The sequence below is a fragment of the Archangium sp. genome (assembly GCF_036277355.1).
Taxonomy (GTDB): Bacteria; Myxococcota; Myxococcia; order Myxococcales; family Myxococcaceae; genus Archangium.
In genome coordinates, this window is sequence record NZ_DASUNC010000103.1 from 1 (window position 1) to 106,008 (window position 106,008).

The 106,008-nt window shown below is 69.3% G+C and carries 93 protein-coding genes and 3 pseudogenes; 55 read left to right on the forward strand and 41 right to left on the reverse strand.

Going from position 1 to position 106,008, the window contains the following annotated elements:
- Positions 1–936 (forward strand): annotated as a pseudogene (locus tag VFZ09_RS26675) (F0F1 ATP synthase subunit alpha); the annotation flags it as partial.
- Positions 937–1,060: 124 nt separating this feature from the next.
- Here the strand turns inward: VFZ09_RS26675 and VFZ09_RS26680 are convergent.
- From VFZ09_RS26680 to VFZ09_RS26705, 6 genes are all read right to left on the reverse strand, one after another.
- On the reverse strand, positions 1,061–1,387 hold the full coding sequence (locus VFZ09_RS26680; RefSeq protein WP_329730490.1) for a hypothetical protein: 327 nt from the start codon (positions 1,385–1,387) through the stop codon (positions 1,061–1,063).
- A 17-nt stretch (positions 1,388–1,404) separates the two neighbouring features.
- Entirely contained in the window at positions 1,405–2,367 is a 963-nt protein-coding gene (locus tag VFZ09_RS26685; RefSeq protein WP_329730491.1) for a hypothetical protein, read from the reverse strand.
- Between the two features lie 39 nt (positions 2,368–2,406).
- Positions 2,407–2,919 carry a hypothetical protein gene (locus tag VFZ09_RS26690; protein WP_329730492.1) on the reverse strand — a complete coding sequence of 171 codons (513 nt, stop codon included), beginning with the start codon at positions 2,917–2,919 and terminating at the stop codon, positions 2,407–2,409.
- Between the two features lie 6 nt (positions 2,920–2,925).
- Complete coding sequence (locus VFZ09_RS26695) at positions 2,926–3,675, reverse strand: hypothetical protein (RefSeq protein WP_329730493.1); 750 nt, start codon at positions 3,673–3,675, stop codon at positions 2,926–2,928.
- 11 nt (positions 3,676–3,686) lie between these two features.
- Entirely contained in the window at positions 3,687–4,838 is a 1,152-nt protein-coding gene (locus VFZ09_RS26700) for an AAA family ATPase (RefSeq protein ID WP_329730494.1), read from the reverse strand.
- Between the two features lie 113 nt (positions 4,839–4,951).
- Entirely contained in the window at positions 4,952–5,803 is an 852-nt protein-coding gene (locus tag VFZ09_RS26705; RefSeq protein ID WP_329730495.1) for an HAD family hydrolase, read from the reverse strand.
- Positions 5,804–6,361: 558 nt separating this feature from the next.
- Between VFZ09_RS26705 and VFZ09_RS26710 the strand changes: the two genes are divergently transcribed.
- The 7 genes from VFZ09_RS26710 to VFZ09_RS26740 all read left to right on the forward strand — a co-directional run bounded on the left by VFZ09_RS26710 (position 6,362) and on the right by VFZ09_RS26740 (position 14,192).
- A complete protein-coding gene (locus tag VFZ09_RS26710) occupies positions 6,362–8,941 on the forward strand; it encodes a GAF domain-containing protein (protein ID WP_329730496.1) in 2,580 nt (859 codons plus the stop codon).
- A 77-nt stretch (positions 8,942–9,018) separates the two neighbouring features.
- Complete coding sequence (locus VFZ09_RS26715; RefSeq protein WP_329730497.1) at positions 9,019–9,705, forward strand: TetR/AcrR family transcriptional regulator; 687 nt, start codon at positions 9,019–9,021, stop codon at positions 9,703–9,705.
- Positions 9,702–10,289: a hypothetical protein gene (locus tag VFZ09_RS26720; RefSeq protein ID WP_329730498.1), complete on the forward strand. Its 588-nt coding sequence runs from the start codon at positions 9,702–9,704 to the stop codon at positions 10,287–10,289. Before VFZ09_RS26715 ends, VFZ09_RS26720 begins: the two co-directional genes overlap by 4 nt.
- A gap of 50 nt (positions 10,290–10,339) precedes the next feature.
- Positions 10,340–11,173, forward strand: a complete 834-nt coding sequence (locus tag VFZ09_RS26725) for an OmpA/MotB family protein (protein ID WP_329730499.1) — start codon at positions 10,340–10,342, stop codon at positions 11,171–11,173.
- Between the two features lie 111 nt (positions 11,174–11,284).
- Entirely contained in the window at positions 11,285–12,079 is a 795-nt protein-coding gene (locus tag VFZ09_RS26730) for a hypothetical protein (protein ID WP_329730500.1), read from the forward strand.
- A gap of 164 nt (positions 12,080–12,243) precedes the next feature.
- The gene (locus VFZ09_RS26735; protein WP_329730501.1) at positions 12,244–13,131 is read left to right on the forward strand and encodes a type VI immunity family protein; all 888 of its coding nucleotides are present in this window, start codon (positions 12,244–12,246) and stop codon (positions 13,129–13,131) included.
- Between the two features lie 125 nt (positions 13,132–13,256).
- Positions 13,257–14,192: a hypothetical protein gene (locus VFZ09_RS26740; protein ID WP_329730502.1), complete on the forward strand. Its 936-nt coding sequence runs from the start codon at positions 13,257–13,259 to the stop codon at positions 14,190–14,192.
- A 48-nt stretch (positions 14,193–14,240) separates the two neighbouring features.
- Here the strand turns inward: VFZ09_RS26740 and VFZ09_RS26745 are convergent, their stop codons facing one another.
- Complete coding sequence (locus VFZ09_RS26745; RefSeq protein ID WP_329730503.1) at positions 14,241–14,936, reverse strand: nucleotidyltransferase family protein; 696 nt, start codon at positions 14,934–14,936, stop codon at positions 14,241–14,243.
- A gap of 164 nt (positions 14,937–15,100) precedes the next feature.
- Here VFZ09_RS26745 and VFZ09_RS26750 point away from each other — a divergent pair, with 164 nt between their 5' ends.
- The gene (locus VFZ09_RS26750; RefSeq protein ID WP_329730504.1) at positions 15,101–15,979 is read left to right on the forward strand and encodes an alpha/beta fold hydrolase; all 879 of its coding nucleotides are present in this window, start codon (positions 15,101–15,103) and stop codon (positions 15,977–15,979) included.
- Here VFZ09_RS26750 and VFZ09_RS26755 read toward each other — a convergent pair.
- The 4 genes from VFZ09_RS26755 to VFZ09_RS26770 all read right to left on the reverse strand — a co-directional run bounded on the left by VFZ09_RS26755 (position 15,976) and on the right by VFZ09_RS26770 (position 21,856).
- A complete protein-coding gene (locus tag VFZ09_RS26755) occupies positions 15,976–16,299 on the reverse strand; it encodes a CBS domain-containing protein (protein ID WP_063796948.1) in 324 nt (107 codons plus the stop codon). The two genes, VFZ09_RS26750 and VFZ09_RS26755, sit on opposite strands and share 4 nt — an antisense overlap.
- A gap of 300 nt (positions 16,300–16,599) precedes the next feature.
- Positions 16,600–18,585 carry a Hint domain-containing protein gene (locus tag VFZ09_RS26760; RefSeq protein ID WP_329730505.1) on the reverse strand — a complete coding sequence of 662 codons (1,986 nt, stop codon included), beginning with the start codon at positions 18,583–18,585 and terminating at the stop codon, positions 16,600–16,602.
- Between the two features lie 466 nt (positions 18,586–19,051).
- Positions 19,052–21,007, reverse strand: a complete 1,956-nt coding sequence (locus VFZ09_RS26765) for a Hint domain-containing protein (protein ID WP_329730506.1) — start codon at positions 21,005–21,007, stop codon at positions 19,052–19,054.
- Positions 21,008–21,268: 261 nt separating this feature from the next.
- Positions 21,269–21,856, reverse strand: a complete 588-nt coding sequence (locus VFZ09_RS26770) for a hypothetical protein (RefSeq protein ID WP_329730507.1) — start codon at positions 21,854–21,856, stop codon at positions 21,269–21,271.
- A 199-nt stretch (positions 21,857–22,055) separates the two neighbouring features.
- Here VFZ09_RS26770 and VFZ09_RS26775 point away from each other — a divergent pair, with 199 nt between their 5' ends.
- From VFZ09_RS26775 to VFZ09_RS26785, 3 genes are all read left to right on the forward strand, one after another.
- Positions 22,056–23,267 carry an OmpP1/FadL family transporter gene (locus VFZ09_RS26775; RefSeq protein ID WP_329730508.1) on the forward strand — a complete coding sequence of 404 codons (1,212 nt, stop codon included), beginning with the start codon at positions 22,056–22,058 and terminating at the stop codon, positions 23,265–23,267.
- A gap of 97 nt (positions 23,268–23,364) precedes the next feature.
- Positions 23,365–24,642 (forward strand): YecA family protein, encoded by a 1,278-nt coding sequence (locus tag VFZ09_RS26780; protein ID WP_329730509.1) that lies wholly within the window; start codon positions 23,365–23,367, stop codon positions 24,640–24,642.
- Between the two features lie 299 nt (positions 24,643–24,941).
- On the forward strand, positions 24,942–25,769 hold the full coding sequence (locus VFZ09_RS26785; RefSeq protein WP_329730510.1) for a methyltransferase domain-containing protein: 828 nt from the start codon (positions 24,942–24,944) through the stop codon (positions 25,767–25,769).
- A 13-nt stretch (positions 25,770–25,782) separates the two neighbouring features.
- On the opposite strand, the gene VFZ09_RS26790 is transcribed toward VFZ09_RS26785, so the two are convergent.
- Positions 25,783–26,469 carry a class I SAM-dependent methyltransferase gene (locus VFZ09_RS26790; RefSeq protein WP_329730511.1) on the reverse strand — a complete coding sequence of 229 codons (687 nt, stop codon included), beginning with the start codon at positions 26,467–26,469 and terminating at the stop codon, positions 25,783–25,785.
- Between the two features lie 152 nt (positions 26,470–26,621).
- On the opposite strand from VFZ09_RS26790, the gene VFZ09_RS26795 reads away from it, so the two are divergent.
- Positions 26,622–27,692, forward strand: a complete 1,071-nt coding sequence (locus VFZ09_RS26795; protein ID WP_329730512.1) for an ATP-binding protein — start codon at positions 26,622–26,624, stop codon at positions 27,690–27,692.
- 1 nt (position 27,693) lies between these two features.
- Positions 27,694–28,491, forward strand: coding sequence for a hypothetical protein (locus VFZ09_RS26800; RefSeq protein ID WP_329730513.1), 798 nt, complete (start codon positions 27,694–27,696; stop codon positions 28,489–28,491).
- 61 nt (positions 28,492–28,552) lie between these two features.
- Here VFZ09_RS26800 and VFZ09_RS26805 read toward each other — a convergent pair whose 3' ends face one another.
- Positions 28,553–30,121 (reverse strand): hypothetical protein, encoded by a 1,569-nt coding sequence (locus VFZ09_RS26805; RefSeq protein ID WP_329730514.1) that lies wholly within the window; start codon positions 30,119–30,121, stop codon positions 28,553–28,555.
- A gap of 189 nt (positions 30,122–30,310) precedes the next feature.
- Between VFZ09_RS26805 and VFZ09_RS26810 the strand changes: the two genes are divergently transcribed.
- The 7 genes from VFZ09_RS26810 (at position 30,311) to VFZ09_RS26840 (ending at position 38,733) form a co-directional block, all read left to right on the forward strand.
- The gene (locus VFZ09_RS26810; RefSeq protein ID WP_329730515.1) at positions 30,311–31,693 is read left to right on the forward strand and encodes a sialidase family protein; all 1,383 of its coding nucleotides are present in this window, start codon (positions 30,311–30,313) and stop codon (positions 31,691–31,693) included.
- A gap of 3 nt (positions 31,694–31,696) precedes the next feature.
- Entirely contained in the window at positions 31,697–32,317 is a 621-nt protein-coding gene (locus VFZ09_RS26815; protein WP_329730516.1) for a hypothetical protein, read from the forward strand.
- On the forward strand, positions 32,314–33,534 hold the full coding sequence (locus tag VFZ09_RS26820; protein ID WP_329730517.1) for a hypothetical protein: 1,221 nt from the start codon (positions 32,314–32,316) through the stop codon (positions 33,532–33,534). Before VFZ09_RS26815 ends, VFZ09_RS26820 begins: the two co-directional genes overlap by 4 nt.
- Positions 33,531–34,226 carry a c-type cytochrome gene (locus VFZ09_RS26825; protein ID WP_329730518.1) on the forward strand — a complete coding sequence of 232 codons (696 nt, stop codon included), beginning with the start codon at positions 33,531–33,533 and terminating at the stop codon, positions 34,224–34,226. Before VFZ09_RS26820 ends, VFZ09_RS26825 begins: the two co-directional genes overlap by 4 nt.
- 54 nt (positions 34,227–34,280) lie before the next feature.
- Positions 34,281–34,889: a TIGR02265 family protein gene (locus VFZ09_RS26830; protein ID WP_329730519.1), complete on the forward strand. Its 609-nt coding sequence runs from the start codon at positions 34,281–34,283 to the stop codon at positions 34,887–34,889.
- Positions 34,890–35,092: 203 nt separating this feature from the next.
- Positions 35,093–37,402, forward strand: a complete 2,310-nt coding sequence (locus tag VFZ09_RS26835) for a hypothetical protein (protein ID WP_329730520.1) — start codon at positions 35,093–35,095, stop codon at positions 37,400–37,402.
- Complete coding sequence (locus VFZ09_RS26840; RefSeq protein ID WP_329730521.1) at positions 37,399–38,733, forward strand: hypothetical protein; 1,335 nt, start codon at positions 37,399–37,401, stop codon at positions 38,731–38,733. Before VFZ09_RS26835 ends, VFZ09_RS26840 begins: the two co-directional genes overlap by 4 nt.
- A gap of 93 nt (positions 38,734–38,826) precedes the next feature.
- Here the strand turns inward: VFZ09_RS26840 and VFZ09_RS26845 are convergent, their stop codons facing one another.
- Positions 38,827–39,801, reverse strand: a complete 975-nt coding sequence (locus VFZ09_RS26845) for a terpene synthase family protein (protein ID WP_329730522.1) — start codon at positions 39,799–39,801, stop codon at positions 38,827–38,829.
- A gap of 417 nt (positions 39,802–40,218) precedes the next feature.
- Here VFZ09_RS26845 and VFZ09_RS26850 point away from each other — a divergent pair, with 417 nt between their 5' ends.
- The 5 genes from VFZ09_RS26850 to VFZ09_RS26870 all read left to right on the forward strand — a co-directional run bounded on the left by VFZ09_RS26850 (position 40,219) and on the right by VFZ09_RS26870 (position 43,760).
- Entirely contained in the window at positions 40,219–40,740 is a 522-nt protein-coding gene (locus VFZ09_RS26850; RefSeq protein ID WP_329730523.1) for a hypothetical protein, read from the forward strand.
- A gap of 65 nt (positions 40,741–40,805) precedes the next feature.
- Positions 40,806–41,213, forward strand: a complete 408-nt coding sequence (locus tag VFZ09_RS26855; RefSeq protein WP_329730524.1) for a DUF2203 domain-containing protein — start codon at positions 40,806–40,808, stop codon at positions 41,211–41,213.
- Between the two features lie 131 nt (positions 41,214–41,344).
- Positions 41,345–41,950, forward strand: coding sequence for a hypothetical protein (locus tag VFZ09_RS26860; protein WP_329730525.1), 606 nt, complete (start codon positions 41,345–41,347; stop codon positions 41,948–41,950).
- A 74-nt stretch (positions 41,951–42,024) separates the two neighbouring features.
- Positions 42,025–42,933 (forward strand): NmrA/HSCARG family protein, encoded by a 909-nt coding sequence (locus tag VFZ09_RS26865; protein WP_329730526.1) that lies wholly within the window; start codon positions 42,025–42,027, stop codon positions 42,931–42,933.
- 77 nt (positions 42,934–43,010) lie between these two features.
- On the forward strand, positions 43,011–43,760 hold the full coding sequence (locus VFZ09_RS26870; protein ID WP_329730527.1) for a hypothetical protein: 750 nt from the start codon (positions 43,011–43,013) through the stop codon (positions 43,758–43,760).
- Here VFZ09_RS26870 and VFZ09_RS26875 read toward each other — a convergent pair.
- Entirely contained in the window at positions 43,757–44,032 is a 276-nt protein-coding gene (locus VFZ09_RS26875) for a hypothetical protein (protein ID WP_329730528.1), read from the reverse strand. The genes VFZ09_RS26870 and VFZ09_RS26875 overlap by 4 nt on opposite strands.
- Positions 44,033–44,249: 217 nt before the next feature.
- Between VFZ09_RS26875 and VFZ09_RS26880 the strand changes: the two genes are divergently transcribed.
- The gene (locus VFZ09_RS26880) at positions 44,250–44,507 is read left to right on the forward strand and encodes a hypothetical protein (protein WP_329730529.1); all 258 of its coding nucleotides are present in this window, start codon (positions 44,250–44,252) and stop codon (positions 44,505–44,507) included.
- 15 nt (positions 44,508–44,522) lie between these two features.
- Here VFZ09_RS26880 and VFZ09_RS26890 read toward each other — a convergent pair.
- Positions 44,523–45,483 (reverse strand): annotated as a pseudogene (locus tag VFZ09_RS26890) (ornithine cyclodeaminase family protein).
- 238 nt (positions 45,484–45,721) lie between these two features.
- On the opposite strand from VFZ09_RS26890, the gene VFZ09_RS26895 reads away from it, so the two are divergent.
- The gene (locus tag VFZ09_RS26895; protein ID WP_329730532.1) at positions 45,722–47,782 is read left to right on the forward strand and encodes an ATP-binding protein; all 2,061 of its coding nucleotides are present in this window, start codon (positions 45,722–45,724) and stop codon (positions 47,780–47,782) included.
- Between the two features lie 4 nt (positions 47,783–47,786).
- Here the strand turns inward: VFZ09_RS26895 and VFZ09_RS26900 are convergent, their stop codons facing one another.
- Positions 47,787–49,154, reverse strand: coding sequence for a class II 3-deoxy-7-phosphoheptulonate synthase (locus tag VFZ09_RS26900; RefSeq protein WP_329730533.1), 1,368 nt, complete (start codon positions 49,152–49,154; stop codon positions 47,787–47,789).
- A 505-nt stretch (positions 49,155–49,659) separates the two neighbouring features.
- Positions 49,660–50,067, reverse strand: a complete 408-nt coding sequence (locus VFZ09_RS26905) for a DUF962 domain-containing protein (protein ID WP_329730534.1) — start codon at positions 50,065–50,067, stop codon at positions 49,660–49,662.
- A gap of 108 nt (positions 50,068–50,175) precedes the next feature.
- On the opposite strand from VFZ09_RS26905, the gene VFZ09_RS26910 reads away from it, so the two are divergent.
- The 3 genes from VFZ09_RS26910 to VFZ09_RS26920 all read left to right on the forward strand — a co-directional run bounded on the left by VFZ09_RS26910 (position 50,176) and on the right by VFZ09_RS26920 (position 52,467).
- Complete coding sequence (locus tag VFZ09_RS26910; RefSeq protein WP_329730535.1) at positions 50,176–51,231, forward strand: hypothetical protein; 1,056 nt, start codon at positions 50,176–50,178, stop codon at positions 51,229–51,231.
- A 37-nt stretch (positions 51,232–51,268) separates the two neighbouring features.
- Positions 51,269–51,535, forward strand: coding sequence for a hypothetical protein (locus VFZ09_RS26915; RefSeq protein ID WP_329730536.1), 267 nt, complete (start codon positions 51,269–51,271; stop codon positions 51,533–51,535).
- Between the two features lie 692 nt (positions 51,536–52,227).
- Positions 52,228–52,467: a hypothetical protein gene (locus VFZ09_RS26920; protein WP_329730537.1), complete on the forward strand. Its 240-nt coding sequence runs from the start codon at positions 52,228–52,230 to the stop codon at positions 52,465–52,467.
- A 4-nt stretch (positions 52,468–52,471) separates the two neighbouring features.
- On the opposite strand, the gene VFZ09_RS26925 is transcribed toward VFZ09_RS26920, so the two are convergent.
- Positions 52,472–52,906 carry a thioesterase family protein gene (locus VFZ09_RS26925; protein WP_329730538.1) on the reverse strand — a complete coding sequence of 145 codons (435 nt, stop codon included), beginning with the start codon at positions 52,904–52,906 and terminating at the stop codon, positions 52,472–52,474.
- A 286-nt stretch (positions 52,907–53,192) separates the two neighbouring features.
- On the opposite strand from VFZ09_RS26925, the gene VFZ09_RS26930 reads away from it, so the two are divergent.
- The 4 genes from VFZ09_RS26930 (at position 53,193) to VFZ09_RS26945 (ending at position 57,541) form a co-directional block, all read left to right on the forward strand.
- Positions 53,193–54,905, forward strand: a complete 1,713-nt coding sequence (locus tag VFZ09_RS26930; RefSeq protein WP_329730580.1) for a metallophosphoesterase — start codon at positions 53,193–53,195, stop codon at positions 54,903–54,905.
- 265 nt (positions 54,906–55,170) lie between these two features.
- A complete protein-coding gene (locus VFZ09_RS26935; protein ID WP_329730539.1) occupies positions 55,171–55,812 on the forward strand; it encodes a TonB family protein in 642 nt (213 codons plus the stop codon).
- Positions 55,813–55,877: 65 nt separating this feature from the next.
- Positions 55,878–56,336 carry an Imm26 family immunity protein gene (locus VFZ09_RS26940; protein WP_329730540.1) on the forward strand — a complete coding sequence of 153 codons (459 nt, stop codon included), beginning with the start codon at positions 55,878–55,880 and terminating at the stop codon, positions 56,334–56,336.
- Between the two features lie 92 nt (positions 56,337–56,428).
- Complete coding sequence (locus VFZ09_RS26945) at positions 56,429–57,541, forward strand: MBL fold metallo-hydrolase (RefSeq protein ID WP_329730541.1); 1,113 nt, start codon at positions 56,429–56,431, stop codon at positions 57,539–57,541.
- Positions 57,542–57,546: 5 nt separating this feature from the next.
- On the opposite strand, the gene VFZ09_RS26950 is transcribed toward VFZ09_RS26945, so the two are convergent.
- From VFZ09_RS26950 to VFZ09_RS26965, 4 genes are all read right to left on the reverse strand, one after another.
- A complete protein-coding gene (locus VFZ09_RS26950; RefSeq protein WP_329730542.1) occupies positions 57,547–58,956 on the reverse strand; it encodes a hypothetical protein in 1,410 nt (469 codons plus the stop codon).
- Positions 58,957–59,038: 82 nt separating this feature from the next.
- The gene (map, locus tag VFZ09_RS26955; RefSeq protein WP_414640748.1) at positions 59,039–60,028 is read right to left on the reverse strand and encodes a type I methionyl aminopeptidase; all 990 of its coding nucleotides are present in this window, start codon (positions 60,026–60,028) and stop codon (positions 59,039–59,041) included.
- 170 nt (positions 60,029–60,198) lie between these two features.
- On the reverse strand, positions 60,199–60,657 hold the full coding sequence (locus VFZ09_RS26960) for a SitI3 family protein (RefSeq protein WP_329730543.1): 459 nt from the start codon (positions 60,655–60,657) through the stop codon (positions 60,199–60,201).
- Positions 60,658–60,692: 35 nt separating this feature from the next.
- Entirely contained in the window at positions 60,693–62,039 is a 1,347-nt protein-coding gene (locus VFZ09_RS26965) for a hypothetical protein (protein ID WP_329730544.1), read from the reverse strand.
- 219 nt (positions 62,040–62,258) lie between these two features.
- Here VFZ09_RS26965 and VFZ09_RS26970 point away from each other — a divergent pair, with 219 nt between their 5' ends.
- Positions 62,259–63,050: a hypothetical protein gene (locus VFZ09_RS26970; protein ID WP_329730545.1), complete on the forward strand. Its 792-nt coding sequence runs from the start codon at positions 62,259–62,261 to the stop codon at positions 63,048–63,050.
- 62 nt (positions 63,051–63,112) lie between these two features.
- The gene (locus VFZ09_RS26975) at positions 63,113–63,913 is read left to right on the forward strand and encodes a type VI immunity family protein (protein ID WP_329730546.1); all 801 of its coding nucleotides are present in this window, start codon (positions 63,113–63,115) and stop codon (positions 63,911–63,913) included.
- A gap of 3 nt (positions 63,914–63,916) precedes the next feature.
- Here VFZ09_RS26975 and VFZ09_RS26980 read toward each other — a convergent pair whose 3' ends face one another.
- The 3 genes from VFZ09_RS26980 to VFZ09_RS26990 all read right to left on the reverse strand — a co-directional run bounded on the left by VFZ09_RS26980 (position 63,917) and on the right by VFZ09_RS26990 (position 67,158).
- Complete coding sequence (locus VFZ09_RS26980) at positions 63,917–65,770, reverse strand: serine/threonine protein kinase (protein WP_329730547.1); 1,854 nt, start codon at positions 65,768–65,770, stop codon at positions 63,917–63,919.
- Positions 65,767–66,600 (reverse strand): DUF2381 family protein, encoded by an 834-nt coding sequence (locus tag VFZ09_RS26985; protein WP_329730548.1) that lies wholly within the window; start codon positions 66,598–66,600, stop codon positions 65,767–65,769. Before VFZ09_RS26985 ends, VFZ09_RS26980 begins: the two co-directional genes overlap by 4 nt.
- Positions 66,601–66,816: 216 nt before the next feature.
- Complete coding sequence (locus VFZ09_RS26990) at positions 66,817–67,158, reverse strand: TraR/DksA family transcriptional regulator (RefSeq protein ID WP_329730549.1); 342 nt, start codon at positions 67,156–67,158, stop codon at positions 66,817–66,819.
- A gap of 250 nt (positions 67,159–67,408) precedes the next feature.
- On the opposite strand from VFZ09_RS26990, the gene VFZ09_RS26995 reads away from it, so the two are divergent.
- On the forward strand, positions 67,409–68,221 hold the full coding sequence (locus VFZ09_RS26995; RefSeq protein WP_329730550.1) for a YwiC-like family protein: 813 nt from the start codon (positions 67,409–67,411) through the stop codon (positions 68,219–68,221).
- Between the two features lie 34 nt (positions 68,222–68,255).
- On the opposite strand, the gene VFZ09_RS27000 is transcribed toward VFZ09_RS26995, so the two are convergent.
- The gene (locus tag VFZ09_RS27000; protein WP_329730551.1) at positions 68,256–68,939 is read right to left on the reverse strand and encodes an START domain-containing protein; all 684 of its coding nucleotides are present in this window, start codon (positions 68,937–68,939) and stop codon (positions 68,256–68,258) included.
- 113 nt (positions 68,940–69,052) lie between these two features.
- Between VFZ09_RS27000 and VFZ09_RS27005 the strand changes: the two genes are divergently transcribed.
- On the forward strand, positions 69,053–70,552 hold the full coding sequence (locus tag VFZ09_RS27005) for an HAD-IG family 5'-nucleotidase (RefSeq protein ID WP_329730552.1): 1,500 nt from the start codon (positions 69,053–69,055) through the stop codon (positions 70,550–70,552).
- A 78-nt stretch (positions 70,553–70,630) separates the two neighbouring features.
- Here VFZ09_RS27005 and VFZ09_RS27010 read toward each other — a convergent pair whose 3' ends face one another.
- A complete protein-coding gene (locus VFZ09_RS27010) occupies positions 70,631–71,086 on the reverse strand; it encodes a DUF2267 domain-containing protein (protein ID WP_329730553.1) in 456 nt (151 codons plus the stop codon).
- A gap of 199 nt (positions 71,087–71,285) precedes the next feature.
- Here VFZ09_RS27010 and VFZ09_RS27015 point away from each other — a divergent pair, with 199 nt between their 5' ends.
- The 4 genes from VFZ09_RS27015 (at position 71,286) to VFZ09_RS27030 (ending at position 73,664) form a co-directional block, all read left to right on the forward strand.
- Positions 71,286–71,804: a hypothetical protein gene (locus VFZ09_RS27015; protein ID WP_329730554.1), complete on the forward strand. Its 519-nt coding sequence runs from the start codon at positions 71,286–71,288 to the stop codon at positions 71,802–71,804.
- 221 nt (positions 71,805–72,025) lie between these two features.
- On the forward strand, positions 72,026–72,694 hold the full coding sequence (locus VFZ09_RS27020) for a hypothetical protein (protein ID WP_329730555.1): 669 nt from the start codon (positions 72,026–72,028) through the stop codon (positions 72,692–72,694).
- An 88-nt stretch (positions 72,695–72,782) separates the two neighbouring features.
- The gene (locus VFZ09_RS27025) at positions 72,783–73,061 is read left to right on the forward strand and encodes a hypothetical protein (RefSeq protein ID WP_329730556.1); all 279 of its coding nucleotides are present in this window, start codon (positions 72,783–72,785) and stop codon (positions 73,059–73,061) included.
- A 99-nt stretch (positions 73,062–73,160) separates the two neighbouring features.
- Positions 73,161–73,664, forward strand: coding sequence for a hypothetical protein (locus VFZ09_RS27030; RefSeq protein ID WP_329730582.1), 504 nt, complete (start codon positions 73,161–73,163; stop codon positions 73,662–73,664).
- A 492-nt stretch (positions 73,665–74,156) separates the two neighbouring features.
- On the opposite strand, the pseudogene VFZ09_RS27035 reads toward VFZ09_RS27030, so the two are convergent.
- The 5 genes and pseudogenes from VFZ09_RS27035 to VFZ09_RS27055 all read right to left on the reverse strand — a co-directional run.
- Positions 74,157–74,873, reverse strand: a pseudogene (locus tag VFZ09_RS27035) (S1 family peptidase); the annotation flags it as partial.
- A 115-nt stretch (positions 74,874–74,988) separates the two neighbouring features.
- Positions 74,989–75,555 (reverse strand): hypothetical protein, encoded by a 567-nt coding sequence (locus VFZ09_RS27040; protein WP_329730557.1) that lies wholly within the window; start codon positions 75,553–75,555, stop codon positions 74,989–74,991.
- Between the two features lie 15 nt (positions 75,556–75,570).
- Positions 75,571–75,954, reverse strand: coding sequence for a hypothetical protein (locus VFZ09_RS27045; RefSeq protein WP_329730558.1), 384 nt, complete (start codon positions 75,952–75,954; stop codon positions 75,571–75,573).
- Positions 75,954–76,847 (reverse strand): hypothetical protein, encoded by an 894-nt coding sequence (locus tag VFZ09_RS27050; protein ID WP_329730559.1) that lies wholly within the window; start codon positions 76,845–76,847, stop codon positions 75,954–75,956. Before VFZ09_RS27050 ends, VFZ09_RS27045 begins: the two co-directional genes overlap by 1 nt.
- Before the next feature lie 100 nt (positions 76,848–76,947).
- Entirely contained in the window at positions 76,948–77,775 is an 828-nt protein-coding gene (locus tag VFZ09_RS27055; RefSeq protein WP_329730560.1) for a CheR family methyltransferase, read from the reverse strand.
- 255 nt (positions 77,776–78,030) lie between these two features.
- Between VFZ09_RS27055 and VFZ09_RS27060 the strand changes: the two genes are divergently transcribed.
- Positions 78,031–79,386, forward strand: a complete 1,356-nt coding sequence (locus tag VFZ09_RS27060; protein WP_329730561.1) for a hypothetical protein — start codon at positions 78,031–78,033, stop codon at positions 79,384–79,386.
- A 14-nt stretch (positions 79,387–79,400) separates the two neighbouring features.
- On the opposite strand, the gene VFZ09_RS27065 is transcribed toward VFZ09_RS27060, so the two are convergent.
- Both VFZ09_RS27065 and VFZ09_RS27070 read right to left on the reverse strand, forming a co-directional pair.
- Entirely contained in the window at positions 79,401–80,228 is an 828-nt protein-coding gene (locus VFZ09_RS27065; RefSeq protein ID WP_329730562.1) for a type VI immunity family protein, read from the reverse strand.
- Between the two features lie 80 nt (positions 80,229–80,308).
- Positions 80,309–81,121, reverse strand: coding sequence for a hypothetical protein (locus VFZ09_RS27070; RefSeq protein WP_329730563.1), 813 nt, complete (start codon positions 81,119–81,121; stop codon positions 80,309–80,311).
- Positions 81,122–81,338: 217 nt separating this feature from the next.
- On the opposite strand from VFZ09_RS27070, the gene VFZ09_RS27075 reads away from it, so the two are divergent.
- The 6 genes from VFZ09_RS27075 to VFZ09_RS27100 all read left to right on the forward strand — a co-directional run bounded on the left by VFZ09_RS27075 (position 81,339) and on the right by VFZ09_RS27100 (position 89,670).
- Positions 81,339–83,030, forward strand: a complete 1,692-nt coding sequence (locus VFZ09_RS27075; RefSeq protein WP_329730564.1) for a DUF1592 domain-containing protein — start codon at positions 81,339–81,341, stop codon at positions 83,028–83,030.
- A complete protein-coding gene (locus VFZ09_RS27080) occupies positions 83,027–84,361 on the forward strand; it encodes a DUF1552 domain-containing protein (protein ID WP_329730565.1) in 1,335 nt (444 codons plus the stop codon). The genes VFZ09_RS27075 and VFZ09_RS27080 overlap by 4 nt, the downstream gene beginning before the upstream one ends.
- Before the next feature lie 112 nt (positions 84,362–84,473).
- A complete protein-coding gene (locus VFZ09_RS27085) occupies positions 84,474–85,451 on the forward strand; it encodes an alpha/beta hydrolase (protein WP_329730566.1) in 978 nt (325 codons plus the stop codon).
- A complete protein-coding gene (locus VFZ09_RS27090) occupies positions 85,451–86,374 on the forward strand; it encodes a hypothetical protein (RefSeq protein WP_329730567.1) in 924 nt (307 codons plus the stop codon). Before VFZ09_RS27085 ends, VFZ09_RS27090 begins: the two co-directional genes overlap by 1 nt.
- Before the next feature lie 173 nt (positions 86,375–86,547).
- On the forward strand, positions 86,548–88,527 hold the full coding sequence (locus VFZ09_RS27095) for a hypothetical protein (RefSeq protein ID WP_329730568.1): 1,980 nt from the start codon (positions 86,548–86,550) through the stop codon (positions 88,525–88,527).
- A gap of 36 nt (positions 88,528–88,563) precedes the next feature.
- On the forward strand, positions 88,564–89,670 hold the full coding sequence (locus tag VFZ09_RS27100) for a ferritin-like protein (RefSeq protein ID WP_329730569.1): 1,107 nt from the start codon (positions 88,564–88,566) through the stop codon (positions 89,668–89,670).
- 269 nt (positions 89,671–89,939) lie between these two features.
- On the opposite strand, the gene VFZ09_RS27105 is transcribed toward VFZ09_RS27100, so the two are convergent.
- The 4 genes from VFZ09_RS27105 to VFZ09_RS27120 all read right to left on the reverse strand — a co-directional run bounded on the left by VFZ09_RS27105 (position 89,940) and on the right by VFZ09_RS27120 (position 97,513).
- A complete protein-coding gene (locus VFZ09_RS27105; RefSeq protein ID WP_329730570.1) occupies positions 89,940–90,263 on the reverse strand; it encodes a hypothetical protein in 324 nt (107 codons plus the stop codon).
- A gap of 64 nt (positions 90,264–90,327) precedes the next feature.
- Complete coding sequence (locus VFZ09_RS27110) at positions 90,328–93,918, reverse strand: DEAD/DEAH box helicase family protein (protein WP_329730571.1); 3,591 nt, start codon at positions 93,916–93,918, stop codon at positions 90,328–90,330.
- Positions 93,915–95,915, reverse strand: a complete 2,001-nt coding sequence (locus VFZ09_RS27115) for a hypothetical protein (protein ID WP_329730572.1) — start codon at positions 95,913–95,915, stop codon at positions 93,915–93,917. Before VFZ09_RS27115 ends, VFZ09_RS27110 begins: the two co-directional genes overlap by 4 nt.
- Complete coding sequence (locus tag VFZ09_RS27120) at positions 95,912–97,513, reverse strand: hypothetical protein (protein WP_329730573.1); 1,602 nt, start codon at positions 97,511–97,513, stop codon at positions 95,912–95,914. Before VFZ09_RS27120 ends, VFZ09_RS27115 begins: the two co-directional genes overlap by 4 nt.
- A gap of 120 nt (positions 97,514–97,633) precedes the next feature.
- Between VFZ09_RS27120 and VFZ09_RS27125 the strand changes: the two genes are divergently transcribed.
- The 5 genes from VFZ09_RS27125 to VFZ09_RS27145 all read left to right on the forward strand — a co-directional run bounded on the left by VFZ09_RS27125 (position 97,634) and on the right by VFZ09_RS27145 (position 102,630).
- Positions 97,634–98,290, forward strand: coding sequence for a LysM peptidoglycan-binding domain-containing protein (locus tag VFZ09_RS27125; RefSeq protein ID WP_329730574.1), 657 nt, complete (start codon positions 97,634–97,636; stop codon positions 98,288–98,290).
- A 36-nt stretch (positions 98,291–98,326) separates the two neighbouring features.
- Positions 98,327–100,024, forward strand: a complete 1,698-nt coding sequence (locus VFZ09_RS27130) for an isovaleryl-CoA dehydrogenase (protein WP_329730575.1) — start codon at positions 98,327–98,329, stop codon at positions 100,022–100,024.
- A 60-nt stretch (positions 100,025–100,084) separates the two neighbouring features.
- Positions 100,085–100,666: a DJ-1/PfpI family protein gene (locus VFZ09_RS27135; RefSeq protein WP_329730576.1), complete on the forward strand. Its 582-nt coding sequence runs from the start codon at positions 100,085–100,087 to the stop codon at positions 100,664–100,666.
- Positions 100,667–101,548: 882 nt separating this feature from the next.
- Positions 101,549–102,184, forward strand: coding sequence for a hypothetical protein (locus VFZ09_RS51725; protein ID WP_414640749.1), 636 nt, complete (start codon positions 101,549–101,551; stop codon positions 102,182–102,184).
- Positions 102,181–102,630 (forward strand): hypothetical protein, encoded by a 450-nt coding sequence (locus VFZ09_RS27145; protein ID WP_329730577.1) that lies wholly within the window; start codon positions 102,181–102,183, stop codon positions 102,628–102,630. Before VFZ09_RS51725 ends, VFZ09_RS27145 begins: the two co-directional genes overlap by 4 nt.
- Positions 102,631–102,902: 272 nt before the next feature.
- Here the strand turns inward: VFZ09_RS27145 and VFZ09_RS27150 are convergent, their stop codons facing one another.
- Together VFZ09_RS27150 and VFZ09_RS27155 are read right to left on the reverse strand one after the other, a co-directional pair.
- Positions 102,903–103,877: a DUF2381 family protein gene (locus VFZ09_RS27150; RefSeq protein WP_329730578.1), complete on the reverse strand. Its 975-nt coding sequence runs from the start codon at positions 103,875–103,877 to the stop codon at positions 102,903–102,905.
- A 32-nt stretch (positions 103,878–103,909) separates the two neighbouring features.
- On the reverse strand, positions 103,910–106,008 hold a 2,099-nt coding region (locus tag VFZ09_RS27155), incomplete at its 5' end, for a serine/threonine-protein kinase (protein WP_329730579.1).

Below are 106,008 nucleotides of genomic sequence, written 5' to 3' on the forward strand. Positions count from 1 at the left end.
GTCGCGCAGGTGGTGAAGACGCTCGAGGACCACGGCGCCATGGGCCACACCGTCGTGGTCGTCGCCTCCGCCTCCGAGCCGGCGCCGCTACAGTACATCGCCCCCTACGCCGGCTGCGCCATGGGCGAGTATTTCCGCGACCACGGCCGGCACGCGCTGCTGGTCTACGACGACCTCTCCAAGCACGCGGCCTCCTACCGCGAGATCTCCCTGCTGCTGCGCCGCCCTCCCGGCCGCGAAGCGTATCCGGGAGACGTGTTCTACCTGCATTCGCGGCTGCTGGAACGGGCGGCCAAGCTGAGCGACGAAAAGGGCGGTGGGTCGCTGACGGCGCTGCCCATCATCGAGACCCAGGCCTCCGACGTCTCGGGCTACATCCCCACCAACGTCATCTCCATCACCGACGGCCAGATCTACCTGCTGCCCGACCTGTTCAACGGCGGCCAGCGCCCCGCCATCGATGTCGGCATTTCGGTCTCGCGCGTGGGCGGCAACGCCCAGATCAAGGCGATGCGCCAGGTCGCCGGCCGCCTGCGCCTCGACCTGGCGCAGTACCGCGCGCTGGCGGCGTTCGCGCAGTTCGGCTCGGACCTCGACAAGGCGACGCAGGAGACGCTGGCGCGCGGCGCCCGCCTGGTGGAGGTGCTGAAGCAGGGCCAGTACGAGCCCATGCCCGTCGAGAAGCAGGTGATGCAGCTGTACGCGGCCACCAACCGCGAGGACGCGAACAAGCGCGGGTGGATCCGCCAGGTGCCGGTGAGCGACGTGGTGCGGTGGATGCGCGAGTTCATCGAGTTCTCGGACGGCCGCTACCCGCAGCTGGCCAAGGACATCTCGGCCAAGCGCGAGCTGACGGCGGACATCAAGACGGTGCTGAACAAGTGCATCGCCGAGTTCAACGAGGTGTTCCAGCCGACGCCGGGCGCCAAGCTGTAATCGACGCCCCGAGCTGAAGCCGCACAGGCCCCGCGATCCGAAAGGAACGCGGGGCTTCGTGTTTCAAGACATCCCCTCTCCCCCCGGGAGAGGGACGGGGTGAGGGTATCCGGGCCCCGGGTTGCTACGAGATGACCCGTTTGGCGACCCCGAGCGCCTTGTCCAGGAACCCCGCCAGCTCCGTGACGCGAGCGACGGCCTGGGTGACCTTGTTCAAGTCATCGACGGCCTCGGAGAGGGCGTGGTTGGTCTGGTGCATGGCATCGGTGGCCTGCTTGAACTCGGCGGAGTTGGCGTCGAAGCGGGCGCCGAGCAGTTGCATGAGCAGCTCGCGCAGGCGCTTGCCGTGGGCGTTGTACTGGGCGCGGGTCTCGGCCGGCAGGGCACCACTCATCGACAGGTCGAAGCAGCGCTCGACGACGCGGGTCAACGTCTGGGTGTCGAAGACCATGGGGGCTCCTCCTGGGACTACTCCTTGGGGGACGTGCTGATGCGCTGGACGGCGGCGGCGGCGGTCTGCACGCGGCCCTGGAAGGACTGCATGGCGGCGGAGAGCTCCTCGAAGGACTCCACCTTGCGCTCGGAGCGGGCGAAGTGGAGGAGGGCCTGGTGGGCGTCGCGCAGGGCGCGGGCCACCTCCACGGGCTGGGCGACCACGAGGGCCTCGTAGGTATCGGAGGCGCGGCGGATGTCGTCGAGCACGGCGCGGCGCTCGGCGAGGGAGAGCTTCTCGCGGTTCAGGTTGTAGAACATCACCCGCGAGGCGAGGGCCTGCTTGGCCCCGGTGAGGCGCTGGGGCCCGAGCACGTCCACCAGGTCCGACTCCAGCAGGTCGAGGATGGCATTGACCTGGGGAGCGCCCTGCTCGATGGCCTTCTGGAGGGCGGCGCCCTGGCGGGCCTCCAGGAAGAGCGAGGTGGCCACGCCGAGGAGCGTGGTGACCGGCTCCACGTACCGGCTGGCGGTGGCGTCTCCCCTGCCCCCCAGCGACTCCAGCTGCGTGCCCAGGGCGCCGAGCTGTGTGCCCAGGGCCTGGGAGGCCTCGGGCAGCTTGCCGGGGTTCTCCGCGCCCGCGAGGGCGGCGAGCCGCTCGGCGTAGACGCCCAGCAGGGCGATGGCGTCCATGCGGGCCTGGATGGACTCGGGGGAGAAGAGCTTGCCCACCAGGGGCGTGGGCCGGCCCGCGGCGTCGCTGGCGAGCACCTCCAGGGAGGTGTCGTACAGCCGCTCGTCGAGGTAGAGATCGCGCTCGAAGCGGTTGAGCTCCGAGTAGTACTGGCCGAGCGCGGTGCTGGCCTCGGTGTTGCCCGCCTGGAAGCGGGCCACGGGCTCGCGGAAGCTGCCGGGCGTCTTGCAGCCGGTGGGCAGCACCAGTGCGAGCGCCAGCGCTGCACCTCCCAGGGCCCGCGCCCCTCCTCTCATCCCTCTCATGGGCTCCTCCTGCGTCGGTGTGGAGTCGACCCCTCCAGCCTACCGCTTCTGGATGACGGCGGTGCCCTCCGCGTCCTGCTCCCAGGCGGGAGCGGGAACCACAATGGTGTCCGGTGAACGCGGCGGGGGCGGCTTCTCGCGGGCGGCCTCGCGCTCGGCCTGGACCTCGGGAGGAGGGGGCACGTCCGTGTAGACGGCGAAGCGCACGTCGTAGGAGCGGATGACCTGCTTGCCAAAACCCCGCTCGAAGGGACGGGAGAGCAGGACGACGTCCGCGCCGGCCTTGCATGCCGTCTCGCGCAGCGCCTCGACGCGCCCCACCTGCCCCATCCACTGGTTGCCGTCGAGCGCCAGCGTGCCCAGCACCTCGTAGGGACGCGAGGGCTCCGAGGGTTCGACGCCCTCCTCGAAGAAGTCGAACGCACAGTCCGGCGGCTTGGAGGGCCACTTCTTGAACGGGGAGGGCTCGCGCTTCGCGCCCGGCGTGGCGGCGCAGGCGCTCGCGAGGGCTCCCACGAGGAGGAGCAGACACGGCTTCTGGACGATGGACATCACCAGCTACTCCTCCGCATCCGATGAGGTCGGGGGCTGCTGCCCGGGTACGCCCTCCAGGGGCGCAGCACCTGGCTCTGCCTTCACATTTCTCGCATCCAGCTGCGAGATGAAGAGCGCGAGACTGGGATTCTTGTCATGGACGGCGTACAGGCGCTTGCGCTTCGCATATTCGCGAGCGACCTCCTGATACGCCTTCACATTCTTCGTTTCGCTCTTGTGGCCTGAGGTCGAGAGCGGTGCCTTGTTGCGCTTGTTACGTTCGCGATTGCAGGCATCCAGGCAGCCCGTTGTCTTCGCAGCCCGATTGTCATCGTACAAGAGGGGCAGCAGCCAGCACTCGATTCCGTGTACGGCGACGGCGAAGAGGAGGCGGTGGCCATGTGCCCTCCAGAATTCGTCACCGATGATGCCCTTGAATTTCTCGGTGACGCGCATGACGAGCTCCGCCACCTCCAGTTCCCGGCCGCCTTCACGGTGGGGGACGTCGTAGCCCTTCTGCTCGGAGACGTCGGTGTCGATCTGCACCACCAGGTAGTCGTTGAACTGCAGAGCGCGCCGGTGCTCGCCAAGCTCGAAGAACTTCAGCACCAGCCCCCAGCCTCCGGGAGCGGGCTCGCTCGTCTCACCGGTCTTGTCGAGCGGCGGCTGCACGTAGTTGACGATGGGTTCTTCGTCGCCGAAGTATCCGAGCAGGATGTTGTCGACAACGATCTGGTCGGTGACCCCTTCGCCGACGATCCCGAAGCTGGGCACGTGTCACCTCGTCAGAAGTTCTTGGGCAGCCCGCCGATGTAGCCGCGCATGAACGCTTCCGAGAGCTTCATGGGTGGCTCCCCTTCAATCGGCCTGGGCGGCGATACACGACGTGCCTTGGTGTGCCCGTCCTTGTTCCGGGCGATGACGAACAAGCGCTGCTCGTCATCGGTGAGGTCGATACCGTCGAGCACGGCGGGGTTGTGCGTGGTGAGAATCACCTGCTTCTCGTACTTCTTGGCGAGCCCCGTGAGCTCTTGGATGAGGGTGGCGCAGAGCTTGGGGTTGAAGGACGCATCGACGTTGTCGATGGCGAAGAACCGGGGCGTGTCCGGGCTGATGAAGAGGGTGAGGTAGAACAGGAGGAAGAGGAAACCTTCGTTGGCGCTGCGCTGGTCGAAGAGCGCGCCTTCGGCCAGATAGCGATCGCGAATGCGAATGCTCCGCTCGCCGGGCGCGAGATCAGCAGGGAAGTCCAGGCGCTCGAACCAGTCGATCAGCGCGAGCTTGTCCATGATCTCCGCAAGGCGGGCAGGGAACCTGGCATTCAGTGCCTTGAGGTGAGCGAAGAGTCCTTCACCCTTGATTCCAAGCGGGAGGATCTGGCCCTCGGCCTGGAAGATCCGCAGATAGGAGTTCTCAGGAGAGAAGACGATGAAGCCTGGCAATCTGTCTGAATAGGAAAGCGCCGCTTTTTCAATGGCCGAACGCAGACGCTCTTCCAGCACCGACTCGGGTATCCCCAATGCCTTCACAATGTGCTTGAAGGCTTCATCGGCTTCATGCATTGAGCGCTGCATCCGGTCAGGACGATCCCAGATGGGGGCAGCCTGCCATCGCGCATAGGCTGATGTTTCCTCGGCCCACAGACGATGGGCAATCTCAACATCGTCATCCAAATGCACGCGGATGGTGATGTCACTCTGTGCGCCCTCAGCATCGAAAGCCGCCCGCATGAACATCGGCTCGGTGACGCGGATGCCTCGTGACGCCAGGAACTCGTTGTCGAGCTTGTTCTGAGCCGCGGCCGATTGGAGTGCGATCGCTTCGAGGATGTTGCTCTTGCCGCTGCCATTCGCACCGATGAACGTGTTGACCCGTCCGAGCTGCAGGTTGAGCTCCTGGATCGACTTGAAGTTCTCGATCGAGACTTCGCGAATCATGGGTGCGCTGGCCTCGTCATCGGTTCGTTAGGGTGCGCTCCGGGCGCAAGCTAGCCCTTCGCTTCCAGCGGCAGCAAGCTCCACCTCCGCTGGAATGAAGGAGCGCGTCCGCCTCAGCCGCGCAGGCGCGGGAGGATGGCACGCAGGCTCGGGTCCATGCCGCCGCGCGAGCCGAGCGCGGCGATGGCCCGGCGCTCGTACTCGAGCGTGTTGGTGCGCTGCACCAGCTGCACGTGGGCCCCGAGCGCCGCGGGCATCGCCAGGTCCAGCTCGTAGATGTCGCCAGCCACCAGCGTCGTCTCCGGCGAGGTGTCCGTCTCGTTCCAGATGCGGCGCAGCGCATCGTAGTAGCGCCCACGCCGCAGGTGGATGGGACGCACCAGCGCCTCCACGTGCATCGTCTCCGGCACGGCGGAGAAGATGGAGTCCTCCGTGGACGCCGGCTCGATGAGGAACTTGCGCGCGTCCCCCGAGACGCGCAGGCGCTCGCGGCCGCGCGGGGCCAGCTTCGTCAGCTTCGCCTCCACCGTGGCCGTGTGCGCGTTGGTGACGACGTGCACCGGCAGCCCCGTCTCCAGCAGCGCCTCCAGCACCTCCTTCGCCTCGGGCTTGAAGGCCATGCCCACCTGCGCGTACGCCTCGCGGTAGAGCGTGTCGAGCAGCGCCGCGCGCTCGGCCTTGTCCGTCTTCACCCCGAGCCGGTCACACAGCCGCCGCGCCACGAAGTTGGCCAGCAGATACGGGTCCGCCGTGGCCGGCGCCACGATGCGGCCTCCCACCTCCCAGCCATGCTCCTCGTTGCTGGCCAGCACCCCGGCCTCCACGTCCGCCCACCCCGCCTCCATCACGTCCCGGCCGAGCTCCTCGGACAGCCGCCGACGGAAGTGCTGGACGAAGGGCGCGCCTTCCGCCGCCGCGTCGGTGAACGTCCCATCGAAATCCAGCACCACACATCGAATCGCCATCGTCCTGGGCCCTCTCTGTCGCAGGAGGTAGGAAATAGGCTCCCGCCGCCCCTGGAATCAAGCCGGAGCGCGTCAGCCCGGGAGTGGAACCACTGCTGGCGCGGGCGTGTCAGACTCTCCGTGTAGAAGGGAGTCGCGGTCGGCGGAGGAACCGTGGGCCCTGGCGCCGGGGAGACGCTGGGGCCCACGGGGATGTCAGACCCTCCGAGTACAACCGAAAGTGTCGGCGCGAGGTAGGCGCCGAAAGCTCCGGCGGTCCCCTGGGAAGGCCACCGGTGCATTCATGCAGTAGGGCTGCACTTCCGCCTGGCACCTCATGGGTGCGGGGGCGGCGGGGGCGGCGCGTCCGGTTCCCCTCCCCGGGCGCGCCGCCTCAACTTTTTCGGCCCCCACGCTGAAGGTGGAGCCCTCGCCCGTTTTTCTCGGCCCCTGGGAACCCACAGGGAACACGCCGCCGGGCTGACGGATGAAACGCGCAGTGGACGACGTCCAGCCCGTCCCGCCCGCTCCCCGCCACGAGGGGACGTTATGGTGGACGCGGGGGGAGTCCACGCAGTCATGTCCCATCTCGATTCATCCGGTCCTCCGGAAGCCGCGGCCCTGCTCGCCGAACGCGAGCACCTCCGGGCGTTGCTGCGATTGATGCCCGTGGGCGTCTACATCGTGGATGCGCTGGGGCGGCCGCTGGAGTCCAACCCGGTGGCGGAGAGCATCTGGGGCGGTCCGCTGCCGCGGGTGGGGCTGGAGGGCTACGGCGTCTACGAGGGCTACTGGCCCGGGAGTGGCCGGCGGCTGGAGCCGCACGAGTGGGCCCTGGCGCGCACGCTGCGCGACGGGCAGCCAGTGGTGAACGAGGAGTTGGAGCTCGTCGCCTTCGACGGGGCGCGGCGCACGGTGCTGCACTCCACCACGGCGCTGAAGGACGCCCAGGGCACCATCGTGGGCGCGGTGGCGGTGAAGGTGGACATCACCACGCGCCGGCAGGCGGAGCACGCCGAGGCCTTCCTCACCGAGGCCACGCGCCTGTTGGTGGAGTCGCTGGACTGGGAGAGCACGCTGCAGGCGGTGGCGCGGCTGGCCACGCGCCAGCTGGCGGACTTCTGCATCATCGACGTGGTGGGCGAGGACGGCGAGCTGCACCGCCTGGTGGCCTCCGCGCGGGAGCCGGCGCACCAGCCGTTGATGAACGAGCTGCTGCGCTTTCCACCCAAGGTGGGCAGCCCGAGCCCGCTGTCGAGGGTGTTCCTCGAGGGCCGCACCCTGCTGCTGCCGGACATCTCCCGCGAGGCGCTGGCCACGATGGCGCGCACGCCCGAGCACCTGCGGGCCATGGAGGAGCTGGGGCCGCGCGCGTGCATGGCGGTGCCGCTGTCGGTGGGCGCGCGCCGGGTGGGCGTGCTCAACTTCATCCTCTCCACCCCGGGCCGGCGCTACACGGAGCGCGAGCTGAAGTACGCCGAGGAGCTGGCCCGGCGCGTGGCCTTCGTGGTGGAGCACGCCCGGCTCTTCCGCGAGGCCCAGGGCGCGCTGCGGGCGCGCGACACCACCCTGGCGCTGCTGGAGGCCTTCCTCGCCGCCTCGCCGGTGGGCATGGGCTTCGTGGACCGGGAGCTGCGCTACGCGCTCGTCAACCCGGTGCTGGCCGCCATGAATGGCAAGTCCCCCGAGGCGCACCGGGGGCACACCGTGCGCGAGCTGCTGCCGGAGCCGGAGGAGGCCACCTTCGTGGAGCGGTTGCTGCGCGAGGTGATGGAGCGCGGCGAGCCGCGGACGAACCGGAACGCCCTGATACCGGCGCGGCCCGGCATTCCCCCGCGCCCGGTGCACAGCACCTTCTTCCCGGTGAAGGTGGGCGGGGAGACGCTGGGCGTGGGCCTCACGGTGCTGGACATCACCGAGCAGAAGCAGGTGGAGGAGGGCCTGCGCTTCCTCGCCGAGGCCACCACGCGGCTGTCCTCCTCGCTGGAGCCGCGCACCACGATGGAGAGCACCGTGCGGGTGGTGGCCGAGCACCTGGCGGACTGCTGCATGCTCGACGTGCGCTCCGAGGACGGCAAGCGCCTGGAGCGGGTGGCGGCGGCGGCACGCCGGGCGGAGACCCAGCGGGTGCTGGAGGAGGCGCGGCGCCTGTCGCCCCACCCCCATCCGGACTCGCCCACCTGGCGGGTGCTGGAATCCGGCCGGGCCCTGCTGGTGTCCGAGGTGGGCGACACGCTCCTGGAGGACGACACCCTGGACGCCCACTTCCGGGCGACGCTGGCGCCGCTGCGTCCGCGCTCGGTGATGTTCGTCCCGCTCATCGCCCGGGAGCGCACGCTGGGCGTGCTGACGGTGGTGAGCCAGGACGAGACGCGCCGCTACACCGAGCGCGACCTGGCCTTCGTGGAGGACCTGGCCTGGCGCGCGGCGCTGGCGGTGGACAACGCGCGGCTCTTCCACCAGGCGGAGCAGGCGGTGGCGGCACGGGACGACTTCGTCGCCATCGCCACGCACGAGCTGCGCAACCCCCTGTCCGCGCTGAGCCTGCAGCTGACGGCACTGCAGCGGACGGTGGACGCGGGCCACATGCCCACCGAGGACAAGCTGCGCCAGTCGCTGGTGACGGCCCGGCGCCAGACGGAGCGGCTGGAGCGGCTCGTCAGCCACCTGCTGGACGTGTCGCGCGTCTCCACCGGGCACCTGGAGCTGGAGCGCGAGGAGGTGGACCTCGCGCAGCTGGTGCACTGGGTGGTGGTGCGCTTCGAGGAGAAGCTGGCCGAGGCCGGCTGCACCGCGGTGGTGCGCGCGGAGGCCCCCGTGGTGGCCAAGGTGGACCGGCTGCGGGTGGAGCAGGTGGTGATGAACCTGCTGTCCAACGCGATGAAGTACGCCGCCGGCCAGCCGGTGGAGCTGCACGTGGAGCACAGGGAAGGGACGGCGGTGCTCGGCGTGCGGGACTTCGGGCCGGGCATCACCCCGGAGATGCAGGCGCGCATCTTCGAGCGCTACCAGCGGGCCACGGGCAAGCACGCGCGCGAGAGCCTGGGGCTCGGCCTCTACGTGTCGCGGCAGATCGCCCGCGCCCACGGCGGCGAGCTGAAGGTGGAGAGCACGCCGGGCCAGGGCGCCCACTTCCTGCTCCACCTGCCGCTCGGCTGAACGCCCCTCCCCGCCGTCCCACCACCGGGTGATTGGCTTGCGCCGCGGCACATTTCTGAGCATACTCATTTTTGAGCATGGTCACTTCTCGGAAGGCAAGCGCCCGTCCGAAGGCCGCCGAGGCCCCGGGACTGAGGGAGCGCAACAAGCAGGAGAAGCTGGAGCGCATCCGCGAGGCGGCGCGGGAGCTCTTCACGAGCAAGGGGTTCGCGGAGACGACGACGCGGGAGATCGCCGAGCGGGCGGGCGTGGGGACGGGGACGCTGTTCCTCTACGCGCGCACCAAGGAGGAGCTGCTGATGCTCGTGCTGGCCGAGCGGGTGGAGGCGGTGCAGGAGGAGCGCTTCCGCACGCTGCCCCCGCGGGCCCCGCTGCTCGAGCAGCTGCTGCACGTCTTCGAGGGCTTCTTCCGGCTGTACGCGAAGGACCCGGCGCTGGCGCGCATGTTCATCCGGGAATTGCTCTTCATGGAGCCGGGGCCGGGCGGGGAGCGGATGCAGCTGGAGCGGGCCTTCGCGGCGCGGCTGGCGGGGCTGGTGGCGGCGGCGCGCGAGCGCGGCGAGGTGGCCGGGGACGTGGACCTGGAGATGGCGGGCTTCAACTTCTTCTCGCTGTACATCACGACGTTGATGGGCTGGCTGTCCGGGGCACTGGGCCCGGGGGACAGCTGGCGCCCGATGCTCGAGCGCTCCTTCGCGCTGCAGCTGAAGGGGCTCGGGCCGGGGAGCGGAACGGCTGGCGGAAACAAACGGAGGCGGTCATGAGCAACGAGGCGACCCTGACGCTGCGCCAGGCGCGCGAGCACTACTTCGAGGAGAACGGCTTCGGACAGGGCGGCAACTACGACGAGCGCTGGGTGCGGGTGGACGTGGGCCCGGTGCCCTTCTGGTTCCCCAACTCGGCCGAGCGCGTGCGGGCGTTGCGCTTCCATGACCTGCACCACGTGCTGACGGGCTACCGCACGGACTTCCGGGGCGAGTGTGAGATCTCCGCGTGGGAAGTGGCGGGCGGGTGCACGGACCACTGGGTGGCGTGGCTGCTGAACCTGTCGGGGATGGGCGCGGGGCTGTTCTTCATGCCGCGGCGGATTGCCAAGGCCTTCCAGCGGGGCCTGCACACGGGCAACCTCTACCGGGCCGAGTACGGTGACGCGCTGCTGGGCCGGACGGTGGAGGAGATGCGGAGCGCGCTGGGGATGGACGTGCCGGTGCCCGCGCCGACGAGGAAGGACCGGATGACGTTCGCGGGCTGGTCGGCGGCGGCGCTGCTCCTGGCGGCGGTGAATGTGGCGGCTTTCCTGACCCCGGTGGCCCTGGCCGCGTGGGCGCTGGTGCACTGGCTGCGCTGAATCCGTATATCATTGGAGTTCCAACCACGAGCGCCGAGGAGGAGCCCCGGATGGAACGAGCAGCGAGCGACGCGGAGAAGCACCAGCGCCGGTGGTTGCCCTGGTGGCTGCTGGCGGGCTCGCTGGGGGTGACGGTGCTGGGCGGGTGGGGAGCGTCGCGCTCCATCTCGTCGCTGATGCAGCGGGTGGAGCAGCTGGAGCGCGAAGCCAGCGAGTCCGAGGCCCGGGTGGCGGAGCTGCAAGTGCTGCGGGACAGCATGGCGCGGCGGCTGCGGCTGCTGGAGCAACAGCAGCAGGGGCTGTCCACGCAGAACGCGGCGCTCAACAAGCGGGCCGGGGAGCAGAACGTGCTGCTCGCGCGGCGCGAGGCGGTGCGCACGGAGCTGGAGCAGTTGCTGAAGGCGGAGCTGGAGAAGGGCGAGGTCTTCCTGACGGAGACGGAGGGACGGCTCCGGGTGGAGCTGGCGGACCGGCTGCTCTTCGAGCCGCGCAAGGCGGCGCTGACGCCCGCGGGAGCGGAGCTGTTGACGCGGGTGGGAGCGAAGCTGGCGGTGGAGGGACACCTGGTGCAGGTGGCGGCGCACACGGACGCGGTGCCGGAGACGACGCCGGAAGCAACGAGCTGGGAGCTGTCCTCGGCGCGCGCGGTGACGGTGGTGCGGCTGCTGGGGGAGAAGACGAAGCTGGGCCCGGAGCGGCTGGTGGCGGCGGGCTACGGGCCGTACCACCCGGTGGTGGTGGATGACGGACCGTTGGCGCGCGAGCGCAACCGGCGGCTGGAGCTGCAGCTCATGCCCGCGCCGCCGAAACCCACGCCACCTCCCGCACCCGCTGCGCCCGCGGATCAACGGCTGGCCAAGAAGCGCCCGGGACAAGCGCGGTAACCGAGAGAGGCGTCACCGAAGGCGCTTCACGGCGGTGAATGCCCGATGCATTCTCGACCCCCGGCTCATTCCGTTGGGGGACACGTGGCTCGGCTCGGTTGGATTCACCTCTTGGCGCTCATCAGCATCTCCTGCACCACCACGTTCCACCCCTCGCCATCCCGGAGCGGACAGCTCACCGGCGCGCGCTCTCAGTTCAACCAGTCGTGTGGCCTGGCCTGTGCCGCCCCGGTCAATGCAAGTACCGGGGAGATCGTCGTGCCAGCGGCGACTCGCGCCGGACAGGTACTCGAGAAGGTCGTCCAGGCCGTCGAGGCCATCCAGGGACTCAACACCCTCGAGCGGGCCCTCACCGGCGCGGAGCTGGATCTGGTCGAAGCAACCCTCAAGGACTGCGTGGCCCAGGCGCACGCGGACATCAACGAGGCCTACCAGCAGCGGGAAGGAGGCTTCCCATTCGAGAATGGGAAGTTCCCCAATGACGCCGAGTGCCTGAAAAGAGTCGGCTTCGATGCGTCGGGCGAAAAAGTGACCCTTGCCCAGGAACTCGGAAGGCTCAAGCACGCTGCGGCCTTCGCCTGCTTCAAGGCTCGCCTGCCTCCGAACCTCCGCGAGAACTTCACCGTCGAGCCTCGCTACAAGCCCGACCCCGAGGTGAATGGAGTCGTGCTGACGGACAAGGGCGTCGATACCCTCCATCCCGATTTCGTCGTGCACGGGACGAGAAACGCCACCGACGTACAGTGCGTCTACGAGCTCAAATTCCCTTGCCTCTCCGACCAGAAGCTGGCTCCACACAAATCACAATGGGTAGAGACTCAATTGAAAGCCTACCAGAACCTCTCGAACCGATGCCCAGCGGCCGTCATCTCTCCTGCGGGGCTCTTCCAACTCGGCATCCCCTGATGACTTCCCCATTTCCTCGCATCCGCCACCGTGGACGTTGTCCCGTGCACGTCAAACTCTGGAGTGGCGAAACACCCCGCTTTCCGCTGCGGGAGTTGCTGGCACGAGACGTTGTTCGCTTCGCTTTCTACCTACCGTACGACCACCCGGATATCGGCTCTGGGGTGAGCCATGCGGTCAAGAGCTACATGCAGGCGGTGGGGCAGGGCCCCAGCGTCATCAATCACCTCTACACCAATGACGACGAAGGCAACCCGCTGAACGAGGAGACCTGGGACTATCTCCACTACCTCCTCCGGCCCGAGCGTCCGTTCCGTTTCATCGAAGAACTCAGCGACCCCACCCTCTACCGCCTGCAGAAGAGGGGCTACGCCACCCAACTCATCTTCGATGGCGGCTTCGGCAGCACCAACGGCTACCAGCTCTGGTACCGGGCCCGGCTTCCCTCGCGCACGCCCCCTCCCAACCTGGTGAGCACGCTCACCGCGACACTCCCCACCGAGTACCTGCACACCCACGGACCCACGAAGGTGCGCGAGCTCGCCCTGGAGATGGCCTCCCAGCTTCGCTTCACCACCGGCCATGTGGGCCTCGCCCTGCAGCTCTACTGGCCCCTGCGTTCCCGGGAAGATGCCTTCCGCGCCGAGCTCCTCCGCTACCCGGGCATCGACCTGCGCCCGGCCTGGTCCCATGCGCACCGGATGGGCACACGTGTCGATGGCGTCCACTGGCTCAACTTCCTCGCGCAGCCCGTGCTGGGCCAGCTCGGTGGCGCCACCGCCCTTCGCGCTCGCCTCCAATCTCCCGAAACCACCGTGTACCCGCTCGACGAGGAACGCACAGTCATCGCCCTCGGCGAGCACCCCGAAGCCGGAGACCTCTCCACCGGGCAGGCCCTCCCCGCGTACCGGGAGCTCGCCCGGGTGCTGGAGCCCTGGCTCGAGCCGCTGGACCTCTCGGACACCACCACCCTCGACCAGCCCCCCACCTACTCGAGCCTGCGCCTCACCCAGGACGAGGCGACGCGCTGGTGGAGACGCTTCCTCGACTGACACCCACATGCCTCCGCCCCGCCTCGGAAATCGCGCGGAAAAGCACCGTGAATAAACCGGGCAGGCGGCCGTCCGAGCCTCTGGTCACCCACTGGCGCCCCTTTCTTCCCGCCCGGAGAAATCCCGTGCCCACCCTCAGGCAACTGCTGTGCACCTCCCTGGCATCGAGCCTGCTCTTCACCGCTGGCACCGCCGAGGCGCGCTTCGGTAAGCGCTCCGACTCCTCCAGCTCCAGCAGTGACAACGTCCACGACGCCAGCCCCGTGGGTTCCAACAACGGCAACAGCGGCGGCTCCAGCTCCGGTGGCTCCAGCTCCTCGAACGACGTCGCGAACACCGTGGGCACCATCCTGGACATCATCCACATCGCCGCGGATGTCGCGGAACTCGCCTCGCACTACCAGGAGGCGACCACCACCTACGAGACCGCCCCCGCCGAGGTCCCCCAGGCGCAGCCCGCCCCCGGCGAGCAGCCGATGTACGCCTACGGGCAGGAGCCGGTGGTCCAGCAGCGGATTCAGACGTCGGAGGTGCGCAACCGCAACACGCTGATGTTCCGGGTGAACGCGGAAGGGCTCGCGCTGGGAGAGGGCTCGGCGGTGGGGCTCAACGCGGGCATCGAGGGCGAGCGCTTCGGCGTGGCCCTGGCGGGCACGGGCATGCGGCTGCCCACGGACGACGGCACGGCGGGCGAGGACAAGATCGACCTCTTCTCCCTGCACCTGACGCTCGCGGTGTACGCCGATGACCAGACGCGGCTGCGCCTGGAGGGCGGGTTCGCCTCGGCGAAGGCGCCGGACGCCACCTTCACGGGCCCCAGCCTCGCCCTGTCCTTCGAGCGCTGCCTCCTGGGCTCCCTGGACCTGGAGACCCGCGCGCAGATCGTCCCGGCGCCACACCTGCAGCTGGACGCCCAGGCGGGCCTGGCCCTGCACCTCAGCGCCATCAACCTGCGCGCCGGCTGGCGGGTGCTGATGCTCGATGACCGCGGCCTGGTCGACGGCGTGGTGCACCGCGACTCCTTCAGCGGCCCCTACGCGGGCGTCGGCCTGTACTTCTAGCAACGTGCCCCGGACCCGCCAGCCGGGTCCGGGCACGCCGCGCCGGGCTCACGTTCCGGAAATCCCCTCGGAGGAAGCCTCCAGGGGAGCCGACGCGCCCGTGGACACCGGGGTGCCCGTGGACTCGGACTTCTTGCCCCGGCGCTTGGGCGGAGGCGCCAGCTTCGGCGCCGAGCCGAACAGCCGCTCGTACGTCTCCGGGGTGTTGATGTTGACGACGACGCCCGGGTCCTTCACCGGAATGCGGCGCACCTGCAGGCCGCGCACCGCCACCTCCAGCTGCGTCTCGGTGGAGTCCCTGTCCCGCAGCCGCTCGGCGGCGCCGCGCGAGAGGATGATGGGGAAGCCCGAGGCCCCCTCGAACTCGGGGCGGATGGCCTCCACCGAGTCCCCCATCGCCTTGATGAGCGACTTGAGCGTGGAAGCACGCAGCGCGGGCATGTCCACCGGCTGCAGGAGAATGATGTCCGCCCCGTCCTCGAAGGCCGCCTCCAGCCCGGCCTTCACCGAGCTGAGCTGGCCGTCCTGCCACCGCTCGTTCTCCACCAGGTGGATGGCCGGGTGCTGGTCACGCACGGCATCGGCCTCCTTGCCGATGACGCCCATGACCGAGCAGCCGGCCTTGCCAAACGTCGATGCGAGCGACTGCAGGAAGCTCTTGCCCCCCTCGTGCTCGATGAGTGCCTTGGAGTAGCCCATCTTCCTGGCCTCCCCCGCAGCGAGGATGATCGCCACAGCCTTCATGCCACGCCTCCTCCGGCCCCCACCGGTTGGCGTGGGGGCGACCCCCTACACCCTGGCAAGCGTGGAGCGATCTGGCCGCGCCCCCGGGGGCAGCCCGTTGGGAAGTCGGCATTGGGCACACCGCTGATGTTGACCATGCACGCAAGTGCTACGCCTTTGCGCCCATGATCGAACTTCCCACCTTCATCACCCGGCTCTTCCCGTACCGCCCGCGCTTCGCCCCGACTGTCTTCGGGCGGATGCATTACGTGGACGAGGGGGAGGGGCGCCCCGTCCTGCTGCTGCACGGCAACCCGACCTGGTCCTTCCTCTATCGCAAGGTGATGGCGGGGCTGGCGGGAGCGCCGTACCGGGTGGTGGCGCCGGACCTCATCGGGCTCGGGCTGAGCGACAAGCCCCGGGAGGTGTCCGCGCACACGCTGCGGCGCCATGGCGAGGCCCTGCTGGAGCTCGTCCAGGGACTGGAGTTGAAGGACGTGGTGCTGGTGGTGCAGGACTGGGGAGGCCCCATCGGCGCGTGGATGGCGGCGCGAGCGGGCGGCCGGGTGACGGGGCTGGTGGTGATGAACACCGCGCTCCTCAAGCCCGAGCGCTTCCGCACCACGGCCTTCCACCGCTTCTCGCAGATGCCCGTCGTCAGCGACGTGGCCTTCCGGCTGTTCAACTTCCCGGTGCCCGTGCTGGGACGCACGCAAGGGGACCCGTCCTCCATCTCGGGAGACGTGGCGAGGGCCTATGCGTGGCCCTTGAGGAGGGTGGCGGACCGCGCGGCACCCCTGGCCCTGGCGCGCATGGTGCCCAACGGCCCGCACCACCCCACGGTGGCGGAGCTCACCGAGGGAGACGCCTGGGCGCGCTCCTTCCAGGGACCGGTGGAGCTGGTGTGGGGAGTGAAGGACCCCATCCTCGGCCGGGCACTGCGGCGTCACCGCGAGGTGTTCCCGCGCGCCCGTGTCACCGAGACGCCCGCGGGCCACTTCCTCCAGGAAGAGGTGCCCGAGGAGATCATCGCCGCCATCCGTCGGGTGGCGGACGCGCGTTAGTGCAACCAGGTGGAGCGAACGCCCTGCCCGCCCGGCACGAGCACCACGCGCGGACGGTCGCCTGCACTTCCTTCCGAAGCGAGGGTGGCGCGGGCAGTCAGAATTTCAGTCATGCGGGCCAGCGGGAGCGTGGACCAGATGCGGTGCAGCTCCTCCTCGGAGACGTGGCCGAGGATTTCGCCGTGTCGTTCATCCACCACTGGCAACAGGTGCACGCCGTAACGGTGCATCACTTCGAGCGCGCGCATCACCGTGTCGCGGGGATAGAGGATGATGTCAGGCATTGCAACGACTTGGGGCTCGACAGTGCGGCGCGTCACGACCACCTCCAGTGAAGAAGCCCCTTCGGGCTCTCTCCGGCTGTAGCAAGCGCCTTGCCGTGCTCCCCGGCGCCCCCCTGACACCATGGCCTTCGGAGACCTGCGGAGCCAGCTCGCCTACACCCTCACGAACCCCCGGAGCGTGAAGCCGAGCTGGCTGCCCTTCTGATGAAGCAGAGGGCCGCCCGGCAACTCCGGACGGCCCTGGGGCATATCCCCTCTCCCGGAGGGCGAGGGGAAATGGGCACATTGTCAGCGCCTGGCCCACGGGCACTCCTTCACGGACATACGTGAAGGGGATTAGCGGCGAGCGCTCTGGATGCGAGCCTGGTGCAGGCGGAAGTCCTCGTGCCAGGCGCCGTTGAGGCGGGCGAGCACCTCGCGGGAGTCGCTGGAGCGCTGCTTCTCCAGGGTGAGCTGCATCTGGCTGTCACCCACGAGGTAGCCGTTGGCGTACATCGTGTTCGTCCCGGGCGTGGCCACGGCGAGCTCCTCCGGAGTGCCGAGGGCGAAGTTGAACACGTCACCGGAGAAGGGCACGCGCTCGACGCCCACGAGCTTCGTCGCACCGGTGCGGGTCCGCAGGGAGTCACCGGCCTTCAGCTCGCCGGCCTGCACCACGCCGCGGGTGGCCGTCACCATGGGGTGCGTCTGGGTGACCATCACCTCGCCGCCCAGGGCATCGCGCAGCTTCACGAGCGGCTTGCGCTCGCCGCCACGGGACACGGTCGTCACAGTGAGGGCCTGGCCCTGACCATTGGCCAGCAACCTATCCCCCACCTTCACCTGCTCCACCGGCACCTGCGAGCCATCGGCCTTCGTCACGCGCGTGCCCTCGGCGAGGCAGGCATTGCGCCAGTCGAGGTTGAGGATGTCCTGGTAGCGCGAGCGGGTGTAGGGCCGGCTGTTGCCCGCGTAGTCCACGCAGGTGGCCTTCAGCGTGGCGCGCATCATCAGGCGCACGTTCTGGTACATGTCCAGGCAGTCCTTGCCGAAGTCCACCAGCCCATCGAAGGGGACGTTGAGCTTCGTGCGGTCATACTCGTCGAGGAACGGCGTCTTGAAGGGCAGACTCCCCTTGAGGACGCTGTTGCCGGGCATGGTGCCCGCGGAGCAACGGCCGCCACGCTCCATCAGCACGACGGTCGCCTCACTGAGCATCTCATTCAAGGTGCAGTCCGACGGCAGGGTCACCTGGTACCAGCCACGCATGGGCAGGTAGAGGTGGCTGGGCTCATAGGTTCCACTCGCGGGCGCCCAGTAGGCCCCGGCGGCGGGGACCCACACGGAGTGGCTCGCCTCGGGGTCCGCCGCGCCCACGCCCGTGAAGGGCTTGGCGAAGGGCTTGAAGATGCCCGTGACGGGATCCTTGCTGCCCGAGGCGTAATCACAATCCAGGAAGCCGGAGACGGCACCACGCTCCAGGCAGGTCCGGATCGGATTGTCGCTGTGCATCTTGCCGATCAGCTCCTTGGGGTGCTGGACGGTGATGAGGTTGATGTCGTGCATGCCCAGGGCCACCAGGGACGACTCGGCCACCGCATAGGACAGGTGCTGCTCGCCCGTCTCCTCGTCGAAGGCGATGGCCACCGAGTCGACGAAGAGCTCCTCCTCCAGGTTCACCTTCAGCGAGAGCGGGAGCGGCGGCGTCTCGAGGACGGCGCTGGCGTACTCCTCGAGGGACTCGGTGCCGAGCACGCGGAACTGCGTGCGCTCACGGTTGGCGGCGAAGGCGGTGACGTCGGCGTAGGCGTAGTCGGAGCCGTTGAAGCAGGTGACGAGGCCGGAGGCCTGGAACTTCGCCACCGTGTTGTCGGGGCTGGCCACGTCGGCGAGCGGCAGCAGGTGGCCACACCGCGAGTTCTCCGGGGCCTCGCCGGTGGCGGCCGAGGTGAGCCGGTCCTTGCGGGCCTTCGGGCCCGGGGTGCCGGTCTTCTTCTCCTTGCGCAGCGTCTCCAGCTTGCCGAAGAGCCGCGGCGAGTTCTCCGGCGTGTTGCCCGCGGCCAGCAGGCGGTTCTTCACGAAGCGGTACTGCGTGTCATCCGCGAGGTCCAGCGCCATCTGCGAGCTCCGGCCGCCGCGCGAGTGCCCCTGCGCCTCCAGCTGCTGCTCCCAGCCGGCGTAGAGCCGCGCCATGTAGAGCGAGTCGGCCGCGAGGGCCTTCTCGTCGACCTGCTGCGCGGGCGCCTTCTGCTGGGCGCAGCCAGCGCCGAGCAGGGCCAGGCCCAACATGACCGGGGCGAGGCGCGGAAGCATCCGGGACGGCGCATTCAAAGACAGTTTCATGGGGTTTGACCTCACAGGGGCTGGAGACGGCGGGAAACTGGGGATGCCTCGCGCAATGGGAAGACGGTCTGGGAAAGGATTTTCCTTCCCTGTCCAAACACAGACACACTTCAAGGAAAACCCGCGAACACCGGACAATGCCCGGTCCCCGCCGGGAAGGACTCACGGCCAGCCGAGCGGATGCCCTCGCCCGCCTCCCCCCCGGATGAGAGGGAAAAAGCTGAAAGCCTTTCATGGCGCTGGCGTAGAAAGCTGTAGAAAGGATTGGGCAAATCCTTTCCCATACCCATGTCTGTAGAAAGGAGGGGGAAAAGCTTTTCCTTACCTTCTGGCCTGTAGAAAGGTGTGGGGAGGTGTGATCGCACCCAGGGCCGCGGGGCAGCTGGCGGGCCCGTGGGAAAAGCAGAAGGGCCGCCCCTGTATGTCCGGGACGGCCCCTCGGGGACCTCGAGCTTCTGGGCGTGGGCTACCGGCGCGCGCGCGCCAGCTTCCGGGCCTGGGACAGCCGGAAGTCCTCGTGCCAGGCGCCGTTCAGCCGCGTCAGCAGCGCCCGGGCATCCACGCGCCGGGCCTTCTCCAGCGACTCCTGCAGCTGGCTGTCACCCACCAGGAAGCCGCCAGCGTACAGCGTGCTCGCCTCGGGCCCCAGCCCGGCCAGCTCCTCCGGCGTGCCCAGCGCGAAGTTGTAGACGGCTCCCGCGTAGGGGACGCGCTCCACCGCCACCAGCTTCCGGGCCCCGGTGCGCGTCAGCACCGCGTCCCCCACCTTCAGCTCGCTCGCCTGCACCACGCCGCGCGCCGCCGTCACCAGGGGGTGCGTCTGCGTCACCCGCACCTCACGCCCCTGCTCGTCGCGCAGCTTCACCAGCGGCTGGCTCTCCCCACCGCGCGTCACGGACGTCACCGTCAGCGCCCGCCCCGTGCCCTGCGTCAGCAGCTTCTCCCCCACCTTCACCTGCTCCACCCGGACGCTCCGGCCATCCGCCCGCGTCACCCGCGTCCCCTCCGCCAGGCACCCGCGCTTGTAGTCCACGGGGCTCACCACCTTCTTCGAGGGGCAGCGGAAGGGCTCCGGCTCGCCACCGTATGGGTCCGGGCACGTGCCCTCGGTGTAGACCCACATCTCCAGCCGCACGTTCTGCGCGTGCATCAGGCAGTTGCCCGTACCGAAATCCACGATGCCGTCGAAGGGGTATGCCCCGGACGCACTGGGGGCGGCCACCTTCCAGGGCAGCTCGCCCTTGCCCACCACGGTGCCGGCCGCCGTGCCCGCCTCACACCAGCCACCGGCGTCCACCAGGATGGCCGCCACCTTGCTGGTCACCTTCGTCACCTGGCACTCCTCCAGGACGTGGGGCATGAAGTGGCCCCGCATGGGCAGCTGGAAGCGCGCCGGGTCCACGGGCTTCACCGGGGCCTCGAAGTACGCGCCCGGGTTGGGAATCCACGTGGGGACGCCGGTCGCGGTCCCGGAGTCCCGCGTGGCGGCCACATCCACGCCGGCGATGCCCGTGGCCCCCGAGGCCGGGAAGGGCGTCCACGTCCCGTCCGCCTCCTGGCGCACCAGCCCGTAATCACAATCCAGGTAGCCGCCGAGCGCCCCGCGCTCCAGGCACACGCGGATGTGCTTCTCGGGCGTGTCCTTGAGCAGATCCTTCGGGTGCTCGAGGACGATGTCGCCCTCGCCCAGCCCCGGCACCGGGTGCAGCGTGGCCGACACCGACGTATAGGTGAGCTGCTCCTCGCCCGTCGTCTCGTTGAAGGCCATGGCCAGCGAGTCCACCAGCAGCTGCTTGTCGTCCTGCCTCGGCACGGCGAGCTCGAGCGGCGGCGTCTCCAGCACCTTGCCCGCGTACTCCTCGTGGGACTCGCTGGCGAGGAACTGGAAGGACGTCTGGTCCTCGTCCGTGACGAAGGCCGTGAGGTCCACGTAGCCGTAGTCCGAGCCGCCGAAGCACGAGGTGAGGCCCGTGCCGTTGAAGCGGGCATAGGCGGTGTCACTCCCGCTGAGGCCGAGCGGAATCATGTGTCCACACGCCATGCCGTCCGCCGTGGCCGTCATGCCCACCACCGGAGCCTCCATCGGCCGCTCGGGCAGGGGCAGCCGGCGGTGGAGCTCGTCCAGGCGCAGGAAGAGCAGGGGCGCGTTCAGCGCCGAGAGCCCCGAGGCCTTGAGCCGGTTCATCACGAAGCGGTAGTGCACCTCGTCGCTCAGGTCCAGGGGCATCTTCTCGTTGTCCCCGGTCTTGATCGCCTGTGCGCGCAGGGACGCCTGCCATTGCGAATAGCGCCGGGCCATCTCGCGCGAGTCCTCCGCGAGCTGCTGCTCGTCCACCTCCTCGGTGGCGGGGGTTTGCCGCTGCTGGCCGCACGCGGACGAGAGCGCGGCCACCATCATCAGGGTCAGGAAGCGACTTCGCATGATTCCATCCGAAGCAAGGGGGATGAGGGTGCACCTCCCCTACCCAGGGAGGAGGAGCCCTGGTGACGTGGTCACTCGTGGGGATCAAGGTGATGGGTCGGAGTGCACACGTCCCGGCTCACCGCCAACGTGTGTCCGCCGCGAGCGCCGTGCAGAGGGAACGCCGTTGCCTGTTGAATCCCGGAACACCCGAGCCAGACGTGCGTCGCACGCCCGACGTTCCAGGGTGTCTCCGGATGGACGCGGTGGGAAAACTTCTTCCTACTTCTTCTTCACCGACTCGAGCAGCTTGCGGAAGCCCTTCTCGGCGCTGGCCACGGTGCGCTCGGGGCCGGTGAGCTTGAAGAAGAGCGGGCCCTCGGGGCCCTCGGCGATGGCGCCCAGCAGCCGGTAGCCGGGCTTGGGCGTGGAGGGGCCCATCATGGGGCCGCCACCGGTATAGGTGCCCTTGACGTCCAGCGTGGTGATGGCGAGGCCGTTGACGGTCTCCTTCTTGGAGCGCGCGTCCTTCTCGGTGATGGGGGTGCCATCCGCCTTCTGGAACTGGCCCAGCCAGCGCTTCACGTTGGCGTCCACCGCGCCGCCCTGGCCGGCGCCGAAGTAGAAGATGGCCAGCTCGGCGGCGTCGGTGTCGCCCTTGGCGGGAGCGATGCGGTAGGTGGCCACGCGCATGGGCCGGGCGCCCTGCGTCTCCCAACCCGCGGGAGACGTCCACGTGAGGCCGCCCGCCTCGGGAGCGCCCTGGGGAGCCTGCTGCTCCGAAGGAGCCGCCGGGGGGTGCTGCTGCGCCTGGGCCTGCGCCACGCCCACGGCCGCCATGAGGGTCATCGCACTGAGCAGTCGTTTCATGGGCCCAACCTATATCCGGGAACCGCCCCCCCGGCATCGTCCGTCTTCCACCCGACGCGAAGCGCCGAGCCCCCACCCCCCTCTGTCCGGGAGCGCACGCGCACCTGCCCGCGAGGAGGGGATGCCACACTCCGGGTACGACTCAACCTTACCTCACCAAAGGCAAACGCAGTCGGTCGTCGCGAAGAAGGACTCGCGTATGAAGAAGACACTCACGGTCGTGACCCTGCTCGCCGCGGGGGCCAGCCAGGCAGCCGGCATCGCCATCGACACCCAGGGCGCCCGGGCCACCGGCATGGGCTCGACGGGCGTGGCGAGCATGCGGGATGGCTCGTCCATCTACTACAACCCGGCGGGCATCCTCGGGGTGAACAAGCTGGACCTCCAGCTCGGCGACTCGCTCATCCTCGCCCACCTGGGCTTCACGCCCACGGCGACGGGCGTCGAGCAGACGCAGAATCCGGTGTCGCCTCCGCCGCACGGCTACTTCGCCTACAAAATCACCCACCAGCTCGCCGCGGGCGTGGGTGTCTTCACGCCCTTTGGCGCCAACAGCAAGTGGCCGGACGACTTCGTGGGGCGGCAGATCGCCCGCGAGTCGCAGGTGGCCACCTTCGACATCAACCCCACGGTGGCGTATGCGCCGCTGAGCTGGTTGCGGTTGGGCGTGGGCTTCCAGGCGGTGTATGGCACGCTCGATGTCCGCCGGCAGATCGTGGTGCCCCCGCCGTCTCCGGCCGCCGGAGCCACGGGCGAGCTGTCGCTGTCCACGAGTTCGTGGGGCTTCGGCTACAACGCGGGCGTCCAGGCGGACCTGCTGCCGGGGATGCTGACGCTCGGCGCGCACTTCCGCAGCCGTGTGCTGCTGTTCAACGAGGGCGACGCGGACTTCTCGGGCTTCCCGGAGCCAGTGGCCCCGGCGTTCCCGGACCAGCCCGTCCGGGTGGCCCTGGAGACGCCCGCCTCGCTGGGGCTGGGCCTGGCCTTCACGCCGATGCAGAAGCTGCTGCTGGCCGCCGACGTCAACTGGGTGAAGTGGTCCAGCGTCCGGCAGATCCTCTTCGAGTTCCAGAGCACCCCCGCCTTCAACCAGCCCTCCGTGAAGAACTGGGAGGACCGGTGGAACGTCCACGTGGGCGGCGAGTACATGGTGACGGACGCGCTGGCGGTGCGCGCGGGCTTCGTCTACGACCCGACACCCTCGCCCGCGGAGACGCTCGCGCCGGACCTGCCGGACGCGGACCGCATCCGCGTGTCGCTGGGCGCCGGCTATGCCTTCTCCGCCTTCCGGGTGGACGCGGGCTACCAGTTCATCTCCCTCATGGAGAACGAGAGCACCTTCCCGCCGCTGCCGGGCACCTACAAGGGCTCGGCCCACGTGATTGGCCTGACGCTTGGTTACTCGCCCTGACGCGCTCGCCCTGCTAGGGAGCACACCTGGGTGAAGAGGGGGCCCGGCACTACCGTGTGCCGGGCCCCGTCGTTTCTCCTTCGAGAGGTGTGAGGACATGAGCCGCCAGAAGCCCGGACGCAACGACCCCTGCCCCTGCGGAAGTGGCAAGAAGTACAAGGGCTGCCATGCCGCCGAGGATCGGGCGAAGGAAGCGGCCGCCGCGCCCAAGCCCGCCGAGCACCCGCTCGCCCAGGATCTGCAGGCGGCGATGGACATGCTCGGGAGCGGCGACATGTCGCGCGTGTCCGAGACGTTGGACCACCTGGGCGAATTGCTGACGCAGTGGGGTCCGGGCCCGGGCCTGCGCTTCGATGCGGCGGCCTTCGACAAGCACGTGACGCGGGAGCTGGAGCGGCTGGAGGACGCCGTGGCGAGGGACCCGGCGCAGGCGCGCAACACGCTGCGGCTGGGCACGGTGCGCGAGCTGGGGACGCGGGCCTTCCTGGAGAAGCTGAGGACCACGCTGCTGGTACGGGCCACGACGGCGGGCCTGAGCGCGGAGGACCGGCAGGCGCTGTGCCTGGGGGCGCTGCTGTCCACCACGCCGAAGACGGGCAACTTCCAGCCGGAGGACCGGCCGGTGCTGGACGTGGTGTTCGGCGTGCAGTTCCGCGAGTGGGGCGCCCGGCACGGCCAGGAGCTGGCGTCGAAGCTGGAGACGCTCGCCGAGCACGCGGACCTCTCGGACGAGGCGCGCGACGTGCTGCGCAAGGCGGGCGAGGGGGAGATGGAGCCGCTGGTGAAGTACGTGGAGTCGGATCCGGAGCTGGCGGCGCGCATCACGCAGGAGGCGAAGGATCGCTCGGGGCGGGTGGAGGCGGCGCTGCGCCAGAGCATGACGCCGTCCGTCTTCACACCCGAGGAGCAGGTGTGGCTCACCAGCGTGCTGTGGGAGCCGCTGAACGCGCTGAAGGTGCCGGGCATGGACGCGAAGGCCCGGAGCGCGGCGGTGTCCGGTTTCCTGGGCGCGGTGAGGGCGGCGCTGGACTCGGACCGGGAGATGCTGCCGGGGATGTTGGAGCGGATGCGGGCGCAGGCGAAGGACACGGCGCTGAACGAGACGACGCGGGCCTTCTTCTCGGACGCGGCGGTGGCCTTCGAGGCGGAGCCGGTGCGGATGATACTGGCGGCGATCCTCACGTCGTACAGCGAGCCGCAGGCGCGCTCGGCGGAGGAGCAGGTGGTGAGGGCGGACCTGGAGGCGAAGACGCAGTGGACGGCGGAGGACCTGGAGCCCTACCGGAAGCTGCTGGGGGAGATGAACCTGCCCGCGGCGGCCGAGCGGATCCGCCGCGCCCAGGACTGGCTGCGAGCCCATCCCATCTCGATGTAAGAGATTGCGAGCCCCCTCCCCCCCCATGAGCGCCGCACGCACGGTGCGGCGCGCGCGCTCCAGGGGCTCACCGCGCGTGAAGCCGCGCGGGCGAGCAGCAAGGTGCGGTGGCTGTTGGAGCGGGGGAGGCTGCGAGGAGAGCCGCTCTTCCAGGATGCTCCAGGCTGTGTCGAGGGTGGGTTGAGGGAACTGATAGCTTCGCAACGGTGCTCCGGCGGCGAGCATCGGGGTGCGAGGTGGGTGATACGACGCGAGCCCCGCGACCCGCACGGGCGTTGGAGCGTATGCTGTCGGGCACCATGACCGCGGCAAGCAAGACAACACCGGAAGCCGTAGCGCGGCACTACGACTACATCACGCCGTTCTACGAGATCATCGGCAGCAGGAGCCTGCACCTGGGCTATTGGCCCTCGGGTGGATCCGGCGGCACATTCGGCGAGGCGCAGCAGCGCTTCACGGACCTGATGATCCAACAGCTCGGGGCGCAGAAGGGCCACCGGGTGCTGGACATCGGCTGTGGGCTCGGGGAGCCGGCGACGCGGCTGGCTCAGAGCAGCGGATGCATGGTGGAGGGCATCACCATCAGCCCCCGGCAGGCCGCGCAGGCCGAGCGGTGGGCGAGCCTCCATGGCACGAGCGGGCAGACGTCGTTCCTCTGCGGCAACGCCATGGCGCTGCCGTTCCAGGCCGGGTCGTTCGATGCGGCGTGGGCGCTCGAGTCGATCTTCCACATGCCCGACCGGGCCGCGGTGCTGCGCGAGGTGGCGCGCGTGCTGCACCCCGGCGGACGGCTGCTCATCGCGGACATCGTCGTCGCGGAGAAGGCCTCGCCGGAGGATCAGACGTTCCTGCAGAACGCGTTCGTCACCCGGAGCTTCATCAGCCCCGAGGACTACCCGTATCTCATCCGCGACACGGGCTACGAGGTCGAGCAGGTGCTGGACATCACCCAGAACGTCATGGCGACGTTCGGTGCGGTGTCCGCCGCCATCCGGGAGAAGGAGGAGGAGGTGCGGCGGGCGTACAGCGACGAGTTCCTCGCGGCCATCCAGGAGCAATGGGCGCGCATCACGGAGACCGCGATGCGCTGCATGGGCTACATCGTCATCACCGCGAAGCGGCTGTGAGCGGCGTGACGGCTCACCCGCGCTGGAACACCAGGAAGTACTGGTCCGGCAGGAAGTCGTGCGCCTGGGTCTGCCGGTAGCCCGCCGCCTCCAGTTCCCCGCGCACCTGCTCGGGGGACAGCTTGTGCTCCCGGGGCGGCCCCTTCGGCGACTCCATGCGGAAGTCGATGATGACCACCCGCCCCCCGGGCCTCAGCTTCTCACCCAGCCGCTTCAGGTAAGCCACCCGATCGCCAATGTGGTGGTACGTGTCCACGATGAGCGCCACGTCCACCGGCTCCGGCAGCTTCGCGTCCCCCGGCTCGCCCAGCACCGCTTCCAGGTTGCCCAGGTTCTCGCGCTTCGCGCGCTCGCTCATGTAGCGCACCATGTCCGGCTCGATGTCCACGCCGTACACACGCCCCTGGGGCACCGCCCGCGCCAGCCTCACCGCGAAGTAGCCCGTCCCCGCTCCGATGTCCGCCACCTTCGCGTCCGCCGGCAGGGACAGGGCCGTCACCACCTCGTCCGGTTTCTGCCACGCGTCCCGCTCCGGCTCCTCGAAACGCTTCGCCCACTCCTCCGCGTTCTCGAAGCGGTGCGGCATCCCCCCGTGGTGCGCTCCGTGCGCGTGTTTCGTGTGCGCGGGTGCTTCGCTCGGCTCCGGCCGGTGCGCGCAGGCCACGGCGGATAGGAGCACCGCGGCGAAGAGGGTGCTCACGGCTCGGGGTCGGGAAAAAGCGATCGGGCTCATCTGGCTGCCTCCGTTTCAGGAACTTCGAGCGTATGCCTCATGAGGCCTATGTCCACCACCCGCAGTGCGCGCGACCTTGCTAGGGTGCCCCGCCAGGAACGGCTGAAGGAACCCCCTGGATGATCACGTCCATTCAACTCCGGAACTTCAAGGGCCACCGCGACACCACCGTCCCCCTGGGTCGCCTGACCGTGCTCGTTGGCCCGAATGGCACCGGAAAGACCAGCGTGCTCCAGGCACTCGACTTGATGGACAGGCTGATGAACGAGCAGCCCGCCGTGGTCCTTCAGGACGAGATGAGCCCCCAGGATCTCCTGCGCCGGTCGGAACAGCAGCCCATCACCCTCGCCGCGGAGGGAACGGATGATGCGCTTCCATGGAAGCTCGCCATCCAATTCTCTCCACCCGATCCTGGCAAAGACCAGGCCATCCGGGTCGACTGGTCGCATGGCGGACTCAGCGGTCAGTTGGACACGGTCTCCCTCCCACCGCAACGACGGTTCGCATCGCTCGTCGGCCCAGCGGTGCTCTACCATTTCGATGCCCACCGGATCTCCGCCACTGCCTACAGTTCCGAGGAGAACCCCGCTGTGGACGCGGATGGGAGCAACACAGCGGTTGCCCTCGCGGCCCTGAAGCTCGAGCGGGAGGAAGCCTTCGAGCAGATCGAGTCGGAGCTGCGCAGGATCGTCCCGAGCATCCAGCGGATTCGCGTCCGACGGGTCAAGATGTCCCAGTCGCCGAATCAGGGCGAGCCGCGAATCGGCAACAAGGTCTTCATCGACTTCAAGGATGCCCTCGACGTCCCGGCCCATGGTGCCAGTGAGGGCACGCTCATCACCCTCGCGCTGCTGACCGCGCTCTGCAGCCCGAACCGTCCGCGCATCCTGCTGCTCGATGACATCGATCAATCCCTCCATCCCCAGGCCCAGATGGAGCTGATGGGCGAGTTGAAGCGCCTCCTCGAGGGCTTCCCGGAGGTCCAGCTCGTCGCCACCACGCATTCGCCCTACATCCTCGACGCGCTCGAGCCCTCCGATGTCCGTGTGTTCGCTCCACGCAAGGATGGTTCGGTCGCATGCCGAAGCCTCTCGGAGCATCCCCAGGCGGAGAAGATGCGCGGTGCCCTCACCACGGGCCAGCTCTGGAGCCTCGACCCGGAGTGGCGTTGGGTCGTAGGGGAGAAGTGAGATGGCGAAGCTCCTCGTCTTCTGTGAGTCCCCCGCCGACCTCGAGACCATCCAGGGGCTGGTCGATCGTGTCCTCCGGGAACGAGGTCCCGATTGGGTCCGGGAGCTGCTCGAGGGCCCTTCCGAAGACGCTCGGAAGGGCTTCCGCGATTGGGTACCCGATGGAGAGGGCCGGAACCATTTCGACCTTCACAAGCTGTCGGCCTACGCGAGCCGTCTCAAGCTCCGTGTGCCTCAGGGGCACTTCGCGGGACGGCCGGGAGAAGCTGGTGCCCTCATGGGGCGCACCGCCTTCCTCGTGGCCCGCGAGCTCGCACTGAGCGGCACGGAAATCGACGCGGTCATCCTCGTCTGGGACATGGATGACCAGGGAACCGCCAGACGCACGGGTCTGCACCAGGCCCGTACCGAGGCCCGGCCCCTTGTCTCCTTCGAGCTCGTCCTCGGAAGCCCCGACCCGATGCGTGAGGCCTGGGTGCTCGCCGGATTCGAGCCCGAAACGGAGGCCGAACGGGCCCGCCTCGCCGCCATGCGCCAGGAGCTTGGGTTCAACCCCTGTGAGGAGGCCCACCGGCTCGATGCGAAGAAGGAGCAGGCCAAACGCAGCCCCAAGCGCGTGCTCGAAGTCCTCACAGCCGGTGAGAGGGAGCGGGAAGTTCGCTGCTGGACCGAGGCTCCCCTCGTGCTCCTGCGCGCTCGCGGCACGCACAGTGGGTTGACCCCGTTTCTCGATGAGACCACGGAGTCGCTGGTTCCACGTCTGAGCGGTGTTCCTCCCAGGCCGCTGACTCAGGACTGACAGAGGGATGCTCGATACCCTCACCCCGTCCCTCTCCCGGAGGGAGAGGGGTGGTTGCGCATCAGGGCTCCGGGAAGATGAGCAGTCCCCTCGATGTGTCGATGACGTACACGTACCCGTCTCCCGGTACCCTCATGCCGATCGCCCCCTCGTAGAAGCTCTCCCCCCGGCCCGGATCCGTCTCGCGGTACGTGTTGTAGTACGCCACCTCCCTCGGGCTCTCCGGCTCCGAGACGTCCAGCACCCTCACCCCGTGATGGTAGTACGCGATGTAGAGCCGCTCGCCCTTCAGCACCATGTTGTGGATGGACGCGTTCTCCTCCCGCTTGTACTCGCCCACCCGCTTCGGCTGCGCGGGGTCCGTCACGTCCAGCACCCGCAGGTGCGCTCCCCAGTTCTCCCCTCCCTCGAACGCGATGCGCCTGTCTCCGAACTTCCCCACCGCGTTCGCGTGGCTCGTCGCGTACGGGTACGTGTACGCCCCCACCTTCCTCGGATTCGCCGGGTCGCTCACGTCCACCATCACGTACCCGCCCGACCAGTGGTTGATGTACAGCATCCCCTCGAAGGCCAGCGCGTCATGCGGGTAGCCCACCTGGGGATTCGAGCCCGCTCCCACCTCCCCGTAATCACCGAGCCGCCTCGGCTCCGTGGGCTTCTGGATGTCGTAGATGAACGTCCGCGGCGAGGGGCCCGGTGACATCGCGTACAGCCGCTCCCCCTCCACGAACACCGTGTGCACGTCCACCCGCCCCCCCTGTCCCGATGACACGCTCTTCACCAGCTGCGGACTCGCCGGATTCGTGATGTCGAACACCACCACGCCCGTGCTCGCGCTCGCCACGTACAGCGCGTTCCCCTTCGCCCATACCCCGTTCCAATAGTTGTCGTTCGGCTGGCTGATCCACTTCTTGAACACCGGCGCCTCCGGGTTGCTCACGTCGTACACCGTGAGCCCTCCGGGCTCGGTCCCATCCGGGATGGACACCACGTACGCATGGCCCTGCGTGACGTAGACGTCCACTGGCAGGCCCCCCTCCACGAACGACTCGGAGACGAGCCTCAGCCCCGAGGCCTCCGCCTCGCCCGCGCGCCGCGCCCAGCGCTCCGCCACGAAGGTGCCCGCACCGGAGATACTCCCGTCGCGGCAGTTCACGTAGCAGCCGTACAGCCGGTTGCCCTCGGCCCGGCACCCCACCACCGAGTTGCGCAGCGTGGTCGAGGTCCCCTGCGTGCGCGTGCTCGACAGGAAGAAGGTGTCCGCGTCCACCTGCCGCTGCGCCGGCTTCACTCCCCGGAACGAGTCCAGGCTCCCATCCGCCGACACACGGAAGGAGCCCGCGCCGATGCCAGGAGACTCGGCGTCGAGCCGGTACAGCATCGTGTAGATGCCGTCCCCCGGAATGCCGGCCAGCGAGCCCGTGTCACACCGGGAGACATCGAAGCCCTCCAGCGCTCCGCAGGTGGCCTCCGTGGTGGGGCGCACCGTGCACGCCGCGTAGCGGCCCGTGTCCACCCAGTCTCCCTGGACATCGTGGGTGGCCGGCACCTCCGGCGGCTCGCGGTTGCAGGCGGACAACGGCAGGACTCCAATGGCCAGGACCGCACAGGCGCGACGCGTCCATCTCATGTCGGCGTTTCCTTTCGTGACTCGGAGCGCCCACGATACCGCGCCCCCGGAGGACGGCCCTCCCACCCTCGCGCACGCCCGGTGAACGAGCGAGCCACCCGACACATATCCATCCCCTCTCACCGGGCACCGGTATACCCTTCCACTCCTGCCGTTCATCGTGCGGGCTCCGCCCACGGAGGGCCTCCCATGACATTCCTCTCTTCACTCCGCCGCGCGGGGCTGCTGGTCCTGCTCGCGCTCCACACCCCTCCCGCCCTGGCGCACCTGGGCTACCCCGACACCACCAGTGTCACCGTGCGCCGCGGCCATCCCGAGGACATGTTCCTCGGCGCCACCTTCGGTGCCGTCATCTCCCGCGACAGTGGCAAGAGCTGGAGCTGGATCTGCCCCGAGGCCATGAACTACGGCGGGTGGCGCCCGGAGACCTTCCTGTGGCAGCCCGATGGCACCCTGCTCGCGGCCACCGGCGCCGCCCTCATCCGCTCGCAGGACGGCGGCTGCACCTGGTCGGTGCACGACTACTTCAAGTCCCGGGGGCTCTGGCCCATCGGGCTCGCCTCGCCCCCGTCCAATCCCTCGCGCCTGTGGGTGACGACGAGCCGCAGCGCCTCGCGCAACGGCGTCTACCGCAGCGACGATGGGGGCCAGACGTTCACCCCCGTCCTGCAGAGCGACACCGTCGTCTTCACCGCCGTCAAGGTGGCGCCCTCGGACTCGCGGCGCATCTACGTCTCCGGTGGCACCGCCACCAGCCTGCGCATCTACCGCAGTGATGACGAGGGCGCGCACTGGGAGGAGATCGCCCAGTCCTTCCCGGCCTACCCGGCGCCCCCCTACCCGTACGACTTGTTCGTCATGAAGGTGTCCGACACCGACCCGGACCGGCTCTGGGCGCGCGTCTCCTGGCAGGGCTGGACGTACGTGCTGGAGAGCAAGGACGGGGGCCGCACCTTCACCTCCGTGCTCCACCCGGAGGGTGAGGCCCAGGACGGCCTCGGCGAGTACCTCATCGGCATCGAGGTCTCCGCCGACGGCAACACCCTCTGGGCCGCCACGCACACGCGGCTCTTCCGCGTCCGCGCCGGGGAGACCTACGCCACCCAGTTGCCCCTGCCCGACGGCAATGCCTGCGCGCAGCGCGAGGGCGATGTCCTCTACGTCTGCGGTGCCTCGCGCCTGCACGACTGGGCCCTGGCCACCACCACCGATGAGGGCCAGACGTACACGCCCCTCTTCAACCTGCCCGACACCAAACCCCCCGCGTGCCCCGCCGGCACTCCGACGCATGACATCTGCCGGCCCTACTGGCCCCAGTTCGCCCCCACCATCGAGGCCGACCCGAACCTGACGCCCGGGGAGACGGGAGATGCCGGGACGCCGGACGGTGGCTCGCCGGGCGCCGACGCGGGCACGAACCCCGGAGATGGTGGCATCTCCGAGCCCACTCCGCCGGAGCCCCCGCCTCCGCCCAGGAAGGGCTGCTCGTCCACCAGCGGCCTGGTGCCCGCGGCTTGTCTGCTCGCGCTCTCGCTCTTCCGCCGTCCGCGGCGGCGCAACCCGGAGAACTGACCCATGAACGTCAAACACCTGAGCACCGCCTGCGTGGCCGCCCTCGCCCTCGCCACGTCCGCCTGTGAGCAGGGCACCGCCACGGATTGTGGAGAGCCCCTCTACGCCGGCAAGTCCACCGACGAGGCCTGGCGCGCCCTCGTGGATGTGAAGCAGCGGCCGCTCGACGCCTCCCGCGCCGTCAACCTCCTCTCCCCCTCCCCGGGCGAGGTGTACCCGGCCGATGCCACCCCGCCCACCTGGGAGTGGACCTCGCCCCTGCGCGCCTCGCTGCGGCGGCCCGGCCCGGGCATGCTCGCGCTCGAGTCCGCGCCCCGTCCCTCGCGCTCCTTCGGCGCCTGGCTGGGAGACCTGCTCCTGCCCACCGCCCACGCGCACCTGCCTCCGTACACGGGAGACCTCTACTGGGTGGAGATCTCCGCCGGTGGCGAGTGCCCCGTGGCCCAGGTGGTGACCTCGGAGCTGTCCTGGCAGCTCGACACGGCTACGTGGGAAGCGCTGGGCAAGCACGCGGGCAAGGACCTCACCGTGCAGGTGATGAGCGCCTACCTCGTGCAGAACCGCGTCACCGAGGGCCCCTACCGCCTCGCCGAGCCGCGCACCTTCCGCCGGAGCGCGCCGTGAGGCGGCACCTGATCGCACTGCTCGCCCCGCTCGCGCTCGGGGCGTGCACCGGCACGGAGCCGCCGGAGCTCGACTTCGCCCATGACACGGCCTGGCCCACGGGGCCGGAGCTGCCCGGCCTGGGCGGCGGGCGCATCGTCGTCACCAACAGCCTCGATGACACCGTGAGCCTGCTGGACCTGGACAGCATGGGCTCGCCGGACTGGGGCGAGCTGGCGCGCATCCCGGTGGGGCTCAACCCCGTGGAATTGGAGGGGCCGCACCACGCCGCCTTCTCCCCGCGCGGGGACTACTACTACGTGGGCCTCTCCTACTTCGTGCCCGGCGCCGGCTCGGGTCCGCACGGCAACCACGGCAGCGGCACCGCGGATGGTTACGCCCTCAAGCTGGACGCGAAGGACAACCGCCTGGTGGGCTCGGTGCGCGTGGACCGCAACCCGGGGGACCTCATCCTCAGCGCGGACGGCCGCACGCTGTACCAGACGCACTTCGACATGTTGAAGATCCAGGAGGCAGCCAACAGCGGCACCACCGATGAGAGCAAGATGGACGCGCGCCTGGCCATCCTCGACGCGGACACCCTGACGCGCAAGGCGATGGTGCCCCTGTGCCCGGCGCCGCACGCGGTGCGCCTGTCCCCCGACGAGACGCGCGCCTATGCCGCGTGCATCTCGGACGAGGTGGCCGTGGTGCAGCTCGACACGCCGGCGCCCACCGTCACCCGCGTGAAGATGCCCAACGCGGGCACCGCCCTCGCGCCCAGGCACGAGCCGTATGCGCTCACGCTGTCTCCCACGGATGGCGCGCTGTGGGTGAGCTCGCTCAAGAGCCGCATCGTGCACTACCTCGACCCCGAGTCGCTCACGGTGAGGCCCGAGCGCTCCATCTACGGGCTGCGCGGCGCGCCCATGTTCGGCGTCGTCACTCCGGACGGCAAGACGCTCTACCTGCCCTACCAGGCGGTGGACGCGGTGGCCGTCATCGACACGGCCACCTCCGCCATCCAGGGGGAGATCCACCTGTCGGACGCGGGCTGCCTCAACGTGCACCAGGTGGAGCTCACGCCGGATGGCCGGCATGCGCTCGCGGTGTGCGAGGGCGACCACCGGGGCCCGGGCACGCTGCACGTGCTGGACCTGCAGGCCGGCGAGGTGGTGAAGACGGTGAAGGTGGGCATCTACCCGGACTCGGTGGGCATCCTGCGGAGGAAGCCATGAGGTGGTTGGGATTGGGAGCGGTGCTGCTCGCGGCCGGCTGTGGGCCCACGCCCGCGGCGGAGTACGGCGAAGAACTGTTCCGCGACGCGGCGCTGTCGGAGAGCCAGTACAACAGTTTCTCGTGCGCCACGTGCCACGCCACCACGGCCACGCCGCCCGCGGGAAAGACATACGTGGGCCTGTCGCTGCACAACGTGGCGTCCCGTCCCCACTGGTGGGGCGGTTACGAGACGCGCCTGCTGGACGCGGTGAACTTCTGCTACACGGCCTTCATGCGTGGCGTCACCCCGCTCACGCCCGAGGACCCCAGGAGCCGCGCCCTCTACGAGTACCTCGTGAGCATCAGCCCGGACGCCCAGGCACCCGCCCAGCCCTTCACGCTCGTCAAGGACATCACCGACGTGCCGCGTGGCAGCGCCAGCGAGGGCGAGCGCGTGTACGAGGCCGCGTGCCAGGACTGCCACGGCGAGCCGCATACCGGGAAGGGCCGCCTCACCGAGCTCGCCTCCATCCTCCCCGAGGTCTCCCGGGACTACGGCACGCTCTTCCCCGGCGTGCCCCCAGGGCTCGTCTTCATCGAGAAGGTGCGGCACGGCCGCTTCTTCGGCGTGGGTGGAAATATGCCGCCCTACAGCCAGGAAGCTTTGTCGGACAAGGAGTTGGGGGCACTGCTCGAATTCTTGGACCTCTAGAACAGACCCCCGTGAACCGTCGTAGAGTAGACGTCACTCCCGGGGGTCACACGCATGAGCACGGCGCAGTCGTCGCAGGGGTCCGCAGCAACGCAACAACAGCTGGAGCAGCGTCTGGCCCTGGTGGGGCCCAAGGACACCACGCGCGGATTCCTCTTCGGCTCCGCGCTGGAGCTGGTGCGGACCGAGGGGAACGCGGAGTCACTCAAGCGCTGCGTGGACGCGGCCGGAAGCGGCAACTTCACCGCCTTCTTCTCCTACCCCGTCAGCACCTTCCTCAAGCTGACGTACGCCGCCGCGCGCGAGCTGAGCGACAAGCACGGCGGCTTCGACGGGGCCATGCAGCACCTGGGCATGCGCGTCGCGCCCCGCTTCCTCGAGTCCACCACTGGCAAGATGCTGCTGTCGCTGGTGGGCAAGGAGCCCAAGCGCCTCATCGAGAGCATGCCCTCGGCCTACAAGACGGCGTGGGACCACGGCTCCTGCACGCTGACGTGGACCGGCCCCAAGAGCGGGCGCGTGGACTACGTCAACGCCGTTCCCGGGGCCTACTTCGCCGGCTCGCTGATGCAGATCCTCAACGCCGCCCAGCTCAAGGGCGCGCGCGCCACCGTGCGGCAGAGCACCCTCACCGACTTCTCGGTCGAGTTCTCCTGGGAGTAGGCCAATTGGAGCGAGTCCTGTCAGGAGGTCTCGTGCAGAGCGAGCCTCCTGAGCTGTCCGGGCGTTGGTCCGGGGCCAGCCAGGGGCACGCCCTCTGTACTCGGGCCAGGTGCGCTGGCCGAGGGCGGCACGCGGGTGTTTCCGAAGGCGGACGGGGAACCTACGCCCGGGTGCCTTCGCGTCGCTCGGCCCGGGGGTAGACCATGCGCGCTGAGGCCTTGGCACACAGGTGGGCGACGCTGCTGGGGGCCATGCTGCTCTCCACCGGCTGCGTCGCTGAGCGGGCCTCCCATGCCCTCTCCACGCTACGGGAGGTGGGCGCCACGGCCCCCTCACTCGAGGTGTCCTCCCCTGTTGCTTCCACGGAGGCGGACGAGCCCGCCTTCTCCTCCGAGGCGGGTGGGCAGCAGCGGTTGCACCGCCGCCGCAGCGCACGCGGATTGAGCCCGGACGCCTCCCTCGCGAGCGCGGGCCAGGCGCCCGCGTCCGAGCTGGCCAGCACGGGGCCTGTCTCCGAGGAGCCGCCCTCGTGCGGAGGGCAGGCGGTGCCCCCGGGCTGGCCCGACTTCTCCTCCAGCCCCGAGGAGTTGCTGGCGCCCTTCCTCACCTGCTCCTCGCCCGGGGAAGTCCTCGCCCTGCAACAGCGCGTGGACATGCCCCGGCTGCTGGAGGCCCTGGACGACTGGAGCGCGGTGCGCCTCGGGGCCCTGGGCCCACCGCGCGAGGACATCGCCCGCCTGCTCAACGACAAGCGCACCGCCCTCCTGGTGAAGGCCCCCGAGGCCCATGGGCGCCTCAATGCCCAGGTGCTCGCCGTCTTCACCGTCGACTCCTCCCATGACGATGACTTGCGGGAGATGCTCTTCCTGCTGGCCCGGGACAAGCGGCTGGAGGAAACCCTCGCGCTGCTGCCCGCCTTCCAAGCCGCCCTGGAGAAGCGGGGGCTCAAACCCACGGCCCGGGTGGACAGGGACTCCGAATTCGCCGACCTGGGCCGAGGCGTTCTCCGATTTGGCGCCGACGCGCTCTCCAGCACTTCCATGAACGACGCAGGGCGCGAGCTCGCCTTCTTCCCCATCCGGGGCCAGTTGCCGCCGGAGTACCAGGAGGCCCTCGCCAGGGCCCGGAGGGAGCTGGTGGAGCACGCCTCGGCGGACACCCTGGCGTTGAGTGCTTTTGACGAGCTCACCTTTGGGGTGCCGCTGGGGGGCTACCACTTCGTCGCCACCTCCCTGCATGGGGTGGAGTCGCTGTGGCGGGGAGAGTGGGAGCAGGGCATGCGCGAGGCGACACCGGCGCTGGTGCTGGCCCTCCTCGGGGGCTACAAGGGCGTGCGCTCCCTCGCCACGGGGGAAGGCGCCGCGGGCGTGCGCTCGCGCCTGCGCACCGGGGTGGACGCCGCGGACGCGCGGCTGCGGGCCCTGAGAGAGACGGCGCGGCAGCTCCAGGGAGTCATGAACCTCCAGGGCCTGCGCGACCTGGCGGGGTACATCCGGGCCAGCCGTGAGGCCGGGCGCTTCGTCGCGGCGGGCGGGGCGGACGCCGCGCTGGCACTGCACGAGGCCCGGGGAAACGTGGCCCGTGCACGGCCGCTCATGTCCAAGGCAAGGCCTGGGGCCTCGGGCTCCCCTCCCTCGAAGAGCGGGGCGGGCGCCGGGAAAGCCGCCGCAGCGGCGGACGAGGCCGCACGTCCCTCCGCCACGAAGGCTGGTGCCGCGGAGCGACAGGGCACCCTGGCCTCGCTGGTGGACGAGGGCGTGGGGCACACGCTGCCGGTGGTGGAGGCGAAGCTGGCGGTGGCGGAGCTCGAGGCCACGGGCCCGCGCCTGCCCAGGGACCTGAGGGTGCTCGAGCAGCACCGCCCCTTCCTCGACGCCCCACCACCGGAGGCCCGGGGCAACCCGCGCTGGCGCGAGTACGTGGAGTACTACAACGAGCGCTTCAAGGAGGTGGAGAGTGGCACGGCCGCCGAGGGCCCCCTCAAGTGGAAGGGCTACGAGCAGTTGCGCGGGTGGTTTGCCCGGGGGCTGGCCTTCGAGCGCGACATGGTGAGGCTGCTGAAAGCGGACGCGGAGAAGCCGCGGGCCCAGCGCAGCCTCCTCGGGGATTTCGACAAGCCCCGCATCGAAACGCAGGTGGGCGTGTGGAAGCCGGGCTCAGGCCTGCGCTTCGCTGACGTGCTCGTCATCGAGGAAGGCGCGCTCGGCCCAGGGCCACGGCGCGTGGAGACCTTCAGCTTCAAGAGCCGCGATCTCGCGGGACTGCGAGGTCCAGCTCTCGAAACCCAACTGGCTGCGGATGCGCGAGAAGCTCTGCAGAAATATGGAGAAAAGCTGGACATTCGCCGGGATTCTCTGCGGTCCCTTCTCCCGAGAGGTGGCGAGGTGGAAGTGCCGAGGGTGCGTCTGGTTTACGAGGGCGGCGACCTCAAGCCCTTGAACGCAGACCGATTGAGAGCCGCTGTCACCGCAACGAAAGACGCCGTCCCGGGCGTGGAGGTTCTATTCCAATGAAGGTGTTGGAGTTGTCGCGCCTGGAGGACAGCCTCCTGCTCACATTTGACGGTGCTTTCGACCAGCAAGCTCCACTGGAGAGTGAGTTGGAGCCCCTGCTTGGAGAACTCGAGCGATACGCTGATGGGTGGATGCCGGACATCGTTGAAGGCAAGCGTCGACGCAAGTACTCCCGCTCCGCGATTTGGAAGGCGCTGGAGGAGAAGCGTCACGAAAGAGGAACGTCCATTGGCCTCTACCGGACGACCTGGCCCACGTTGGAGATATGGCCTCGGCTTGATTTCCCACCGCTTACTCCCAAGCTCACCATCTTGCTCGAGGTGCAGCCGCTCGCATTCTTCTCGGAAGCGGAGCGTTGCCGGTTGTTCGTGGAGATGACGCGAGCCTGGGCCTCTCACTACCCTGTGACTCATGCCGCAGCCCACAGCGTCGCTGACAGGAGCCTGGCGGGCTCTCCTGATTTTGGGCGGGATGAAAAGGCGGCACTGAGAGACGGATTCGACAAAATCTACGAGGTGTTCTGGCTCAACGTCTTCGGCCCCCATCTGGTGGAAACCGTGGGCCGCGAGCGCATGCTGTCCACCCCAGCCCACCGTGTGGAGGAGCTGCCCAACGGCTCCGTCCTCCTGGTGACGTGGCCCACCGTGGCGGATTTCGCCAGCAAGGAGGCACGGCTCGCACAGGCCCGCGCTCACGCCCACCTCCGCCCGGACCTCGACTTCGACACCGTGCTGCGTACCTTGCATGAGCGCAGTGCCATGCTCGCCCCCGTGGAGCCCCGTTTCCACCCGGAGCTGGCCTCGCTTCTCTCCCGGGTGGTGGACCAGGCCGCCAGTCACGAGCGCCAGCGGAGGATTGCCGAGCTCAACGCGTGGCAACCCCCCGAGCCCGAGGAGTGGCGCCCCGCCGGCTCCGCGCTGCCTCCGGACGTGGACGACCCGGAGCGCTCGCTCGAGCATTACGGCGACCTGGCCGAGCACCTCGTGGCGCTGCTGCACTCGGACGTCCCCTCCGTCTTCGAGGCCACGCCCGAGTCCCTCACGGACGCCGACTTCTACTTCTGGCGCGAGGAATTCCCGAAGAGCCGCCTGAGGGAAGCCATCGACGCGCACGCGGTGCCCGCCATTGGCGCGTACCTGGGCGAGGTGCTGGTGCGCAACCTCGGCGGCCGGTGGATTCCGCGCCAGAAGCTCGAGGAGGCCCAGGTGCTCGTGGGCAACCGCGTCTGGCTTCCCTTCCTCCGGGCCCGCAACTACATGCGCTCGCGGCAGGCACTGCTGGACTACTCCCTCACCTGGCTCTACCGCATCGCCGAGCGGCACCGGGGCTGAAGGGCGAAACGACACGGTGCTCGCCGCCCCGCTTCACGAGCGCCCACGGCTCTGCCCCTTACGGGAGGGGCACACCAACGAGCGTGGAGCCGCTCACGCCACGCGCACCCCCTGGGGGGCCGCCTCGCCCGCGCCCTCCTGGTAGCGCCCCGTCTGGATGGACCAGTCCACGTTGGCGCGCACCCAGCGGCGGATACCGGTGACGTAGCGCGCCACGTGCGCGTCGTGCTCGCCGAACGAGGGCAGGCGCTTCTCCTGCTCCAGGAAGCGCCGCATCGCCGTGTCGTGCATGTCCACCGCCACGTCGATGGCCTCCTGCAGCCCCAGCCCCCGCTCCTTCTGGAGCGAGAACACCAGGTTGGGGTGGAACTCGTCCTGGAGATCCTGCGCCAGCGAGAACAAGTCATTGGCCCAGGCGATGATGTCCGTGGCCGTCTCCACGAGCTGCTGCAGGGCCGGGTGCGCCAGCACCTCGTCGGGCAGCAGGAAGCCCTCGATGGCCTCCACCTGGGTGAAGCCCATGTACGTGCCCACCGACAGGCGGCGCAGCTGGATGTACGTGTCCACGTCCAGGCAGACGCGGTTGCCGCGCACATCCGCCTCCCAGATGGTGCCCTCGAAGTAGCACCAGCAGGCGTGGATGAAGCGCTTCATCCACTGCTCCGGCATCCGCGCGGCGATGCGCTCGCGGATGCTCGCCAGCAGCCACAAGAGCGGCGGCGCGTCGTGGTAGGGAATGGCGCCCTCGAGCACCGCCCGCGCCATCTCGCTCTGCTGGCGCACCCACTCGGCGGGCACCTCGCCCACGTCCACCTGGTCATCCCACGAGAAGTTCCAGATGAGGAAGTCCAGCGCCGCCCTCAGGTTCTCCTGCGGCACGTCCGGGTGGCAGCGGCCCAGCAGGAAGGGGAAGTGGCTGCGCTGCAGCTTGCGGAACACCGAGTGCCTCGCGTGCACACCCAGGTACTTCGACCAGCGCTCCAGCGCGTCGCCCTCGATTTGCGTCATGAGGGGGTGCAGTTCCGGAGTGATCGGGCAGAACAGCTGCGGCAGATGAAAGTCGCTCATGATGGTCTCGCTCTCCCCCGACTGCTGACGAGTCTGCTTCGACACGGAGTCGTGCAAGGCATGGGCCCACGTGAAGGGTTGCCCTCGCCCACCAGACCTGGCTCCCGCGTGATGCGAGCCTTTCGAGATGGGGGGGCGTAGAATTCCAATAGGGCTTTCAATTCTATTCAGCCCTGTCCGGATTTGCGGGGAGGTCCGTCCGACCCTCCAGGTCATCAGACACCCGCCCCCCATGCGCAACCCGTGCGCGTGGGTCGCGAGAGGAGGACGCGCGCGAACAGACGTCTGACTTAGGGGGTCTCCACAGGTCCTTTCAGACCCGCCGCTCGCCCGCTCCCCCTGTCCCGCAAGACATTCCACCTGCTGCGCGGGCTCCCTACCTTTGGGGCAGCCGAGGTACGCCAGCAGGAGACATCTATGGGCAGAACCTACAGTTTCGAACCCTTCAAGTCGCAGCAGCCCGCCCAGACCTACCAGGGCTCGGGCCCGCGGCTCGGCAACGACGAGCACGAGCTGGCGCTGAGCCAGGACAAGGCGGAGCACGCCATGCTGCCCAAGGCCCCCGCCACGTACGGACAGGCCCATGCCGAGACCGTGAAGCGCTACCGCTCGCGCGCGCAGGCGAGGAAGCGCGCACCGGCGGCGAAGACGGCGGGGGCGGCGAAACCCGCGGCCAGGAAGGCCACGGCGCAGGCGAAGCCCGCGGCGGCCAAGAAGGCACCCGCTCGCAAGCAGACGGCGGCCGCGGCGGCCCCCAAGGCCACCCCGAGCCGCAAGCCCCTGGTGGAGAAGAGCCCCGCCCGGAAGAGCGCGGACACGCCCGTGTCGCTGCGCAACGTGGGACGCAAGGTGCTGTCGCGGGCCGCGGCCGCGGCGAAGAAGACCGTGGCGCGCGCCGTGAAGACCGCCGCCAGACGCGTGCCGACGAAGAAGCGCTGACGACGAAGCGCGGAGGCGCTCTCCGCCCCTCTTCACCGGTCCCGGGCGCTAAGCTCGGGGCCGCCATGCGCTACTTCGGAGTGGAAGAAGCCAACCGCCTCATCCCGCTGCTCACCCGCACCTTCACCGGGGTGCGGCCCTTCGTGGAGCGCGTGCATGCGCTCGTGCGCGAGCTGGACGAGCTCCAGGCGGCCGGTGCCGGCCCGGAGCGCACCGCGCCCCTGCGGGGGGAGCGGGATGCGCTCATCGACACCATCCAGAACGAGCTGGAGCAGTTCCAGGAGCTGGGCGTGGAGATCAAGGCCGCGGACGGGCTGGTGGACTTCCGCGCGCTCAAGGGCGGCCGCCCGGTGTACCTCTGCTGGCGCTTCGGCGAGCCCGAGGTGTCGCACTGGCACGAGCTGGAGGGCGGCTTCGCGGGACGGCAGCCCATCGTCCACGCCCACGAGTTCGCCGCGTCCTACCTGAGCTGAAGCACTCGCAGAGCGCCTGACGGAGGGGCCCTCGCCCTCCTGCCTGCCCCCATCCCCGGTTCCTGTCCTGGAGGGTGCTTCCTACCTTCCGGACCAGCGCTGGAATTCAAACGACGGGCAAGGAGACAGGGATGCGCACGTACAGCTTCGATCATTTCAAGGCGGACAAGCCGGAGCCCAGCACGACGAACCCGGGCGGTGCCGAGCAGACGCCTCCCGCGGAGCAGTCCAAGCCCCACACCGACGAGGGAGTGCACTACGGGCGCCAGCACGCGCAGACGGCGGAGCTGTACCGCAAGCACCGCGAGGAGCGGGAGCGCGCGGAGCAGATGCGCGTCTCCGAGACCCCCGCGCGGTCCGAGGCCGCTCCGCGCGAGGCGAGGGAGCAGCGGAACGCCGAGCCCGTACGCCAGGAGGCGAAGAAGGAGCCCCGGGCCGAGCAGCCCCGGGCCGAGCAGCCCCAGGCGCTCGAGTCGGACGAGGCCGGAGCCGCGGGCCTGAAGGGCCTGGCCCAGCAGGCGGTGTCGAGCGTGCTGGAGGCGGCGAAGGAGGCGGCCAAGGGGAGACCGCTCAGCGGGGCGCGGAAGCTGGCCGGTGAGGCCTTCTCCGGCGTGCGCCGGGTCGCCCAGCAGGTGTCCGCCCGGACGGGCCGCACGGCGAAGCAGGAGCAGAAGAAGGAGCAGGAGAAGGAGCAGGAGCGCGGAACGAAGAAGAAGGGACCAGGCAAGAAGCGCTAGCCATTGGCCCGGCCCCTCGACCCACGCGCCGCCCATCCCCACCTTGGGAGAAGGTTCTCGTCCGGAGGAATCGCATGTTCCGACCCCTGACCGTGTTGGTGACCGGTGCCACCGGAAGGCAGGGCGGCGCGTTGGCCCGCCTGCTCCTCAAGCGGGAGCACCGCGTGCTCGCCTTCGTCCGCTCCCCGGACGCACCCGCGGCCGTGGAGCTGGCGCAGCGGGGCGCGGAGCTCGTCACCGGGGACTTCGATGATCCCGAGAGCCTCGAGCGCGCCATGGCGGGCGTGGACGCCGTGTTCGCCATGGCCACGCCCTTCGCGGGCGGAGGGCTCGAGGGCGAGGTGCGCCACGGCCGCCACCTCATCGACGCCGCGAAGCTGGCCCGCGTGCGCCATTTCCTCTACTCCTCGGTGGCGGGCGCGGACCAGAACACCGGCATCCCCCACTTCGACACCAAGCACGTGGTGGAGGAGCACCTGCGCCGCAGCGGCCTGCCCTACACCATCGTGGCGCCCGTCTTCTTCATGGAGAACTTCCTCGGCGCCGCCTACGCGCAGCGGATGCGCGAGGGCGTGCTGTCGCTGCCCCTGCCGCCCCACCAGGGGCTGCAGATGGTGTCCATGGCGGACCTCGCCGCCTTCTGCGCCCGGCTGATGGAGTGGCCCGAGGAGCTCTACGGCAAGCGCGTCGAGGTCTCCTCGGACGAGGTGACGGGTGAGCAGGCCGCGGCCCTCCTCTCCTACGTCAGCGGCCACAAGCTGCACTACGAGGAGATGCCGCTGGAAGCCATGCTCTCGGCCAACGAGGACCTGGGACGCATGTTCGAGTGGCTGCAGCGCGTGGGCTACCATGCCAACATCGCCCTGCTGCGCCGCGACTTCCCCGAGGTGGGCTGGCACACCTTCGAGGACTGGGCGCGTGTGCAGGACTGGGACGCGCTGCTGGGCACCGCCTGGCGCGGCACCACCGCCGCCGGGCCCTAGCCTCCACACCAGGCGGCCACCGCCCCGCTCCAGCATGGACCCGGGTCCACTCCTAATGTTGAGGGAGGAGAACCCCCATGCGTACGCGCGCTCCCTGGCTCGCGCTCGCGGCGCTGCTGCTCGCCGCGGGCTGCGTCACCCCCACCACCCTGCAGCCCCTGCCGAGCACTCCCACCACCCAGGCCGGCGCGGCCGTCGCCGAAGCCGAAGGCGTGCGCCTGGTGGCCGATGGCGACGCGTGGAAGGGCAACCCCTCGGACCTCGAGCGCATCGTCACCCCCGTCCAGGTGCGCATCGAGAACCAGAGCGGCCGGCCCCTCCGCATCCAGTACGACGCCTTCTCGCTCAAGGGCAGCTCCCAGTTCTCCTACGCGGCCCTCTCGCCCTTCCAGTTGAGCGAGGAAGGCCACGCCGCCGTGGGCGGCTCGGGCTACGACAACAACGTGGGCCTCTCCTTCGGCGTGGGCGTGGGCTCCCGCTGGGGGTGGGGACCGGGTGCGTTCGCCTGGGGCCGTCCGTGGGGCCGCGGCTGGTATGGCTCGGGCTGGTATGATCCCTGGTACGGACCGGGCTGGTACGACCCGTTCTGGGGACCGTACTCCTCCTGGTACGCGCGCCCACCGCCGGAGCCGCTGCCCACGCGCGACATGCTGCGCAAGGCGCTGCCCGAGGGCACCCTGGACCCGGGCGGCACCCTCACCGGCTTCCTCTACTTCCAGAACGTGAGCGAGCGCGAGGGCACCGTCACCCTCCAGGCGCGGCTGGTGGACGCGCGCACCGGAGAGACGTTCGGCACCCTCTCCATCCCCTTCGGCGTGCGCTCCTAGTGCAGGAGCGTGGGGCGCTCGGTGAGCGGCATCGGCGGGTGGGGCAGCAGCGAGTCCTCGCCGATGAGCCCCACCTTGCGGCGGATGGCCTCCCCCTTCAGCGGCAGCCCGAAGAGCGGACCGAAGAGACAGACATCGAAGGCGCCCGCGAGCAGGGGGACGAGCCCCGCCAGCGCCATCAGCTTGCCCTTGACCGAGCCCGTGGACAGGCCGCCCACCACCAGGGACGCGCCCGTCAGCATGCGCGTCCAACGCCCCGTCCTCGAAGCCATGAAGCCCACCATCATCATCCACCTCCGGACCCGGGGAAGATGGGCATGCGCGGGCAGACGACACCAGCGCGCCCCGGCCGCTCGCCACCTTCGTGCACCAACCAACCTTCGGCGCGAGCCTGGTTGCCCGCCCGGTGACGGGCCCTCGCCCCGTCCCTAGCTTGAATGTCCGGGGCCGCCGCCCGGCGGTCCCTCCAACGTGAGGAGGAGTGGGCACATGGCGGAGCGTTCGGAGCTGCACGAGGGCATGGTCGTCTGGACCCACCGGGGCGAGAAGCTCGGGCATGTCGTCGAGGTGACGGACGAGGGCTTCATCGTCGAGAAGAGCCTGCTCGTCTGGCGCAAGGACTACGCCGTGCCACTGGAGGACGTGCGGGAGATCGTCGCGGACGAGGTGTACCTGCACCACGGCCCCGACAGCCTCCTGTCCGGCCCGCGGGAGATCTCCCGCCCGCCGCGCCGCACCACGCACTGAGGTGCGCGAGAGGGCTCAGGCCCCGAAGTCCACGCGCTGCACCAGCTCGTCGTAGCGCGCGCCCTGGTAGACGTGCCAGGCCGCCACCAGGTCCTGGAAGGGCAGGCCCACCGCGCCGAAGAGGGTGACCTGTCCGGCATCGGTGCGCCCCGGCTTCGTGCCGGCCAGCACCTCGCCCAGCTCCGCGTGGATGACGTCGTCGCCGAGGCCCACGCCCGCGGGGGCGCCCATGGCCACGTTCAACGCCCGGTTGTCACAGAAGAAGAGGGACTGGCGCAGCAGCCCGGCGGAGAGCTCGGCCTTGCCCGGCTCGTCCGCGCCCAGCGCGGTGACGTGCGAGCCGCCGCGCAGCATGCCCGGGAAGAAAGGGCTCGCGCGAGGGCGTGGCGGTGATGACGATGTCCGCGTCCTCCACCGCCTCCTCCACGGACATGGCGGGCCGCACCGGCAGGTTGAGCGCGTGGTACATGCGGGTGGCGAACTCCACGGCCCGGGCCGTGTCCACGTCGAAGACGCGCACGTGGTCGAGGCTGCGCACCAGCCGCAGGCTCTTGAGCTGCATGGAGGCCTGGGCGCCCGCGCCGATGAGGGCCACCCGGGAGGCGTCCTGCCGGGCGAGCACGTCCGCCGCCAGCGCGCCCACCACGCCGGTGCGCAGCGCCGTGAGGTGGCCCGAGTCCATCATCGCCAGCAGCGCCCCCGTCTCCAGGTCATGCAGCTGCACCACCCCCTGGATGGCGGGCGTACGGCCGGGGAACTGCGCGTGCACCTTCACGGTGTAGGCGGGAATGCCGGGCAGGGTGCCGGGAAAGACGACCAGCGCGCTGCCCTTGTCGTGCAGGGGGGCGCGGGCGCGCTGGGGCTCCGCGGGGCGGCGCTCGGCGTCCGCGCGGAAGGCCTCGCGCATCTCCGAGAGGAGGGTGAGGGCCTCCATTTGACGGACGACATCGCTGCGGGTGAGGAGGAGGGTGCTCATCTTGCCTCCAACCTAACCCTTCCCCTCCCCCGGGTGGGGCTTCGTCGAAGCGGGGCGTCGTCTGCCCTCCAGGGAGGAGGGGCCAGGGCGGAAAGGGCCGGCAGGCCGCGCCGCCGGAAGGGGGGAATGCCGGACGGCTCCCGGGCTCCTCCTCCTGGCTCGCGGGTACGAGGCGGCGCTCCTCCGCCATGAGCAGACTCGAGGCGGGACACGGAGATCGCCTTGGGGGGGAGCGCGCATGAGGGATCAGGAGCCACCTCAACCACCCGGGCCATCCGGGCCGGAGCCCGAGGGCAAGTACCGGCTGGCGGACTTCCTGCGACGGCACCGGGAGGACATCCTCGCGGACTGGGAGCGCGCCGTGCGGAGCCGCCACCCGGACTCACCGGAAGGCGCCCTGCTGCGCAACCACATGCCCGAGTTCCTGGAGCGGCTGGCGGACGCGGCGGAGCAGGCCTCGGCGGGGCATCCCCCCCGGGTGCCCGAGTTCGTCCCCGGAGAGCACGGCCTGCAGCGGCTGGAGCTGGGCTTCGAGCCGGGCGAGGTCGCCCTGGAGTACGGGCTGCTGCGCCACGCCATCCTCCGGTGCCTGGAGCGCTCGGGCCACTGGCCGGGCCTCGCCGAGCTGGAGCTGATGGATGAAGCCATCGACCAGGGCATCATCACCGCCATCACCTACTACGCGCGCACGCGCGAGCGGATGATGCAGGCGCTGGAGCGCGTGTCCCAGGCGGCGCTGGAGAGCGAGGACCTGGACACCTTCCTGCCACGGCTGCTCAACGTGCTGATGGAGACGGCGGTGGCGGTGGATGGGGCCTCCATCCTGCTGCGCGAGGGGGAGCGGCTGCGGCTGCGGGCGGCGGTGGGGCTCGGGGCGGAACAGGCCCTGGCGGAGGGCGCCAGCCTCCCGTTGAACCAGGGCCTCACGGGCCAGGTGGCCGCCGAGCGGCAGCCGCGCTCGGTGCGCTCGGTGGCCACCCACCCCCAGATGCTCTACGAGCCCATCCGCGAGCTCGGCCTGCGCGCGACCTACAGTGTGCCCCTGCTGCACGGCGAGACGCTCGCGGGCGTGGCGCACATGGCCTCGAGGACGGTGTTCGAGTTCAGCGAGGCGGACAAGCTGCTCTTCCGGGCCATGGTCACCCGGGCCACCGGCTTCATCGTGCAGGCGGAGCTGGCCGAGCGCGAGCGGCTCATCCGGGCCGAGGCCCAGCACTCGCTGGCACAGCTGGACACGCTGTTGAAGGCCTCGCCGGTGGGCATCGCCTTCCTGGACCAGGAGCTGCGCTACCTGCGCATCAACGAGACGCTGGCCACCCTCCACGGCCACTCGGTGGAGTTCCACCGGGGCAGGCGCGTCCGCGAGGTGGTGCCCGACTGGGTGGCGGACCTCTACGAGCCCCTCTTCCGCCGCATCCTGGAGACGGGCCAGCCGGTGTCCAACCACGAGTTCATCAGCCACGGCCCGGACTACCAGGGCCCGGCACGCTACTGGCTGGGCAGCTACTACCCGGTGCGCGCCGAGAGCGGCGAGGTGCTGGGACTGGGCTGCGTGGTGGTGGACATCACCCCGCAGAAGGAGGTGGAGGCCGAGCTGCGCCGCTCCGCGGAGTTGCGCGAGCAGCTCATCGGGGTGCTGGGGCATGACCTGCGCAACCCGCTCAACGCCATCAGCGCCTCGGCGTTCCTGCTGGAGAGGACGGAGGACCTGAGCGACGGGGCGGTGCGCGCGGTGGAGCGCATCCGCAAGAGCGCGGGGCGGATGGCGCGGATGCTCAACGACATCCTCGACTTCGCGCGCAGCAGCATGGGCGGAGGCCTGCCGGTGCTGCGCGAGTGGGTGAACCTGCACGACATCGCCCGGGGGGCGTTGGAGGAGCTGCAGGTGACGCACCCGGGCCGGCGGCTGGAGCTGGAGGTCCGGGGAGACGGGTGGGGGTGGTGGGACGCGGACCGGCTGGCGCAGGTGGTGGGAAACCTGCTGAGCAACGCCTTGCATCACGGGAGGCCGGACACACCGGTGCGCGTGGAGGTGCGCGAGGCCGGGAGCGAGGTGCTGCTCTCGGTGCACAACGAGGGAGAGCCCATTCCCGCCGAGTTGCAGGCGACGCTCTTCCAGCCCTTCCGGCGAGGCACCACGGGCAAGGCGGCCACGCGCAGTGTGGGGCTGGGGCTCTACATCGTCCGGCAGGTGGCGCACGCGCACGGGGGCGAGGTGGAGGTGCGCTCCGTGGCGGGCGAGGGCACCACCTTCATGGTGCACCTGCCCCGGGGCACGCCGCCCTCGCCCCCCGTGTAGCGGCTCAGGAGTGGGGCGGGCGGGGCAGGCGGCTCATGCGCCGGGCGATGCGGAAGCCCATCTCCAGGGCCTGGCGGTAGTTGAGGCGGGGATCGCACAGGGTGGCGTAGTTGCGCTCGAGGTCCCGCTCGGTGATGCCGACGGCGCCGCCCATGCACTCGGTGACGTCCTCGCCCGTGAGCTCGAAGTGCACCCCGCCCAGGTGGGTGCCGAGCTTCTCGTGCACGTCGAAGCTCTGCTCCACCTCGTGCAGCACGTCATCGAAGTTGCGCGTCTTGATGCCGGAGGAGGTGCTCACGGTGTTGCCGTGCATGGGGTCGCACACCCACAGCACGAGCCGGCCCGCCTTGCGCATGGCCTCCACCACCGGGGGAAGCGCGTCCGTCACCTTCTGGGCGCCCATGCGGGTGATGAGGACGAGCTTGCCCGGCTCGTTCTCCGGGTTGAGCCGCTCGGCCAGCTGGACGGCGTCCTCGGGAGACACGCTGGGGCCGAGCTTCACGCCCACCGGGTTGCGGATGCCGCGGAAGAACTCCACGTGCGCGCCGTCGAGGGCGCGGGTGCGCTCGCCGATCCACGGCAGGTGCGTGGTCAGGTCGTACCAACCCGGGCGCCACGGAACCTGGCGCGTCTGGGCCGACTCGTAGTGGAGGTTGAGGCCCTCGTGGCTGGTGTAGAAGTCCACGCGGGTGAGGTCCGCCACGTTGCGCTCGCCCAGGGCCTCCATGAAGCGCAGGGCCTCGCTGAGCTTGCGGGTGGTCTGCTCGTACTCGTCGCGCAGCTCGCCCGGCACGGCGGCCTGCTGGAAGAAGCTCAAGTCCCAGTACTCGGGGTGGTGCACGTCGGCGAAACCACCGTCGCTCAGCGAGCGCACGAAGTTGAGCGTCATCGCCGCGTGGTGGTAGCAGGCCAGCATCAGCCGGGGATCCGCCCGCCGCGCCTCGGGGGTGAACTCGGGCCGGTTGACGAGGTCCCCGAAGTAGCTGGGCAGCTCCACGCCGCCGCGCGTCTCGGTGGGCTTGGAGCGCGGCTTGGCGTACTGGCCGGCGATGCGGCCCACGCGGATGACGGGCCGGTGCCCCCCGTGGATGAGCACCAGCGACATCTGCAGCATGATCTTCTGCCGGTTGGTGATGATGTCCGGACGGCAGTCGGAGAGCGACTCGGCGCAGTCGCCGCCCTGGAGCAGGAAGCGGCGGCCCTGCTGGGCATCCGCGAGCAGCTCGCGCAGCCGCTCCACTTCCCAGGAGGTGACCAGCGGAGGCAGCCGGCCGAGCTCCGCGACCACGTCGTCCACCTCCTTGGGGACCTCGTAGCGGACGTCTTGGGTGATGGGCTTCGTCTTCCAGGAAGTGGGGGACCAGGTGCTCATGCCAGGGACAGGAGTATCACAGTGGACGCCTGGTTCGCTGGGTGCGACACCGTCCCCGGCTCACTTCGTCGGCGGCGTGAGGGCCAGGGTGTGGAGGGCCTCTGCGACCATGCGGGTGGTGGCGTCGAGGTTCTCGAGGGAGATGGACTCGTCCGGAGCGTGGCCCATGTAGAAGTCCCCGGGGAAGGCCGGCCCGAAGTCGACGGCGCGCGGGAAGAGGCGCGCGCAGGTGCCACACCAACGTGAGCTCCACCACCGCGTCCAGCGAGCAGGCGCGGACGTACTCGGCGTAGCGCTCGGCTGGCGGCTTGCCCTTCAACGCCTGGGCGGAGAAGCGAGCGGCGCGAGCCTTCGGCGAGCCCTGGCAGCGGGAATCACCGGCGAGGGCGAGCGAGGGAATCAGCAACCCCAGGGCGGCGAGCAGTCGGGTAGGCATCGCGCCCCGGTGTACACCAGCGCCCGGGAGGTGTCCCAGGCGCCCGTTCCCCAGAGGGGAGGCCGCGTCCTAGCGGCCGTTGCGGCGGGTACGGACCGGAACCGGCACCGGCACCCGCCGCAAATGACCTCCGGACTGATCGTCCTCGTCCCGGACGCCGGCACGCGCGAGGTGCTTGGACAGGCGGCCCACCAGCATCAGGCCCGCCATGCGGAAGTCGGAGAAGAGGGACCAGAGCGGGTACTTGAAGGTCGCCGGGCGGTTGCGCTCGAGGGTGAAGTGGCTCACCCACGCGAAGCCGTAGCCGGACACCAGCGCGAACGGGAGCAGGTACGCCTTGCCCGTCAGCCCCGCGGTGACGCCCAGGCACACCGCCACCGAGGTGCCCAGGAAGTGCAGCCAGCGCGTGATGGGCAGCGAGTGCTCACGCAAGTAGTACGGCCAGAACTCGGCGTAGGTCGGGATGCGCTCGGTCATGGGTGAATTGTGCTTCCGGAGCCTCCCCATTCGTCAACCCTCTGCCACGTCTCTTTGGCGATCTGGTGTCATTCGGCCTAGGGTTGACCCACTCCAGGGAGACGGATCGTGAACGACTGGACGCCCAAGCCCATTCCCTCGGCCGCCGTCTCGAAGCTCCCCCTCACCCCGGAAGAGGGTTTCCTCCTCTCGCGCCTGGACGGTTTCACGTCCGTGCGGCACCTGCCCGCCCTCACCGGCTTTCCCCCCGAGCGCATCCAGGCCATCCTGGCGCGCCTCGTCGAGCACGGCGCCGTACTACCCGCGCCTACTCCCGCTCCTGCGCCACCACCCGCCACGCCCGCCCCGAGCACCGGAGCCGCGACCGAGGCGCCCCCGGCCGGCGGTGAGGAGCCCCCGGCGGAGGGGGAGCGGGAGCCCGCGGGGGACGAGGAGGAGCCCGAGGACGCCACGGCCGAGGTGGCCGCGGGCAACTGGCGGCAGCTGTTCGAGCGGCGGTTGCATCCGCTCCCCGAGGACGAGCGGGCGAGCCGGGCGCGGTCGGCCGAGGATCCGGAGCTGTCCGCCTTCTGCTTCGATCCGGTGCCGGCGGTCATCCAGTCGGTGCTGGAGAACATGCGGGTGGGGCTGGGGCACGCGCGGCTCATCGCGAGGCACCACCACAACCCGGTGGGACTGGAGGCGCTGTGTGGCCGCGCGTCCTTCGCCTCGGACGCCGGGGTGCGGCGCTGGCTGGTGCGCAACCCGCAGCTGCCCGTGAGCCTCTTCCGGCGCCTGTGGGGAGGGCGCCGGCTGATGGAGCAGTACAAGGTGGCGATGGACCGGGACGTGCCCGAGGGCACCCGCCGCACCGCGCGCGAGGTGATGCGCACGCGCTTCAACACCGCGCCGGCCGAGGAGCGGGTGGAGCTGATCCTCCACACGGAGGGCCGGGTGCTGGCCTCACTGGTGGGGCTGGCGGTGGACGGGAAGACGGCGGCGCTGCTGTGCGGGCGCACCTACCGCTCGCCCATGCTCATCCAGAACATCGCGCGCTGGAGCGCGGCGCCGCCGGCCCTCATCGTCCACCTGCTCAAGCAGGAGGCCGTCCGCCGGCAGCCCATGCTGCGCCAGTTGCTGCAGCGCCACCCCAACGCCCCCGCGGACGCGAAACGCGGCGGGTAGCATCCGAGGCCCTCCACCCGCGTACGGGAGAGACAGGATGAACGGTCGAGTCGCGATGCTGACGCTGTCCCCCCTGCTGCTCATCTCGACGGTGGGCTGCCCTCATGCCTGGAGCAGGGAGGGAACGATCGACAAGGCCCTGGAGCGGGACATGATCGAGTACTACTCGATGAAGGACTGTGCGCTCGACAAGCAGGAGTGGGAAGATGCCTGTGCAACGTTCTACGAGAGGGCGAGCAATCCTGCGGCACAGCAACTCTGCCCTCCCGAGTGTCGCCCCACGCCTCCTCCAGGCACTCCGTGAGACCGGAGAGTTCCATGAAATGGCATTCGCTCCTGGCCGCCACGCTCGGCCTTCTTCTGGCGTTGCCACTGGCGTGGCTGTTCCATGTCGCCGCATTCGGAACGGGAGCGGATGAGTCACCCTCCCAAGGCAAGCCTCCTGTCCCCATGCTCTCAAACGAGCAGCGGCGAGCCCTGCTCACCTACGGGCAATCGTGCGTTTCGGATAGGGACTGCGAGTCCCCCCTCCGGTGCTTCTTCAGCAGCCATACGATGCGCCGTTACTGCACGGACAGCCGATGCGTGACGGACCTGCAATGCCAGGAGGGCTTCGTCTGCCGGACCCAGCTCACCTCGGACGGAGCTCCCCTTCGTGTCTGCTCGCTCACGGGCATGCGCAAAGAAGGCGAGATGTGTTCGGAGCATGCGTCCAGCCGCGATTACGCCTGCGAGAAGGAGCTGCTCTGCCAGTCCCGATGTGGCCGCCGCTGTCAACCAGAGGCTCCCTCCTCCTGTCCCGAAGGATTCTTCTGTCAGGCGGATCCAGCGAACGGGCCCTCCTGCCTGCCCACCTGTGAGGGCCGTGCCTGTCCCGACGGCCAGCGGTGCGTTGACCTGGACCACTCCAGTCGCGAAGGCAGGCACGCCTCCGTTTGCGCCACGGTGTACGGACGGGATTGCCAGCAGAACCCCTGCCCCCAGGACCAGCTCTGCATGCTCCAAACCTCACCGCAGCCCGTGGATGCGGTGTGGATGCAGTGCACCTCCGGTTGCGGCGCGGGGGCGCCTCCCTGCCCCGAGGGCACCGTCTGTCACCAGTACCGGTGCCACCCGGCCTGCACTCCCGGGGACGCCTCGTCCTGCGAGCCCGGCTTCACCTGCCACCGCAAGACGGACAAGGAGCCGTGGAGGTGCGTGCCCACTCCCCGCGCCACCGCCAGCGCCTCGCCGTAGGGCCTCACTCGAAGATGCGGCCCTCGAGCGCCTCGATGGAGGCGCGAATCTCCGGCGGCACGGGCACCTTGTCGTACGTGGGGTAGCGCAGCGTGACGAGCACCGCGCCGCCGCGCGCATACCGCACCCCACTGCTGGCGTCCTCCACCGCGTACTCCATGGTGATGCTCGTGTTCCCCAACCGCGTCACCCGCGCGCCCACCACCAGGTCCGCCGGGAACACCACGGGGCGCAGGAACTCCGCGTTCGTCGCCGCGACGATGGGACCCACTCCTCCCTCCGGCTTCTGCATCTCGGCGCTCACCAGCCCCACCCGCGCCATGTAGGCGATCCGGGCCGCCTCGAACCAGGTGAAGTACCGCGCGTTGTTCACGTGGCCGTATGCGTCCATCTCGCCCCACTGCACGGGAAAGCGCACGGTGATGGGAAATTCGTTCATGGCCCCGTGATGCATCACGCCCGGTGCCCTCCGGGCAACCGGAATCGTCGGCCCGCCCGGCCGCTCGGCTCCCCCTCCATCTGCCCCATCACGTCGCGGGCCGGGGAGTTGACCCGGGCCCGGGGCTGGGGGACCGTCGCCTCCAGTGAGCCCCCACGAGCCCGCCACCGCGAAGAAGCCGCAGCCCGCGGAGACGCCCGACGCGCCCTCCCACGACTTCACCCTCCACGAAGCCGGCACTCCCGAGGACTCCGGCACCGCCACGAAACCCGAGCAGCACGCGGACATGGTGCGCTGGCTCCACCCCTCCATGCTCATCCGCACCGGCCTGGACGCGCTGGTGGCCGCCGTCTTCGGCGCTCGCGCGGACCACCGGCTCGTCGAGGCCGTGGTGCGTCCCCAACCGCCCTACTTCGACTACTCGGAGGAGTCCCCCGGGCAGGACTTCTGGCTGGACTACGTGGCCGACACCGGTGACGGGTGGAACTCCACCTACGCCGTGGCCCGGCTCCTCGCCCTGCCCTCCCTCGAGGTGAAGGATCCCACGGGCCAGGCCCACCCGCTCGAGCGCGGCCGCATCCTCGTGTTCGGCGGCGACCAGGTGTACCCGGGCGCCAGCCGCGACACCTACGAGGAGCGCCTCGTGCAGCCCTACGAGGAGGCCCTGTGCCGCACCCCGGAGCCCAGCCCGGACCTGTTCGCCATCCCCGGCAACCACGACTGGTACGACGGCCTGTCCGCCTTCATGCGGCTGTTCTGCGCCAACCGCTGGCTGGCCGGCCGGCGCACCCGGCAGAGCCGCAGCTACTTCGCCCTCAAGCTGCCCCAGGGCTGGTGGCTCGTCGGCACCGACGTGCAGCTCGACAGCGACATCGACGTGCCCCAGGTGGAGTACTTCCGCCAGGTCGCCGAGCACATGAAGCCCGAGGATCGCATCATCCTCTGCAACGCCGAGCCCGCCTGGGTCATGGCCACCGCCCGGCGGCGCCGCGGCTACCTGGAGAACAACCTCGACTACCTCCAGGAGAAGGTGTTCGGCCGGCGCATCAGCCTCTTCCTCGCCGGAGACCTGCACCACTACCGGCGCCACGAGGACCCCGAGGGCCGGCACAAAATCATCGCGGGCGGCGGCGGCGCCTTCCTCCACCCCACCCACGCTCCGGCGGCGCGGCGGCTGCGCGACGGGTACGTGCTCAAGAAGAGCTTCCCGGACCAGAAGACCTCCCGGAAGCTGGCCCGGCAGAACCTGATGCTCATCCGCCACAGCCCGCTCTTCGGGCTGATGACGGGCGCGCTCTACCTGCTGCTCGCGCTGGCCACGTACACGGAGATTGGAAGCTACGGGCTGACGCAGCTGCCCCAGGTGCTCTCCGCGGTGGCCTCCTCGGTGGTGACGCGGCCCTGGTCCCTGGTGCTCGGGCTGTCCACGCTCGGCGGGCTCGTGTGCTTCGCGGACAAGGACTTCGGGCGCTGGCGCTGGCTGGCCGGCGGACTGCACGGCCTGGCCCACGTCACCGCCGCGTTCCTCGTGGCCTGGGGCGGCATGTACTTCACCGCCAGCGTCCTGGGCATCTGCCAGGAGATCCTCCCCGGCAACACCCTCCTCGTGCCCGGGGCCACCCTGTGCGCCGCCGGGTGGAAGCACGTGTGGGCCAAGTTCTTCCTGGGCGCATTCTTCACCTTCCTGGGCGGCTTCCTCGTCGGGCCCTTCATCATGGGCCTGTACCTGATGGTGAGCGTCAACGGCTTCAAGGCCCACTCCAACGAGGCCTTCATTTCGCTCGCCATCCCCGACTTCAAGAACTTCCTGCGGCTGCGCATCGGCAAGGACGGACAGCTCACCGTCTTCCCCGTGGGCCTCGAGCGCGTGCCTCGCCAGTGGAAGCAGACGCACGCCGGCCCCTACGCGCCCGCCTATGAGCCGGATGACCCCGGGGCCACCCCGCCCGCGCTCATCGAGCCGCCCATCCGCGTGACGCCCCGAAGCCCGCGCGCCTGAGCACGCGCGCCGCTCAATCCCAGAGGGCTCCGCGTGCAATGCCTGACAGGCATCACCATTGGCGTGCAGCAACGCCACCACCATCTCCCGCCGTTGCCAGGCCTTGCGCGTCCCGCGCTCGTGGCCATCCTCGGTCGCGAGTTGGAACAGGGGTTCCAATAACACCCACCTGGCCTCTGAATCCCATACAGCGGCTCCACGGGATTTCCGGGAACGTCCGATTGATCTCACAGCACACCGGCCCGTTTTGGTGTAAAATTCCCGCATGACTGGCTCGTTCCTCTCCGTGCAGCCTCGCCCTGCCCTCCTCTGCCTGCTGGCCGCGTGCATCGCCCTGGGTGGTACCGGGTGCGCCACGGCCTCACGGGCAACCACCTCGGCGCTGCCCGCACCGGAGCCCGTCGCCGAAACAGCGCCCGCCCCCAAGCCCGAGGCCAAGCCGGCTCCAGCCCCGGTGGCCAAGGCCTCGCGTCCGAAGAAGCGCGCCGCGCCCCGGCCCACCGCCGCCGAAGTGAAGACGGAGGCGAAGGTGGAAGCGAAGGCCGAGCCGAGGACGCCCGTGGCGGCGCGGACGGCCGAGCTGAAGAGGCCCCAGCCGGAAGCGCCTGGTGCGGGCGAACCGGTGGCCTTCGAGCCCTCGGTGATGACGCGACCCCAGCGGGTGAGCGGGAGGGAGCCGCGGCTCACCCCCGAGGCCCGGGCCGAGCGCGTGCGCGGCACGGCGCTGGTGCGCTGCGTGGTGACGCGGGAGGGCCGGGTGACCAACTGCCGGCTGCTCAATGGCCTGCCCTACATGGAGAAGGAGCTGCTCGAGGCCCTGTCCACGTGGCGGGTCACTCCCGTCATGTCCCAGGGCAAGCCGCTCGACGTGGACTACACCTTCGTGGTGCGCATCCCCACGGGGTGAAGAGGCAGACGGCATCTCCATACGGGTGTGCCCACGCTCAAGAGCCCGAGCCGGGAGATTGAGCGATGGGCAGGCGGAAGCACACGACAGGAGCCTTCTTCAGGATCGCCCTCGCCGATGGCTCCTTCGGCTATGCGCGACTGCTCGAGCCACCGTACATGGCCTTCTACGACTACAGGACCACGATTCCGGACTCCGATCTGGACAGGATCTCCTCCAGCCCCGTCCTCTTCAGGATTGCCGTCCGCCACCTGGCCCTGAACGAGTGGGAAGTCCTGGGGCACAGGGCTCTCGAGGCGCCACTGACCGAGCCCGTCGTCCAATTCATGCAGGACCTGGGAGACTTCCACCGCTGCACCATCTTCGACACCGCGGGGAATGAGCGAGCCGCCGAGCCCCGGGAATGTGTGGGTCTCGAGCGGGCGGCGGTCTGGGAGCGGGATTCCGTGGAGGGACGCCTGCTGGATGCCTTCCTGGGAAGGCCCAATGCCGATGTGGAGCACCTCGAGGTCCGTCTGCATTGACCCGGGCCGCCCACCTGGGAAGCACCTGTCCGCTCACTCCGTCGACGCGAGGTGAGGTGGCACGCGGGCGGGCCCCGCGTTAAACCCGCCGCATGCCCCAGGGTTCCGTCTTCGGTGGGAAGGCCCACGGCCTCCGTCTCGAGCGCATGCGCGCCTCGCCCCGTTTCCTCGACGGGTTCTTCCGGAACACCGCGGGCGTGGGCCCCGGGCTCAAGCCGGGCACCGCGTTCTCGACCCTGGGCGAGTTCTTCCTCGGCGGCAATCAACGCACGCCCCCCGCGCCCCTGCCCCTGGAGAGCCCGCTCGCCACGTGGGCCCGGCCGGTGGACACGGGCCTGCGCGCCACCTGGCTCGGACACTCGACGGTGCTGCTCGAGGTGGACGGGCTGCGCGTGCTCACCGACCCCGTCTGGGGCGAGCGCGTCTCCCCCTGGTCCTTCGCGGGTCCCAAGCGCTTCCACCCGGTGCCGGTGTCGCTCTCGCAACTGCCCCCGCTGGACGCGGTCATCGTCTCGCACGACCACTACGACCATCTCGACTACCCCACCCTCCTCGAGCTGGCGCGCAGCACGGACGTGCCCTTCTACACGTCGCTGGGCGTGGGCTCGCACCTGGAGGCGTGGGGCGTGCCGCCCGAGCGCATCACCGAGCTGGACTGGTGGGAGTCCGCCACGCTCCCCCGCGGCGAGCTGCGCATCACCGCAGCGCCCTCGCAGCACTTCTCCGGCCGGGGCCTGGGAGATCGCAACCGCACGCTCTGGTCGTCGTTCGTCATCGAGAGCCCGAAGCACAAGGTCTTCTTCAGCGGCGACACCGGGCTCACGCCGGAGTACGGGGAGATCCGCCAGCGGCTCGGGCCGTTCGACCTGGTGATGCTGGAGGTGGGTGCGTTCCACCCGGCGTGGGGCGACATCCACCTCGGCCCGGAGAACGCGCTCGAGGCACTGAAGCTGCTCGGCGGCGGCGCTTTCCTGCCGGTGCACTGGGGCACGTTCAACCTCGCCATCCACGCGTGGGATGATCCGGCCGAGACGCTCGTGCGGCTGGGGCAGGAGCAGCGGGTGCACCTGATGATGCCGAAGCTGGGCGTCCCCGTGGAGCCGTCGCGGGTGGAAGCCGTCGACCCCTGGTGGCGCTCCGTCCGCTCAGGCGAGGCTGTGCGCGAGGCGGCCCAGGGTGCCCAGCGCGCCCTCGAGCCGCGGTGACCCGCTCAGAACCGCGCCTGAAGCAGTGCGTTGAAGCCCACGGCGGAGGGGGGCAGCGGCACCAGCTCGAGGACGCCGGTCGGGCCATCATCGAACGTGGTGCGGTTCGGGTCATGGGCGTAGAACGCCTCGCCGATGGCGGAGAAGACGCTCCCGAAGTCCCAGCGCAGCGTGGCCCTCGCCGAGAGGATGGGCTGGCGCTGACGCCCGGCCGGCAGGATGGAGATATCCCCCGGCCCGCGCAGCACGGCAACCCCAGAGGTCCCGAGCGGGGAGCCCTCGTCGTTGTGGAAGGTGGCGGGCCACACCGCCCTCACCACGAGACCAGGAGTGAGGCCCGGCCCGGAGAAGTGGTAGTCCGCGCCCGCCGACAGGAGCAGCTCGGATTGCAGCGGGGTGTCCCGGACGAAGGCCACGAAGGGCGGGAGCCCCGGTGACTCGGAGGAGATGAACGTGGCCGAGCGGTGGAGCGCCAGGGCATGCAAGCGCAGGAAGTCCACCTTGAGCCTCGCCTGCAACGCGAGCACCTCCGCCCCCTGCCCGGTCGTCTTGCGGAACACGTCCGGGTCCATCAGCGTTTGATGAAGGTAGGTGCCCTCCAGGGACACGGACGCCGAGACCCCACCCGGGTACGCCTCCGGAGCGAAGAGTGTCTCGAACACCGCGGGGTCCTGCCGGTAGAGCGAGAAGTCCACGCTGGGACCGATGGGAGCCCCCTGGTGATAGAGGACGCGGCCCGAGACGGCCCGGGTGGACGCACGCTCCTCACGGCCCTGGAGGGCGATCGCCGGAATCGTCCCGTGCTGCACGAAGGCCCCGGCCGCCTCCAGGCGCAACGGCGGCAGCACGTCCACCCCGGCTCCGGCCATCACCAGCGCGAGCCGCTCGGCCTCGAGCGTCAACTGATGGAGGCCCACCACGCTCTTCGCGGCGGCGAAGGCGTACCACTGCTCGCGCGTGAGCCGCGCCTCCACGCCCGGGACACCGGAGCCGCCGGAACCGCTGCCCGTGCTGGTGTACACGAAGCGTCCCCACGCGGCGGGCTGCTCCCAACCCAGGTGCAGCCGGGTGGAGGACATCGGAAGCACGGTGAGCGACAGGCCCTCGGCCTCGCCCCAGGACTCCGGACGCCAGGCGAGCCGCACGAAGCTGGCGTTGTCCCGGAAGGTCAATGCACCCGCGTTGCTGGCGAACAGCAACAGGGACAGCTCCGCCTCGGCCCGCAGCCCCGAGCCCAGCTCGGGCGAGCGCAGGCTCAGCCCCAGGTGGGAGACGGTCCTGAAGTCGGAGGACTCCAGGTCGTCATCGTTGGCCAGCAGGGTCACCCGCACGGACGCGGACTCGAAGGCCCGGGCCTCCGGGGTGGACAGCACGGTTCCACACGCGAGTACTGCTCCGATGAGCCACTTCTTCAACGTTCCTCCAGGGGGAGAGTCCTGGAGGAACGGCACCTCTACCATGCACGGCGCCGGGACGTACGCGGCGGGCCGAGAGGAATCACGCCAGGGTGAGGATCTCCGCGCCCTGGTCCGTCACCAGCAGGGTGTGCTCGAACTGCGCGGTGCGCTTGCCGTCCGCCGTCACCGCCGTCCAGTTATCGTCCCACACCCGGTGCTGCCAGTGGCCGAGCGTAATCATCGGCTCGATGGTGAACGTCATCCCGGGCTCCATGAGGGTTTTCGCCTGGGGATCGAAGTGGTGCGGAATCTGGAGCGCGGTGTGGAAGCGCTCGCCGATGCCATGGCCGCAGTAGGCGCGCACCACGCCCATGCCGTGCTTCGTGGCATGCGCCTCGATGGCCTTGCCGATGACGTTGATGGGCAGACCGGGCTTCACCGCCTCGATGCCGGCCATGAGGCACTCGCGCGTGACGCGGATGAGGCGCTCGCTCTCCGGGTCGATCGTGCCCACGGGGAAGGTGGCATTGGTGTCGCCGTGCACGCCCTCCAGGTAGATGGTGATGTCGAGGTTGACGATGTCGCCGTCCTCGAGGGCCCGGTTGTCGGGGATGCCGTGGCAGATGACCTCGTTGACCGAGGTGCAGATGGACTTGGGGAAGCCGTGGTAGTTGAGCGGGCTGGGGTAGCCGCCGCGGCGCACGTACTCCTCGTGGGCGATGGCATCGAGCTCGTCGGTGGTGATGCCCGGGCGGATGTGGGCGGCCGTGGCGGCCATCACCTCGGCGGCGGCCTTGCAGGCGCGGCGCATGCGGGCGATGACATCGGGGCTCTTCACCTCGGAGGGAGGGAAGATGCGGGCGGGCCGCCCCGACACGGCGTAATCCGGACGGGGGATGTGGGGAGGCACCGTGCGCATGGGGCTGATGACGCCCGGCCGGATGCCCCGCGAGGAGGCCTCGGGCCCCCGCTTGCGCGCTTCCACGGTATCCGCGCCCCGGTGGCACTTCTTGTACTTGCTGCCACTGCCGCACCAGCACGGGTCGTTCGGCTTGGGCAACACCGCGGGTGCGACCCGCACAGTGGACACGTCGTTCATACCTTCGACCTATAGCCGCTGGGGGCGGACCGCGCACGCCTTCTCGGCCGCCTGCCTCCTGGGTCCGCCAGCCAGGACACACCGCGTCAGGCCACGACACGCACCTGCCTGGGACTCGCGAGGCCCTGGAGGCGGACCACGTCTGGAGCCCCGCGGGGCTCTCAAAGCAGCGGCGAGGGCAGGGAACGGCGCTCGAAGGGCACGGGGACGTGGGCCTTCAGCCAGTGCTCGTCGTCGTAAAGGCGGTAGTCCGCGTTGAAGACGAGCCGCCCCCCCATCCGCTGCACGACGATGATCTCCCCGTTGAAGAGCAGGACGCCGTCACGCCCCTGCTCCAACAGGGGCAATGCGCCCCGCAGCATCATCTTGACGAAGTTCTCGTAGTCCCGGTTGGAGGGATAGCGGAATCCCACCGACAGGCCAGGCCTGAAGCCAAAGTTCTCCTCGATGATGGAGTCCCCCTCCCTGCCCAGTTCCAGCACCGTGATGATGATGTCTGGAGCATAGAAGGAGCCATGCTCCTCACTCCATTGGAGTTCCGGAATGCGCTCGGCGAGCAGGCTGAGCGCCTGCGCCCGCTTCATGTCCGTTGACACATCGAGGACGTAGTCGAGACCCATGTGCATGCCTCCCGGAATGGTGCTGTCCAGGCTCGTCAAGGGAACAGGAGGATGACTTTACCATCCTTGATGGCGATCACCTGTTTGAGGCCAGGAATGGGCCAATCCAATAGTTGCTTCTTCATCGCATCGATCGTCACGGTGCTGTCATCGAGGTTCAGGATGATCCTGTCGGCTTGTCCCCTCTCTACCTTTTCCTTCTTGATGCGCCCGGCGATGTTGCGTGCGCTCGATGTGGAGGGAGCCATGCAGTCCGCGTACTCTCCGTCGATCTTGTAATCAGGTTCCTTGCCATTGCGTCTGGGAGTGGGGTTCTGATCCACGTGGTAGCCGTTGTCCGCGAGCACTCGTGCGGATTCATTCTCACGCGTGATTCCCCTCCTGGTTTCATCATCGGCTTTCGGGCCAGGCCGAGAGGGCCGCCCGGAGAGGCTGCCCTGCTTGAGTGGAGCGCCACCGCCAGGCCCCATGGCACTGGAGGCCACCGCCGTGGGCGCCAGTCCCACCACCCACTCCCTGGACCCCAGCACCACCGTCCGCACCTGCCCCGCCGCCTCCAGGCTCACCCTTGTGCGCGCCGGAGAAGCCAGGGCCGCCTGACGGAATCCAGGCAACCCTGGCCCCCTCCCCACGAAGCCCGTCTGTCCCCCGATGGCCGCTGTCGCCAGCAGGAGGAACACGCGCATGCCGTTCTCTCCCAGCACCCGGCCGAAACGCTGGCCCGCCCGCTTCACCTCCTCCAGCGTCGTGGCGCGCTCGGACTCCTCCAACAACCGCCACCCAGCCTCGACCATGGCCCATACCGGCCCCAGGCCCAGGTACGCCACCAGGTACACCGTGAGCACCGCCGCCAGTCCCTTCGTCACCGGCTCGGGCATCATCAGCGTCAGCAACCAGGTGCTCATCGCCGTGTACACCATGACCTTGAAGGCCACCGGGTCGATGAGCTCTCCGAGGGGAACGCTCGCTCCTTCCCACACGCTGTCCATCGCGAACGAGAGTGCCAGCCGCATGCGCTCCAGCGACGCCAGAGGCGGCGCCTTCTCCGGCAGCACGAGGCATCCCTCCTCCGGCTCCGAGGACGAACACTGCCTGCGCAACATCTGCTGGAGCACATCCCGTTCCCCACCCCACGAGGCGAACACCACCCGGCCTTCACGCCGTGGCACGGAGAGCATCAGCGGTGTGTGCAGCACGAGGTCCGTCATGGCCGCGACGAACTCCTCCTGGCGAACCTGCACCGGCGGAGGCTCGGCGGCCGCGGGCGTGTAGACGATGGGGGGGCCCTCGCCCGTGTCCAGACGAACCCTGGGCCCACTCACACAGCCCGCCACCCAGGGCACGAGCAACAACAACGCGAGCCTGCTCCATCGAGCGCACACGTGCGCCTCCTCATGCCTCATGGGTTGGGAGCATGAGGTACGCCGCCATGAAGCGCCACGGACGGGCGCGGACCGGCCGGGCGGGCCGCACCATTTCACGCGCGGACGCTTGGGGGACCCGCCTGCGTGGGATACGAAGGACTCCCCGGAGAGAGCCGATGCAGACGACGAACGACATCGTCCAGAAGCTGGGAAATGAACACCAGGAGAACCGGATTCATGCACCGTTGGAACCCCTCGCTTCGACGGGCGGTGCTCGCCCTGAGCGCCCTGCTCATGGGCTGCGGCTCGGCGGGCTACGCCGTCGACTCGGCCACGAGCGCCTGCCAGCAGAACCCCCAGTATTGCGCCCTGGTGGCCGGCGAGGAGACCGTGGTGCCCACCGCCATCCGCGGTGGTGCCGAAGTGGCCTCCGTGGCGGCCACGCTCCGGGTACTGGCTCCCGAGACACGCTCCAGCATCGAGCAGGCCCTGGTGGAGTGCGTCGAGTGGGCCCACGGCGAGGTCAACCGTCAGCGCTTCGGCGGACAGAGCCCTTCACGCGAGCAATGCCGGGAAGAACTGCCCGGAGCCGACCCGTGTGGGAAGAAGGTGACCCGGGCCATGCAACTGGGCACCGAGAAGCACGCCCTGGCCCGCCAGTGCGTGGAGCAAAAGCTGAACGCACGAATACCGGGACGCTTCAGCCTGGATCAACGCTACCGGTACGACCCCCGGACAGGGCAAAGGCAGCTGATCAGCCGTGAGGAAGCGCGCACCCTTCTTCAGCAGGGATGCGGCGAAGAACTCAAAGGAACGATCGTGCCAGACGTGGTCATCCACACAGGCAATCCGCTCGAAGTCCTGGCTGTCTACGACTTCAAGTTCCCCTGCCCCATCAGCAACCCTCCGGATTGGAGAGAGTACGCCAATGGCTCCCTTCAAGGAGATACCTATCGCCAGATTCTCGGAGTAGGTCCTGACCTCGTTGCCCCCATATGGAAGATCATCCGATGGACGATCACCCGATAATCAGAATCCACGCGGAGCATGGTGCGCTCGTGCTGCGCGATGGCTTGAATATCTGTTTCTACATGCGCCACTCTCATGAAGAGCTGGCTCGAGGTATCAGGTGCGCCCTGGAAAAGTACCTGCGCGCGGTGGGCCCCCAGGCACTCGGCTGGTACGTGGACTCGGAAGGCGACTGGCAGGAGTTGGACGATCAGGGCTGGCGGGTCATCCAGGACAAACTGGGGGAGTCTGGTGGAGGCGTCGTCCGGCTGCACGAACGACCCGATGCCGTCAGTGGGTACAGTGTCGAGTACCGGGGCAGAAGGCTCGAGGGCAACGCTCCTGGCCTCGTTTGTGGAGTGGCCTTCTGGCTTCCCACGGAGTACCTCCATGAGCATGGCCCGGGACGGGTCCGCGAGCTTGCCTTGGAACTGGGCACCCAGCTGCCCTTCAACTCCGGCCACGCGGGGCTCGCCTTCCACTTCCTGTACCTTCCCCCGGACTTCAAGGCGCTGGCCTCGCGCTACCCCGGGATGGATGCCCTCGAGCTGGGTGTGACCACCGAGGAGCTGGGCACACGCGTGCGAGGTGCGCACTGGCTGACCTTCCTGGGCCAGCCGGTGCTCGGCGAGCTGGGGAGCGCGGCCGGACTGCGCTCCCGCCTCTCCTCTCCGGACATCACCGTCCAGGAGATGGAAGGAGACCGGGCCGTCGTCACGCTCGGCCCCTGTCCCGAGGCCGGTGACACCGAGCGGGCCCAGCACCTCCCCCTCTACCGCGAGCTGGCGCGCGTGCTGGAGCCCTGGCGCCATCACACGCCCTACCGCTGGAGGGATTTCTCCGAGGAGGAGATGCACCGCTGGGAGCACCGCTTCCTCGACTGAGCCTCAGCGCCAGCCCGGCGGCGCCCAGTTGATGCGGGGCATGAAGTAGCCCTCCGGCCCCCGCAGCACCGTCTCGAAGCGTGGATCATTGAGCACCACGCTCCCCGGGCTCTTGTCGATCATCTCCGGGTCCACATCGTTCCCCTCGATGGGCAGCTTCGCGTACGTCGGGATGCCGTACTGGTGGATGCCATCCACGGCCACGCCACAGATGGGCAACGGCTCGCCCTCCGGCGGGTGGATGCGATCGAACTGGATGTACACCCGGTGGGGCAGCGTCACCGCCTCGCCGGAGATCTTGAACCACACCTCCTTGCCATCCACCAAGCCGAGCATGCTGGCGGTGACGGGACCCGGCTTGAGGTTGAGCGCGCCACCGTCCTCGATGGTGCGTTCCGAGGCCGGAGTCCCCGTCTCCAGGAAGGAGGGCTGCTCATCGGGCTCGATGCCCAACCGCACGGGGGTGGCACGGGCCTCGGGAGGACACCGCTCCAGGTAGCCGATGGGGTCGGGCCGCGCGGGGACGGTGGCGCACCCGGCGAGCTGCGTGGCGGACAGGCCCAGCAGCCCGAGCATCCGGCACACGCGCGAGGACGCCCACGCCGGGGAGGAGTCACTGGAAGTCTCGGAGGGGAAAGTGGAGGGCACGGAGTGCGTTCCTTTCTCGGAGGGCGCCGGGGCGGAATGCACCCCGCGCCAGAGCATCCACCCTACCCCGAGCAGCCCCACCAGCAGCGCCAGAGTGCTGAGCACCCGGCGCCGTCTCGTCCCCCCGGATGGCGAGCCCGCGCCGGAAGCGGGCTCGACGGGAGCCGGCTCGACGGGAGCCGGCTCGACGGCAGCCGGCTCGGGTGCGGGTGCCACCTCCTCCACCTCGCTCAGCAGCTCCATCCCCGCGGGCACCTCGTGCGCCCACGGGCACTCCGAGGGCAGTCTGGCCGGAGCCTGCCACACGGCGGTGTGCCCCTCCTCGTCCCGCATCCGCAGCAGCTCCTCGCGCACGGCCCAGGCGCTCGCGGGGCGCTCCCCGGGATTCTTCGCCAGCAGCCGCATGACGAGCGTGCACAGGCCCGCGGGGAGCCCGGGATCGAACGTCCGGGGATCCGGAGGCATCGCGGTGCCGATGGCGATCAGCAGCTGCTCCAGCGACAGCCGGGTGCTGAAGGGACGGCAGTTGGTGAGCGTCTCGTAGAGCAACAGGCCCACCGCATACAGGTCCGCCGCGGGCCGGGCCTCCAGACGGGAGCCGGGCTCAAACGCCTCGGACACCAGGAAGACCACGGCCTCGGGAGGCTGGCAGTAGAGCGTGCCCGGTGCCAACCCCTCCGTGAGCGCGCGGGCCCACGGCAGGTGCACCGAGCCGAAGTCGATGAGGAAGGGCTTGCCATCCTCCTGGCGCACCAGGAGGTTGTCCGCCTTGATATCGCGGTGGCACACCCCGCGGACATGCAGCGTCTCCAGGGCCTCCAGGTACTCGCACGTCAGGCCCACCGCCCGATAGAGCGAGGCACGCTCACGCCAACGCCAGACATGGAACGTGCTGCCCTGGACATAGGGCGTGACGAAGTAGCCGTAGCCCGTCTCCACCTCGGGCCACCGGCCCCACTCGAGCACCGGCAGCAGGTGGGTGTGATGCAGCAGCTCCAGCGAGGTCACCTCGCGGCGCATCCAGTCATCCACCCGGTCCGCGTCCTTGCGTGACACGGGCCGGGCCGCCACCTTCATGAAGTACTGCTGGCCCCCGCGCTCCACCAGGAAGGCGAAGGAGAAGCCCCCGGCGCCCAGCCAGCGGACGATCCGGAAGTCCCGGACCATCTCGCCCTCGCGCAGCTGGTGGGGGTGCAGGGGTGTGCTCATGGCCGCGATGACTCCTCTTGCTGGACCAGCGGACGGAAGGGCCCGGGCGCGTCCTCGCCATCCAGCGCCAGCTCCACCTCCGAGGCACCGTCCGGAAGCTGGCCGGTCACGATGTGACGTTGGGGCTTCGGGCCCGCCGCCCCCGAGAGCAGCCGCGCGGGCCACTCCAGCAGGACACCGTCCGGGAGCGTCACCCGCAGCCGCGCCTGCACCAGCCGCCAGGGGGGAGCACCCTTCTGGCGGCCACGCACGGACACGGTGACGAAGAAGCGCCGCCCCAGCCAGAGCACGGAGGAGACCTGTCCGCGCGATTCCCGTGATTCGTACTGCACCCCCTGCTGGGGAATGGCGAGCGCGGGGCGCGCGTCCGGCGCGTCGAGCAGGCTCCGGGCCACGAGCTCCACGCCCTCCTCATCGGCGGAAGCCTGGGCGTGCACCACGCGCACCCGCACGTCCACCGTGCCGGGCCGGGTGACGAGCACGAAGCGCAGGGGCTCGGCGCCGGCTGGCGTGGCCACGGTGAAGAGCACCCGCTCGCCCGGGGCGAGGTCCCCGGTGGGCACGAGCAGCACCGAGCCATCCCCCATGCGGCCGAGCTGGATGCGCCCCTCCTCCCGCACGAGCACCGGGTCCTCGGGCCGAGGCGGTGCATCGAACAACACGAGCGTGGGCACGCCAGCCGCCACGTACAGCTCCGGCGGAGGCACCTGCCCGGGCCGCGAGGGGACGACGAGTGTGCGCCGCTGGAGCACTGGCCCTCCCGCCCGCGTGGAGGCCGTGGCCGGCAGGGAGAGCAGGACGGACAGGAGGAACCAGGCTCCAGGGCGCACTGGGACAACCTACGTGGCGAGTGCCCTTCGAGGCAAGCGAAAACCCACTTGCGCGGTCATCTCGTCCGGGGTGACTCCGGAGATGGCGTCCGCTGCCTTTCCAACGAAGGAGCCCGGCCCGCGTTTGACGTCATGCCCGGAGCTTCCGGATGTCCGGCGCCGCTCCCACGGCGACAGTGCCCACGACTCCCTGACGGCGACGAGCGGGGCCGGAGCTCAGCGGCCCACCTGCTCGCTGCACGCCATGCAGTGCCGCGCCTCGGGGACGGCCCGCAGCCGGTGCCGGCCAATGGCCCCGCCGCAACGCGCGCAGTGCCCGAACCGGCCCTGCTCGATGCGCACCAGCGCGTCGTCGATGTCCCTCAGCTCCCGCTCCTCCCGCTCCGACAGCCGCGCCCGGACCTCCTCCGCGCTCTCCTCGCCCGCCTCGTCCACCGGGTCCGGCTCCCGCCCGCTCCGCTGCCCAACGGCCTCTGTCAGGTTGAGCCGCAGCAGACCTCGCAGGCTGCTCCGTCGCTGCATCAACGCGGTCCGTGCCTCGTCCATCAACGTGTCCATGGCGCTTCCCCACTTCTCGGGCACACCCCAGCGACCTGGCGGCCAGTGGTTCCTGCCCGTTTCAGGAACCGTGCCTCCCGCCGCCGTCCCCGCAAACCCGGATTCCGCGCGCAAGCTTTGCGGCCCCAATCACTTCCTGTGCACCCCTTGCGCAGGCGGGCTCCCCACTCCTCCCGATCGCCCGCTGGAACACACCTTGCTCCGGGTGTGGGCGACTTCACCCGGCTCCCCGCCCGATCGAGGACACGCGATGGCTTCTCTCTCCACCCACCCCACCCCGGGCTCGCTCCTCCAGGGACTCCTCCCCCGTGAGCACGGTGTCTGGTTCCAGCTCGGCCTGCCCCTGGCCACCGCCCTCTTCGTCTCCGGCGCGCCCGCGGGCGCCCTCTGGCTGTCCGGGGCCGCGCTCGCCTGCCTGCTCGCCCATGAGCCGTTGCTGTTGCTGCTCGGCCACCGGGGCGCGCGCCGCGGCGAGCGGGAGGGAGCCCGCGCCCGGACGTGGGGTCTGCTGGTGGGAGCCTTCGGTGCACTGGCCTTCGTGCTCGGCGCCCTGTCCCTGCCCGCCGAGGCCCGGCCCTACCTCATGCTGCCCCTCATCCTCGGCGGCGAGGTGCTCCTGCTCGCCTGGAACCGGCAGGAGCGCACCCTCTCGGGCGAGGTGCTCGCCGCGCTCGCGCTCAGCGCCTGGGCGGTGCCCGTCGCCATGGCCGGAGGCCTGCCCGCCTCCACCGCGCTGACGCTCTGGGGCACCTACGGACTGTCCTTCGGGCTGGCCACCCTGGCCGTGCGCACCGTCATCGCCAGCCACCGGCCCCACGCGCACCGCGAGCGGCTGCGGTGCACGGGCTCGGCCCTGGTGGCCGCCGTCCTCGCCACCGCGGTCCTCTGGGCGCTCGCCTCCGGGCTCCCCCCCCTGCGCGTCCTGGCGTTGCTGCCCGTGGGCCTCGTGGCGCTCGGCCTGTGCGTGGCCCTGCCCTCTCCCCGCAAGCTGCACGCCATCGGCTGGACGCTGGGCGTGGCCGGCACCCTCACCCTCGTGCTGCTCGGGGTGGGGCTGTCCTGAGGCGCCTCTGTCCTGAGTCCGACGTCCTGATTCCCTACAAGGGCCGGGGAGAGCCGCCCGTGCCGCCCGTCGCCGTCTGACTCGCCGCGACACGCGCCGAGGCCAGCTTGCGCGCCCGCTTCTCCACCGCGTGCACCGTGTCCATCACCGCGTCCTTCTGGCCGAACCCCGCCAGGAAGCCGGGGATGGAGCCCCCGGTCTCCACCGTGAAGCGGTAGACGAAGTGCGCCTTGCCCTCGCCGCGCGGGGTGATGACCCAGCTGCCCTCGTTGCGCCGCAGCCGCACCACGCCCTTCTGTTCCGGCAGCGCCTGGTTGTCCGCGGCCCACGTCTGGCGGAACGTGCCCGTCCCATCCTCCTCCAGCAGCTGCTCGTCCACCACGCGCACCACGTAGTCCCGGTTGGAGATGACGGGCAGCTCCAGCTTCGTGTACGTGACGCGCGTTCCCTCGGGCCCCGTCGACAGCACCCGCGACTCCGTCACATAGGGCATCCACTGCCGGAAGCTCTCATGGTCCCGGAGCACCGACTGGACGTCCTGCACCCCGGCATCCATCACGCCTTCCGCCCAGACTTCCCGGCAGCCGGGAATGTCCGCCCGTTCGCGGACCCGGATGGTCACCTCGCCGTCGGCGACCTGCTCCCACCCGTCCTCGGCCCCCGCCCCCCCCGCCACCAACGCCACCACCAGCACCGCGAGCCCAGGCAGACCCCGCATGTTCGACTCCCCTCACTGAGCGGCGGGTCCTGGCCAGCTCCCCGCCCTCCACCAACGCCCACACCGCCAGAAGTATCGACTTTTGGCACCGGCCAGGGCACGAACGTAGGCATATGACCGGGAACCTGACAGCCCCCCCACCCGAGCGCGGGCTCTTCTGTAATCGCACCCTCAACATGAGGGCCATCAAAGCCATCGGCTATGACATGGATTACACGCTCATCCATTACAAAGTGGAGGCGTGGGAACAAAGGGCCTACGAGCACATGCGCGATCGGCTCGTGGCGCAAGGCTGGCCCGTGGGCCACCTCACGTTCGATCCGATGCTGGCCATGCGCGGCCTCATCATCGACACCGAGAAGGGCAACCTCCTCAAGGCCAACCGCTTCGGCTTCGTGAAGAAGGCGCTGCACGGCACCCGGCCCATGGACTTCGAGGCCCAGCGCAACGAGTACGCCCGCACCATCATCGACCTGTCCGAGCGGCGCTGGGTTTTTCTCAATACCTTGTTCTCACTTTCCGAGGCGTGTCTGTACTGCCAGGTGGTGGACCTGCTGGATGCCGGCAAGCTCCCCGGCCCCATGGGCTACACGGACGTCTACGAGCACGTGCGCCGCAGCCTGGATGCCACGCACATGGAGGGCGCGCTCAAGGCGGAGATCATCGCCGACCCGGGCCGCTACGTGCTGGCCGAGCCGGACACGGCCCTGGCGCTGCTCGACCAGAAGAACGCGGGCAAGAAGCTGCTGCTCATCACCAACAGCGAGTGGGCCTACACGCTGCCCATGATGCACGCGGCGTTCGATCCGTTCCTCAGGGGGATGACGTGGCGCGAGCTGTTCGACGTGGTCATCGTCAGCGCGCGCAAGCCCGAGTTCTTCACCACGCGCTCCTCGCTCTTCGAGGTGGTGACGGCGCAGGGACAGGAGGGGCTGCTGCGCCCGCACTCGGGGCCGCTCAAGCCGGGAGTGCCGTACTTCGGCGGCAGCGCCACGGAGGTGGAGCGCTCGCTGGGCATGAGCGGGGATGAGATCCTCTATGTGGGCGACCACATGTTCGGCGACGTGCACGTCACCAAGAACGTGCTGCGCTGGCGCACCGCGCTCGTCATCCGCGAGCTCGAGGATGAGATCCGCGCCATCAGCGCCTTCCGGGCCACCGAGGCGCGGCTCGCCGAGCGCATGCAGCACAAGGAGCGGATGGAGGCCGAGGCCTGCCAGGTGCGGCTGGAGTTGCAGCGGCGGCGGATGGGCTACGGCCCGCGCGAGCCCTCGCCCCCGGACGAGCAGCTCCACGCGCGCGCCGCCGAGCTGCGCCTGCAACTGGAGGCGCTCGACGCGGAGCTGGGTCCCATGGCGCGCGCCGCCAGCGAGCTGTCCAACCCCATCTGGGGTCTGCTGACGCGGGCGGGCAACGACAAGAGCCACCTGGCGCGCCAGGTGGAGCGCTACGCGGACATCTACACGTCGCGGGTGAGCAACTTCCTCTTCGCCACGCCCTTCGTCTACCTGCGCAGCCCGCGCGGCAGCCTCCCGCACGACCCGACCACGCCGGGCGGCACGCCCGTCTTCCCCCCGGCCACCTCCGCGGGAGGCGACACGGGCACGCCCTGAGGGTCCGGCCGCGACCGGGAGCAACGGGTCTGATGGTCGGACCCGTTGGTCCGCCGCGCGGCCGGCAGGTGCCCTTCGCTACTGCGTGCGCCGCCAGAGGTCCTGCAGATCCGGCGGCAGGTTGCTCTCCACGTCGTGGGCCTCGCCCTCCGAGATGTGCTCGCGCAGGCCCAGGAACACGGCGCGGACGATCGTCTCCACCTCGGAGACGTCCTTGCTCAGGTCCTCCGCCACCACCCGCAGGAAGTCGTCCCGCGTCCGGCCATACTTCCGCGCCGGCTTCTGCCCATCCTCCCTGGGCAGGAACTCCAGCAGCTTGCGCGGCAGCTGCGCCTCCAGGTCCCTCGCCTCCTCCGGCTGGATGCGGTGCAGCAACGCGTTGATGACCGACACCGCCGCACATTCCACCACCCCCGCCTCCAACTTGCCGACCTCGGCCAGGTGCTTGATGAAGGCGGCATAGCTGCGGCCGAGGTGGGATTCGTGTCGCTTCTCACTGCGGCTCATGGGTCCGCCGGTGGGCGTATCGGCCATGTCGCTCTCCTCTGGAGTGTCGTTTCCTGGAAGGTGGGCACGGGTGGGGGGCTGGCGAGAGCGGCCGATCAGGAAGGAGCTTCCGGGGACCCGGGCAGAGGGGACGGACTGGCTCGGGGAGGGCCGGGAGGCAGGGGAGCGGCCGGGCGACCTGGCCGATCAGCAGGCCGTGTCAGACCCCCCTAGTATGAGTAGAGCCGTGAGCCACTCGACCACCAACGGCGCGTTGCGAGTCCTTGAGCAGGGCAACCTTCTCGACGGGGCGGACCTGATGCCTGTCCAGAGCGGAAGCGGGCGGAAGAAGCGGGCTCGCAAGCCGGCGGCGCCGCCCAAGAAGCTGGGGTTCGTCGCGGCGCTGGCGCTGGTGGTGGAGCACGGGCGGCAGCTGGCGAAGGAGGTGGGCAAGACGGCGCTGTCGCGCTGCCCCCGCTGCGGCCACATCGGCCCCACCGAGCAGGACTTCGGCACGCGCATCATCCGCGGCGAGCGCCGGCCCCAGTCCTGGTGCCGCAACTGCCGCAAGGTGCACCTGCCGCCCCTCAAGGCCCTGCCCAACCTCTCGGGCCGCGCCGTGAAGGCCACCCTGGTGGAGACGGCCAACGAGAAGCCCACCAGGTCCAAGCGCTCCGCCGCCCGCCCGGCCGCGGCTCCCGCGCCCCGCGAGGGTCTGCTGTTCTCCATCGACGAGCTCTCGAAGGGCACGCGCCGCACTTCCTGAGCCCCTTTCCTGAGCCCCTTCCCGAGTCTCCCTCCCGTCCCGCGAGCGGCCGATCAGCGCCCTGATCCGCGCCCCGCTGAGATGACGGTGCCGTCCGCCGGGCCCATTCCTCTCCTTGCGGAGGAGGGAGAGCACCATGGCGGTTCGAGCGCGACGGCGGGTGAGCCCCTGCGCGCAACAAATCCGAGACGGGCGCGATTCGCGGACTATGCTGGGTGCGAATGAGCGACGCGCTGTTCTCCTCGGAGTTCGAACCGGCCGACACCCACTACCTGTGGCGGCTGTGGTTCGCGGACCTTCTGGACCTGGCCACCTCGGCGTTGCTGGGTTGGGGGGCGCTGCGGGCGCTGGACGTGGACCGGACGCCCCGGGCGCTCGTGGTGGCGGGCGTGGTGACGTGGCTCGTCATGTCGCTGGCGGGTGGGCTGAGCGGGTGGACGCTGTGGCGAGGCGTCCTGGGCCTGCGGCTGGTGACGGATGGGAGCGCGCCGGGCCCGGTGCGCGGCCTCGTGCGGGCCGTGCTCGTCCCGGTGGACCTGGTCATCTCGCCCTTCGTGCAGCGGCGCTACGGCGATCGCCTCCAGAAGGTGCAGCCGGAGGCCGTGCCCCCGTTCTCCAAGAAGTGGCAGCGCGGCCTGGGCTGGCAGGGCTTCTGGCTGGTGATGGTGTTCGCCTCGGTGTGGTTCGCGGTGATGCCCACGAAGCGCGAGGCGCTCGGCTACCTGAAGAAGCTGGACGGGTGGAAATGCTGCAACGCGAAGACGCCGCCCTCGGCCTTCAAGTGCTCCACCTCGGTGTCGCGCGCGCTGAGCGAGGCGGAGGACGGGGACGCGCAGGCCCAGGCCATCGTGAAGGACTGCCCGCGGGCCGCGGCCGAGATGGGGCGCTGAGCCAGCGGGCGCCCGTCATGGGCAGAAGCCAGCGGGGGGATGGAAAACCCGCCCGGGCGTCCTTACCTCCGATGCAGGAGGCCACTCTATGGCAGTCAGGACCCGGGAAGCAGGCGTCAAGAACAAGAGGCGGGTGACGAGCGTCGACGAGTCGTTGCCCAACCGGCAGGCCCCAGGCGTCAGCCGGGGCAAGAAGACGGTGCCGCGCGACCAGGCCGCGGCCCTTCGCCGGCAGAAGCTGCTGCGCAAGGCCACCCCCGGCCCCGCCATGACGGAGCCGGTGGGGCTCGGACCCGCCACCACCGAAGTGCGGCCCGGCAAGAGGACCGTCACCCGGCGCAAGACGAAGCGCGGGAACGCCCTGTAGCGCTCTCGCATCCACCGACAACCCAGACACCCCAGTGATGGACCGGCCTCCCCTGGCCGTTCGGCCGGCCATCCCTACCTCCATGTGGGGGGAGAACCCATGCCAGAGAAGACCCAGCAGTCACGTGCCAGACGCGCCAAGGCCAAGGGCACCACCCTGACGGTGAAGGCCTCGGACATCGGTGACGTCCCCGCCGGCAAGAGCGCCCACGCCCTCAAGAAGAGCGGTGGCATCGTCGGCCGCACGAAGACGACCGAGCGCTCCGTCAGCCGGCGCCGTCCGCCCGGCGAGGGCAAGACGGCCCAGAGCCTCAAGCTGCCCCTGCCCGAGACGGGCAGCACCACCTCGCGCCGCCGGACGATTCCGGACGAGGCCGCCGCCCAGTACCGCCACGGCCCGCACCGCAAGACGGTCGCCACCGAGTCCGCCGCCGCCTACCGCCGCGAGGAGCGTCCGAAGAATCCCCGCAACGAGGCCAAGCAGCGCCAGGAGACGCGCGCCAAGCGCGGCTCGCCCGTGCAGGGCCGCAAGAAGGCCCCGAGCGAAATGGACATCACCCACAGCGGCGGCCCGCGCAAGCGCCTGCCCCTCCACGGCGGCTGAGCCCCCGGCCCCTCCTGACGGGCCTCCCCGGCGCGAGCGCGTGGCGAGCAGCAGCCACGCACTCAGCCCCCAGGGCCAGGGGCTCGCGCCCGGCGCTCCCGTGCAACCGCTCGCCTCCTCGGGGAGCGGTGCCGGAGCACACGGCGTGAAGCAGCGGCACGCATCCTCGCCCTCCGGCTCCAGGCGCGCGCAGATGCTGCCCGCTCCGCATTGCGCATCCCCGGCACAGACGGCGCCGTAGTTGCCCTCCTGCAACGCAGGCTGCAGGCAGCGCGCCGCTCCTCCCTCCGCCACCGTCTCGCACGCGAGCCCCGCAGGGCACTCCTCGGAGCTCGTACAGGTGGCGGCACAGAGGGACTCGAGGGGTAGTTCCGGTCCCCACGGCTCCGGGTGCCTCGCGAGAAAGGGTTGGATGAAGTCCTCGAGCAGCGCGTCCACCCGGACGTTGAAGGCCTCCTCGCGGCAGGCCACGTCTCCACTCGCGGTGACGCCCACGAGGCGCTCGCGCCCCTCCGCGTCTCGCACCAGCACCGGCCCTCCGCTGTCTCCCACGCAGCTCATGGACGGCGCGGGCCCCGCTCGGAAGCCGCCCGCCTCGACCTTCGTCAGGAGCAGTGTTCCCTGGCGGCGCTGGCCCGCGGGGGCACTCGCGTTCTTCGTGTCTCCAAAGCCCACCACCCGCGCGGACTGGCCCGGCTCCAACGGAGACGTCCCGGGCTCGGGCAGGAGGAGCGGGGATTCGTCCACGGGCTTCGCCAGGCGCAGCAGCGCCGCGTCGTTGGCGTGGCTCGTTCGCTCGTAGCCCGGGTGGCGTACCGCCTGCCCGACCCGGACGAAGCGGCCTCCCGGCTCGGGCTCGGGCAGCAGCTTCGCCCCGAGGAAGACCTCGTAGGCTCCGTCCGTCCCGAAGATCTCCAGGCAGTGCGCCGCCGTCAGCACCACGTCTGGCGCGATCAGCGCTCCCGTGCACAGCAGTGTGAGTGGTTCTCCCGTACAGCGCGCACGCCTCGCCAACAGTGCCACCACCGCCATGTCATCCGGGGCCTCGGTCCCCGAGACCACTGCGTCCGCTCGGGTCGTGGGCGGGGGCGGCGTCGGGACACAGGCTCCGAGCATCCACAGCGCGAGGCACAGAACCACTCGGGTCCTGCGCAGACCCTCACCCCAGCCCTCTCCCAGAGGGAGAGGGTGCTCGCAACCCGGGTTCATCCGATACCCTCACCCCGTCCCTCTCCCGAAGGGAGAGGGGATGTGTCCGGAGCGGTGCTCACGGCTTCACTCGCCGCGCTCCGCATCACTCGCGGCTCACGGCTTCATGCTCGGCTTACTGCGCCGCGCGCTCCTGGCTCGCCTGCCCCGCCAGCGCCGCCGTCTGCTTGTTCAGCATCTCCAGCCTCGCCCGATGACGCGACAGCTGCACCGCCAGACGCTTCGCCTCCTCCTTGTCCCCGTTCGCCTCCGCCGCCGCCCTCTCCTCCTCCAGCCGCTCCACGTTCCGCGCCATCAGCTCCGAGATGCGCACCAGCTTCCCGTGCTTCCACTCCGCCGTCTGCGGCTTCTCCGGCTCGATCGGGTCGTTCCGCTGCGGCGGCGCGTTCTCCACCTCCGGCTCCGGCACAACATCCCCAGGACCCAGCGGCACCACCGTCGCGCTCCGCCCCTCCGACGCCACCACGTCCGGCTCGGACTTCGCCGGCCCGGCCCGCTGCGTCCGCACCGCCCCAGGCGTGGACACGGCCGTGGACCCGGCGGCGGGAGACCCCGTCGGAGCAGGCGACGTCCCGGCCGGGGCCGAGGCCACCGGCCCGCTCAACAGGAAGTGCACCACCACCGCGGCCCCCAACAGCAGGGCCGCGCCGAGAGGTAGAAGGAAACGGGACCGGTTGTTCATCGCTCGTCCATTCTCTCACAGGCTCAGCTTCCAGCCCTCCGGGTGCTTCTCCACGCGCAGCAGCATCGGTTGCTCGCGGACCTGGCCGTCCCGCGCCACCCGCGCCCGCACCACCACCGCGTTCGAGTCCCGTCCGTCCACCCGGGCGTCCAGCACCTCCACCAGCGAGAGGCCGTGCTCGTTCATCTCGTCCACCGTCTGGCGGCAGTCCTCGCCCGCCTTGCCGCTCAGCAGGGGGCCGAGCACCGCGCAGTCCCTCGAGGGCAGCGCCTCGAAGAAGCGCTGCACCGTGGCCCGCGCGGCCTCGGTCTTCCGGGACTCCGAGTGACAACCGAGAGCGGCCACCAGGCCCAGCAACACGGCGCCCAGCACCGCCCTCTCGTTCACCTGGCGCATCATCAGTAGCAGTTCGGCGCGAACAGCTCGTCGTCGCTGGCCGAGGCGAACTGGTCGTCGCAGTAGGCGCTCGCCAGCGCGTGGCCGTTGCGCACGCAGCCGTCGTGGTTGGTCGCGTCCAGCGTGTACTGGGTGTCGCCACCGCAGCCACCACCGCAGCGGCCGAAGCAGATGCCAATCACCTTCGGGCGGCTCCAGTGGTCCGGCTCGCCGCACACCCACGAGCCACCGCTCATGTAGTACTCGTCGCCGCTGCACGAGAAGTGGTCACCGAGCTGGGCGATCTGCTGGTTGCCCGTGTAGTCGAAGCCGCCGTGCTGGCAGTCGTGCTTCGCGTACGAGTACCAGTTGTAGTAACCGCCGCAGCTGCCCGTCCAGGTGCCGTTGCACTTCGCGTAGCTGCACAGCATGGTGTAGCCACGGCCCTGCTCGCCCATCACCGTGCGCTGCAGCTCCACCGTGGTGGGGTGCTGGGACCAGAGGCTCACCGCGCGCCGCAGGGACATGGCCTCGGGCGCCGCCGCGTCACCCGTGGGCAGCTGCGCGTTGAGCGCCGCGTACAGGCCCGACAGCACCTCGCGGTCCCCGTCCAGCATCTGCGTGTCCTGGCCCGTCTCCGCGCCAAAGCCGTCCAGGTCCGACACGCCATTCACCGTGTCCACCAGGCCCGTCAGCGTCATGCCGTTCTGCCGCACTTCAATCCGGTACACGCCCTCCTCCACCTGCTTCGCGGAGAAGAGGGCCTCGGTGCCCGCCTGCGTGAAGCGGCCGGTCACCCCACCCGACTCCTGCTTCAGCTCCAGGCCGTCCGCCGCCTGCGCCGGCTCCTCCGGGCGCGTGCCGCCACCACAGCCCAACAGCATCACCGCCGCGACTGCTCCCAACACTTTACGCATGAGGCTCGCATCCTTCCCGCACCGGGGCTTACCGGATCCGCAGAAAATGAGAGACTCTCGCGATTAACGGATTTGTTCACTTCCATCAAGTCGGGACGCGTCAAGGGCGCGGGCCGGTGGGGTGGAAGAGGGGCAGCGCCCCCGCGGCGCGCACGAGGCCCTGGGCCTCCTCGGGAAGGGACTCGTGGGCGCCAATCGCGAGCACCCCGCCGGGCACCAGCCGCTCCACCAGCCGCGCCAGCACCTCGCGCTGCACGGGCCGGGCGAAGTAGGTGAAGGCCACGTTGCGGCACAGCACCAGGTGGAAGGGGCCCTCGGGCATGCCCTGGCGCAGGTCCTGGCAACGGAACTCCAGCCCCTCGCGGTACTCGGGCCGCAGACACAGCTCCCCGCCCTCGGAGGTGAAGGCCTGCTCCACCCACCCGGAGGGCAGCTCGCGCAGCGTGGCGCGCCGGTAGCAACCCCGGCGGGCCCGCTCCAGCAGCGAGGCGTCCGCGTCCGTGGCCACCAGCTCCAGGCGGAAGTCCGGGAAGCGCGGCCGCAACCCCAGCCGGAAGAGGACGGCCACCGTGTACGGCTCCTCCCCCGAGGCACACCCCGCGCTCCACACCCGGAAGACGGACTCGCCCCGGGACCGTGCGGCCTCCAATATCCGGGGCAGCAACGGTTCCCGCAGCGCCTCGAAGACGCCCGGGTCCCGGTAGAAGCGCGAGATGGTGACGCGGCACAGCGCATCCAGCACGGCCCGCTCGGCCGGGTCCGCCTCCAGCCGCGCGAGGTAGGCGGCGAGCCCCGGCACCCCCAGCGCCTTCATCCGCCGGCCCACGCGCTTGCACACCTGCCCGCGCACGCGGCGGAAGCCCTCGTAGCGCAGTTGCAAGTGCAACGCGGCCCACCGGAGCAATTCCAGACACTCGGCATCCGTCACACGGCACCTCCCGCGCCCCGCGGCTCCCGCCATTTCATCACCGGCGCTCCGCAACCCATACATGGCGCGACGGCACGGCGCGCGGCTTCTCGAAAACTGGAAGCGGTGTGGCGGCCAGGGTTGTTGAAGGCCAGACGGGCGAGATGTCCTCTTGGACAAGAGGCTCGAACGCTCGGCCGTCCTCACCGTTGAGACCTGGGCGGGCAACCCCCACCTTGGCCCGAGAGCGCCGGCGAAGACCGGCAGGAGGCAGTCATGGCCGGAACCCTGAAGCGAGCCGACCCGCGATCCATCCTCTTGCTGACGATGGCCGTGCTCGCGGGCTGCGGAGCCGGCGAGGGGTGGAGGACGGAGGACCCCGAGGGCCAGGAGCACCCGCGCCGGGCCGTCGGAGGCGAGACGCAGTGGGTGCACACGGTGCACAGCGCGGCGGAGACGGACGCGCCCGTGGCCGCCGTCCACGACTCGCGGGGCAACGTCCTCACCCTGGGCAACCACCGCACCCCCGTGGACTCCGGAGGGGGCCTGTCCGCGGGCGCCTCCGCCCTGGTGCTCTCCAAATACTCGCTGCAGGGCAAGCTGTTGTGGACGCGGCTGCTCACCGCGCCCGCGGGCACGGGCACCCCATTCGTGCGGGGACTGGCCCTCGCCGTCGAGCCCTATGACACGGTGCTCCTCACGGGCGTGCAGAGCGGAGGGCTGGAGCTCGGCGGACGCGTGCTGCCACCCGGGGCCTTCCTGGCGCGGATGGATGGGAACGGAGCACCGATGTGGTCCCGCCCCCTGCCCACCCCCGCCACGGAGCTGGCCGTCAACACGCGGGGCCACATCACCACTGGGGGCACCCTGACGGGCCGGGTGGACTTCGGCCACGGCCCCGTCACCGGCGCCAGCAATCCCTACCTCGTCCAGTACGACGCCCAGGGCACGCTGCGCTGGGTGTACGTCGACTCCGCGCGCGGCGTGTCCATGGACCTCGCGCAGGATGACGCGGGAGACCTGTACCTGGCCGGCGGCCGCTTCGTCCCGCCCTCCCCGCTCCTGGTGCCCTCCCTGTCGCGGGTGTCCGCCGAGGGCACGCCGTCCTGGACGCGGCCGCTCGAGGGCGTCACGGGCGTGGCCATGAGCGTGGCGGCCCACGGGGGCCTGGTGGTGGTGTCTGGCTATTTCACGGGGAAGCTCGTCTTCGGGGGCCGGGAGCTCGACGCGCCCACGAGCCGGGGCTTCGCGCTCGCGTATGACCGGGAGGGAGCCGCGCGCTGGGGCTCGCTGCTGGGCAGCACGTGGGGCCTGGTGGAGATGGATCAGGGCTCGGGCGTGGTGGTGGCCGGCCGCTACACGGGAGGCGAGGACTTCGGCCTGGGCCTGGGCACGCTGGAGGGCTATCCGGGCGCGACCAACGTCTACGCGCTGCGGCTCCATCGCCCCACGGGGCAGCTGCAGTGGAGCCACACGTACCCGTCCGCCCAGGCGCTGCCGGTGGACCTGTCCGTGTCGCGCCAGGGAGAGAGCGCCCTCGTGGGCACCTTCCGGGCGCCGGTGGACTTCGGCACCGGCCCGCTGAGCCCCGCGCCGGGCGCCAGCACCTTCCTCGTCCAGTTGGCGCGCTGAGGGCGGAGCGGAGGTCAGTCGAGGAACCGGCGCTCCCAGCGGCGCCGCTCTTCTGGAGTGAAGTCCTTGTCGTACTCGGGCCCTTCGTAGTGCCAGGGCTCCAGCACGCGCGCCAGCTCACGGTAGGCGGGCAACGTGCGGCCCTGCTCGGTGTCACCCGAATCCGGCCATTCTCCGAGCGTCACCACCGCCCGTCCTCCGTCCAGGTCCTGCACCGTGGTTCCCGGCGAGTGCAGCCGCGCACGCAGGGCCTCCACGCCGCCCAGCTCGCCCAACACCGGCTGGCCCAGGAAGGTCAGCCACGAGGGGCCGCGCACCCGCGTGCCGATGTTGTACGAGAAGGACTCCACAGCGGGGATGTCCATGCCCGGGTAGCGGAAGCACCGCTCGCGAATCTCCTCTGTCACACCCACGGCGTCATTCGGGCCCAGGAAGGCCAGGCCTCCGTTGCCGGAACAGAAGGGCAAGGGGGCCGCCAGGTCCAGCGCCAGCGCGCGCACGCACTCTGGGCCGTGCTCCTCCAGGTACTCCGTGGGCAGCCAGAACGAGGCCGCGCACGCGTACTTGTCCGAGCCTCGCCACTTGGGATCGTCAATCCGCCTGCCCTGGTACTCGAAGCGGTACTGCTCCGGCCCCACCGTACAGCCTTCCATCAGGATGACGCGAGGCCAGGGATCTTCCAGCAGATGGCGCCGGATGAACGCCCAGCCCTCCGCATCGAGCTCCTGGCAATCGCCCTCATCGTCCACGTAGAAGGCGAAATGCTCCGCGCCCACAGCGTTCAGATAGGTGTCCATCGAGCGCATCACCGCCCGAGCCATCTGCGTGTGCGGCCGACGCATGTAGAAGTCCAGCCGCAAGCCCTCGTGTATCCAATAGCCTCTGGATTTCGTGCGGAGGCGGATTGTCGGGTAACGCTCGCTCACCAGAACATTCCTTTCCGAGGACCAATCAGGTGGACCTCGGGTCCAAATGCGTCCCGGTATATATCGCCCTGGAGTTGACCTGCGTAACGGTGTCCCTCGGGGTATCTCCTCCACTCGGGCTCCTTCTCGAAGCCCACACAGCGGAACTTGAAGTCGTAGACAACCAGCACCAGGAGCGGGTCCCCCGTGTGGATGACTACATCCGGCTCCAGCGTCCCCTTCAATTGCTCACCCCCCTGCCGCAGCAACTCCGCTTTCTCCTCGGGGGTGATGAGGGACTTCTCCTTCGTCTCCTGGTTGAACCGGTAGCGCGGCTTGAGGCTGAACTTCAGGCGCAGCTCACCCAGCTTCGCCTGTGCGCATGCCAGGGCCACCTCGTGCATCTCCAGTCCCAATCGGATGGCCCACGTCACACTCCGGCCCTGTGCATCCACCGTCATGGCCCTGCACTCGGCCGCCTTGGGAACCAACCCCGCGAAGGTCCCCTTGAGGCGCGACAACACCTCCGTGCGCGCCTTGTCCGCGCACTTCTCCATCTCCTCCTTGAGGGAGGTCTTCATCTCGGGAGTCAGCGCGTGGCCCACCGCAGCGGCGGACGCCACGGCCGCCCCCACCGTCTGCACCGGCCCGGTGGCCACCTCCCGTCCACTCACGGTGGCGCAGTAGAGCGGGTTCTTCAGGCAACTGGCCCGCAGTGAATCGAGCGCATACTGACTCGGGGCTCCACGGCCGTGCGTGCTCGCACAGGCCCCAAGCAGCCAGCAGCCCACGAGCAGCCCTCCCCAACGGCGTACGAAACGGTGCGGCATGTCCTCTCCTTTCGAGGAGCCCATCATGCCGCGAGCCGTGAACGCACGCGCCCCACGGTGACGCGCGCGGCGGCCACGTGGGACACGCCGCTTCCCTCGTCGTCCCATGTCCTACCCACGGCCCCGATGAGTTTCCGACACCCCCCCATCCCTCCAGCACGAATGGAGGGGCTGGTGAGGAAATTGCTCAGGACCTTCCCGATTGAGGAGGTCCGACGTGTCCAAGCAGTCTCCACACGGCTGGCGGAAGGTGCTGGCGGGCTCGGCCTGTGTGCTCCTGCTCGCCGGCTGCCCGAGCAACGAGCTGCCGAAAGCGAAGGTATTACCCCCCACGCAACCCCAGACGGAGCCCCCCGAGTCCGGCAATCCGGCCTGCCAGGGCCCGAGGGATCCCGGCCGCGTCACGCTGCACCGGCTCAACCGCGCCGAGTACGACAACACCGTCCGCGACCTGCTGGGAGACACCACCCGCCCGGCGCGTGACTTCCCCGCCGACGACCACGGCTACGGCTTCGACAACAACGCGGACGTGCTCAGCCTGGGGCCGCTGCTGATGGAGAAGTACTCGGCCGCGGCGGAGAAGCTCGTGGAGGCCGCCTGGCCCCGGATGCGTACCTGCTCGCCCGACCCGGCGGACCCGCGGCCCTGCGCGCGCCTCATCCTGGAGCGCTTCGCCCGCCGCGCCTGGCGCCGGCCCGTCACCCCGGCCGAGGTGGACCGGCTCCTCGCCTTCCTCCCGCTCGCCCGTGCGCGGGGCGATGGCTTCGACGCGGGCATGAAGCTGGCCCTGCGCGCGGTGCTCCTCTCTCCGCACTTCCTCTACCGCGTCGAGCTGGACCCGGACCCGGCCTCCCCGGCGCCACACCCGCTCAACGACCACGAGCTCGCCAGCCGCCTCTCCTACTTCCTGTGGAGCACCCTGCCGGACGAGGCCCTCCTGGCCGCGGCGGACGCGGGGACGCTGCACGACCCCGGCGAGCTGGAGCGCCAGGTGCACCGCATGCTCGCGGACCCGAAGGCCGAGGCCCTGGTGGACAACTTCGCCGGGCAATGGCTGTACACGCGCGCGCTCGACTCGTTCCACCCGGACCCGCTCCTCTACCCCTTCGACGACTCGCTGCGCGAGGCCATGCGCCAGGAGACGCGGCTCGTCTTCCGCGAGTTCCTCCTCGGTGAGCACCCGGTGCGAAACCTGCTGGACGCGGACTTCACCTACGTGGACGACCGGCTCGCCCGGCACTACAGCCTGCCCCCTCCGGGCACCCGCCAGATGACGCGGGTGAGCCTCTCCGAGCACCCGGAGCGCGCGGGCCTGCTGGGACAGGGCTCCATCCTCGCCGTCACCTCGCACCCGGACCGCACCTCTCCGGTGAAGCGCGGCCTCTGGGTGCTCGAGCAACTCCTGTGCAAGGCCCCACCGCCTCCTCCGCCCAACGTGGAGGGCCTGCCGCCGCCGGTGGACCCGCGCATGGGCATCAAGCAGCGCATGGCCCAGCACAGCAGCGACCCGTCGTGCTCGGGCTGCCACAGCATGATGGACCCCATCGGCTACGGGCTGGAGAACTTCAACCCGGTGGGCGCGTGGCGGCAGAAGGAAGAAGTGAGCGGCGCCCCCGTGGACCCGAGCGGCGAGCTGCCCGGAGGCCTCCACTTCAAGGATGGGGTGGAGCTGCGCGCCCTCCTCGAGTCGGACCCGGAGCTGGAGCACTGCATCGCCCGGCACCTGCTCGCCTACGGGCTGGGGCGCGGGCCCACGAGCGCGGACGCCTGCACGCTGGAGGACGTCGCGAGCAAGGCCGGAGCGCACGGGAGCAAGCTGTCGGATCTCATCCTCTCCCTCATCCAGAGCGAGGCCTTCACCCACCGCCGCGGGGAGGCGGAGGGCACGAACGAGGAGGGCTCACGATGAAGAACCCCAAGCTGTCACGGCGGACGCTCCTGCGGGGCCTGGGGGCGCTGATGGCCCTGCCCGTGCTGGAGCAGATGGAGCCTCCCGTGGCCCGGGCGGCGCAACCCGGAGCCACCCCGCGCCGGCTGGCCGTCTTCTACGTGCCCTGCGGCCTCTTCATGCCGAACTTCACGCCGGGCGGGAGCGGGCGCAACTGGACGCTGTCCCCCACGCTGCAACCGCTGGCGCCGGTGAAGAACGACGTGCTGGTGCTCTCCGGCCTGTCACACGAGCCGGGACGGCCGGACGAGTTCGGCCACCACGCGGCGGGCACGGGCGCCTTCCTCTCCTGCGTGAAGGTGGTCAAGACGGACAGCCAGGACGGCATCCGCGCGGGCGTCTCCATGGATCAGCTCGCCGCCAGGGCCCTGCGGCCGTACACGCGCCTGCCCTCGCTGGAGCTGGGCAACGACGGAGGCGACGGAACGGGCGCCTGCGACGCCCACTTCAGCTGCGCCTACGCGCGCAACATCTCCTGGGCGGGGCCCACCAGCCCCCGCGCCAAGGAGACGAACCCGCGGGCCGTGTTCGACCGGCTCTTCTCGGGCTTCGACCCGGACGCGACGCGGGCGCAAATCGAGAAGCGCAAGGCCTACGAGCAGAGCATCCTGGACTTCGTGAACGAGGACGCGCGGGCACTCCAGCAGCGGCTGGGGACGAGGGACCGGCGCAAGCTGGACGAGTACTTCACCAGCGTGCGCGAGCTGGAGCTGCGCGTGGCGGCGCTCGACCAGCAGGGCCCCACGTGCTCGAAGGGCCCCAGGCCCGAGCGGACGGAGGACGTGCGCGAGAAGACGAAGGTGATGTGCGACCTGATGGTGCTCGCCTTCCAGTGCGACCTGACGCGGGTGGCGACCTTCATGCTCGGCAATGCGCGCAGCGACCGGGTGTATGACTTCCTCGGGCTGACGAGCGGCCACCACACGTACTCGCACCACCAGCACCAGCCGGAGAACCACGCGGCGCTCGCGAAGATCGACCGCTGGGAGATGGAGCAGTTCAGCTACCTGCTGCAGCGGATGAAGTCGGTCCAGGAGGGAAATGCGACGCTGCTGGACAACTCCCTGGTGTACTTCGGCAGCGAGGTGGCGGACGGCAACTCGCACGGGCACACGGACATGCCGGTGGTGCTCGCGGGGCGCGGCGGGGGCGCGGTGACGCCCGGACGGCACGTGCGCTACGGCGGAGAGCCCATCGCCAACCTGTTCATCTCCCTGCTGCACTCGGTGGGCGTGGAGGTGAGCCGCTTCGGAGATGACGGCACGGGCCCCCTCGCCCGATTGAAGGAGTGAGCGCTGAACATCCCGGCCGCGCTCTGTCAGGTGATGGCCGTTGCGGGCGCATGGCACTGGCCCCCCGCGCGGGTTGGGTGTTGGCTTCCCCGAGCAGCAGGGGGGAAGCCAGATGCCACGCCGCCAGATGGTCATCCCAGGCACGGGGGGAGTGCTCTACGAGAGCTCCGCGGGAGCACGGGCCGCCACCATCTTCGAGCTGCTCACCCAGGCCGGTGCCGCGCAGCTCCTCCGGTGCAAGCACGGGGTGGATCCCGACGCCCTCGAGCCGCTCGGCAACACGCTCGTCGCCCGCGGGCACATGACGCTCGCCTACGAGCCCTTCGCGCACGCGTTCCCCAAGTGGGACTTCTTCGATTACGACTGGCGGCTCGACATCCGCTACAGCGGCAAGCGCCTCGCCGAGCTCCTCCAGGCCGAGGCCCCACGCGGTGACCGTTGGCGGCTGGTGGCGCACTCGCAGGGAGGGCTCGTCGTCCTGGCGGCGGCCCTGCGCCTCGGCGCCGAGGAGATGGCACGGCTCGTCCAGGGCGTGTGTTTCGTGGGCGTCCCCTTCTTCGGAACGGTGAATGCCCTGGTGGCCCTGCTGGAGGGGACCTTCTTCAAGAGCTCCATCCCGAAGGAGGTGGTGCGCACCTGGCCCGCCATCTACCAGATGCTGCCGCGCTGGAGCGTCACGCGGGACAACTCCAACCGGCCCGAGCTGCTCCTCGACGCCACGTGGATGAACGCCGGGCTGCTGCCCGCGCCCGGTGCGCCCGAGGACCTCTCCCAACACATCGACAGGGGAATGCTCGAGCGGGCGCGAGCGCTGTACCGGGCCACCTCGACCGGCTACTTCGAGCCCCTGCGCAAGCTCGACTTCATCCGCATCGTCCAGGGCAACAACCTGAAGACGGTGTTCCGGCTCCCCCACTTCCCCAGCACGGCGGAGGCCATCACCGTGGAGGGCGACACGCTCGTCCCGGACCAGTTCACCCGCGACCGGCTGCCCTCGTGGGTGCAGGACGAGGCCACCATCCGCCGCATTCCCGCCGCCGAGCACTCGCTGCTGTGCGGTGACGCCAACGTCTTCGGACTCTGCCTCTGATGCGCTCCGCTCCGCTCACCCTGACCGCCATCCTCCTGCTCGCGCTGGCTCCGGCCGCCGCGCAGACTCCACCGGCCGCCGCCGACAGTGACGGGGATGGTGTCCCGGACCTGCCTCCAGGCCAGACGGAGGCACCCGCGTGCCATCCCGGGCAGATGGAGGCGTGCGCGGACAACTGCCCACTCGAGGTGAACCCCGGCCAGGAGGACAGCGACGGGGATGGAGCGGGAGACGCGTGCGACCTCTGCCCGCTCGTCCCGGCGAAGAACGGCGAGCACGCGGACGCGGATGACGATGGCGTGGGGGACGAGTGCGACACCTGCCGTCTGCCCAATCCCCGGGACGAGCGCGGCGAGCAGGCCCCGTGCCCCGAGAAGACAGCCCACTCGGAGTGGAAGGATCCCAACCCGCTCGGCCGCCGGTTGCAGTTCTTCATCCGCCCGCTGGCCCTGGGGTACCGGTACCAGGGGAGCTGGGTCGGCTCGACGGGGCTCGGGCTGCACCTCGGGGGCTCGCTCGGCGAGTGGCGCTTCGACGAGAAGGGCACGGCGTTGAAGGTGCCCGCCTGGTACTGGTCCGCCGGAGTGTATGGCGATTCGGTGAACCTCTTCGCGGCCGAGCACCTGGGCCCCTACGCGGCGCTCGACTTCCGGCCGATGGACTGGGCGCCCTACGCGCGCTCGTGGGCCCGGCATTTCAAGTTCGGCGCCGGAGCGCACCTCTTCTGGTCCAAGCGCGTGGAGGGCGCCGGGAACCGTCCGCTCCAGCTCGGCGTGGGGCCCCGCGTGGGCTTCCTCGACATCCTCTCGGTGATGCCCTTCGCCCAGTTCGATCTCGCCAACGGCGGCGCCTTCTCCTGGGGCGGGATGCTGGTGTTCGACTTCAAGGTGCTCCAGGACCTGGGCGTGCCGCTGGTGAAGTGAGCAAGCCGCTCGCCGGTGAATCCTTGACAGCACGGAATGCCTCTTTCTAGCTTCACGCCTTGTCCGAGCCATGTTCTCGGGCTGTCGCGTTCGTGGAGCTGAAAGACATTTCCAGCGCACCGCGACCCGGCCCGGGAAGCAGTGCGCGTCCAAGGGTTCACCGAGGAGCAGACATGAGCTTCCTACACAGGGTCCGGCTGGTGTTTTCCGGGACCTTCCAGGCGGACGTCTCGACCGTCAACAACGACGTCCGCCATTTCGACAACGCGACCTTCGAGCCGTCCTTCCAGGAGTTCCAGTCGAAATCCGGCCTGAACGGCTGGTGGAATCCCACCGGCTCGGGGGCCTTCCGGCTGTTGGACTGCCGGGTGACGGGCGTCTGGTATGAGGACGGCTCCTTCACGGATGACCCGAAGCGCGACCCCGTCATCGGGATGTTGATCGGCGGCTCGACCGAGCGGACGAGCGGAAAGCTCGTCGACATCGATCCGCAGTGGCAGCTGGCCTCCGCGCCGTGGGGACTGGAGGTGCGGCTGACGGATGGCAAGGTGCCCGCCTTCTTCGGCGGCCGCTACCAGCCCCATGCCTTCCGGGACCTGTGGTTCATGCGCACCCAGGGCCAGGCCAATGACATGGCCGCCTCGTCCTCGTTCCAATCCGTGTTGGAAGAGGTGACGTGGGACAAGGACGGGCTGCGCTCCAGCCCCTTCCTGCGCCAGCTCCAGGCGGCGACGACGGGAAAGCGGCTCTCCATCCGCATGGCGACCTTCGGCTACCAGGGCAAGGCGAGCCACCCGCGCTTCACGCTCGGAACCGTCGTGGGCACCCTCGGGCCGTACCTGCCAGGAGAGCCCTCGTCCTTCGTGCTGGGCCGGCGCTTCACGCCCGCGAGCAATGTCACCGCGCCCGACGGCAGCAACCTGCCCATCTCCTGGACGGGCATCACCTACTTCAGCGGGCAGGTGGACGCCGCCTCCCGCACGCTCTTCCTGGATCTGTCCAACGCGCTGCCCATCACCGACGGCACCGGCACCTCCAGTGACATGGGCCGCTTGAGCGTGGGCATCCTGCGCGACGCGGCCATCCAGGAGAACACCCCGGTCACTCCCAAGACGTTCGACGTGGTGGCCGAGATTCCCTACCGGGACCCGCGCTGGCTGCACACCAGCGGAGGTGTCTTCGCCGCCACGCTCACGCCCGAGCAGCTGGAACGGGCCAGGGAGCTACCGCTGGCGCTGGTGGTCAATGCCACCCCCAACCCGGGCAACACGGGGCTCGACCTGGGTCACGGCGTGGTCGCCATCCGCGAGAGCGCCGACGGGCTGTTCACGTGCGCGGAGCCGGCGGTGCACCGCATCGACGGCGCGGGCGAGACCCGGGTGACCATCTACGCCACCCGGTACGGCGCCCCGCACAAGGCCACAATCCAACTGGCGCAGCTGGGCAGGATTCCCAATCAGGGCGGCGGCTCGCCTGGTGATCCCAATGCCCCCAAGGCGCCCATCCCGGACATCGGCGTACCGATGGAGGCGGTGCAACTGCCCGAGCCGCCCCAGACCTCGAAGAAGGACGGCAAGGTCGAGATCCGCATCACCACGAGCGACCCCAAGAACCCGCGCAAGTACATCGACGGGCAGATCTACCTCATCGACTACCGGCTCCCCGGCCAGGGCAACACGGCGCGCTCGCCCTACGACTACATCGTGCTGCACGTGCGGGATGCCTTCAAGGCACCGGCCCGGCCCACCTGGGAGAAGCACATCCAGCCCATCTTCGTCCAATACGGCAACCTCTATCCCATCATGAGCAACCGGTTGGTGAAGCTGTCCGACCTGGAGTCCGTGAAGCGGCACGCCAACCTGCTCGAGCTCGCCTTCTCCCTGGACATCCACAACCCCAACTACATGCCGGTGACGAGGGATCTGTCCAAGCCGAAGCAGCGGATGATCATCCAGTGGCTGAAGCAGCTGTCGCAGCAGGAGGAGCACCCCCTGGGCGTAGTGCCTCCGGCGCGCACCGCGGCGGCGCCCTCCCCGGCGGCTCCGGAGACTCGGGCCGCCACCACCGCCGACACCGTGGACACCTCCAGCAGCAAGACGCATTTCGCCAAGGGCTTCAACCGCGCCCTGGGCAGCACCGAGCGCAAGAAGTGACCCACCACTGACGACACGTCCGAAAGAGGAAGACCCATGCTCAAGATCCGGCGCGAAGTAGTCGACCAGATTCAAGAGACGCGTGACGTCCAGGGGCTGCGCGCTCAACTCCAGGCGGCCATCGAGCTGGAGCACGCCACGATTCCCGCGTACCTGACGGCGCTCTACTCCATCAAACCGGGCTACAACGCCGCGGCCTCCCAGATTCTCCTGACCGTGGTCATCCAGGAGATGTTGCACATGGTGATCGCCGCCAATGTGCTCAACGCCATCGGGGGTTCTCCGCAGATCGACAAACCGGGCTTCATCCCGGTGTTCCCGGGCCCCCTGCCCATGGGCATCCACGAGGGGCTGACGGTGGGACTGGAGAAGCTGACACGAGGCCTCGTCTTCAACACCTTCATGGTCATCGAGGAGCCGGAGACGAAGCTCAACTTCCCCGTGAAGCAGCCGAAGCTGGCCATGTTCGACGCCCTGCGGCGGGAGGAGCAGCCGCAGCCGGAGTTCGCCACCATCGGCGAGTTCTACGCGGCCATCATCCAGAAGATGGAGGAGCTCGAGGCCGAGGGGCAGAAGCTCCTCACGGGCAAGCCGGGGCGGCAGGTGGTGGACAACACCTGGTTCCCCGCCGACCAGCTCTTCCCCATCCGGAACCTGGAAGACGCCCGGAGGGGGTTGAACCTCATCGTGGAGCAGGGCGAGGGCACGACCCAGTCCCCCAGGGAGCCCGACAAGGGGCTGGCCCACTTCTACCGTCTGGCGCAGATCGTCTACGGGCGCATGCTGGTGGCCGACCCGTCCGAGCCCACCGGCTGGTCCTATTCCGGTGCTCCGGTGGAGCTCAACCCCGCCGGTATCTGGAACCTGTATGCCAATGCCAAGACGGTGGACTACCCGGCGGGCAGCAGGGCGCGCTACCTCGCCGAGCAGTTCAATTACGGCTACACCAGCCTGCTGCGGGCCCTGCACAAGGCCTTCAACAGCGAGGCCGACCCCCAGAGCAAATCCGACACCCGGCTCCGGCCCGCGATCGGCCTCATGTACGAATTGAAGCTGGTGGCGGCCAGCCTGGTCTCGACGCCCATTCCCGACACGGACCTGTTCGCCGCCCCCACCTTCGAGTACGCCCCGGTCAACCTCTGAGCCCCGGCCGCCCCTCCCGGGCAAGGAGGGGCGATGCGTCCGAGCAGAGCGAAAGCACCAGCCCTGGCGTGCGGTGCGAGGCGAACTGCCCGGTGCCTGGCTGGCGGTTCTGGCGCATGTGAGACTTCCACCATCCACAGTGTTCACGGCTGTCGGTTCATCCCGTCCCGAGCTGTTCGGGCCGGCAGAGGACGAAGTAATGCCTCTGTCCTTACGACGAAACCGACATAATCCCGGTCGAAACGTTCGAGAAAAATCGACATGTCTCGTCAGCCCGAGACTTCCCGTTGGAGTTCCTCCGCGAGCATGTGCGCTTCATAGGCGAGCGTCCGGATAGCAAAACGTGCCTCGGTCGGGCTGAGTGTTGCCAGCGGCAGACTGCACCATGCTTCGAGGCGGTCATCCGTCCCAAGCCTGAATCCGGCGAGTTCCACCCGTCTGTTGCGTTGGAGGGCCCGTTTCGCGAGTTCCTCTACGCCGAAGTTCCGTGCGAGGACCGTTCCGAGCACAGTGGAGGTGAAGTGCGCGTGCGTCTCGTCGAGTTGATAGCGCACCACCTGCTTGCGGCCACTCGGGAAGACCACCGTGACCATGTGGGCGCTCCACTCGAGCGTGGGGCCAGCACCGGGGTCGGAACGGCTTGCCTGGAGGAGCTTCTTAATTCGAGGCACGGCGGACCTCCCGGCCAAGATCATCCTGGAACTGCGAATAAGGCGCGTCCTGTTCCTCGAGCAGCATCCGCTCCGCTGCGTCCGCCGCGAGGCTGACGTTGCACATGAGGGCGAACAGTTCCTCGGCCTCCGTCCACGTGGGGTCGAAGAGCAGGTCAGCCTCCGCCGTCAGTGTGTAGGTATCCACGTCGCCCGTTGAGACCTCGCACAGCCGTACACCTGGGAACCGCCCCTGGCTGCGCGCGAGTTCGAGACGTCTGGCGCCATCGAGCTCGACGCAACCCACGGGGCTCACGGCCCGGAGCATGGTGAAGCCCGCCACCGAGGCGGGTCGTAGGGACAGAACCACCGGCTGTTGCCGGACGCGCGTCCCATCCTGGGAGCGCGGGTCATCAGCGCGAAGCATCGTGCCATCCGCCACGTAGGTCGTGAGATGACGGTCCGCCCGGCCCGGTTCACGCGAATGCCAGAGGACGCGGTTCTCCCGCTCCAGTGCGGTGCAGAGCGCGTCGAGATGCGTGAGCAGCCGCGCCCCGTGCTCCAACAGTTCCTCCGGGACGACGCGCGTCCCTTGGAGCAGCTCCGGCTTGACGGGGAACGCCGTCACCAAGCGCTCGGTGATGGGCTCGATGTCCCGACGCGTGCGGACGAACTCATCGCGGGTGTGAAGCTGGGAATCCAGATCACGTGTCACCGCGATGCGATGGGTCATCCGGAGGAAACGATTGAGGCGCTCGAAGACACGTTCGACCTGGAGGACCTCCACGGTCTCCGCCAAATAGGGGTACTGCACCTGCAACAACTCTCCGGGTTCCGCGGGAGCCTGCCGACCATCGAGCCGCCGGTGTACCTGGGAATTGATGCGATCGATGCGACCCGTCCGCTGCTCCATGGCGGACGGCGTCCAACTGATACCGTAGTGGATGATTCGCGAGCAGAAGGTGTGGAGGTCCTCTCCCTCTTGCAGCACCTCGGTGGTGATGAGGACGAGGGGATAACCTGGCATGCGGAACTGCGTGACGAGTGTCTTGTTCACTCCGCCATGCATGCCCCCGACAGGGGTCTGTGCACTCAGGGCTCGCGAGAAGACACGCGCCAGCTCCGGGATGCTCGCCTGCCGTGCCTCCGGGAAATTCGTGGACAGGATGAGCTCATGATTACGCGCCACCTCGTGCAGCTCGCGCCAGGCATTCAGCCCTGGCTGGAGCCGCTGCGCCTCGAGGAGGTTCAACAGCTCCTCAATATAGGTGTCCACGCGCTCTCCCGTCTCGCGGCCCTGACGGCCCAGGCGCATCGTCCCCAGCCTGTTGACGGCGAGCACCCACAGGTCGATGGACGCATGGCCCAGCCGAACCACGCAGGAAAGGAGCTGGCGCCGCTGCTCCTGTTCCCGATACTGCTCGGGGAAGCCGTTCGCGCGGGAGGTAGGCCATAGCTCCTCGCGGAGCACCGAGCGCGTGCGTAGCTCGGTGAAGAAGGTGCGCGTATCGAGCTGCTCATCCGGAGGTGGGAAGTCCGAGGGCACTTGAGCCGCGGCCACGAGATCCGAGCCCTTGAACATTTCACGCCGGATGAGATCCGCGCGTGCGGAGAGCTCACGAGGCGTCGAGGCATGAGGAGAGCGCACGAGAAGTTGGAGCGCGGCCTCCTGATAGGCATGAAACACCTTGAGCCTCGGGTACCCCTTCGTCTGCCGGCCAGTCGCTCGACGATAGGCGGCGTAGGCCAGGGCACGTGATTCCGTGCGAACCCATTCCACCGGCTGCCACAAGGACTGGGCGAGCGCTTCGACGACCGGGCCGCGTGTACCGAGCAACTCCATGACCGAGTTGTCCTCGAAGAGAATGGAGTACGAGGCGCCCGCGTTCATCAGCCGGTTCTTCCGGAACGAAGCGCCAGAGAGATGGTTGCGCGGCCCTTCGCCTCGGAAGAACCACGAAAAGAAGGTGTCGTTCCCACCCACATCGTCTGCCGCAACGTCCTCCTGGTGCGTATCCGTGGGCAGGCCATCCATCTCGATACGGTCGGACTGCCGGGCTTGCGTGCGCTCCTGCTCATAACCCCGGAAGGCCTGCTCAAGCTCGTCGTGCAGCACCGGCACGAGCTTCCGGCGCAGTTCTCCCAGGAGCCATCGATCGTAGTCGCGACAAAGTTTGCCGCGCATCTCCGGAACACTCGCCACACGGCGCACGAAAACGAGCGCCTTGTCCCCTGACGGGAAGCAGTGGGCGAGGCTGCGGACGACGGCGTCCATCTTCGGGTGTGGCAGCGCTTCCCCGAAGCGCCGCCGGTAGGACTCGGCGAGCTTGTCGACGGAGGGCGTGTCGATGCCCTCCCGCTCGGTGGCGTTCTGCGCCTGCTCGCTCCCATCGAAGGCGCTGGTGTCCTCGGCGTCGGGAGTCACCTTGCGCTTCGCCGTCTTCCAGAAGCTCTCGAAGGAGGAGAGCATGCCCATCTGGAAGGACGCGCCGAAACGCGATTGATTGAGTACCTCGGCCACCTTCTTCTGCACCAGTGCGACGACGAGGCGCTGCTTCGCCGTGGGGATGTCGAGCGGCTGGTCCGGGCTCTCGCATCCTCCTTTACGCCACTCGCGACGGTACATGTTCTTGGTGTGCTGGCTGTCCGCGATGCGCAGACCGGTCAGACGGCGGATGAGGAAGCGCGCCGCGACGGTCTCCCGCTCGGAATCCGAGAGCCCCTCCTCCATCAAGGCGCGAGCGCGATCCCCGAAACCAAACAGGTCGAGCTGCCTCCATAGCTCGCGGTAGTCGCTCTCGAAGGGAGTGGCGGAGAGGAACAGCACGCGATCGAACCGGCGCCCGTAATACGGCGAGGCGCCTTCCAGCTGCTCCTGGGGGTAGCTGCCAAGAGCCAGCGACAGCAGGAGGTTGCGTGAGGAATGGGAATCCTTGCCGTGCTTGAGGTTGTGTGCCTCGTCCACGATGACCAGGTCGTAATGCGGGAGCAACCCGTTCAGCGTCTGGGCGAAGGCGCGCTTGAAGCGCTGCTTGTCGCCGCCTCCGCGCAAATCGAAGAGCTCGGGCTGGAAGTGGGGCGCGATCTTCCGGAGCCGCTCCCGGCGATCCTCCCAGGACTGTCCCTGCTCACCGAGGGGAAGGCTGAAGCTGGTGAGACGAACGAAGAAGTCCTGTTCCGGGCGCGCCGCGGCTTTCTGACCCCAATCAAGCAGGCTCTCGCAGCTCGCGTAGGGCCGGCAGGGGAGATCCTCCACGCTCCGGATGCGCTGATCCCGATGGAGCCAATTGCTCCGGGTGAAGTTCTTCAGCTCCTTTTGCCACTTCTGTTGGATGTTGGTGGTGGGTGCCACCACGAGGATGCGCAGCTCCGGGTGGAAGAGGCGCAGCAGGCCCACCACGCCCAGAGCCACGTACGTCTTGCCCATGCCCACTTCGTCGGCGAGGTAGGCGACACCTTCCCGGGCGAGGATGTTGTGAAGGGCAACGGCCCCCTCCAGCTGGGTCTCCGCGATGGAAGCGGAGGTCGAGACATTCTGGCTCTTGAAGTCGATGAGCTTCCGGGCGCTCTCCAGGGAGAGGGGCTGAATGGGTTTCATGCCACCACCTCCTCACGGGCCCGGGCGAGGAAGGCGCGCTCGAACCATTCGAGGAACGCGGCGTTCTCCTCTGGCGTCCCCCCGAGCTGGAGGGTGTCACGAAGCTGCGCGAGTGGCGTGAGCAGGGCTTCCAGCTGCCGGTGCCGCTCCCGATTCGTGGTGAAGAAGTCCGGGAAGCTTGAAGCCAGGGTTTGCAACATCTGTCGTGCGGTGAGGAAGATGACGTAGCGGTGGATGGAGTCGAAGGCCTTGTCCTCCCGGAGACGCTCCACGAGGGTACCGAGCGAGTCGTGGCGCGCGCCGAAGAGCCGGGTCACTGCTTCATGCTCACGCCCGTGAGAGAGGGCATCCGTCATGCGGGCTTCGAACTGGTGGAAGGCGTGGAAGATGCCCGCGAAGCGGTCGAAGAGGCTCGGTGCCTCGGGCCCACGGCCCTGCTTCGCCGGCTCACGCGCGGCATTCGTGGCCCGCAGTTTTTCCTCCAGGAAGGTGGACTTCTGCTCATCCGTGAAGAACGACCAGTAGCGCAGGATGTCCTCCACCGAGAGGTTGTGCAGGAGCGATGGCTTGTTCTCCATCCCCTCCTCCTGGACGAGCAGGATGCAGGTGCGCCCGTCCTTCGAGGCATGGACGAAGGAACTGGAGAGCAGGTGCTCGCGCAACCGGGCCCCGATGTCCGCGGGCAGTTCCACCCAGGTGCGAGCAGGCAGCGCGGAGAGCGGGTGAAAGGGCACCCCGTTGAGGGAGAGCAGGATGTCGGGTGACGGCCCGGAACCTTCCCAGCAGACGCGGGCGAGCCGCGTGAGCCATGAGAACTCCAGCGCCAGGGGAAGCACGAGCTCTTGAAGCGACTCATCCTCCTCGGCCTCATCCTCGGCGACATCGTCGAGGAAACGCTTCGGGGCGGGCCCCTCGGGCAACTCCAGCCACCACTGGAGACGGCCTTCCACCTTCTCCTCAATGAGGAAGGAAGCTTCGAGATTGCCCGCGTTCGAGTGGCTGTGGGCCTGCTGCGTGAGGTTTGCCGAGCCCACGAGAATGAACTGGCGGGCCTCGCTCTGGCTCCAGAGACGGTACACCTTGGCATGCACGAAGCGAGAGGCGGGCTCTCCGTCCTCGCCCCTTCGCCTCAGGAGGTCGGACGGAAGGGTGCTCCAACTCATATTGCTCAACTCGGACGCCGCACCGAAGAAGGACTTCCTGCAGCGGACCGTACCGTCTTCCTTGCGCGGCAGGAAGACACGCGCCTGCCGGGGCTTCAACTCCTTGACGAGGGCGCGCAGGGCCGGAGCTCCCTGCTCATCGAAGTAGGGCGAGAGAATCTCCAGGTTGTAGCCCTCGGGAGAAACGGGCAGTGCCTCGCAAAGGAACTCGGGCAGGGACTTCTGCCCCACGAACAGGCGAGGACCCATCCGCCGGGTGCGGCGCTCCTCGTCCGGGACCTGGTAGCGGAGGAACTTGTGGATTTCATCCAGCTCGGCATGCCGCTCGGTGGCGGGCGCGGCCTCGCGGATGAGTCGTAGGGCCAGGAAGAGATCGGCACGGAAGGAGCAAGGCGACCCCTGCTCGATGACCTCCACATGCCCGGCCTCGACGTTCTGCCACCAGCCCGAGCGGGTGAGATTCGCGGAGAGGGTGGCGACAAGGAGCGAGCGGGCTCCCTCCTCTTCGAGCAACAGCAGCACGAGCTTCGGATGGAAGCAGCCCGTCGTGCGTGAACTGGGAATGCGGCGGATGTCGAGCTTCGCAGAGCCCTGGTGTTGGAGCGCCTGGCGGTCGTAGTACACGGCGAGGCGGGTATCGCGGACCGAATCCTCGAGCATCACGAGGCGGGCCTCCGAACCGGTGGGAAGCGTCCGATCGAAGAGGATCGGAACGACCTCCTCCTCGAAGAACTTCGGGTCGAAGGCGAAAGTCGTGAAGACGCCCGTGACGACCCGCCGTTTGCGGACGTGCTCACCGAAGACATCGCTGAGAACAGAAGTGGGAGCGCTCATGCCGCCCTCCCGGTGACCTGGGCGCCCACCCGCTTGAGACTGTTGAGGAAGTAGGAGTTCACCCAGAGTTCGGGCAGCTCATCGGGTTCGGGCAGCCAGGAGACCTCCGACTTGATACGAACCCGGAGCCGGTTTCCTTCCACGGAGAGCCAGGGCGCGCCACCGCGATCCTTCATCACCTGGGCGTTGTGCTCGGCCGCGACGACGAAGAACTCCTTGTATTCACCCGAGGCGAGCGTCGCTTGCATGGCCACGACGCGGCCAGCGGACTCCTGCCCCACCGCCTCCGCCAGAAAACCCTCGATCTCACGCAGATTGCTCGGAAGGAGGTGCGCGAGCCGGGAACCCCACCGCTGACGGACGTCCTTCGCGACGTTGTCCGTGCGTTGGCCATTCTTCGCGAGCAGGTACTGGAAGAGGCTGCCCACGGCGGCGAGCACGAGCTCCACCCGTTCGATGTGGTGGAGTGACATGTGAAGTGCGGAGTCCTGGGTGGAAAGCTCAAGGAGCTTTCGCAACTCCGTGAAATCGAAGCCTCGTATCCAGGCGCGGCTACTCCGGCCGTTCGCCTGCTCGATGAGGGACCAGAGTTGCTCCTGGAGCCCTCTTTCGGAGGAGGGTCCGAAACGGTTGCACACCAGCGTGTCCTCGAAGAACCGCTGGAACTCCCCCTCCAGGGGTTGGGTCAGAACGCGAGAGAGCGCGCGAGCCAGCGGAGCATGGCGGCCCCGAGGCTCGAAGGGCGCGTTCCTGCCCAGGAAGTGGAGGACCTCCTCTGCCATCCGGCGGGCCTGGGACTTCAGCACGTGCCACCAGATGCGCTCCGCGAGTTGGGCCGTGGTGTCGTTGAGTCGTTGCTCGGCCGGTTCAGTCCAACCGGATTCACGCGCGGCGGAGCTGTAGAGACCCCAGAGTCCGTAGATCTTCTGGTTACCGAGGATCTGGTGCTCGCGCTCCGCGGAGATATGGACCCGATCGCTCGCATCGAGCCGCGCGCGTACGCGGTTGATGCCGCGCATGGGTGCACCCCCATCCTCGATGACACCTGAGGCGTAGAGGCTGTAGGCCGCGAGCTGCTCGAACTGGAGGAACATCGCGCAGCGCTCTTCTTCCCGGCGCTTGCCCATCGCGATGGCCTGCTCGACGAAGTGGAAGCCGAACAACAGCGTCCTGAAGTCACGCAGCGACTGCGTCACCGTTGTGAGGTTACCGACCACTTCGCGGCCGAAGTGAGACCAGATGGCCTGCAGGCCGAGCGGATCCCGCGAGCCCTTGATCTCGGCTCGTGGGTCGAGCTGGGTGAGAAACATGAAGAAGCGCCCCCCTGGGCAGTATTGGGAGAATTTCGCCCTGAATGCCTCGGTGCTGACAAGCAAGGGGAACCCCGTACGAGCAGCGTGGTCGTCGTAGTTGCCGCTGCTGCAGATGAACGGGGCGCTGTTGGTGTTGCTGGAGTCCACGAAGCGGAAGTTGGCGCGCACGGCCTGCACTCGGCCCTCCGGCAGGGTGTACGTCACGGCGAAGGTGTTCAGCCCGTTGCGGCTCGGCGTGTACGTGCCGAGCCGCGTCGGCGCAGAAGGGCGCCTGGTACGTCGCATCCGCCCCCGACCCATCCCCGTGTCACGCCCCATCTCGCTGAATTCATTGAGGATTTCCGGGTGGAAGATCCGGACGCAACTCCTGGACGGACCTCGCGACAATCAGTCCAGGAGATCCGCATGTCCAACTACCGCATCCGCCAGGGCGACACCCTCTCGGCTCTCGCCTCCCGTTTCAAGACCAGCGTCTCGGAGTTGGCACGCGTCAACAACATCTCCAACCCGAACCTCATCTACGCGGGAAAGACGCTGCGCATCCCCGGCCACGCCCGGAACGACAGCTTCCAGCCCACCCGGGGTCACGGGCCGCGCGGCGGCGGCCACACCGGCGGTACGAGCGGCGGCGGACAGGTCCAGGGAAGCCACGGCACCGCGAGCCCGGGCCAGGTGACGCCCGCGATGCGCAAGCTCGCGAGCGCGGGCCGCGCGGCGGCGATGAGCATCGGCGGGTACAACAGCCAGGGCCTGTGCGCCACCGGCGTGAGCAAGGCCATCCAGAACGCCTTCGGCTTCAAGGTCTGGGGCAACGGCAACCAGATCGACAACAACCTGCCCCGCGACAAGTTCAAGCAGGTCAACATGTCGCTCGAGCAGGCGCTGAAGATTCCCGGCCTTGTGCTCACCTGGGAGAAGACCTCGTCGCGCCTGGGCAGCATCTACGGCCACACGGCCATCACCACCGGTGACGGCCGCTCCTCGGTGAGTGACTTCATCGAGCGCAACACGCTCGGCGCCGGTGGCCGCAGCGGGCTGAAGATCTTCATGCCGACGATGTGACTCCCGCCCCACCGTGGAGCACCGCCGCCTCCGGGATTGTCCCCCGGGGGCGTTGTCGTTTCGAGGGGGAACGACCCCCGCTCCATCGCCGATGGCTTCCTCACGCACCAGGTCACGAATCAGGCCCCGCCGCTCACGTACGACGCCTGGGCCACCGACACGGTGTTGCGTGAAGCCGTGACCCGGGAGGGGGGCGGCTGGGCGGAGGCGGACATCGCGAAGTACGGCCCCCTCGTGGGAGGCGAGCTGATGCAGCTCGGCTTCACCGCCAACGAGAACAAGCCGAGGTTCCGCCCGTTCGACCGGTACGGCAACCGCCTGGACGAGGTGGAGTTCCACCCCGCCTACCACCGCCTCATGGAGCAGGCCGTGGCCCATGGCGTGCCCAACTTCGCCTGGCGCCACGAGGACAAGCCCGGTGCCCACGTGGCCCGCATGGCGCTGTTCTACCTGCACAACCAGGCCGATCAGGGCACGAGCTGCCCCCTGACGATGACCTACGCCAGCGTGCCCACGCTGCGCCGCCAGCCCGAGCTCGCCCGCGAATGGCTGCCCCGCGTGAGCTCGCCCAGCTATGACCCGCGCTTCATCCCCGCGGCACAGAAGCGGGGCGTCACGCTCGGCATGGGCATGACCGAGAAGCAGGGCGGCTCGGACGTGCGCACCAACACCACGCGGGCCCATCCGCTCGGAAGCCGCGGGCCCGGACAGCCCTATGCGCTCGTGGGCCACAAGTGGTTCTTCTCCGCGCCCATGAGCGACGCGTTCCTCGTGCTCGCCCAGGCCGAGGGCGGGTTGTCGTGCTTCCTGCTGCCTCGCTTCACGCCGGACGGCGAGCGCAATGCCATCCGCGTCCAGCGCCTCAAGGACAAGCTCGGTGACTGGAGCAACGCCAGCTCCGAGGTCGAGTTCCACGGCGCCACCGCCTGGATGGTGGGCGAGGAGGGCCGCGGCGTCTCCACCATCCTCGAGATGGTGGCCCTCACGCGCCAGGACTGCATGATCGGCTCAAGCGGGCAGATGCGGCAGGCGCTCGTGCAGGCCATCCACCATGCCCGGTACCGCAAGGCCTTCAGCAAGCGGCTCATCGAGCAGCCACTGATGATGAACGTGCTCGCGGACCTGGCGCTCGAGTCCGAGGCGCACACCGTGCTCACCGCGCGCGTGGCCCGGTCCGTGGATGCGAGCCACCGCGACGCCAGGGAAGCGGCCTTCGGGCGCATCGCCACGGCCATCGGCAAGTACTGGGTGTGCAAGCGCGCGCCCGCCTTCATCAACGAGGCCCAGGAGTGCCTCGGCGGCTCGGGCTACGTGGAGGAGTCGAACCTCGCGCGGCTGTACCGGCAGGCCCCGCTCAACTCCATCTGGGAAGGCAGCGGCAACATCCAGTGCCTCGACATGCTGCGCGCCGTCACCCGCGAGCCGGCCAGCCGCGACGCCCTGTTCGAGGAGATCCTCGCCGCCCGGGGTGGGCATCCGGCGCTCGACGCCGAGGCCGCGAGCCTGGCGAAGCAGTTCGATGACCTGGGCACGCTCGAGTCGCGCTCGCGCTTCATCGTCGAGCGCCTCGCCCTGGCGCTGCAGTCCTCCCTGCTCATCCGCGCCGGCAATACGCAGGTCTCGGACACCTTCTGCGAGTCGCGGCTGGCCGGTGCCCATGGACAGACGTTCGGCACGCTGCCGGGCCACGCTCCGTTCCACGCCCTCATCCAGCGCGCCTTCGCCGGCGAGTAGTCCGCGAGCCCGGGCCCGCAGTACTATTTCCTCCCGGGTCTTCAACCCGGAGGAAACCATATGGCGGGCAAGAAGCTGCTGATGCTGGTGGGCGACTACGTCGAGGACTACGAGGTGATGGTGCCGTTCCAGGCCCTGCAGGCGGTGGGGCACACGGTCCACGCCGTCTGTCCGGACAAGAAGGCGGGAGACACGGTGCGCACCGCCGTGCACGACTTCGACGGCGCCCAGACGTACAGCGAGAAGCCGGGCCACAACTTCGCCGTCAACGCCACGTTCGCGGAGGTGGAGGCCTCGCAGTACGACGGCCTGGTGATTCCGGGCGGCCGGGCGCCGGAGTACCTGCGGCTCAACCCGAAGGTGCTCCAGGTGGTCCGCCACTTCGCCGAGGCGAAGAAGCCCATCGCCGCCGTCTGCCACGGGTTGCAGGTGCTCGCGGCGGCGGGCGTGCTCGAGGGCAAGCGCTGCACGGCCTACCCCGCCTGCGGCCCCGAGGTGACGCTGGCCAGGGGCACCTACGTGCAGGTGCCGGTGGATGACGCGGTGGTGGACGGCAACCTCGTCACCGCGCCCGCCTGGCCCGCGCACCCCAAGTGGATCGCCGGCTTCCTCCAGGTGCTGGGCACGCGCATCCAGCACTGAGCCACTTCGCCCTCCTGGGGACGTGGAGGCGGTGGGAATCGAACCCGCGCCGGGCGTTGCGAAACTCCCAGCAGAATCGCGCCCTTACCTCGCAACCGCCCGGAATGCTTGGGAGTCGATATCCCGCCGCGTCCCCTCCTGTCCCGCCCCGTTCCGGTCCATTCCGCACGCTCCTGCGACATACGTGCAACATGGCGGGGGCTGCCCACCTCCCGCCGCTAGACATCCCGGGCTGTGTGGCTCGCCGCTCCCCTGGCCGTCCTGAACGGGCAGTTCGCTCCCGCTCCAACCACGGGCAAGCGTTCCCTGTTCCGGCACTGTCCGCGAGCGCGCGCACACTGGCACGGCTAGCGCCCTGGAGGCCATCCAGAGGACCGAGCAGAGGTTGCCCTGCTCATCCCTTCCTCCAGACCCGAGCCGCAGCAGCCGCCCCTCTGGTGCCCTCTAGCGCGTCCCATGTTCGCGCCTCACCGTCCCACCGGCCCGGGGGAGGCTGGGGCGTGCAAGCTCGCGCTGTGGGGCCCTGCACCGTGCTCGAACTGCGCGCTGCGTTGGTGCTCACCATGGCCCGAACTGCGGCTGCTGCACCCTGGCCCCCTGCCGCTCCCCTCGCGTGCGCTCGTGAATGTCGGGGCGCGCTTCCATACTCCGAGCGGCCCCGCCAGGACCTGCTGGGTCCTAGACCGAATGGAAGACCCTACTATGCGTCTCCGAGCGTGCTTCGCACTTCTGCTCTTTCTCTCAGCCTGTACAACGACACCGCCCACCCCAAGAGAGCCAGCGGCCCGGGATCCGAGGCTCGCCAACCTCCAGCGCGCGGCGACGCTGCCCTGGACGGACGGGGGGCATTGCGCCGTCCGCGAAGCCTCCGAGCCCTGGCCCGTGCTGGCGGAGCGGTGCTTTCATGCGCTCGACCATGACCGGATCGAGTTCCACGACACCACGGGGCGATGCGCGGTGGCCTCCGCCGGTGCCGCTGCAATGGGGCTCGGGGTCTGCGTGCTGGCGGCACCGGAGATCATCGTGGGGGCGGTGATCGTCGCGGGCGTGGTGGTGGTGGGCTTCGCCATCAAAGAGGCGTTGGATACCTACGCGGAGAAGAGGGGTCGTCCCCAGGTAAGGCCCGTGCCTGAAACGCGACCCGTGCCTGAAACGGAATCGTTATCGTTCACGTCGCTGTTCAATGAGAACACCAAGGCTCAGCAAGATGCGAAGATTGGACCGAGGATTACTGAGGTCACGGAAGAGGAGGGGGTGATTGAGATTGTTGCAGAAGGCGAGAATGGTGAAATTCGAATCATGGGCAACGTCGGAATCGATGAGGGGACGATCACGCTTGATCAGGCCCACATTCAGGGTCAGGGAGCCGGAACAAGCGGTTTGAAGGAAATGGGTGAGATTATCCGTGAGTTCGGGCGATCACGTGGTGCAAGCGAAGTCATCATTCTAGGTGCGACGCGAACGACCGGAGCGCGCCCCGGTCACACGCCTCGCCCAATTCGAGTCCGTGTGAAATGAGCCCCATTCAACTCGTATTCTCTGGCTGGAAGGACGATCCGCGCTCGGTGGATCTCGTTCATCTTCTTCGTCGTGAACTCAAGCTATCGCTTGGTGCTTCCAAGCGGATCGTGGATTCTATTGTTGATCGGCCAGTGGAGATGGTCGAGGTCTCCAATGAAATGGTCGCGAAACGGGTGCGAGAACTCGGTGCAGGTATCGGACTCTATGCAACTGTGAAGGGACCGAAGCTCTATTTCACTGGCCTGAGACCCAACGCGAATCGGGAATCTCTGGTTCACTTGCTCTCGGTGGATGGTGGCCTCGCGGTGGATGAGGCAGGCCGCTTGGCTGACCGACTGGCTGGCTTGGGTGAAACAGCAGTGGAGAGCGGTGATGGGGAGTGTGCCCGTAGATGCTGTGAGGGGGCCGAGTTGCTAGGTTTTGTCTGTACTCTCACCGCATAGGGGATGTGTCCACTTCCGGTTTCGCCTCACAGCGGTCAATGCGATCCCTCCTTATTCAACAGAGGGACAGGCGGCTGACCTGAAAGGAGGATGACAAGCCAGAATCTCCCTGGTGACAGATGGGTGTTGGTTGATGGACACGCGCGAGGAGAAACGGGTAAGGCACTCGCTGCGGGGGAGTGGTGCGCACCGACCTCGTGCTGTTGGTGCGCGTCCCGTAGAGCAACGTTGCCTGTCGCGAACGCCTGACGGCCATGCAATGCCCGAGTGCATCATGGGGTGGCGGCACCATCGTCGCGCCGAGCCTTATCGACGGCCGGGAATGTGACGTCCCCAAGGGTGACGGTGCGCGGTCCGCTGGGCTCCCATAGCTTGAGGGTACAGGGGCATCCGAGCTGCGCGGCCTCTCGCGCAGTGCCCACCACGACCGCACCGGCGCCGCCCGCCGCGATGGGGGCTTCTTGCCACGCGGCAAGCGCCACTTCTTCCCCCGCCGAGTCCACCAGCACCGCCCCCGCCAGCGTCCAGGGCTCGGCGCCGGGGTTGGACAGGCGCAGCCGCACTGCCACGCTTGCCGGTCGGGCCTCACCCGTGCGGGTGTAGCTGTAGCTCCAGGCTCTATCCCACCCGAGCGCGTTGGCCGGATGTTGCTTCAACTCCCCGTCAAGGGGCAGAGACGCGAGGCTCCCAGCCACCTCCAGCCATGCGGCCCCCATGAGCCCGCCCGGCCCCTCTCGTGCGGCCAGCAGCCGCGCCTTGTCCTCCTGGCACTGGCGCGCTTCGGCCTGTGCTTCGTCACGCTCTTTCTTGAGCACCTCGGGCGGGCGCGGCTGCCGGAACACCTCCACCCGGCGTGTCCCCTTTGCCGCATGGCCCACGAGCCAAAAGCTCGTGCTTGCTGGTGCCGCGCCATCCGCGAAGCGCACTGTCGCCTTTACCCGCTCCCCTGGCAGATAGTCCGCCCTGGGAGTGGCGTAGAGACTCAGCCCGTCTTGCCCGAGTGCCCAATGCGCGAGGCGTTCCCCTCGCTGAAACTCCACCGCCCCCACAGCGACGCGGGAGTCAAAAACGAAGGTCGTCGTCTCGTCCGCGCTCGCGCACACGTCCGGCGCTCCCTCCGGGGCGCCTGTGGCCAAGTCAAAGCGAGCTGTCGCGGCGCAGCGGGGGACGGGTGGCGGTTCTGCGGCTTGCGCGGCACCAGAGAGGAGGGCAATCACCAGGAGGGCACCAGGAGACGAAGGCAGCACGGAAACTCAACCTCCAAAGGGCACGGCAATAATCAGGGCTGCCCGGTGGGCCGAGCGAGAGGAATGCGCGAGGGTGTCTTGGCAGTGCCGGGCTTGCTTCCAGGAGTAAGGCAAGTGCCCAAGCCAGGGGGGCAAAAGAACCGTTTGCCGTGCTCGTCCTTGAAGGGCATTTTTTCGTCCAGGCCAACAGCCAAACACACGGGGAGCGTCCCCACGCCTGGAATCTTTGCCTCGGTGAAGGCGCCGTAAAGGCGGTCGTCCCCAAGCTGCAACCTTCCCAGAAGCAGGGTGCCGTGAGGCAAACTCCCAACGCTCCCGACGATACCTACTTGGAGGGTAGCGGGGCCATCCTTCACCCTGGCCGCCTCTCCGGGCTCCCCCGTGTACCCGTTCACCGTGCCCCAGCCGCCCCAGCTAACGCGATATCGCTCGTGGGTCTGCTGCCATCCCTGGGGGCACGTAATCGAGGGGGGCTCGGGGCGCACCTGGGAAGCGGGCGCGGTGCATCCCCCATCGAGCAGCGCACAGACCGCCACGGCTGCGGGCTTCACCGGGAAGCGGAACCCCGCACCTTGCGTCTGCGGTTTCGGCGTTTCGTTCTTGGGCGTCTGAGCGGACGTGCGAAGCATGGCGTTAGCGGTAGACGCGGGAAGTTGGGCCCCAACGGGTGTCGCGTCTCCTCCGGGGAAAGATTCCAGCGCCTTTGCATCGGGCGCCACTTCACGACCGCGCACGCCTGCATCGGTTGCGCTGGTGGCGGGGGACGTGGACGGTAGCGGCACCTCCAGCCCTGCCTCGCTGGTGCGACCTGTAGAGCCAGGCCCCCCCAGGTTCGCGCCCACGGACAGGGCAACGACGGCCACCAGCAGCGCGGCCCCAGCGAGCCCCAGGCGCCACGCGGTGCGACGGGGTTGGTGAGTGGCGGTGGCGGGCTCGAGTTCGCGAGCTGGCGGCACCGGGGCGCTCGGAACGGGCGGCTCGTGCCCCCCAGCGGGCGCGGCCACGCCCGGAGCGTCCACCTTGGGAAACTCGTCCGGGTGTGCGGCTGCTGGCGGGACCCGTGGGGCTGCCATCTGCTCGGGCAGGAGGAATACCCGGTCCCTTCTCGGCAGGGGACGCCCGCGCCGGGGGCGTTGCTTCCTCAGCCTTAGAAACGCACGCCGCTGCTCGCTCGCCTCTTGCCGTTCCGGGTCCTCGGCCGTGGTGGTGAGCTGCGGATCGTCCGGGTCCCCGAGCGGCACATCCCAGGTGGCGTCGCTCTCCGCGGTGGACAGGGACTCATTCAAAGCCGCGCACAGCGTCGCAACCACCGGGAAACGCTCCTCCGGTCGCTCAGCAAGCATCCTCATGCACAGCAGCGAGGCTGCCAGCGGCACGCGCGGATTGACGACGTGAGGCGCATCCGGCCTGTGCGTCAAGATGCGCTCGCGCAGTCCATCCAGCCCACCTTCATCCGTGCGCTCGCCAAAAGGCAGCTCATCCGTCAGCAGCCAGTAATAGGCCACGCCCAACGCCCACATCTCGTCGGCGGGCCCGTACTCGTATTGATCCGTGCCGTCTGGATTGGCGCGATGGAACCGGATCTGCTCAGGGGAGCGGAATTCCTCTGTCCCGGGCGGGAGCTGCGAGCCGGTGACAGTCGGGGCACCAGCAAGAGAACCAATCCCGAAATCAATCAAGATCGGCTTCTCGCTCCCTTCCCGAATGAGGATGTTCTCCGGCTTCACGTCCCGGTGAAACACGCCCGCCGCGTGTACCTCCCCGAGCGTCACCGCCACTTCCAAAACGATGCGCGTCGCTTTCCGCGCCGATGGATTCTGGCCGTAGGCAAACGCAAAGAGCGTGTCGCCCGGCACGAATTCCATCACGATATAGGGATGGCCGTTAGCCGGGTCGGGCCAGAAGTCCGAGCCCACGTAGCGGACGACACCGGGATTCTCCAGGTGAATGAGAATGCCGATCTCCCGCTTGCCCCTGCCGTCCAGCGTGGAAACCAAGAGAAGCTTCAACGCAAAAAAGAGCCCACCGCGCTCGACCTTGTAGACGATCCCGAGGCCCCCCGCGCCCAAGAACCCCACCACCTTGTAGTCCCCGATCATGTCGCCGATGTCCGGGTGCCTGAGTGTCAGTC

Bases quoted from the DNA above. Each gene is read 5' to 3' on its own strand.
- VFZ09_RS27050 (WP_329730559.1), bottom strand. From the start codon at position 76,847: ATGCGTAAAGTGTTGGGAGCAGTCGCGGCGGTGATGCTGTTGGGCTGT.
- VFZ09_RS26945 (WP_329730541.1), top strand. From the start codon at position 56,429: ATGCCCCAGGGTTCCGTCTTCGGTGGGAAGGCCCACGGCCTCCGTCTC.
- VFZ09_RS26825 (WP_329730518.1), top strand. From the start codon at position 33,531: ATGAGGTGGTTGGGATTGGGAGCGGTGCTGCTCGCGGCCGGCTGTGGG.
- VFZ09_RS26980 (WP_329730547.1), bottom strand. From the start codon at position 65,770: ATGAGCACACCCCTGCACCCCCACCAGCTGCGCGAGGGCGAGATGGTC.
- VFZ09_RS26940 (WP_329730540.1), top strand. From the start codon at position 55,878: ATGGGCAGGCGGAAGCACACGACAGGAGCCTTCTTCAGGATCGCCCTC.
- VFZ09_RS26845 (WP_329730522.1), bottom strand. From the start codon at position 39,801: ATGAGCGACTTTCATCTGCCGCAGCTGTTCTGCCCGATCACTCCGGAA.
- VFZ09_RS26750 (WP_329730504.1), top strand. From the start codon at position 15,101: ATGATCGAACTTCCCACCTTCATCACCCGGCTCTTCCCGTACCGCCCG.
- VFZ09_RS27030 (WP_329730582.1), top strand. From the start codon at position 73,161: ATGCCAGAGAAGACCCAGCAGTCACGTGCCAGACGCGCCAAGGCCAAG.
- VFZ09_RS26835 (WP_329730520.1), top strand. From the start codon at position 35,093: ATGCGCGCTGAGGCCTTGGCACACAGGTGGGCGACGCTGCTGGGGGCC.
- VFZ09_RS27085 (WP_329730566.1), top strand. From the start codon at position 84,474: ATGCCACGCCGCCAGATGGTCATCCCAGGCACGGGGGGAGTGCTCTAC.
- VFZ09_RS26920 (WP_329730537.1), top strand. From the start codon at position 52,228: ATGCTCCAAACCTCACCGCAGCCCGTGGATGCGGTGTGGATGCAGTGC.
- VFZ09_RS26805 (WP_329730514.1), bottom strand. From the start codon at position 30,121: ATGAGATGGACGCGTCGCGCCTGTGCGGTCCTGGCCATTGGAGTCCTG.
- VFZ09_RS27120 (WP_329730573.1), bottom strand. From the start codon at position 97,513: ATGCGACGTACCAGGCGCCCTTCTGCGCCGACGCGGCTCGGCACGTAC.
- VFZ09_RS27115 (WP_329730572.1), bottom strand. From the start codon at position 95,915: ATGAGCGCTCCCACTTCTGTTCTCAGCGATGTCTTCGGTGAGCACGTC.
- VFZ09_RS27125 (WP_329730574.1), top strand. From the start codon at position 97,634: ATGTCCAACTACCGCATCCGCCAGGGCGACACCCTCTCGGCTCTCGCC.
- VFZ09_RS26770 (WP_329730507.1), bottom strand. From the start codon at position 21,856: ATGAAACGACTGCTCAGTGCGATGACCCTCATGGCGGCCGTGGGCGTG.
- VFZ09_RS26690 (WP_329730492.1), bottom strand. From the start codon at position 2,919: ATGTCCATCGTCCAGAAGCCGTGTCTGCTCCTCCTCGTGGGAGCCCTC.
- VFZ09_RS27105 (WP_329730570.1), bottom strand. From the start codon at position 90,263: ATGGTCACGGTGGTCTTCCCGAGTGGCCGCAAGCAGGTGGTGCGCTAT.
- VFZ09_RS27095 (WP_329730568.1), top strand. From the start codon at position 86,548: ATGAGCTTCCTACACAGGGTCCGGCTGGTGTTTTCCGGGACCTTCCAG.
- VFZ09_RS26705 (WP_329730495.1), bottom strand. From the start codon at position 5,803: ATGGCGATTCGATGTGTGGTGCTGGATTTCGATGGGACGTTCACCGAC.
- VFZ09_RS26880 (WP_329730529.1), top strand. From the start codon at position 44,250: ATGGCGGAGCGTTCGGAGCTGCACGAGGGCATGGTCGTCTGGACCCAC.
- VFZ09_RS27060 (WP_329730561.1), top strand. From the start codon at position 78,031: ATGGCCGGAACCCTGAAGCGAGCCGACCCGCGATCCATCCTCTTGCTG.
- VFZ09_RS26855 (WP_329730524.1), top strand. From the start codon at position 40,806: ATGCGCTACTTCGGAGTGGAAGAAGCCAACCGCCTCATCCCGCTGCTC.
- VFZ09_RS26930 (WP_329730580.1), top strand. From the start codon at position 53,193: ATGGTGCGCTGGCTCCACCCCTCCATGCTCATCCGCACCGGCCTGGAC.
- VFZ09_RS26815 (WP_329730516.1), top strand. From the start codon at position 31,697: ATGAACGTCAAACACCTGAGCACCGCCTGCGTGGCCGCCCTCGCCCTC.
- VFZ09_RS26780 (WP_329730509.1), top strand. From the start codon at position 23,365: ATGAGCCGCCAGAAGCCCGGACGCAACGACCCCTGCCCCTGCGGAAGT.
- VFZ09_RS27065 (WP_329730562.1), bottom strand. From the start codon at position 80,228: ATGCGTCGGCCGCACACGCAGATGGCTCGGGCGGTGATGCGCTCGATG.
- VFZ09_RS26995 (WP_329730550.1), top strand. From the start codon at position 67,409: ATGGCTTCTCTCTCCACCCACCCCACCCCGGGCTCGCTCCTCCAGGGA.
- VFZ09_RS27020 (WP_329730555.1), top strand. From the start codon at position 72,026: ATGAGCGACGCGCTGTTCTCCTCGGAGTTCGAACCGGCCGACACCCAC.
- VFZ09_RS26765 (WP_329730506.1), bottom strand. From the start codon at position 21,007: ATGCGAAGTCGCTTCCTGACCCTGATGATGGTGGCCGCGCTCTCGTCC.
- VFZ09_RS27040 (WP_329730557.1), bottom strand. From the start codon at position 75,555: ATGAACAACCGGTCCCGTTTCCTTCTACCTCTCGGCGCGGCCCTGCTG.
- VFZ09_RS26725 (WP_329730499.1), top strand. From the start codon at position 10,340: ATGGAACGAGCAGCGAGCGACGCGGAGAAGCACCAGCGCCGGTGGTTG.
- VFZ09_RS26925 (WP_329730538.1), bottom strand. From the start codon at position 52,906: ATGAACGAATTTCCCATCACCGTGCGCTTTCCCGTGCAGTGGGGCGAG.
- VFZ09_RS26875 (WP_329730528.1), bottom strand. From the start codon at position 44,032: ATGGCTTCGAGGACGGGGCGTTGGACGCGCATGCTGACGGGCGCGTCC.
- VFZ09_RS26860 (WP_329730525.1), top strand. From the start codon at position 41,345: ATGCGCACGTACAGCTTCGATCATTTCAAGGCGGACAAGCCGGAGCCC.
- VFZ09_RS27135 (WP_329730576.1), top strand. From the start codon at position 100,085: ATGGCGGGCAAGAAGCTGCTGATGCTGGTGGGCGACTACGTCGAGGAC.
- VFZ09_RS27045 (WP_329730558.1), bottom strand. From the start codon at position 75,954: ATGATGCGCCAGGTGAACGAGAGGGCGGTGCTGGGCGCCGTGTTGCTG.
- VFZ09_RS26865 (WP_329730526.1), top strand. From the start codon at position 42,025: ATGTTCCGACCCCTGACCGTGTTGGTGACCGGTGCCACCGGAAGGCAG.
- VFZ09_RS26800 (WP_329730513.1), top strand. From the start codon at position 27,694: ATGGCGAAGCTCCTCGTCTTCTGTGAGTCCCCCGCCGACCTCGAGACC.
- VFZ09_RS26745 (WP_329730503.1), bottom strand. From the start codon at position 14,936: ATGAAGGCTGTGGCGATCATCCTCGCTGCGGGGGAGGCCAGGAAGATG.
- VFZ09_RS26795 (WP_329730512.1), top strand. From the start codon at position 26,622: ATGATCACGTCCATTCAACTCCGGAACTTCAAGGGCCACCGCGACACC.
- VFZ09_RS26785 (WP_329730510.1), top strand. From the start codon at position 24,942: ATGACCGCGGCAAGCAAGACAACACCGGAAGCCGTAGCGCGGCACTAC.
- VFZ09_RS26895 (WP_329730532.1), top strand. From the start codon at position 45,722: ATGAGGGATCAGGAGCCACCTCAACCACCCGGGCCATCCGGGCCGGAG.
- VFZ09_RS26775 (WP_329730508.1), top strand. From the start codon at position 22,056: ATGAAGAAGACACTCACGGTCGTGACCCTGCTCGCCGCGGGGGCCAGC.
- VFZ09_RS26970 (WP_329730545.1), top strand. From the start codon at position 62,259: ATGCACCGTTGGAACCCCTCGCTTCGACGGGCGGTGCTCGCCCTGAGC.
- VFZ09_RS27090 (WP_329730567.1), top strand. From the start codon at position 85,451: ATGCGCTCCGCTCCGCTCACCCTGACCGCCATCCTCCTGCTCGCGCTG.
- VFZ09_RS26830 (WP_329730519.1), top strand. From the start codon at position 34,281: ATGAGCACGGCGCAGTCGTCGCAGGGGTCCGCAGCAACGCAACAACAG.
- VFZ09_RS26905 (WP_329730534.1), bottom strand. From the start codon at position 50,067: ATGACCGAGCGCATCCCGACCTACGCCGAGTTCTGGCCGTACTACTTG.
- VFZ09_RS27080 (WP_329730565.1), top strand. From the start codon at position 83,027: ATGAAGAACCCCAAGCTGTCACGGCGGACGCTCCTGCGGGGCCTGGGG.
- VFZ09_RS26990 (WP_329730549.1), bottom strand. From the start codon at position 67,158: ATGGACACGTTGATGGACGAGGCACGGACCGCGTTGATGCAGCGACGG.
- VFZ09_RS26840 (WP_329730521.1), top strand. From the start codon at position 37,399: ATGAAGGTGTTGGAGTTGTCGCGCCTGGAGGACAGCCTCCTGCTCACA.
- VFZ09_RS27145 (WP_329730577.1), top strand. From the start codon at position 102,181: ATGAGCCCCATTCAACTCGTATTCTCTGGCTGGAAGGACGATCCGCGC.
- VFZ09_RS26870 (WP_329730527.1), top strand. From the start codon at position 43,011: ATGCGTACGCGCGCTCCCTGGCTCGCGCTCGCGGCGCTGCTGCTCGCC.
- VFZ09_RS26710 (WP_329730496.1), top strand. From the start codon at position 6,362: ATGTCCCATCTCGATTCATCCGGTCCTCCGGAAGCCGCGGCCCTGCTC.
- VFZ09_RS26685 (WP_329730491.1), bottom strand. From the start codon at position 2,367: ATGAGAGGGATGAGAGGAGGGGCGCGGGCCCTGGGAGGTGCAGCGCTG.
- VFZ09_RS26960 (WP_329730543.1), bottom strand. From the start codon at position 60,657: ATGGGTCTCGACTACGTCCTCGATGTGTCAACGGACATGAAGCGGGCG.
- VFZ09_RS27000 (WP_329730551.1), bottom strand. From the start codon at position 68,939: ATGCGGGGTCTGCCTGGGCTCGCGGTGCTGGTGGTGGCGTTGGTGGCG.
- VFZ09_RS26850 (WP_329730523.1), top strand. From the start codon at position 40,219: ATGGGCAGAACCTACAGTTTCGAACCCTTCAAGTCGCAGCAGCCCGCC.
- VFZ09_RS26715 (WP_329730497.1), top strand. From the start codon at position 9,019: ATGGTCACTTCTCGGAAGGCAAGCGCCCGTCCGAAGGCCGCCGAGGCC.
- VFZ09_RS26935 (WP_329730539.1), top strand. From the start codon at position 55,171: ATGACTGGCTCGTTCCTCTCCGTGCAGCCTCGCCCTGCCCTCCTCTGC.
- VFZ09_RS26700 (WP_329730494.1), bottom strand. From the start codon at position 4,838: ATGATTCGCGAAGTCTCGATCGAGAACTTCAAGTCGATCCAGGAGCTC.
- VFZ09_RS27005 (WP_329730552.1), top strand. From the start codon at position 69,053: ATGACCGGGAACCTGACAGCCCCCCCACCCGAGCGCGGGCTCTTCTGT.
- VFZ09_RS27025 (WP_329730556.1), top strand. From the start codon at position 72,783: ATGGCAGTCAGGACCCGGGAAGCAGGCGTCAAGAACAAGAGGCGGGTG.
- VFZ09_RS26760 (WP_329730505.1), bottom strand. From the start codon at position 18,585: ATGAAACTGTCTTTGAATGCGCCGTCCCGGATGCTTCCGCGCCTCGCC.
- VFZ09_RS26900 (WP_329730533.1), bottom strand. From the start codon at position 49,154: ATGAGCACCTGGTCCCCCACTTCCTGGAAGACGAAGCCCATCACCCAA.
- VFZ09_RS27070 (WP_329730563.1), bottom strand. From the start codon at position 81,121: ATGCCGCACCGTTTCGTACGCCGTTGGGGAGGGCTGCTCGTGGGCTGC.
- VFZ09_RS27010 (WP_329730553.1), bottom strand. From the start codon at position 71,086: ATGGCCGATACGCCCACCGGCGGACCCATGAGCCGCAGTGAGAAGCGA.
- VFZ09_RS26810 (WP_329730515.1), top strand. From the start codon at position 30,311: ATGACATTCCTCTCTTCACTCCGCCGCGCGGGGCTGCTGGTCCTGCTC.
- VFZ09_RS26720 (WP_329730498.1), top strand. From the start codon at position 9,702: ATGAGCAACGAGGCGACCCTGACGCTGCGCCAGGCGCGCGAGCACTAC.
- VFZ09_RS27110 (WP_329730571.1), bottom strand. From the start codon at position 93,918: ATGAAACCCATTCAGCCCCTCTCCCTGGAGAGCGCCCGGAAGCTCATC.
- VFZ09_RS26975 (WP_329730546.1), top strand. From the start codon at position 63,113: ATGCGCCACTCTCATGAAGAGCTGGCTCGAGGTATCAGGTGCGCCCTG.
- VFZ09_RS27100 (WP_329730569.1), top strand. From the start codon at position 88,564: ATGCTCAAGATCCGGCGCGAAGTAGTCGACCAGATTCAAGAGACGCGT.
- VFZ09_RS26680 (WP_329730490.1), bottom strand. From the start codon at position 1,387: ATGGTCTTCGACACCCAGACGTTGACCCGCGTCGTCGAGCGCTGCTTC.
- VFZ09_RS26915 (WP_329730536.1), top strand. From the start codon at position 51,269: ATGAACGGTCGAGTCGCGATGCTGACGCTGTCCCCCCTGCTGCTCATC.